The sequence below is a fragment of the Pseudomonas monteilii genome, from assembly GCA_001534745.1.
Lineage (GTDB): Bacteria > Pseudomonadota > Gammaproteobacteria > Pseudomonadales > Pseudomonadaceae > Aquipseudomonas > Aquipseudomonas alabamensis.
The window spans coordinates 3,282,442-3,397,784 of the sequence record CP013997.1; the positions used below are offsets into that span (position 1 = coordinate 3,282,442).

The following is a 115,343-nucleotide window of genomic DNA, read 5'->3' on the forward strand; positions in this document are numbered from 1 at the left end:
CTTGCTGAAAGGGTTTATTGAGTAACGACTGGGTAAGTCCATGGTGGGAGTCCACAAGCCCCGGCGGGGCTGACGGGCGCAATCATACACGGACTGCGCAGCCAGATCGCCTAAATTTTTTGGTGAAACAATCGTTTGCGTGTCAGTGATCTGACCAGGAAAACATCCATCGGTGCCCTCGATCGCGCAGGTCGATCGATAGACTATGGCGATTGAAGACGCACGAGAGGCAGAGGGTGTGACGAGACGGGTATGTTTGCCGCAGACAGCAAAAAGCCCGCGACAAGCGCGGGCTTTTCAGGATGTGGCGGACCCAAGAGGATTCGAACCTCTGACCGCTCGGTTCGTAGCCGAGTACTCTATCCAGCTGAGCTATGGGTCCGATACGGTAGTTTTAGACCAGATTACCACTGGTGGGATCACGCCGATCGACAAGCGACCAGCATCATCTTGTATGGCGGACCCAAGAGGATTCGAACCTCTGACCGCTCGGTTCGTAGCCGAGTACTCTATCCAGCTGAGCTATGGGTCCAGATCGGTAGTTTTAGACCAGATTACCACTGGTAATAATGACGCTGGCCTGACTGGCAGACCAGCTTCATTGTATGGCGGACCCAAGAGGATTCGAACCTCTGACCGCTCGGTTCGTAGCCGAGTACTCTATCCAGCTGAGCTATGGGTCCGTGTCTTGCCGCGCATTATAGGTCGCTTTACGTTTTTGGCAATCACTTTTTCGTTATACATCAACGACTTAAGTGTTTACCCGTTTGAAGCGCCCTACACGAATAATGGCGGTGAGGGGGGGATTCGAACCCCCGATACCCTTATGAGGTATACTCCCTTAGCAGGGGAGCGCCTTCGGCCACTCGGCCACCTCACCGCAACACGGGGCGTATAATAACCAGACCCCTCCCCGTTTGCAAACCCTTTTTTTAAAAAAACCTGAGAAAAATTAAAGGGTTGGTTCTTCGTCTTTCTCGTTCTTGATTCTCAGGTAGATTTCTTCACGGTGCACGGCGACTTCCTTGGGTGCGCTGACCCCGAGACGTACCTGGTTTCCTTTGACACCCAGGACGGTCACGGTGATCTCACCATCGCCAATGATCAAGCTCTCGGCGCACCGACGAGTCAAAATCAACATACGCTTTCCTCACGCAAATCATTTCAGGGATAACAGTCTTTGACGCTGTGGTCATGGCCTCACCTCGCGGGGTGTTCGCCATGGCCGAAACATGGCCGCCCTGGGTGATCGCTCGCCCCGGCGGCCAGAAACACGAAGGGCGCGGCAAGCCGCGCCCCTGAAGGCCGTCCTTCACTCACTCTGTCGCGACGGCGCGTCCAGCTCGAACGCCGTGTGCAGGGCGCGAACCGCCAGCTCGAGGTACTTCTCCTCGATCACCACCGACACCTTGATCTCGGAGGTGGAGATCATCTGGATGTTGATGCTCTCCTTGGCCAGCGCTTCGAACATGCGGCTGGCGACCCCGGCGTGCGAACGCATGCCGACGCCGACGATGGACACCTTGGCGATCTTCAGGTCGCCCGTGGTCTCGCGTGCGCCGATCTCGCGCGCCGTGTTCTGCAGCACCGACAGGGCCTTCTCGTACTCGTTGCGGTGTACGGTGAAGGTGAAGTCGGTGGTGTTATCGTGCGATACATTTTGCACGATCATGTCCACCTCGATGTTCGAGGCGCTGATCGGGCCGAGGATCTTGAACGCCACGCCCGGAGTGTCCGGCACGCCACGAATGGTCAGCTTGGCTTCATCGCGGTTGAAGGCGATACCGGAAATGATCGGCTGTTCCATGGATTCCTCTTCATCGATGGTGATGAGGGTCCCCGGACCCTCCTTGAAGCTGTGCAGCACGCGCAGCGGGACATTGTACTTGCCGGCGAACTCCACCGAACGGATCTGCAGGACCTTCGAGCCCAGGCTGGCCATTTCCAGCATTTCTTCGAAGGTGATCTTCTCCAGGCGGCGTGCTTGCGCCACGACCCGTGGGTCGGTGGTGTAGACGCCATCGACATCGGTGTAGATCTGGCACTCGTCGGCCTTCAGCGCCGCCGCCAGGGCCACGCCAGTGGTGTCCGAGCCGCCACGCCCCAGCGTGGTGATGTTGCCCTGCTCGTCGACACCCTGGAAACCGGCGACCACGACCACGCGACCGGCCTTGAGGTCGGCGCGAATCTTCTGGTCATCGATTTGCAGGATGCGCGCCTTGTTGTGCGCGCTGTCGGTCAGGATGCGGACCTGCGCGCCGGTGTAGGACACCGCCGCGACGCCGCGCTTGTTCAGCGCCATGGCCAGCAGGCCGATGGTGACCTGTTCACCGGTCGAGACGATCACGTCGAGTTCGCGCGGGTCCGGATGCTCGGTGACCTGCTTGGCCAGCTCGATCAGCCGGTTGGTTTCCCCGCTCATGGCCGACAGCACGACCACCAGGTCGTCGCCCGACTCGCGGAATTTCTTGACCTTGTCGGCAACCTGCTCGATCCGCTCGATGGATCCGACAGAGGTGCCGCCAAATTTCTGTACGATCAACGCCATTTCAAAGCTGCCTCAGCCCACGAAGGGCACCCAATAAACGATCCATGGTGCCGTGGCCCGTCATGCCTGACGGGCCACGTCCGTCAAAGCCCTTGCTCGACGAAAGGCACGGCCAGCGCCAGGGCCTGGTCGAGGGCCGCGACGTCGACGCCACCGCCCTGGGCCATGTCCGGGCGACCACCGCCCTTGCCGCCTACCGCCGCAGCGGCCTGCTTCATCAGTTCACCGGCCTTGAGTTGGCTGGAGAGGTCCTTGGTCACGCCGGCAACCAGCACGACCTTGCCCTCATGCTCGCTGCCCAGCAGGATCACTGCGTGGCCGAGCTTGTTCTTCAGCTGGTCGACGAGCGCCAGCAAGGCCTTGCCGTCCTGCCCATCCAGGCGTGCGGCCAGCACCTTGGCACCCTTGACGTCCTGCGCGGCACTGGAGAGATCGTCCCCTGCGGCGCTGGCGGCCTTGGCCTGCAGCTGTTCCAGTTGCTTTTCCAGCTGACGGTTGCGTTCGAGCACCGCCGACAGCTTGTCGATCAGGTTGTCGCGGTTGCCCTTGACCAGCTGCGCGACTTCCTTGACCTGTTCTTCGGCCGCATTGAGCCAGGCCAGCGCAGCTGCGCCGGTGACCGCCTCGATCCGGCGCACGCCCGAGGCGACGCCGCTTTCGCTGACGATCTTGAAGACGCTGATGTCACCGGTACGCTTGGCGTGGATACCGCCGCACAGCTCGACCGAGAAGTCGCCGCCCATGCTCAGCACGCGCACGGTGTCGCCGTACTTCTCGCCGAACAGGGCCATGGCGCCACGGCGCTTGGCGGTCTCGACGTCGGTTTCCTCAGTGAGCACCGGCGTGTTGCGACGCACTTCGCGGTTGACGATGTCTTCCAGTGCCTTGAGCTGCTCGGGCTTGATCGCCTCGAAGTGGCTGAAGTCGAAACGCAGGCGCTGGCTATCGACCAACGAACCTTTCTGCTGCACGTGATCGCCCAGCACCTGGCGCAGCGCGGCGTGCAGCAGGTGGGTGGCCGAGTGGTTCAGCGCGGTGGCCTGCTGCACGTCGGCGTCGACCTGGGTCTGGACCTGGGTGCCGACCTGCAGGTTGCCGCTGGCGACCACACCGTGGTGCAGGAAAGCGCCACCGGTCTTGGTGGTGTCACGCACGTCGAAGCGTACGTCGCCAGCCTGCAGATAGCCCATGTCGCCGATCTGGCCACCGGACTCGGCATAGAACGGCGTGCGGTCGAGCACGACCACGCCCTGCTCGCCTTCGCCCAGGTGCTCGACCGCGGCACCGTCCTTGTACAGCGCGACCACACGGGCCTCGCCTTCGGTGGCGGCATACCCCAGGAACTCGGTGGCCACATCGACCTTGACCAGACTGTTGTAGTCCATGCCGAAGGCACTGGCCGAACGGGCGCGTTCGCGCTGGGCGTTCATTTCCTGCTCGAAGCCGGCTTCATCGATGGTCAGGCTACGCTCGCGCGCGATGTCGGCGGTCAGGTCCATCGGGAAGCCATAGGTGTCGTACAGCTTGAACACCACGTCGCCCGGTACCACGTCGCCCTGCAGCTGGCTCAGGTCCTGCTCGAGGATGCGCAGGCCCTGCTCCAGGGTCTTGGCGAACTGCTCCTCTTCGGCTTTCAGGACGCGTTCGATGTGCGCCTGCTGGCTCTTGAGTTCGGGGAAGGCCTCGCCCATCTCGGCCACCAGCGCGGCGACGATCTGGTAGAAGAAGCTGCCCTTGGCACCGAGCTTGTTACCGTGGCGGCATGCCCGGCGAATGATGCGACGCAGCACGTAGCCACGGCCTTCGTTGGAGGGCAGCACACCGTCGGCGATCAGGAAGCCGCAGGAACGGATATGGTCGGCCACGACCTTGAGCGAGGCCTGGGCCTCGTTCTGGCAGCCGATGGCCTGGGCAGAAGCGGCGAGCAGGTTCTGGAACAGGTCGATCTCGTAGTTCGAGTGCACGTGCTGCAGCACGGCGCTGATGCGCTCCAGGCCCATGCCGGTGTCCACCGACGGTGCGGGCAATGGGTGCAGCACGCCGTCGGCGGTGCGGTTGAACTGCATGAAGACGTTGTTCCAGATCTCGATGTAGCGGTCACCGTCTTCTTCCGGCGAACCGGGTGGGCCGCCCCAGATGTCGGCGCCGTGATCGTAGAAGATCTCGGTGCACGGGCCGCACGGGCCGGTGTCGCCCATGGTCCAGAAGTTGTCGGACGCATAAGGCGCGCCCTTGTTGTCGCCGATGCGCACCATGCGCTCGGCCGGCACGCCGATCTCCTGGGTCCAGATGTCGTAGGCCTCGTCGTCGGTGGCGTAGACGGTGACCCACAGCTTGTCCTTGGGCAGGCCCAGCCACTGTTCCGAGGTCAGGAAGGTCCAGGCGAAGGTGATCGCGTCACGCTTGAAGTAGTCACCGAAGCTGAAGTTGCCGAGCATCTCGAAGAACGTGTGATGGCGCGCGGTGTAGCCGACGTTTTCCAGGTCGTTGTGCTTGCCGCCGGCACGCACGCACTTCTGGCTGCTCACGGCGCGGGTGTAGGCGCGCTTTTCCTGGCCCAGGAAGCAGTCCTTGAACTGGTTCATGCCGGCATTGGTGAACAGCAGGGTGGGGTCGTTGTTCGGAATCAGCGAACTGGAGGCGACGCGGGTATGCCCTTGCTCTTCGAAGAAGCGAAGGAAGGCTTCACGGATTTCTGCGCTTTTCATAGATTCTTCCACGGAAACGGCGGCCTTGAGGCAAGGCAAAGGGCCGCATTATATCGGTCCTGCAGTCTCGGTGCAGTGTTTATACGACAGAAACAGTCGTTTGGACGGTTTTTCAGGCCATGCCGGTGCCAACGATGCACCGCGATGCTAAAGCCTGCTTTTCACGCCTGGCAAGTCATCGCCTGCCCTGCCCCCTGCACGACGCATGTTGTGGGGGCTTGCCCGCGATGCACGCGGTGACGGACCGGACGCTATCGCGGGCAAGCCCGCTCCCACAAGCTGCTTGCCCAGCCATGCCTGCACCGACGACTGCAAAGGTCTGGGTGGGAGCTGGCTTGCCAGCGATAGGGCCCTGTCAGGCGCCGCCTGCGTCGCGGGCAAGCCCAGGCGTGGTCATGGGTAGGCGACCCTGGAAATCGATGGCGAATTCTCCCACCCCCTGCCCTGCCCCAAGGCGCCGCACTAGATAACTACCTCGTACCTGCCTGCCAGGGCCCTAGCCTGGAGTCCCCGGCCGCTGTCGGCCAGGGACAGTCCAACGCCAACGAGGTCATCCCATGAACCCCAACCCGACGTATTTCATTTCTGGAAGAACCAGCGGCTACGCCCAGTGGAAGGAAACCTTCAGCGCCGAGCAGACGCTGCATCGGCTGCTGGAATACCGCGACGACAAGCTGGACATCTACCTGGAGCAGGTCTGGAACAAGGACGGCCAGACACCCACCCGCCACCACATGGTGCTTGAAAGCAAGACGCCAGGCGCGATCATCGATGTCACCCCTTATGACTGCCACCTGCTGGCCGTGATCAACGGCAGGCGCTTCGTGCTGGCGCCCACCCCCGCGCAGACGCTCATCATCAACACCGTGAACGGCCCGACGCGCATCAACGTGGCGGACGAGGTGAACACGCCCGTGCTCATCCAGACCGAGAACGGTAGCAGCAGCATCAAGACCGGAGGCGGGATCACGGAAGTGTTCACCGGCAAGGGTGACATCGACATCACCGTGGGCCAGGGGCTCGCCTTCATCCTCAGCGCCTCGGACACGTGCCGCATCCAGGGCAACGTGCTGATCGACAACCCTCACGGCTCGGGTATCTATGCGCGCCAGCGTCCCGGCGACGCGCGTTTCGAAGCGCCGCTGGCACCGTCGCTGGCCACCCTCGCCCAACACACCTTCCACATCAAGGGCGATGCTCGCTTCGTCCAGGCCGTGGAAAACCACCTCACCTTCCTGCGCCATACCCGCTGTGGTCAGCAACTGTTGACCCAGTTGGCCAAGCGCTCCTGGATCCAGGTCAGCGAGACGCCCCATGCGACCCGGTTCGACGTCTCGGTGTCGGACCCTTCCGAAGAAGATCACCACCTGCAACAGGATGCGCAAGGGCAATGGACGGCAGGATGGCCCGCCGAGGGCGGCTACCTGGCGCTGAACCTGACGCGCTCGGACAGCGACAACCTGCCGCTGCTGGACTTCTATCGCTGCCTGTGCGAAGCCTACAATGCCTTCACCGGCACCACCATTCCGGGCCTGGCGACGGTGGACACCTATGACTACCGGGCGGTCGAGGTCGCCAAGGCACACCTGCAAGCGATTGGCCTGGAAACGGACGTGTTCTACGATTTCGACCAGAACCCTGCCACAGCGCCTACCGACACCAACCCTTCACCCTTCACCGAGAATGCGCTGCGCGTCGAACTGGGCCTTCCACGCCGCCGCTACTACTGAGTCGCCCCCTCGGACCGGAACGCACGGCGGCATCGCCCCGTGCGTTTCCTCGTCATCCCAGCCGCTGCCCGGCATCCGGCACGACCAGAAGCCCTGCCGTCGAACCGTTGCGCGCCTTGGGATCGGGAAACAGAAGACGCGTGCCCTCCTCCTCCACCACCCACCGTGTTCCGGCCAGGTCCTCGGCCAGCAGCACGCCCGGACTGAGTTCGGTGAAATGTGCGATATCGGCCGGTACGTGCAGGCGAAAGTTGTCGCTGTACTTGACGATTTCACGGGCGACACTGAAGAGCTGCACGCCGTCCAGCGAGTCGTCGCATGGCGGCTGGGTCGCCTCGATGAGACACGCCAGCCACGCCTGCCACGCGTCGACGATGGCCGTCTGGCGTTGGGCCGAGACATGGGCCTGACCCAACTCGAGGGTGAAGGCCTCGGCTCTCAACTGTTCGTAGGTGAAGGCACTGAAGGTCGCCGAGGGCTTGTCTTGCAGCAGCACCGCCTGCACCCCGGCCGACGCCAGGCGTGCCAGTTCACGACGCGAATGCGCACGTCCGGGCTGGAAAGGGTATACCGCGAAGCGCTCGAACACCGAACCGCGAACGGTCGTGTGCAGGTCGTAATGCAGACGGCTGCGCCCCGGGAGGCTGAAAAAGCCCCGGGCGATCTGCTCCAGTTCGGCGACACGCAGGGCCTCCACGCCACTGGACTGCGCATGACGACCGTTGAACAGGCGGTTGGCGTCCTGCTCGATGAAGGGCTTGCCCGCGCGGATCGCCGCGGGATTGCCGAACAGGAACAGCACGCGCACCCTGGGTATCAGCGTGCCGCTGGCGATACCGTGCAACAGCCGCTCGAGCAGCTCGACGGGCGCCGTCTCATGACCATGGATGCCGGCGGACAACATCAGGTCCAACCCGCAGTGCGCAGGCTCGGCCGGACACACCTCGAGCGCACCTTCGGCCAGCCAGCGCAAGCGCACGCCCTTGACAGTCACTTGAGTCTTCTCGGCCGGTTCGTGGCCGGAGAGCGTCAGTTCAAGCAATTTGCCCAGGGCGAGCATGGACGCCTCCTCAGTGATGGTGCCCGCAATCAGGGCCGTGCACGTGGTCGTCGTCTTCGCCCGCCTCGGCAGGCTCCATCTCCAGCTGCAGGCTGACCAGGTTGGTGGCCATGGGGCGCAGCAACAGGTTGGCGTACTCGGTATCGCCCTCCTCGACGTCCACCCCGATCAGCAACTGACCGCGGCCATCCTGCTGGATCCACACCTCCTTGCCTTGCCAGACCACCGCCATGCGGGTGCAGGACGTTTCCAACTGGGTGCCGTCGTCGTCTTCGAGGATCAGGCGCAGGGCATCGGACATATCGGGTTCTCTCTTCAAGGGTGACATTGGAAAGGATAGACGCTGCCCAGGCACAGGAGCTGGGTCAGTTCGTCGAGCGCGGTACGGCATTCGTCCAGCAGGCTCGGGTCGGCCAGGTCCGATTCGCTCAGGCGGTCGCGGTAATGCCGGTCGACCCAGTGCAGCAAGGTGTCGTACAGCGCCGGGGTCATGATAACCCCTGGGTTGACCGCCGCCAGTTCGGCGTCCTTGAGCGCGACCCGTAGTCGCAGGCACGCCGGGCCCCCACCGTTCTGCATGCTCTGCTTGAGGTCGATGGCCTTGACCTCGGTGATCGGGCCTTCGTCGGCCAGTACCTGCTGCAGGTAGGTCCAGACGCGCGGGTGGTGACGGCACTCGTCGGGCACCAGCAGCAGCATCGACCCGTCGGCACGGCTCAGCAGCTGACTGTTGAACAGGTAGGACCGTACGGCGTCCTCGACCGGCACGGCCGCCCGTGGCACCTGCACCGAACGCAGGACACCGCCGAGCCGGTCCAGACCGTCGCGCAATTGCGCCAGCACCGCGTCGCCGTCGAGGAACGCATCCTGGTGGTGGAACAGCACGTCGCCACTGCCCACGGCGATCACATCGTTGTGGAACACGCCCTGATCGATCACGGCGGGATTCTGCTGGGCATAGATCACACGCGCCGGATCCAGGCCATGCAGCCGGGCCACCGCCTGGGACGCTTCGAGGGTCTGGCGGGCGGGATAGCGCTGCGGGGCCGGGTAGCGTGCGTCGAACGCACTGCGTCCGAACACGAAGAACTCGAGCCCTGGCTCGCCGTGGTCGCGGCACAGCCGGGTGTGGTTGGCGGCGCCTTCGTCGCCGAACTGCATGACCGCTGGCAAGGCCGGGTGATGGGCGAAATGCGCCGGGTCGGCGAACATGGCGGCCAGGACGCGGCTGGTGGTCGGGTGCTCCAGGCTGCGATGGTACTTGCAGTTGAGGTTGGCCGCGGTGAAATGCACGCGCCCGTCGGCCGTGTCGGCGCTGGGGCTGACGGTGGCGGCATTGGCGACCCACATGCTCGAGGCCGAGCAGCTGGCGAGCAGCAGCGGCATCGCCTCGCGCGCGGCCTGCCGCACCACCTCGGCATCGCTGCCGCCGAACCCCAGGCGCCGCAGGGTGGCGATGTCCGGGCGCTCCTGCGGTGCCAGGACACCTTGCACGAAGCCCAGGTCCATCAGCGTCTTCATCTTCGCCAGCCCTTGGCGCGCCGCTTCACGCGGATTGGACGCCTGCTGGCTGTTGCGCTGCGAGGCGACGTTGCCCTGGGACAGGCCGCCGTAGTTGTGGGTCGGCCCGACCAGGCCGTCGAAATTCACTTCATGGGCCTTCATCGTGCGCCCTCGCCCGCGCAGGCTCGACGGTTCCAGGTGCGGCACTTCACGCCTGCGACTCCCGCCCCGACGACATTGGCACCGCGCGGACATGATCGCCCGCGCCCAGGCGCAGACGCCGGGCGGTGAGCGGATCGACCACCAGGGTGCCGGCCGCCAGGCGGGCCGGCGCCGCTGCGATGCGGCAGGCCTCGCGCTTGCGGTTGTGGATCAGGTAGACCGGCGCATCGTCGCCTGGCGTGCCGATCGCCAGCACCAGGGTCTGGCTGTCACGCACGGCGCGGATCTTGCCGGTCTCGCACTCGATCGCCGGCCCGGCATCGAAGATATCGACGTAGCCCTGGTAGTTGAAGCCCTCGCCGCTGAGAATGCTCAGCGCCGGCTGGGTGTCGGCGTGCACCTGGCCGATGACCTCGCGGGCCGCCGGCGACAGGAAGCACGTGTACAGCGGGAAGCGCGGCATCAGCTCGGCGATGAACGACTTGTTGCCGACGCCGGTGAGGTAGTCGGCCTGGCTGAACTCCATCTTGAAGAAGTGCCGCCCCAGGCTTTCCCAGAACGGCGAGCGGCCCGCCTCGTCGCAGATCCCGCGCATCTCGGCCATGACCTTGCGCCCGAACAGCTCGGGGAATTCGGCGATGAACAGCAAGCGCGCCTTGGACAGCAGCCGCCCGTTCAGGCCACTGCGGTGCTCGCTATGCAGGAACAGCGAACACAGCTCGGCGTTGCCGGTCAGGTCGTTGGCCAGGAACAGGGTGGGAATTTCCCGGAAGATGTTCAATTCGTGGGACGCGCTGACCGTCAGGCCGACCCGGAAGTTGTAGCATGGCTCGCGCAGGCCGACGCCGCCGGCGATGGCGCTGATGCCCACCACCAGGCCCTCGTCGTCCTCGAGCACGAACAGGTAATCGGTATCGGGACGCTCGGCCTGCCCGGCGAAGCTCTTCTCGGCCCAGGTGATGCGCTGGGCCAGACGCTCTTCGTTGGCCGGCAAGGTGGTCAGCCCGGTCTTGCCGGTGCTGCGCGCCAGCTCGATCAGCGCCGGCAGGTCGCTGCTGCGTACGGGACGAACGATCATGCTCTCTCCTTGTGCGGCGCCGGGCGGCTGCCGCGAAACTCGGCCTGGGCCACAGGCATCAGACGGCCACCAGACGCACGTACGCACCGGCGTCGAGCAGCAGGGCATCGGCGCTCTGACGGTCGAGCGTGACCGGCTGGCCAGGCGTCCAGTCCAGCTTCAGCAGTACCGCGCGAAACTCCTGCAGCTGGCCGTTGCTGACCAGGTAGGCCCGGCTGCCCGCCGTCGCCTGTTCGACGATGTCGACCGGCACCGACTGGCTCTGGGCGATCGAACGGATGCCGGACACCCGCGCATGCAAGGTCGGGCCACCGTCGAAGATGTCGACATAATGCTCGGCCTCGAAGCCTTCGCGCATGAGGATGTCGAAGGTGATCTGCGCCCGCGGGTGCACCAGGCCCATGGCCTCCTGGGCAGCGTCGGGCAGCAGCGGCACGTAAATCGGGTAATGGGGCATCAGCTCGGCCAGGAACGTGCGGCTCTTGAGCCCGCAGAGGCGCTCGGCCTCGGCATAGTGCATGTCGAAGAAGTGCCGCCCGATGGCATCCCAGAACGGCGACTGACCCTGCTCGTCGCTGTGCCCGACGATCTCGGTCACCACCGACTCGGCGAAGCGCTCCGGGTGATCGGCCATGAACAGCAGCCGCCCGCGCGAGTTGAGTTCGGCCCAGACCGACTCGACATGCTCGGGCACCACGTAGAAGCTGGTCAGCAGGCTGTTGCCGGTCAGGTCGTGACACAGCGACAGCACATGGATCTTGTTGTGGATCTTCAGCTCGCGCGAGGCGTGCATGAAGGTCTCGTTGCGAAAGCTGTAGAACGGCTCGGAATACCCGGCCGAGGCGACGATCGCCGAACAGCCGGCCAGGGCGCCGGTGGCGGTGTCCTCGAGGACGAAGAAATAGCTTTCCTCGCCGTTGAAGCTGACTTCGGCGGCGAACGAGGCTTCCGACGCGGCGATCTTGTCGCCCAGCCGGGTCGCGTCGTCGGGCAACGAGGTGACACCCACCGGGCTATCGGCGGCCATGCGCTGCACATCGTTCAGGTCAGCCATCTGCGCAGGGCGCATCACCAGCATGGTGTCACTCCTTTGAAAGCACACACCGCCGCAGCGGCGCGAGGGGTGGCGGCCTTTTGGCAGAGGTCGCCATGAAGATTCGGTCACTGCCACCTCCCGCAAGGGCGGCGGCATCCGTCGATCAGCGCTGGGTCAAGGTGGCGACGGCGCGCTCGAACCGGTCCAGGCCTTCGTCGATGTCGGCGTCCTCGATCACCAGGCTCGGGGCGAACCGCACCACATCCGGGCCGGCCTGCAGGACCATCAGGCCCTCGGCCTCGGCGGCGTCCAGCACCTGCTTGGCCTTGCCCTTCCACGGCTCGGCCAGGACGCAGCCGATCAGCAGGCCCAGCCCGCGGACCTGGCTGAACAGACCGTAATGCTCACCGATCTGCGCCAGGCGGGTGCTGAACCGGTCGTGCTTGGTGCGGATCGCCGCCAGCGCCTGGGGCGTGTTGATCACGTCCAGTACCGCGCAGGCCACGGCGCACCCGAGCGCGTTGCCGCCGTAGGTGGTGCCATGGGTGCCGACCGCCAGGTGACTGGCCAAGGCCTCGGTGGTGAGCATGGCGCCGATCGGGAAGCCGCCGCCCAGGCTCTTGGCGCTGGTGAGGATGTCCGGCGTCACGCCGTAGTGCTGATAGGCGTACAGCGAGCCGGTGCGGCCGACGCCGGTCTGCACTTCGTCGAAGATCAGCAGGGCATCGTGCTGGTCGCACAGGGCCCGCGCGCCTTCCAGGTAAGCCTGGTCGGCCGGTACCACGCCGCTCTCGCCCTGGATCGGTTCGATGACCACGGCGCAGGTCTTGTCGGAGATCTGCGCCTTCAAGGCCTCCAGGTCGTTGTACGGCACATGACTGATGCCGGTGATCTTCGGCCCGAAGCCATCGGAGTACTTCGGCTGGCCGCCAACGCTGACGGTGAACAGGGTACGCCCGTGGAAGCTGTTGAGGGTGGCGATGATCTCGTGCTTTTCAGGGCCGAAACGGTCGTGGGCGACCCGCCGGGCGAGCTTGAACGCGGCCTCGTTGGCCTCGGCGCCGGAGTTGCAGAAGAACGCGCGGTCGGCGAAGGTCGCCTCGACCAGCTTGCGCGCCAGGCGCAGGGCCGGCTCGTTGGTGAAGACGTTGGACACGTGCCACAGGGTATTGGCTTGATCGGTCAAGGCCTTGACCAGGGCCGGATGGGCATGCCCGAGCGCATTGACCGCGATGCCGCCAGCGAAGTCGATCAGCTCGCGCCCCGACTGATCCCAGACGCGCGAACCCTCGCCACGCACCGGAATGAACCCGGCGGGCGCGTAATTGGGGACCATCACCTGGTCGAAATCGGCACGGTGCACCGGGGCTTGCTCAACGGACATCGGAGTCTCCTGAAGCGGACCGCTGGCCTGGGTCGGCGAGCGTTGGGGGGATTGTAGGGACTGCTTGGCGGCTGGCCTTGTCGTCAAGCGACAACTTGTTACAGCGCCATACGCGGTTTTACCAAAGGTTATGGTAATGCGACAAATAATGTCACAGATGCGCAGTGTAATGGGTTGTGTGGGGGGATGGGAGGGGGCTGCAAAGGCCTGGTCGAAAAAGGCTCCAGTCCATGGCAAGGCGTGCTCAGCCAGGCAGGGTTGAAGGGATGCAATCCACTCTGCAAGACCGTACTTGCCTGTAAGGCAGGCAGTGTCTGCTCGGGCCCTATCGCTGGCAAGCCAGCTCCCACAGGGCCCCCTGCAGTCTCCCAACAAACAGGGCTGTGCAAGCATCCTGTGGGAGCGGGCTTGCCTGCAAGGCAGGCAGTGTCTGCTCGGGCCCTATCGCTGGCAAGCCAGCTCCCACATGGCTCCCTGCAGCCTCTCAACAAGCAGGGCTGTGCGAGCATCCTGTGAGAGCGGGCTTGCCTGCAAGGCAGGCAGTGTCTGCTTGGGCCCTATCGCTGGCAAGCCAGCTCCCACACGGCCCCCTGCAGTCTCCCAACAAGCAGGGCTGTGCAAGCATCCTGTGGGAGCGGGCTTGCCCGCGATGCAGGCGACGCTGGATCGGACCCTGCGCTGGCCAGCCAGCTCCGAGCCCAATCCACGGCTACCTGTCAGAAGGAGGCATGGCTGTCCAGGTCGAGAAGCGCTACCCGGCCAACCCTCCCCTCTTACGCCAGGCTCTTGCTCACCACCTCGTACACATCGCTGGACAGCGCGCCGGAGGCGAGAATCCGCTCCAATTCGCCCTTCATCAGCGCCTGACGCTGCTCGCCGTACTTGCGCCAGCGGGTCAGCGGGGCCAGCAGTCGCGAGGCGATCTGCGGGTTGAGCGCGTTCAGCTCGATCACCAGGTCGGCCAGGAAGCGATAGCCCGATCCATCGATCGCATGGAAGTTGATCAGGTTCTGCCCGGCGAAGGCACCGATCAGCGCCCGCACCTTGTTCGGGTTCTTCAAGGTGAACGCCGGGTGCTGCATCAACGCCTTGACCCGCGCCAGCCCGCCAGGCTGCGTGCTCGCCGCCTGGACGCTGAACCACTGGTCCATGACCAGCGGGTTGTCCTTGAAGTGCTCGGCGAAGCTTTCCAGTGCCTTGGCCCGCTCTGCCTCGAACGGCGAATTGACCAGCACGGCCAGCGCGGTCAAACGCTCGGTCATGTTGTCGCACTGGTCGAACTGCTCCAGGGTCGCCTCCAGCACCTGGGGCTTGCCGCTGAGCATCAGATACGACAACGCGATGTTCTGCAGGCTGCGACGGGCGAAGTGTTCGGCAGCGGCCACATACGGGGTGGCACGCGAGACCTCGCGGTTGGCCTGGTAGCGTGCCCACAGGGCATCGAACAGCTGCGTGGCGATCTGCTGGCGAGCGAACTCGCGCGCCGCGTGGATGGCGTCCACGTCGGCCACCTGGCTGATCTCGGTGAGATAGGCCTCACCCGGCAGCGAGAGCATCTCGGCGACCATTGCCGGATCCAGTGATACGTTACCGAGCACGGTACCCAGCGCGGTGATCAGGCGCGGGTCGAGCGCCAGCGCTTCGCCGCGCTGGTGCTGGCCGATCAACTCCTGCAACACCTGCACCGACAGCTGCTGACCGGCCTCCCAGCGGTTGAACCCATCGCTGTCATGCTGCATCAGGAACATCAGCTGGTCGCGGTCGTACGGGAAGCTCAGCTTGACCGGCGCGCTGAAACCACGCAGCAGCGAGGGCAGCGGCTTGGCCGCCAGGCCCTCGAAGGTGAAGGTCTGCTCGGCCTCGGTCACCGACAGCACACGGCTGCCATGGATCGCGTCCGACTCGCCCACCAGGCGCAGCGGCAGGTCACGGCCTTCGGCATCCAGCAGGCCCAGCTCGACCGGGATCACGAACGGTTGCTTCTCGGCCTTGTCGGGCGTCTGCGGGTAGCCTTGGCGGAAGATCAGGCTGTAACGCTGGGTCGCCTCATCGTACTGCTCGCTGACCTCCAGGCGTGGCGTGCCAGCCTGGGTGTACCAGCGCTTGAACTGGGTCAGGTCGACCCCGTTGGCGTCTTCCATGGCCTGGATGAAATCGTCGCAGGTCACGGCCTGACCGTCATGACGCTCGAAGTACAGGTCGCTGCCCTTGCGGAAGCCTTCGGCGCCCAGCAGGGTGCTGACCATGCGCACGACTTCAGCGCCCTTCTCGTACACCGTCAGGGTGTAGAAGTTGGAGATCTCGATGAAGCTGTCCGGGCGCACCGGGTGGGCCATGGGGCCGGCATCCTCGGCGAACTGGTGGGTGCGCAGGTAGGCGACGTCCTCGATGCGCTTGACCGTGCGCGAGTTCATGTCGGCGCTGAACTCGGCGTCGCGGAACACCGTGAAGCCTTCCTTGAGCGACAGCTGGAACCAGTCGCGGCAGGTGACACGGTTGCCCGACCAGTTGTGGAAGTACTCGTGCGCGACCACGGCCTCGACCCGCTGGTGGGCGGCGTCCGTGGCGGTTTCGGCACGGGCCAGCACACAGCTGGAGTTGAAGATGTTCAGGCCCTTGTTTTCCATGGCGCCCATATTGAAGTCGTTGACCGCGACGATCATGAAGATGTCCAGGTCGTACTCGCGGCCATAGACCTCCTCGTCCCAGCGCATCGATTTCTTCAGGCTGACCATGGCGTGGTCGCACTTGTCGATGTTCTCCGGCTCGACATAGATGCGCAGGGCCACGTCACGCCCGGACTGGCGAGTGAAGGTGTCCTCCACGCACCAGAGGTCGCCGGCCACCAGGGCGAACAGGTAGGCCGGCTTGACGAACGGGTCTTCCCAGGTCGCCCAGTGCCGACCGTCTTCGGCCGGGCCATGGCCGATCGGGTTGCCGTTGGACAGCAGGATCGGGTAACGCTGCTGCTCGGCGATCACCGTGGTGGTGAAGCGGCTCATCACGTCCGGACGGTCGAGGTAGTAGGTGATCTTGCGGAAGCCCTCGGCCTCGCACTGGGTGCAGAACATCGTGCCGGACTTGTACAGCCCCTCGAGCGCGGTGTTGGTCTCCGGGTGGATCTTCACGCTGGTGTCGAGCACGAACCGCTCGGCGCTCGGCTGCAGGGTCAGGCTGTCGGCGTCCACCTGGTACTCGCCGGCCTCCAACGAACGGTCGTCCAGCTGCACCGACAGCAGCTCCAGCTGCTGGCCGTCCAGCACCAGCGGCGGCAGCCCGGCCCCGCGCGCCGGGTTGCGGCGCAGGATCAGTTGCGCGTGCACCAGGCTGTGGTCTTCGAACAGCTCGAAAGTCAGGTGCGTCTCGTCGATCAGGTAGTCGGGCGCCTGGTAGTCCTTGAGGTAGATCACGTGCGGTTGTGCGGTAGGCATGCGGCGGTCCTTTTACTGAAGCACGGCGAGCTGGTAGGCCGTGTACTTGCGAATGTTGATCACACCGGTGTCGAAGATCAGGTACTGGCCCTTGATGCCCTTCAGCGTGCCTTCGACCACCGGGTTCTTGTCCAGGTTGAAGCTGACCACCTTGGTCGGGTAGGCCTCGACCGGATAGCGCATCTGCACCACCTCGGCATCGGGCAGCAGCTGGATGGCCTGCAGGCCGAACCGGTCCTGCAAGGCGCGCAGGCCTTCGCCGCAGGTGTCGAGCAACTGGTCGCGAAGGGCCGGCAGGTCGAGTACTTCGGCCTCGCCCTTGAGCAGCGTGCGCCAGTTGGTGCGGTCCGATACCTGGGTGCGCAGCAGGTCTTCGACCAGGCCCGACTGCTGACGGGTGGCCACGCGCAGGATCGGCAGCGCCTGGCTGGCGCCCTGGTCGAGCCAGCGGGTCGGCAGCTGGGTGGCCCGGGTGATGCCGACCTTGATGCCGGACGAATTGGCCAGGTACACCACATGGTCGGTCATGCAGAACTGCTCGCCCCAGGACGGGTCACGGCAGGTACCGGCGTCGTAGTGGCAGCGCTCCGGCGCCATGATGCAGACATCGCACTGGGCCAGCTGAGTCATGCACGGGTAGCAGTAGCCCTGACTGAAGCTGGTCTTGGTCCGCCGCCCGCAATGGGTACAGTGGATGGCGCCCAGGTATTCGAGGCGCAGGCGCTGGCCGATCAGCGGGTTGACCGCGACCTCGTGATCGCCAAGGCGAAAGTGGTACTGCACGACAGGCGCGTCGAGGCGCGCGGTCATCTTGCTCAACGAGCCACGAGCGAGTTCGATCAATGTACCGAGTCCGACTTGAACAGGATGTTGGGGATGGGCGTGGACTTCGACGAACATTCCTGGACGCCCATGTAGCCGGTGCGCTGGTCCTCGGGCAGGTTCTGCAGTTCCCAGGCGATCACCGCCTGCATCGACAGCTCCTTCTGCTCCTGGGTCAGGCGCCGGCCATCGGACCACTTGCCCAGCTCCACGGCCGTCTTCAGGCTTTCGTAGATTTCCGGGGTGATGTTTTCGATCATTTGCGTGAAGGTGGACATGGCGTCTCCAGAAAGCCTGAGTCAGTGCGACAGTCTACGCCGAGCCAGCGCCCCGCCCAAGAGCCCGGCCAGACAACCGACCAGCAGCCCGCTGACGTGGGCGGCATTGGCGATGGCGCCCATACCCAAGGCACTGATCACCCCGGACAGGCACACCAGCAGCCAGATCAGCATGCTCGCCAAGGTGCCGCGCGGCAGACGGAACGCCTCGTTCGGCGCCAGGCGCTGGAACAGCCAGAGGTAGCCCAGCAGCCCGAACAGCACACCCGACAGGCCACCGAACAGCGTGGGGCCGCTGGCCAGGTGCTGCGTCAGGTTCGACACCAGGCCGAAGCACAGGGTCAGCCCCAGCAGGACCCACGACCCCTGGCGCTGTTCGATGCGCCGGCCCAGCTCCCAGAACCACAGCGCGTTCATCGACAGGTGCAGGAAGCCGAAATGCAGGAAGATCGGCGACACCAGTCGCCACCACTGCCCTTCGCTCAACCCTTGCGCCAGCGAGGTGAACTGCAGGTAGTCGCCCTGCACCTGGAACCCGAGGAAGGTCAGCCAGCGTACCGTCGACAGGTTGTCGCCCAGCCCGGTGACGATGGCCACCACCAGGCTGACGATCAGCACCAGGCTGCACATCCAGGTTCCTCGCGCCTGCTCGGCCAGGCTGCCACGTGCCGGCGGCTGGGGATCGGCCTCGAGGGTCAGCGGCGCCTGCACCTCGGCCTGGCCGTCGGGAAAACGCTGGTACAGGTCACGCACGTCCTCGGCCTGGGCCTGGGGCACCCAGAGCACCTGCTCTTCGCCCTCGAGGCTGACCCGGTGCGGCACCTGCAGGCGCCGTAACAGGTCGATGAACCCCGACAGGTCGACGTCCAGCGGCAGGCGCAAGGCCTGCGCCGCGCTCACCGTGCCCCCTGCGGGCGATCGACATCGACCCAGACGAACTTGCGCGGGTCGATGCTGGTTTCCGCGTCCAGGCGGTAGGCTACCAGCTTGCCGTAGAGCACGGCGCTGTAGTCCAGGCAGGCCAGGTTGGGCCGGATCGCCGCCGGCCGACCACTGCGCCAGTAATGGCCGACGAACAGCAGCGGCTCGTCCAGGCCATAGCGCAGCAGCGCGTTCTTCTGCGTAGGGTCCAGCGGTGTGCGGGCCACCTCGTCGGGCAGCGCGTCGGGCTGGAACACGATGTCGCCATAGGTCTGCGGGTCGTCTTCCCAGAACTTGGTGCGGAAGAAGGCGCGGGTCAGGCCATCGCCCCCGGTCAGCGTCAGGCCGTCCGGCAGGCGCATGTCGGTGCCGCGCAGCAGTCGGTTGCAGACCGTGGCGGCGAAGCTGCCGGGCACCGAGGACGCCTGGATGAAGTGCTCGTCGACCCGCCCTTCGGGGTACTGCGCGCGCAACCGTTCGATCAGCGCGGCATCCCAGCAGGCATGCACCAGACGGAAGCGACCGGCGTCGAGGAACAGGGGCAACTGCTGGAACCACTGGACGAAGGCCTGCCATTCGCCCGGATGCTGGGCGAACTGGCTCAAGGTGTCGTCGATCAGCCGGGCATGGCGCGGCGTGTGCTCGCGCACGAAGGTCTTGCCGCTTCCCGGCAGCGCGGGTGTCATCCAGCCCAGGGCGTTGAACTCATGGTTGCCCATGATGCAGTGCGCCTGTCCGGCCTCGACCATGGCGTGCACCAGGTGCAGGGCTTCGCGGATCCGTGGCCCGCGGTCGACGATGTCGCCCAGGAACAGGGCCTGTCGACGCGGATGCCGCCACACCCCGTTGGTCTTCTGGTAGCCCAGGGTGTCGAGCAGGTGGGCGAGCGTCAGGGCACAACCGTGCACGTCGCCGATGATGTCGAAGCCTCGCGCCGGATCGAGCATCAGTCGCCCCTGCCGCCCAGACGGCTGCCCCAGCCCAGCTTGGTGCGGCACACCTCGTAGTAGTTGTGGTCCAGCGGGTGGATCAGGCGCAGCTTCTGCGACTTCTTGTTGACCGTGATGGTGTCGCCTGGCGCGCAGGTGAAATGGTTCTGGCCGTCACAGGACACCTGCGGGTAGATCTGCATGTCCTTGGCCACCACGATCTTCAGCTCGCTGTTGCCGTCGACCACGATCGGGCGCCCCGACAGGGTGTGGGGGTACATCGGCACGATGACGATGGCGTCGAGCTTGGGGTGCATGATCGGCCCGCCGGCCGACAGCGCATAGGCGGTCGAACCGGTGGGCGTGGCGACGATCAGGCCGTCGGCCTTCTGGCTGCAGACGAACTGGCCGTCGATGTAGATCTCGAACTCGATCATCCGGGTCGACTTGCCGGGGTGCAGGACCACGTCGTTGAGCGCATCGCCCTGGCCGATGGCCTCCCCATGGCGGCGCGCCTCGGCTTGCAGCAGGAAGCGGTTCTCGACCAGGTAGTGGCCGTCGAGCACTTCGGCGACCTTCACTTCCAGTTCGTCCGGACGGATGTCGGTCAGAAAGCCCAGGCTGCCGCGGTTGATCCCCAGCACCGGTGTGTTGTGACGGGCCAGAGCGCGGGCGGCACCCAGCAGGCTGCCGTCGCCGCCGACCACGATCACCAGGTCGCAGACCTCACCGAGCATCTTGCGGCTGGAGGTCTGCAGGCCGTGGCCCGGCAGGACTTCGGCGATGGTGTCTTCGAGGATCACGTGCAGGTGGCGTTCGACCAGGAAGGTCTTCAGCCGGCGGATGGTGTCGAGTACCTGCGAACTGCCAAGGCGCCCGATGATACCGATATTGCGAAACTGCTCCATGGAACTCCTGCAAGACTGTGCGACAGGTGAAAGGGCGTCAGGCGCCGGATGCCTGGAAGTATGGTCGAAAGCGTCGGCCGGCGGCAAACCGGCTATGCTCGCAGCATGACGCCTTTCGCCTCCCTCGCCGCCCTGCCCCTCGCCCTGCGCCAGCCGCTGGTCCGCGACCTGGCCTGGACACTCGTCGCCCCGGCGTTGCTGCGCGAGGCCCCGGCGTTGCTGCGCGAGGCCCCGGGGCCGCAACGCCACCCGCTGACCGGGAGCGACTGGGCGCACGACCCTGACGCCCTGGTCGATTGGCTCAACGCGCTGGACGAGGACAGTCGAGCGCTGCAGGCCTGGCTGGCGCAGTCCCGCAGCCGGCGCCTGGGGGTGTACTACGAAGGGCTCTGGCAGTTCGCGCTTCACCAGGCACCTGGCATCGAAATGCTGGCGGCCAACCTGCCCATCCGCCAGGGTCGGCAGACCTTGGGAGAACTGGACGTGCTGCTGCGCGACCGTGACGGGGTGCACCATCTGGAGCTGGCGATCAAGTTCTACCTGGGCCCGACGACCGGGGACGGTCATGAGGCGCAGCGCTGGCTCGGGCCGGGCTGTCATGATCGGCTCGGCAGCAAGCTCGATCACCTGATCGGGCACCAACTGCCGATGGCGTCCCGGCCTGAGAGCCGCGTGGCGCTGGAGGCACTGGGCATCGGCGCGGTGCGTTCGCACCTGTGGCTTGGCGGTTACCTGTTCTATCCCTGGCCTGGACAGACAAGCCCGCCGACGGGCAGCCATCCGGCGCATCTGAAGGGCCATTGGGTACGCCGGGACGATTTCGCGGCTTACCGTGCCGCGACTGGCGCGGGTGTGTGGCAGGTGCTGCCGCGCGAACGCTGGCTGGCGCCTTTTCGTGTCGAGGCGACGGCGCTGGCGGCGATGCCGCCGTTCGAACCCTGGCTGGAGACGTTACAACCCGATGCCGACGCACGCCTGCTGGTACGCCTGGTGGCGGATGATGCAAGGCACTGGGTCGAGGCCGAGCGCGTGTTTCTGGTGGCGCAGGGCTGGCCAGCGCCGATGGCGGAGCCGGGAGTGCGCGGGGTTGGCTGAGGCCACCTGCCGGTCTGTCGTAGAACGGACGGTGTCCGTTTCAACGCGAAGGCATGATTTCATGCTTTGTGGGCCCTGCGGGCCCAATCGCGGCACAGGGGCCGCTTGTATGGTAGGACTTGAAGGGAGGAGGAGGGACTAGATCCGCTTCTGACTGTTCGCGCAGTACAGACCGTGGGAGATTTCGCCCCTCCTCCCTTCACCCAAGCGCCGATAAGGAATGCTTCCGGTTTTGACCGACGAAAGTACAAGCCTGCGCCTCTGGGTGGCCCTTCAAGCCCTTAGACCTTACCTGCGGAGACGCGCTCATGGCAATGCCATCATCCGAACACAGCACGATCATAGGCGTCGACGTTGCTAAGGCTGAACTCGTCATTTACGAAGACAGCTCCGGACAGTTGAGCACTATTGCCAACAACAAGACGGCCATCAAGCAATGGATCAAGGCATTACACGGAAAGGTCTCGATTGCAATCGAAGCCACCAATGTCTATCACCTGCTGTTTACCGATATGGTCCATGAAGCAGGACATACCCTTTACTTGATGGATGGTTATGCCCTGAGTCACTACCGAAAAGGTATTGGTTCACGCGCCAAGACCGACCCGATCGATGCAAGGGTACTGGCCCGGTACCTCAAGAACGAAGGCGTCAACCTTAGCCCCTGGATCCCACCTTCGACGCTCTATCGCGACCTTGTCAGCCTGTTTCGCAGGCGCGCGATGCTCGTCCAGACGCGTACAGCGCTGAGACTGAGCTGGGAGGGTGAGCCGCTGCTCAAGAGCCTTTTGAAGTCCCAGCTCACCTCGATGAAGCGCCTTGAAGACCTCATTGAAAACATGATCAAGAAGCTGCTCGACCAGGCAGGACTGATGCCGTTAGTAAAGCAGTGTATGAAAGTTGAAGGTATTGGTTTTCTTACCGCTGCGCGTTTGGTCGCCACCTACCAGCGAGGCGAGTTCAAGAGTGCCGATGCCTTTATCGCCTTTCTAGGAATGGACCTGCGAGTGGCTCAGTCGGGCAAGAAAAAAGAACGCTCGACGTTGACCAAACGAGGCGATCCAGAGGTCCGTCGTTTGCTGCACAACGCGGCGATGTCAGCAGGCAGGACAGCTGCTTGGAAAACGTTTTACGAAGACAAGCAGAGCCGCGGTTTTAAAAAGACTCAAGTCCTGGTCATGCTGGCCCGCAAGCTGGCTCGAGTGGTCTTTGCCCTGATCAGAAGCGGAGAGGAATATCGTCCCAAAGCCGCTTAAGCGCTTGGCAATTACCATAGAATCTCCCACAGGTGACCGTGATAGCCTGCAACCCCACGGTGGGGCTACGGGTGTAGGAGCGGCCCCAGCCGGGGCGCCGGACCGGCCGCGATGGGCCGCAAAGCGGCCCTAAAATCGATCAGCAATGAAGCTTCGGATCCTGCCAGCTATCGCCATGTTCTTTGCGCGACAGCGCGGCGCCAAGGCGGCAGGCGAACTCCCACAGGATGCTTACCGCGTTGCTTGCTCGGCAGGCTGCAAAGGTCCGGGGAGAACCTGCCTACGCTTCATACCCCCGCCGTCCCTGCAGCCCTCCGGTGTGCACGAACACCATACGCGTGCCCGGCGCGAATCCACCTGACCCGACCTCACGCTGCAACGCCATCAACGCCTTGCCGGTATACACCCCCTCCAGAGGCACGCCGCTGTCACGTTCGCAGTCGTCCATGAACTGCCGCAGGGCCGGGTCGACCCGGCCGAACCCCGCTCCGCAGGCCTCGTGCAGGCGATAACCGCCCTCGCCCACCAGCGCCTGGACATCATGCGCTACCCCGTAACGAGCAGGCACGGCCAGAGCGCCATGCACCATGCGACACCCCTGCTCGGCCTGCACCAGGCCTGCCAGCGTGGTGCCGGTCCCGACCGCCAGCCACCAGACGTCGTGGTCGTCCCAGCCCAGTTGTGGCAGTTGTAGACGGACGTGCTCCAAGAGCACCGCGCAGCCACCCAGGCCCAATGGACCACCCCCGCCTTCGGGAATGCAGTGCCAGCCGGGATAGCGCGCCTGCCAGGGGAGCCAGAAGTCGGCATGATGTCGGGCGCGATAGCCGGCATGCCCCAACCAGTGCAGGTGCATGCCGAAGGCTTCGAGGTCGCGCACCGTGGGCGTGTCCTGATACTCGCCCCGCAGCAGGCCGACGGTGGCGAAGCCGAAGCGCTTGCCGGCCGCCGCCAGGGCGTGCAGGTGATTGGAATGGTTGCCGCCCAGGCTCATCACGCCAGGCGCACCCGCACGCCGTGCCTGCATCAGGTGGTCACGCAACTTGAAGCCCTTGTTGCCGGTGATCAGCGGATCGACCAGGTCCAGGCGCAAGATGCCGACCTCGACCCCGGCGGCGGCGAGCCAGGGCAGGTTCAGGGGCTGGAGTGGCGCAGGTGGCAGTTCGAAGCAATCCGTGTTCATGGACATCAAGCGGGCGAAGGGCGCGCGAGTGTAGCAAGCGACCGCCGTCCGCTTCGAGCGATTGTCCAGCGCCTCACGTCACAACGTGGCCGCCAGCCTCGAGGCCTGGTTGATGGCCCGCTTGGCATCGAGCTCGGCCGCCACGTCCGCGCCGCCGACCAGGTGGGTTGACTGTCCGCTGGCGACCAGCGCCTCGTACAGGTCGCGCAGGGGTTCCTGGCCGGCGCAGATCACCACGTTGTCGACCTCCAGCACCTGGGGTTCACCCCCAGCGATGCGTACGTGCAGGCCGGCATCGTCGATCTTCAGGTATTCCACGCTGTTGAGCATGTGCACCCCGCGCTGCTTCAGGCCGGCCCGGTGGATCCACCCGGTGGTCTTGCCCAGGCCATCGCCGACCTTGGAGGCGCTGCGCTGCAACAGGTAGACCTCGCGCGCCGCCGGTGCCGGACGCGGCGTCACGCCCGCCACCCCGCCGCGTGCTTCGAGCCGGGTGTCGATGCCCCACTCGGCCCAGAAGGCGTCGCGGTCCAGGCTGGTGGCAGGTCCGGCGTGCACCAGGTACTCGCTGGTGTCGAACCCGATGCCGCCGGCCCCGATCACCGCGACACGCGGCCCGACCGGACGGCCTTCGCGCAGCACGTCCAGGTAGCTCAGCACCTTGGGGTGATCGATTCCCGGAATCGCCGGCACCCGTGGCGAGATCCCGGTGGCCAGCACCACCTCGTCGTACCCCTCGGCCCGCAGCGTTTCGGCATCGACCCGCTGCCCCAGGCGCACCTGCACCTCCAGGTCACGCAGGCGATGCTCGAAATAGCGCAGGGTCTCGGCGAACTCCTCCTTGCCCGGCACGCGCTTGGCCACGTTGAACTGGCCGCCGATCTCGGACGCCGCGTCGAACAGTGTCACCTGGTGCCCGCGCTCGGCGGCCACGCTGGCGCAGGCCAGCCCCGCCGGTCCGGCGCCCACCACGGCGATACGGCGTGGCTGCCGGGTCGGCACGTAGGTGAGTTCGGTTTCATGGCAGGCACGGGGGTTGACCAGGCAACTGGTCAGCTTGCCGGCGAAGGTGTGGTCCAGGCAGGCCTGGTTGCAGCCGATGCAGGTGTTGATGCGCGAGGCCAGGCCGGCGGCGGCCTTGTTGACGAACTCGGGGTCGGCGAGGAACGGTCGCGCCATGGAGACCATGTCGGCATCGCCAGCCGCCAGCACGGCCTCGGCCACCTCAGGCGTGTTGATGCGGTTGGTGGTGATCAGAGGGATCCCCACCTCGCCGCGCAACTTGGCGGTGACCTGGGTGAACGCCGCGCGCGGCACCTTGGTGGCGATGGTCGGAATGCGCGCCTCGTGCCAGCCGATGCCGGTGTTGATCAGCGTGGCACCGGCCTGCTCGATGGCCTTAGCCAGCGTCACCACCTCGTCCCAGTCGCTGCCCTGCTGCACCAGGTCGAGCATCGACAGGCGGAAGATCAGGATGAAACGCACACCGACCGCCTCGCGCACACGGCGCACGATCTCCACCGCCAGGCGCATGCGATTGGCATAGCTGCCGCCCCAGCGGTCGTCACGCTGGTTGGTCTGGGTCACCAGGAACTGGTTGATGAAGTAGCCTTCCGAGCCCATGATCTCGACGCCATCGTAGCCGGCGAACTGGGCCAGCTCGGCGCAGCGGACGAAATCGGCGATCTGCTTCTCGATACCCTCCTCGTCCAGCGCGTGGGGCGTGAACGGGTTGATCGGGGCGCGAATGGCGCTGGGCGCGACCTGCTTGGGGCTGTAGGCGTAACGCCCGGCATGCAGGATCTGCAGGCAGATCTTGCCGCCGGCCTGGTGCACCGCCTCGGTCACCACGCGGTGGCGCTCGGCCTCCTGCTCGGTGGTGAGCTTGGCCGCCCCGGCGTACACCGCGCCCTCCTCGTTCGGCGCGATGCCGCCCGTCACCATCAGGCCTACCCCGCCCCGGGCGCGCTCGGCGAAGTACGCCGCCATGCGCTCGAAGCCTTCCGGGCGTTCCTCCAGCCCGGTGTGCATCGACCCCATCAACGTGCGGTTGCGCAGGGTGGTAAAGCCCAGGTCCAGCGGGGCCAACAGGTGGGGGTAAGGGGCGGCGGCCATCGAGGCATCTCCAGAGTCGGCGAACACGGAACGCAGGCACCTTGTCGGTCGGGCCTGTCGTCATGCGCCGACATTACCCAGCCCGCGCACGCGCCTCAATGACCGAAAGTGACAACTTTCTGATCGTATCGGACAGCGTGCGCCGACCTGAGTCTGGTCAATGCTCCGAGAGCGGCGCCGGCTTCTCGGCTGGAACCGGTGCAGGCGCGACCTTGGTTTCCTTGACCACGATGTGGAACTCCTCGCCGTGCTTCACCGCGCCATACAGCACGGCCTTTTCGATCAGCTCGCTGCCGCGCAGGTGCCGCAGCATCATCGGGTCCTTGCGCAGATCGCGGTACAGGGCCAGGCACAGCAGGACCATCACGATGACGAACGGCAGCGCCACCACGATGGTGAGGTTCTGCAGCCCGGTCAGGGCCGAACCCGGGTCGGACGGATCGCCGATCGCCAGCATGATCGCCGCGACCGTGCCGGTCAGCCCGCCCCAGAAGATCACCGTCCGCCGTGAAGGCTCGGTGGTGCCGTGCTCGGACAGCGTCCCCATGACCAGCGAGGCGGCGTCGGCCCCCGAGACGAAGAAGATACCCACCAGGATCATCACCAGCACCGAAGTCACCGATGCCCAGGGGTAGGTGGCCAGCAGCTCGTACAGCGCATGGTTGCTGTTGACCGCGCCATTGGTGAGCTGGAAGGCCCCCTCGCGCAAGGCATCGATGCTGGCGCCGCCGAAGATGGCGAACCAGATCAGGCTGACCAGGCTGGGCACCAGCAGCACGCCGCTGACGAACTGGCGGATGGTGCGGCCGCGGCTGATGCGGGCGATGAACATGCCGACGAAGGGCGTCCAGGAGACCCACCAGGCCCAGTAGAACACCGTCCAGCCGGCCAGCCAGTCACCCATCTGCGCGCCGCCGCTGGCCGTGGTGCGGGCCATCATTTCCGGCAGCAGCTTGACGTAGATGCCGATCGAGGTCGGCAACAGGTTGAGCATCAGCAAGGTCGGCCCGACCATGAACACGAACAGCGCCAGCACCAGGGCCAGCACCATGTTGGTGTTGGACAGCCACTGGATGCCCTTGCCGATGCCGGAAACCGCCGAGGCCACGAAGGCTACGGTGAGAATCGTGATGATGAGGATGTGCAGCAGCTTGCCGGGGTGCTCGATCCAGCCGTTGTACTCGAGCCCACCGGCGATCTGCAGAGCGCCCAGGCCGAGCGAGGCGGCCGAGCCGAACAGCGTGGCGAAGATGGCCATCATGTCGATCATGCGCCCGGCCGGGCCATTGGCGTGCCGGCCGATCAGCGGCCGGAAGGCGGCGGAGATCAGTTGCGAGCGGCCCCGACGGAACGTGCCGTAGGCGATCACCAGCCCGACGATGGCGTACATGGCCCAGGGGTGCAGCGTCCAGTGGAACAGCGTGGTAGCCATCGCCACCTGCAACGCTTCGTTGGACTGGCCTGCCACGGTGCCGGGCGGTGGATTGACGTAGTGCGAAAGCGGCTCGGCGACGCCGAAGAACATCAGGCCGATGCCCATGCCGGCGCTGAACATCATGGCCACCCAGGAAATGGTACGAAACTCCGGCACCTCGCCATCGCACCCGAGCGGGATCCGTCCGTACCGGCTGGCTGCCAGCCACAGCACGAAGGCCACGATGAGGCTCGAGGTGAGCACGAAGAACCAGCCGAAGTTCACGATGACCCAGGACTGGGCCGTGGATGCGCTGGCGGCGAGGTTGGCCTGGTTGAGGAAGCCCCACAGGATGAAGGCCACGGCGATGATGCTGGTCACGCCGAACACCCAGCCGTCGAGCCGGCCCTCGAGCGAACGGTCCTGCCGAGCCTCGGCGGTGTTGGAAGGGTCGGTCACACCGAGGCCCATGGCCTCGTCGTTCGGTTGCGTCGCCATCTGAGCCCCTTTGCGGTTGTTTTTGTTGTGTCGCCGCTGCCGCTGCCAGGCCCTTTCGAACCTGTGCCACGGTCGCCTCGGGATTATCGGCGTCGGTCCTGGCATCGCCTGTTCTGGGACCGTCCCGGCTCATGCTCTAAACGACTCGCCATCCGTTTGCCGACCCTGATTTCGGTCTTCGGCGACCGGCCGTCGGCCCGTGCGCCAGGCCATACAACGATACGGCCTGAATGGGTATCGACCGTGGGACAGCGTCCCCCACGCGGTGGGCAGTCGACGGCAATCTGTCCCGGTGCCTGTCTCTATCGGCCCCATCAAGACGTTTTGTGCGCGTCGAGACGAAGGTTCAGGGAATCTAATGCCATCCGCGGGTGTCAGACTCGTTTGTAAGCGCGTTCAATGGCGCTGTGCCGTGCCCGCAAGCGAGGAGTCCGCATGCCGTTAGCCATGGGAGAAGCGCTTGGCGCCCGATGCAACATGGAATCACTCATCATTATGAAAGCGTCACCGACTGTGCTGCTGATCGAAGACGAGCCCAGTCTTCGAGAACTGATCGTCATGGCCCTGGAAGACCTGGGCGCCGACGTGACGGCCGTTGCCACGGCCGATGAAGGCGCGGCCATGCTCACTCGCCAGCCCTGGGCCCTGCTGCTCACCGACGTCAGAACGCCCGGCAAGCTCGACGGGCTCGAACTGGCCTGCCTGGCCCGGCAACAGACCCCTGGCCTGAACATCGTGGTCATGAGCGGTTACCACAACAAGCTGGCCTCTCCCCTGCCCCCGAACGTCGACTTCCTGCCCAAGCCCTGGTCCATGCAGGACTTCAACACGCTGATCGGTGATCAGCTGGCCGTTGCCGATCCACGGCAGCTCGTGACGGGTGGTTTCGCGACGCCGCTGACAACCGCCCGCGACTGACGCCCTCTGCCCAGTCAGCGTTTCGCCGAAGGATGGGGTACCTTCGCGTTCCGGTTTTCCCCTCCATTCCAGCATGCCCTTGCCTGCACGCCCTGTGCCCACGCATGACCTGCCCTGCTCGCGATGGTATGGTGAGCCACCAGGCTGGCCGCTCGCTCTGTCGCCCGTCGGCGATCCCGAGGGCTGATCGGCCGATGACGAACGCGGCATGGCGCCGTTCTTTTCAGTGACGTCCACATGCGTAAATTCTTGGTCGGTGCATTCGCACTGGCGCTTCTTCTTGCCCTGGGCAGCTATGGCATCTGGACGCTGCAGCGCCCGGAAGGCCACTACCTGTCCGATCTTCGCATCACCGTTGCGCTCGATCACGGCACGCCCGGCGAACGGGGCAATTTGCTGGGGATCGAGCCGCTGCTCTACCCGGTCGACTACCAGAACCTGCAACGTCTGCACCGCAAGCTGGCCGCCTACCTCGAGCAGGCCAAGGCCCTGGGCATGCTGACCCCCAGAACCGTGGTGGTGCTGCCGGAACACGTGGGCACGTGGCTCTGGGCGCGTGGCGAAAAGAACGAGCTGTACCAGGTGACGCAACGCCGGGAGGCCTTGCAGTGGCTGGAGATCAGCAACCCGGTCCGCTATGGGCTGGCGGTCCTGATGGCCGAGGGCGAGGACCGTCGCGGCGATGCGCACCTGCGCATGAAGGCCGGGCAGATGGCGGCCGACTACCAGGCCCTGTTCGGCGGGCTGGCCAAGGAGTTCGCCGTGACCTTGGTGGCCGGCTCGATCGTGCTACCGGCCCCCTACGCCGAGCAGGGAAGGCTGTACCCGGGCACGGGCGCCTTGTTCAACTGCAGCGTGGTGTTCGATGCCACGGGAGCGGTCCTGGGGCAGCCGCAACGCCAGCGCTTTCCCGACAGCGATGTGCGGCGCTTCATCCAGGGCGAGCAGGCGCAGCCGTTGCAGACCTTCGCCACCCCGGCAGGCACGTTGGGTGTCCTGGTCGGCAGCGACAGCTGGTACCCCCAGAACCAGCAGCAGCTGGCCACGCAGTCGGTCGATCTGGTCGCCAACCCAGCCTTTCTGGGCGGGCGCGACCGTTGGACGGCCCCCTGGCGTGGTAATCGCCATCAATCGGCGAGCGCTCAACTACCTTTGAAACCGGGCGAGGTCAGCGAGCAGGCCGCCTGGCAGACGCTGGTCGGCGCACCGTCCAACCCGGCGACGCGCATGACGGTCTTCCTGCGCGGCCAGTTCTGGGACATGGGCAGCGACGGGCAAGGCTTCGCTGGGGTCGACGGTCAATCCCTCGGCGGCCCGCCCCATGCAGGCGCGCGCCTGTTGAACGTCTGGCTGTAACCCATGCCGACCCCACGGGTACGCCTGGGTGACCTGTCGGTGGCCTTCACCCTGCCGTTGGCCGAGGCCTTGACGGAGCTGGGGCACGACGGCAAAGCATTGCTGCAACGTTATGGCCTGGGTGACGAGCGTCTGGCGCAACCTGGCGCACGGCTGTCGATCCCTCGCTACATGCACCTGGGGCATGCCGCGTTGTCGTTGAGTGGCGAGCCCGCCCTGGGCCTGCACATGGGCCGCCTGAGCCGCCTGCCCCAGGCCGGCCTGGCGGGCATGGCTGCCGCCCAGGCACCGACCCTGAGCGAAGCCGCACGCACCCTGCTGCGCTTCGAACCGCTGTACGCCGTCAACTACCGCGGGCAATCGTCCTACCAGGCCGATGCACAGGGTGCCTGGCTGTGTTTCTACGCCATCGACCCGTACAACGACTACAACCGGTTCGTGGTCGACTCGGTCCTGAGCGGCTGGCTGGCCCAGCTCAGTGGCCTGGTGACCGTGCCGGTGCGAGCCGACCGGCTGGAGATCGCCTTCGAAGCCCCTGACTACGCGGCGCATTACGCCCCGCTCTGCACCTCGAGCGTGCGCTTCGCGGCGCCCAGCAACCGGTTGCACCTGAGCCAGACGCTTCTGGACCTGCCCAACCCCTGGCATTGTCCGGGCACCTGGCAGCATCTGCTGCAGCTATGCGAAGCGGAACTGGAACAGCGCACGCGTCTGCGCAGCGTGTCGGAGCACGTCACCCGCTGCCTTGGCCCCTTGCTCAGCGGTGGACGGGAACCGGACCTGCAGACCGTTGCCCGGCACCTGCAGCTGCCGGCCTGGACCCTACGGCGTCGGCTGGCCGATGAGGGCACACTGTTTCGTGCGTTGCTCAACGACACACGACGCGACCTGGCCGAAGCCTACATTCGGGATACCGCTTCGAGCTTCGGCGAGATCGCCTACCTGCTGGGGTTCGCTTCGGCCGAGGCGTTCCAGCGCGCGTTCAAACGCTGGACCGGCAAGACGCCAGGCGACTACCGACGCGAGCAGCGCGGCGTCGTCCAGGTCGACTAGAGCTCGGTGGCGTCTTCGGCCGGCTCGGCCGTGTCGAATTCGACGGCGCGGGACTCGAGCAGCTCTTCCTGATAATCATCCATGGGTCTGGCTCCTGATCGATTCATGGGACGGTGTCATGGCATCACGCTACAGCGCGATGATGAAAGCACCATGACAATGTTATGAGCGATCAGGCGCGCCAGGGTTCGCCAGAGGGTCTAGCCTGCTTGTATCAGGCCATTTCAAGGATGGACGACGTTCCGGCTCACGGGGAAACGCCAGGCGTCTCTGCGGGCGTCTCTGCTGACGTTGGCGTTGGCGTTGGCGGTGCGGTTTCCGGTGTGGGCTCCGGTTCCTGGACCTGAATCGGGGCAGCGTCGGCAGGCGGCGCTATGGGTTGCGAACCTTGCTGTTCGTCGGGCGCTGGCACTGACGCGGCGGAAGTAGTGGGCGTGTCGGTCACAGCCGGAGCAGCGACCTGAGTGTCTTGGCTGTTCTGGGAACTCCGAGCGCTCGAATCGACGGCAGGTGACTCGACAGCCGTGGCCTGGGTCACCTCCGGCACAGGCGTCGAGGCCTCAGGCCGTGACGTCTCGACGGGCGCGACTGCTGGGACAGACGACACCGGCTCAGGCGCCAGGGACGTCGCAGCCGGCCCCGGCAGGCCAAGCGAAGGGGCCGCCGCGGGTGGATCGACGGGCGCTGCCTTGGCAGCGACCTTGCGCGGCTTGGGCAGGTAGCTTTCCACCAGCGCGAAGTAACGCTCGTAGAACTGCGGCGCGGTCACGGTTTCACTGGCGACCTTGACCATCGAGTCATCACTCGAGCCGATCGGCATCGACACCGACCCCAGCACCCCTACCCCGAGGCTGGCCGAGGTGTTGGACTTCTTGAGGCTGTAGCGATCCTGCAGGGCGTTGGCGAACAAGGTGGAGCCGCCGGTATCGGCACTGTCCGGCGCGCAGGTGATGTTGAAGCTGATCTGCAGATGGTTCTCGCTGTTCTGCTGGAAGCTCTTGTTGCCCGCGACCTGGTTGGCGCTGCTGCTGGTGATGATGTAGCCCTGACTCAGCAATGCCCGTCGTGCCGCTTCGCAGGAACTGGCTTCGTTCACCGAGAAGGCACGTGAAAAGGTGCCTGAGTCGTCGAAATGCTCATGTTCGTAGATGGCGGCTTTTTTCGAGGCACAACCTGCCAGGCCTGCCAGCAGCAGAGCCAACCCAAGCGTACTGAGGAGCGGTTTTCCAGACATTACGGATTCCGGGACAAGGCGGACGGGTATTGTGCATGACATCACGCGCCTGCTGAAACCATTCGTCCATGAACATCGTCAAGCGCGAGGCCATCTATCCGGGGGACGGTGGACAGCCAGCAGAAACAAAAAAAGCGACCCGAAGGTCGCTTTTTCTGTGCTTCAAGGCGTTCAGTGACCTCGAAGCGGATATGGCGCAGCGGACGGGACTCGAACCCGCGACCCCCGGCGTGACAGGCCGGTATTCTAACCGACTGAACTACCGCTGCGTATCGCTCAGGCTTGCGCCCGATTGAAACTGGGATCTGGCCTGAAAGCGCGGGTAAACCTTCTACCTTTGCTTCCGACCTCAGACCGGTGCAAGCACCCATCTGGATAAAAAGTGGCGCAGCGGACGGGACTCGAACCCGCGACCCCCGGCGTGACAGGCCGGTATTCTAACCGACTGAACTACCGCTGCGCATGTGGACTTGCGTCCGGTTCCTCTCAATTAGCGTCATCTTGCGAATCGGCTGGGTCAGGAACATCTCAGTGAAGTGGTGGGTGATGACGGGATCGAACCGCCGACCCTCTGCTTGTAAGGCAGATGCTCTCCCGGCTGAGCTAATCACCCGCTTGTTGCGTTTGCTTCGCTGAGGCCGCGAAATTTACGCAGGTACCGACGCTAAGTCAACACCCCTGTTGAATTTTTTTTAAAAAAGATGAAATTGGGTAGGTGGCGTTTGGGGGCTGAGGTGGGGAGCGAGGAGCTGCAAGCTGCAAGCTGAGCATATGGGCGTGGAGTGAGGCGCAAGGGGGATGAGCGGTTGTCGCTGGGGTCGAGGTGGTCTTTCAGCTGCACAGAGTCTTGCAGGGGCTGCGCGGGCAGCTTCACGGCAGGTCGGGGAGATGAGGGAAGGCAAAGAGAGCGTCATCGCCTTGAGAAGCGCAGCGAGCGTTATGCAGTCATGGGAGAGGCGCACACTGCCCTCCCCCTGACCATCAGGCGTAGATCATCTTCCGCGTCATGCCGCCGTCGACCACGTATTCCTGCCCCGTCACGAACGATGCCTGGCTGGACAGCAGCCAGGCGACCAGTGCGGCGACGTCCTCGACGGTGCCCACGCGCCCGACCGGATGCTGGGCATGGTCCGCGCTGTCCAGTGGCTCGGCACGGCGCTGGGAGGGATCGCGTGCATCGATCCAGCCGGGGCTGACGGCGTTGACACGGATCTCCGGCCCCAGGCTGACGGCCAGCGCATGGGTCAGCGCCACCAGACCGCCCTTGCTCGCGGCATAGGCTTCGGTGTCGGGTTCGGATTGATGGGCGCGGGTCGAGGCCAGGTTGACGATGGCGCCGCCGTGAGCGCGCAGATAAGGCGCACAGTGCTTGGCCAGCAGCATGGCCCCACTCAGGTTGACCGCCAGCACCCGGTTCCACTGCGACAGGCTCAGGCTCTCGAGCGTGCCGCTGTGAGGGTCGGCGACGGCCGCGTTGCACACCAGGGCGTCCAGGCGACCGAACTGGCCCAGCACCTGGGCCACGCCGGTCACCACGTCCTTTTCATCGGCGACGTCCATGGAGACGAACCAGGCATTGTCGCCCAATGCCTTGGCCACCTTGGCGCCGCGCTTGCGGTCCACGTCGCTCAGGACCACCTGCCAGCCCTCGCAGATCAACCAGGCCGCGATGCCCAGACCGATGCCGCGCGCAGCCCCGGTGACCAGGGCCACGCGACCATTGTGGCTGGCCTCGCCGCCTTTCCAGTCGATCACAGCGCGGCCAACCCCCGTGCCAGGTCGGCCTGCAGGTCGGCCACGTCCTCGAGCCCCACCGCCACGCGGATCAGGCTGTCACGGATGCCCGCCGCTTCACGCTCGTGAGGCGTCAGACGCCCGTGGGAGGTGGTGGCCGGGTGCGCGATGGTGGTCTTGCTGTCGCCCAGGTTGGTGGTGATCGACACCAGCCGCGTCGCATCGATGAAGCGCCAGGCGCCCTCTTTGCCACCCTCGACCTCGAAGCTCACCACCGCGCCGAAGCCGCTCATCTGGCGCTTGGCCAGTTCGTGCTGGGGATGGCTCGGCAGGCCGGCATAGTGCACCCGCTCGATACCGGGCTGCTGGGTCAGCCATTCGGCCAGTGCCTGGGCACTCTGGCAGTGGGCACGCATGCGCAGCTTGAGCGTCTCCAACCCCTTGAGGAACACCCAGGCGTTGAACGGGCTCAAGGTCGGCCCTGCGGTGCGCAGGAAGCCGACCACCTCCTTCATCAGCTCGGCGCGCCCGGCGACGGCCCCGCCCATGCAACGGCCCTGGCCATCGATGAACTTGGTCGCCGAATGGATGACGATGTCCGCCCCCAGGGCAAGCGGCTGCTGCAGGGCCGGCGTGCTGAAGCAGTTGTCCACCGCCAGCAGCGCGCCGTGCGCCTGGGCGATGGCGGCCAGCCCGGCGATGTCCACCAGCTCGGCCAGCGGATTGGAGGGCGACTCGACGAACAGCAGCCGGGTGTTGGGCTTGAGCGCCTGCTGCCAGCCGTCCAGGTCGGCCAGCGGGACGTAGTCCACCTGGACGCCGAAGCGCTTGAAGTACTTCTCGAACAGGCTGATGGTCGAGCCGAACACGCTTTGCGAGACCAGCACATGGTCGCCTGCACTGCACAGCGCCATCACCGTGGCCAGGATCGCCGCCATGCCGGTGGACGTGCCGACGGCCTGTTCGGCGCCTTCGAGGGCGGCCAGGCGCTCTTCGAAGGCCCTGACCGTCGGGTTGGTATAGCGTGAGTAGACGTTACCCGGCACTTCACCCGCAAACCGCGCCGCGGCATCGGCGGCGGTGCGGAAGACGTAGCTGGAGGTGAAGAACACCGCCTCGCTGTGCTCGCCTTCAGGTGTGCGGTGCTGGCCGGCGCGTACCGCCAGGGTGTCGAAACCGACACCCTCGAGGTCGCTGTCCAGCCGCCCGGCCTCCCATTGATCCGACATGCCCTGCTCCCAGAATCAGTTGTTGTACAGGTCGATGATCGCGCTGACCGCCTGGTGCTTGACCTTGGCGGTGTCGTTGCGCGATTGCTCGATGCGATCGAGGTAGGCCTCGTCGACGTCGCCGGTCACGTAGTGGCCGTCGAACACCGCGCAATCGAACTGCTCGATCTTGATCTTGCCGCCACCGACCGATTCCACCAGGTCCGGCAGGTCCTGGTAGACCAGCCAGTCGGCGCCGATCAACTCGGCCACCTGTTCGGTGGTACGGTTATGGGCGATCAGTTCATGGGCACTCGGCATGTCGATGCCGTAGACGTTGGGGTAACGCACGGCGGGGGCGGCGGAACAGAAGTAGACGTTCTTGGCGCCGGCCTCGCGGGCCATCTGGATGATCTGCTTGCAGGTGGTGCCGCGCACGATCGAGTCGTCCACCAGCATCACGTTCTTGCCGCGGAACTCCAGCTCGATGGCGTTGAGCTTCTGGCGCACCGACTTCTTGCGGGCGGCCTGGCCCGGCATGATGAAGGTCCGGCCGATGTAGCGGTTCTTGACGAAGCCTTCGCGGAACTTGACGCCCAGGTGGTTGGCCAACTGCAGCGCCGCCGTGCGGCTGGTGTCGGGGATCGGGATGACCACGTCGATGCCATGGTCCGGGCGCTCGCGCTGGATCTTGTCGGCCAGCTTCTCGCCCATGCGCAGGCGTGCCTTGTACACCGAGACGCCGTCGATGATCGAGTCCGGACGGGCCAGGTAGACGTGCTCGAAGATGCACGGCGTGAGGGTCGGCGCGGTGGCGCACTGACGGGTGTGCAGCTGACCGTCTTCGGTGATGTAGACCGCTTCGCCCGGCGCCAGGTCGCGGATCAGGGTGAAGCCGAGCACGTCCAGGGCCACGCTTTCCGAGGCGATCATGTACTCCACGCCTTCGTCGGTGTGACGCTGGCCGAAGACGATCGGGCGAATGGCGTGGGGGTCGCGGAAGCCGACGATGCCGTAGCCGGTGATCATCGCCACCACCGCATAGCCGCCGACGCACCGGCTGTGCACGTGGGACACGGCCGCGAACACGTCTTCTTCGGTCGGCTGCAGCTTGCCGCGCACGGCCAGCTCATGGGCGAACACGTTGAGCAGCACTTCGGAATCGGAGTTGGTGTTGACGTGACGCAGGTCCGACTCGTAGATCTCCTTGGCCAGCTGTTCGACGTTGGTCAGGTTGCCGTTGTGCGCCAGGGTGATGCCGTAGGGCGAGTTGACGTAGAACGGCTGGGCCTCGGCCGAGGTCGAGCTGCCCGCCGTCGGGTAGCGCACGTGCCCGATACCCATGTGCCCGACCAGACGCTGCATGTGCCGCTGCTGGAAGACATCGCGCACCAGGCCGTTGTCCTTGCGCAGGAACAGCCGGCCATCATGGCTGGTCACGATGCCGGCAGCGTCCTGGCCGCGATGCTGGAGAACGGTTAGCGCGTCATACAGCGCCTGATTGACGTTCGACTTACCGACGATACCGACGATGCCACACATGCGACGCAACCCCTACTTTGATGAAACCTGACTGAGTCCGCTCACGACCGGTTCGGCCCGAGCAGGTGCTCCTTGAAAGGGAGATCGGTCGAGGGACCGACCCCACCGGACATCCACTGGCTGGCAAAGCCCAGCACGAGATTCTTCGACCAGTCGGCGACCAGCACGAACTGCGGCAGCAGACGGGACTGCTGCCACCAGGGATCCTGCTGTACCGGGCCGAGGCTCAACAGCCCGACGGCCACGACCACCAGCAGGCCACCACGCGCCGCGCCGAAGACCATGCCAAGGAAGCGATCGGTGCCGGACAGCCCGGTCACGCGGATCAGCTCGCCCACGATGAAATTGATCATCGCCCCCACGATCAGCGTGGCGACGAACAGAATGGTACAGCCTGCGATGACCCGCGCCGAGGGCGTCTGGATGTATGGCTCCAGGTACTGCGACAGCGACCCGCCGAACAGCCACGCGACCGCACCGGCGACCACCCAGGTGACCAGCGACAGGGCTTCCTTGACGAAGCCACGGTTGAGACTGATCAGCGCGGAAACGGCGACGATCGCGATGATCGCCCAATCGACCCAGGTAAATGCCACGGTACTGCCTGCAGACCTATTAGGGGGCGCATTTTAGCAGAGGGATGGGGATGGGGTAAGCGGAATGTCAGGCTGGAGACAGGTTGGAAGCCGATGAGTTCCAGCGCGGTGTCGCCAGTGACCTCTGCCCGTGCGAGGGAAGCGTCAGAGCGGGTAGCTTCGCGCCTGCGTGACCCGCCTTTGGGCCACGCTCGCCACCCGATGCGATCAGGCGACGCCGTCAGCCGCGCTCTGGCTCGAAGCGCACGACGATGCCCTTGATCTTCTGCTGACGGTTGATCACGTCACGTACGCGCTCGGCCTCGCTGCGCTCGATCAACGGCCCGACGAAGACGCGATTGAGCCCGCCCGCCGTACGAATGTAGGCGTTGTAGCCCTGGCTGCGCAGGGTCTTCTGCAAGTTGTCGGCACCCGCCCGGTTGGACAGGCTGGCCACCTGGATCGACCAGCTGACCGGCAGGCCGTTGCCATCGACCTTGTTGCCCGTGCTCGGCGCCGGGGCCGCCGCCGGGGCTTGGGACGGCGCCTGAGCGGTTGAAGGGGCTTCGGTCCTGGTCACGGGCGCGGCTGCCTTGGCAGGCGCCTTGGCGGAAGCGTCGTGAGACGGCGTGATGGGCTGGCGAGGCGCAGTCATCGGCGCAGTGGACTCATTGACCACCACCGGAGGGGCCTCGCTGGCTGCCGGCGTCTGCGGCAATGCCTGGGGCTCCGGCACGGCCACCGGATCGACCTGCACGTCGGCCACCTCGGGCCTGGCCGGCGCCTGGGGCGCCTCGACCCGGACTTCGCGCACTTCGTCCTGACGCGTGAACAGCATCGGCAGGAAGATCACCGCCAATGCCACCAGCACCAGCGCCCCGACGATACGTTGCTTCACGCCCTTGTCCAGCCCTGCCATCTATCTAGCCTCTCGAGCCCTGCCGCTCCAGCCACGCGAGAGCCTGGGCGACACAGAAAAACGAACCGAACAGGAGGATCTCGTCATCCTCCGTCGCCTGCGTGCACTGCGCTTCCAGCGCAGCGTCGACGCCCTCATGAGACTTCACCGTCGCGCCAAGGTTCTTCAAGGCGTCGTACAACTCGGCCGCCGGACGGCTACGGGGCGATTCCAGCGGTGCCACCGCCCAGTCGTCGACCACGCCGGTCAGCGGCGCGATCACACCGTCGAGGTCCTTGTCGGACAGCAGACCGAACACGGCCAGACGCCGACCCAGCGGTGCTCGTGCGGCCAGACGCTGTGCCAGGTAGCCGGCGGCGTGAGGGTTGTGGCCCACATCGAGCAGCAGTTGCAGGCGCTTGCCTTGCCACATCACGGCGCGACGGTCCAGCCGCCCGGTGACGCGGGTGGCGAGCAGTGTCTGACGCAGGTGCTCGGGATCCCAGGGCAAGCCGCACAACCGGTAGGCCTGAAGCGCCAGGGCGGCGTTCTCGAGCGGCAGGTCAAGCATCGGCAGGTCGAGGGTCAGCGGGCTACCGTCAGCCGCCCGCCCCTGCCAGCGCCAGTGTTCACCGGAGCCTTGCAGGTCGAAATCACGCCCGCGCACGTACAGGGGACACCCCAGTTCGGCGGCCTTGTCGAGCAGGGGCTGCGGCGGGTGAGGATCACCGCACAGGGCCGGAACGCCCGGCCGGAAGATGCCGGCCTTCTCGAAGGCGACGGACTCGCGCGTGTCGCCCAGGTATTCGACATGGTCCACACCGATGCTGGTGACCAGCGCCAGGTCGGCGTCCACCAGGTTGACCGCGTCGAGCCGGCCACCCAGCCCCACCTCGAGCACCACGGCATCCAGCGCGGCCTGGCGGAACAGCCAGAATGCCGCCAGGGTGCCCATCTCGAAATAGGTCAGCGACACGTCGCCACGGGCGGCCTCGACGGCGGCGAAGGCCTGGCACAGGGCCTCGTCGCCGACTTCCTGGCCGTCGATCTGCACGCGCTCGTTGTAGCGCAGCAGGTGCGGCGAAGCGTAGACGCCGACCCGCAACCCCTGGGCCTTGAGCAGGGCGGCGACGAAAGCACAGGTCGAGCCCTTGCCGTTGGTGCCGGTCACGGTCACCACGCGCGGCGCCAACGTACCCAGCGCCAGGCGCTCGAGCACCTGGCGGGAACGCTCCAGGCCCATGTCGATGGCCGACGGGTGCAGCTGTTCGAGGTAGGCGAGCCAGTCGCCCAGGCTACGGGTGCTCATCAGGCCACGACAGGCTCGTCGATGGCCACTGGCGCCTCGGACATCAGGGTCGGCGTCGGCTGGCCGGTCATCTGGGCCAGCAGGCGTGCCAGGCGCGGACGCAGTTCGTTGCGCGAGATGATCAGGTCGATGGCGCCGTGGTCCAGCAGGAACTCGCTGCGCTGGAAGCCTTCAGGCAGCTTCTCGCGTACGGTCTGCTCGATCACGCGCGGGCCGGCGAAGCCGATCAGCGCCTTGGGCTCGCCGACGATCACGTCGCCCAGCATCGCCAGGCTGGCGGACACACCGCCGTAGACCGGGTCGGTCAGCACCGAAATGAACGGGATGCCTTCTTCACGCAGGCGCGCCAGCACCGCCGAGGTCTTGGCCATCTGCATCAGCGAGATCAACGCTTCCTGCATGCGCGCGCCACCGGAGGCGGCGAAGCAGATCATCGGGCAACGGTGTTCCAGGGCGTAATTGGCAGCGCGCACGAAACGCTCGCCGACCACGGCACCCATGGAACCGCCCATGAACGAGAACTCGAAGGCGCTGACCACGACCGGCATGCCCAGCAGGGTACCGCTCATGGAGATCAGCGCGTCCTTCTCGCCGGTCTGCTTCTGTGCAGCGCTCAGGCGATCCTTGTACTTCTTGCCGTCACGGAACTTGAGACGGTCGACCGGTTCCAGGTCGGCGCCCAGTTCGGCACGGCCTTCGGCATCGAGGAAGATGTCGATGCGCGCACGCGCGCCGATCCGCATGTGGTGGTTGCACTTGGGGCAAACGTCCAAGGTCTTCTCGAGTTCGGGACGGTACAGCACCGCCTCGCAGGACGGGCACTTGTGCCACAGCCCTTCGGGCACCGAACTCTTCTTCACCTCGGAACGCATGATCGATGGGATCAGTTTGTCTACCAACCAGTTGCTCATGCTTTCATCTCCAGTCTTGGCAGGCGGGTGACATTGGCCACACGCGCCCTGCCCTTGAACTCATCATCTGTTCGAAACGGCTGCAAGCCGGTCCGGCGAATCGGCCATGCCGTGACTCGCCCGTCGACCGTCTCGCACCCCATGTTCTGTCGGCGCCGCTGGCGCCGGGTCTGCCCGGTCGTGACCGTGGCAGCGATAGCTATGGACGATGCCGCCTGGCGTGCCGTCACATCGTCGCCGACGCCGCCCGGACCGCGGCCATGAAGGCCTGGATCCGAGCGGCGTCCTTGATGCCCTTGTGCAGCTCCACGCCACCGCTGACGTCCACGCCATAGGGACGCACCTGGGCGATGGCCTGACCGACGTTGTCGGCACTCAGGCCCCCGGCCAGAATCACGGGCTTGCTCAGGTGCGCGGGAATCAACGACCAGTCGAAGGTCTCGCCAGTCCCCCCCGGCACACCCGCCACGTAGGCGTCGAGCAGAAGACCGCGCGCCCCTGCGTACTGCTGGCAGGCCGCCTCGAGGTCGTCGCCAGGCCGCACCCGCAGCGCCTTGATCCACGGCCGGTGGTGCCCTGAACAGGCCTCGGGCGTCTCGTTGCCGTGAAACTGCAGAAGGTCCAGCGGCACGGCCTCGAGGATGTCCTGCAGCTCGCAGCGAGAAGCATCGACGAACAGGCCGACGCTGGTGACGAACGGGGGCAATGCCGCGAGGATCTCACGCGCCTGCGCCACGCTCACGGCGCGTGGGCTCTTGGCGTAGAACACCAGGCCGATGGCATCGGCCCCCGCCTCGACGGCGGCCAAGGCATCCTCGACACGGGTGATACCGCAAATCTTGCTGCGAACGATAGTCACGAACGAGGCACCTCGTCAGCGGATAAAGCATCGGATGGTAGCAAAAGCCTCATCCAACGTCAGCCGACAAGGCCTCGTAGCCCGTGAGAAAGTGCGGCCCGATGTAACGTTGCGGCAGCTGGAACTCATCGGGGTACTCCACCTGCACCAGGTAGAGGCCATGGGGATGGGCCGTGACGCCGCCTTCACGGCGGTTGCGACTCTCGAGCACTTCGCGCGCCCAGGTCGCAGGCCGCTCGCCCGCCCCGATGGTCATGAGCACACCGGCGATGTTGCGTACCATGTGATGCAGGAACGCCGTGGCGCGCACGTCCAGCACGATCATCTGGCCGTGGCGGGTGACGCGCAGGTGGTGCATGTGCTTGATCGGCGACTTGGCCTGGCACTGGCTGGCGCGGAAGGCGCTGAAGTCATGGGTGCCGAGCAGGTGCGCCGCGCCTTCGGCCATGGCCGCGACGTCCAGCGGGCGGTGATTCCAGGTCACTTCCTCGGCCAGGTGCGCCGGGCGGATCGGGTCGTTGTAGATGACGTAGCGGTAGCGTCGGGCGACGGCCTTGAACCGCGCATGGAAGTGGGCCGGCATCTGCCGCGCCCAGGTCACGCTGATGTCGTGCGGCAGGTTGAAATTGGTGCCCAAGGTCCAGGCGCGCTCGTCACGCACGGCCTGGGTGTCGAAGTGCACGACCTGGCCGCAGGCGTGCACGCCGGCGTCGGTACGTCCGGCGCAGAGCACGCTGATGGGCGAGTCGGCCACCTTGGACAGGGCCTGCTCCAGCGCCTGCTGGACGCTCGGCACGCCACTGGCCTGACGCTGCCAGCCCCGGTAGCGGGCACCTTTGTATTCCACGCCCAGGGCGATACGGAAATGGCCTTCGGCCGCCGATTCGGCCGCGACGGTGTCGATGATATCCAAGAAGCAAGACCTGTCGGTTCTACGAAAAGGCGGGGAGTATAACGAGACCAGCCCATGAATGGGCTGGTCAGGGCACACGCGCCCGACGGGAAGGGCGTGTCAGGCGAGAGACTGCGATGCGTGCATCGTGCATCGCAGCCCCGCTATGGCGTTCAGACCAGGCGCGACAGCAGCTCCCTGGCTTCCAGACGCTGCCCTTCATCACCATCCTTGACTACTTCGTCGAGGATGTCGCGGGCCCCCTGTGGATCGCCCATGTCGACGTAGGCACGGGCCAGGTCGAGCTTGGTGGCCACTTCGTCGGCGCCCGAGAAGAAGTCGAAGTCCAGGTCATCGACCGGCTCGGGCTCGGGCTCGGGTTCCGGCTCAGACTCAGGCGCTGGCGTGGCGGCCGCCACGGTCGGCGCGCTGGCCGCTGGCGTGTCGAAGCTGTCCGACAGCCTGTCCAGCTCGGCATTGACGTCGTCCAGCTCACTGGCGAAGTTGCGCGCAGCGGGCGAGTCATCGTCCAGCGCCAGGGAAAGATCGAAATCATCGCCCAGGTCAGGTTCGTTGACCGCAGCTGCGCGCGACTCACCGCGTCCGTCCTCCACCGCGAAGGCATCGTCGGGACGGAACGGCTCGTCGGCGTCGGGCGTACCCACGTCCAGGTCGAACGCATCACCCGCCGCTTGTGCCTGGGCCTGGGCCAGCATGGCCTCGAAGTCGTCGTCGGCGTCGTTCTGTTCGACCGGGGCGGCAGGCGCCTGGCCCGGCGCCGTGGTCGTGACCGGCTCGAGCACCGGCGGCTCGGCGTAGCCGGCCACGGGCAGGTCGGCATTGACCTCAAGGTCGGCTGCTGCACCCAGCACCTCGTCCGGCACTTCGGCCAAAGGATCGTCTTCGACCTCAGTCTCGCGTGCTGCGCCTGGCATCACCGGCTCGCGGCGGGGTGTTTCGTCCAGCAGCGTCTGCACGTACTGCTCGTCGCGTTCCGTCGCCAAGGCGGCGGCGCCCAGGCCTGCGGCGACCATGCCGAGCATCGCCGGGAAGCGCTGCTTGAGCGTATCGACCTCGGTCTGGTTCTGATGCGTGGCGGGCAGTTGCCGCTCCTGGCTGACGAAGCCGTCCCGATCACCCTGGCGACCGTACACTTCCATCAACTTCAGGCGCAGGTCGTTGCGGCTCGGGTGCGCGGCTACACCGGCTTCCAGCAGCTCGGCGGCATCGTTCAAACGGCCGTCGGCGATCTTCAGCTCGGCCTCCATCAGCACCCGATCGGCTGCCAACGCTTCGGCCTGTTCACGGGACTGCGCCTGTTCGGCCGGCATGGCAGCGGCCGTCGAGGCCGCCACGACCGCCGGCGACAGGGTGTGCGGAATGTCGAGTTCATCGAAGCTGCCCGGTGGCAGGTCGAGTTCCGGATCGTTCTGCTCTTCGGCCAGCTCACGCGCCATGCGCAGGTGCTTCTCGGCTTCCTGCTGGGCCTTGCGCTTGCGCAGGATGATCAGCACCAGCAGCAACAGCACCAGCAGAAGGGAGCCGGCGATGACGGCCAGCAGCCAGGGATTGCCCAGTAGCGTATCGAGCGGGTCGCGCGCGGATGGCGTGGCCTCGGCCGGGGTGGCTTCAGGCTGGGTGCCGGCCGCCGCAGGTGCTGGCTGAATGACGGACTCGCTCGCCGTGGAAGGCGTGGCGGCCACGGGAGGCAGGGTGTCCGCAGCGCCCGTGACGGGCGTCGCGCCAGCGGCCTCGGCTGGCGTTTCGCCAGGCAGCGCAGGTGTGGCCGCGGGTGTACCGGCACCCACGGCAGTCGACGGCGCCGCCGCCGGCATGCCCGCCTGTTGCGACAGGCGTGCCAGCTGGTCGTTCTTGAGTTCGATCAGCCGCTGCAGCTTGTCCAGCTGGCTTTCCAGATCGGTCATGCGGCTCTTGAGTTCTTCGTTGTCCCGCCGGCTGGTGTCGAGGCTTTCCTGGGCCACGGCCAGCTGATCGTTGAGGGCGCGGGCATCGTTGGCGGCGGCCGTCGTCTCGGGCGCCACCAGGCGCAGGTTGTCGGCCTGGGCCACCTGGGCAGGCGCGGCCCCGGCGCTGGTCCGCCGCGTGGCGTCCAGCTGTCGTGCACGCGGCCCCAGGCGCCGGCCCTCGCGCCAGGCGGCGTACTGCTCGGCGACCTCGGCCTCGGCCTCACGCTGCGGGATGCTCTGGATCTGCTGCGCGTCGGGCAGGCGCAGGACCTGCCCGACCTTGAGCTGGTTGATGTTGTTGTTGATGAAGGCGTCCGGGTTGAGCGCCTGGATCGCCAGCATGGTCTGCTGCACGGACCCGCCCTGGGCGTTGCGCGCGGCGATCTGCCACAAGGTGTCACGGCGCCGGCTGGTGTAGGTATCGGCCGCGGTCACGGCAGGCTGGACACCCGGCGTGGCGCGCGAGGGCTGTGGCTGGGGGCGATCGAGCGCGACATCGTAGTCACGCAGCAGACGCCCCTGGGGCCACATGACCTGCACGAGGAACTTGACCACCGGGGCCGGCAATGCTGCGCTCGAGGTCACGCGCAGCACGCTGCGGCCGTTGGGCACGATCACCGGCGTGAAGGTCAGGTCTTCGAGGTAGGCCGGCATGGGGATGCCCGCACGGCTGAACTCTTCCGGACCTGCCAGGCTCGGCCTGAGGTCGGCCGCCGTCAGGTCCTGCACGTCGCGCAGCTCGATCTCGGCATCCAGGGGCTGACCCTGGCCGGACTTGAGCGTCAGGTCGCCCAGTTCCAGAGCGTTGACCACGCCAGAGGACAACGCGGTAGCGGCGGCAATGGCCAGCACCATCTTGCGGATTCGAAGCATGACCCCTTCCCTATCGATGAATCGTCCCGGCGAGCCCGTGATGGAACAAGGACATAAGTGCTGGCAAGTATCTTTTACAGCTGGTCTTTTATCAACAAGCGCGCTATCTGCACCGCGTTGAGCGCCGCGCCCTTGCGCAGGTTGTCGGTGGTCAGCCAGAGGTTGAGCTGCTCGGCATCGTCGATGCCCTGGCGTACTCGTCCAACATAGACCACATCCTGGCCCACTGCATCGCCGACCGGTGTCGGGTAGTCGTCACCTTCCACGCGCTCGAGGCTCTCGCCGGCATCGAGCGCCGCGTTGACCGCCGCCAGATCGACCGGACGACGGCTTTGCACGGTGACGCTGTAGCTGTCGCCGAAGAACACCGGGACCTGGATGCAGGTGACACCGACCTTGAGCGTGGGCGCGTCCAGCACGGCACGCAGCTCATCGACCAGCCGACGTTCCAGCAGGCCATGGCCCTGGTCATCGTTCGGGCCGACCTGGGCCAGCAGGTTGAAGGCCATCTGCCGGTCGAAGAAACGCGGCTCGAGCGGCCGGGCGTTGAGCAGCTCGGCAGTCTGCCGGGCCAGCTCGGTCACCGCTTCGCGCCCTTGGGCGGAGACGGCCAGGCAGGCGGTCAGCTGAATACGCTCGATGTCCAGCAGCTCACGCAGAGGTGCCAGCGCCACGGCCAGGCTGATCGTCGCCGGGCTGGGGCTGGCCACCAGGGCAGGCCGTGTCACCTGAGCGAGCTGTGATCCGTTGACTTCCGGCACCACCACCGGCGCCTGCTCGAGGCCGCCGGACAGGTCGATGACCGAGCACTGGGCCGCCAGGGCCTTGTCGGCCAGCCGGCGGCTGACCTCGGGCCCTGCGGCGAAGAAGGCCAGCTGGACCTGGGTGAAATCGAAGTTCTCCACCTCGCGCACGCGCACGTTCCGGCCACGGAAGGCAACGCTGCTGCCGGCGGACTCGAGGCTGGCCAGCAGGTGCAGTTCGCCGACCGGGAAGTCGAGTTCCTCGAGCAGTTGCACGAGGGTTTCACCCACCGAGCCGGTGGCACCGATGACGGCGATGTCGAAAGCATGGGGCATGGAAAAGTCCTCCGGATGAGCGAGGAGCGGCACTTTACGCCGATTGCGTGGGTGAGGCCATGGGGGTTGGGCTGGGGTGTGGAGCGGTCATGGTGGGCAAGCCTGCTTCACTCTGCGGTGTGGCCTCTTGATTATCTGGGACATGGGGGTGGCTGACTTTATGGGCCCTGCGGGCCCAATCGCGGCACAGGGGCCGCTCCTACACCCGTAGCTCCACCGCAGCGTTGCAGACAATTTCAGCCCCTGTGGAAGCGGCCCCTGCCGGGACGCCGGACCGGCCGCGATTGGGCCCGCAGGGCCCACGAAGCCCGTCACCGCACAGGCGCATGGGTCGAGGTACACCGTCCCACGGTCCGCACCCACCACCGGTCGCCCATGCTCCATGAAAAAGCCCGCCCCTGCAGGACAGGGGCGGGCCAGGTTCACGCGTCAGGCAGCCGACGCGTTCAACGCTCCAGCAGGATGCGCAGCATGCGACGCAGCGGTTCGGCGGCGCCCCAGAGCAGCTGGTCGCCGACGGTGAAGGCGCCCAGGTACTGGGAGCCCATGTTCAGCTTGCGCAGACGGCCCACCGGCACGTTCAGGGTGCCGGTCACCTGGGTCGGGCTCAGCTCCTGCATGCTGATCTCGCGGTGGTTGGGCACCAGCTTCACCCACGGGTTGTGCTGGCTGATCATGCCTTCGATGTCGGCCAGTGGCACGTCCTTGTTCAGCTTGATGGTCAGCGCCTGGCTGTGGCAGCGCATGGCACCGATGCGCACACAGATGCCATCGACCGGAATCGGGTTCTTGAAGCGGCCGAGGATCTTGTTGGTCTCGGCCTGGGCCTTCCATTCCTCACGGCTCTGGCCGTTGGGCAGCTCCTTGTCGATCCACGGAATCAGGCTGCCCGACAGCGGCACGCCGAAGTGTTCGGTCGGGAACGCTTCGCCCCGCATGCTCTCGGCGACCTTGCGGTCGATGTCGAGGATGGCGCTGGCCGGGTTGGCCAGGTCATCGGCGACGGCGGCATGGGTGGCGCCCATCTGGCGGATCAGCTCGCGCATGTTCTGCGCACCGGCGCCGGAGGCGGCCTGGTAGGTCATGGCGCTCATCCATTCCACCAGCCCGGCCTCGAACAGACCGCCCAGGCCCATCAGCATCAGGCTGACGGTGCAGTTGCCGCCGATGTAGTTGCGCGTGCCGGCATCGAGCTGCTGGTCGATGACACGACGGTTGACCGGGTCCAGCACGATCACCGCGTCGTCCTGCATGCGCAGGCTGGAGGCCGCGTCGATCCAGTAGCCTTTCCAGCCGGCTTCACGCAGCTTGGGGAAGACTTCGCTGGTGTAGTCGCCGCCCTGGCAGGTCAGGATGACATCGAGGGTCTTGAGCTCGTCGATGCTGTAGGCGTCCTTCAGCGGGGCAATGTCCTTGCCCACCGCCGGGCCTTGGCCCCCGACGTTCGAGGTGGTGAAGAAGACCGGCTCGATCAGGTCGAAGTCCTTCTCCTCCAGCATCCGCTGCATGAGCACGGAACCAACCATGCCGCGCCAACCGATCAGACCTACACGTTTCATCGCAACTACACCTTTGCTAAAAGTGGGCCGCTACCCCATGGATAAACGGTAGCGGGCCAGAGAGATTACAGATTCCGCAGGGCCGCGACTACTGCGTCGCCCATTTCCTGCGTACCGACCTTGTCGCAGCCGCTCGACCAGATGTCGCCGGTGCGCAGGCCCTGGTCCAGCACACGGCTCACGGCCTGCTCGATGGCATCGGCGGCGGTGTGCTGGTTGAAGCTGTAGCGCAGCATCATCGACACCGAGAGGATGGTGGCCAACGGGTTGGCGATGCCATGACCGGCGATGTCCGGCGCCGAGCCATGGCAGGGCTCGTACATGCCCTTGTTGTCGGCATCCAGCGAGGCCGACGGCAGCATGCCGATCGAACCGGTGAGCATGGAGGCTTCGTCGGACAGGATGTCACCGAACATGTTGTCGGTCACCATCACGTCGAACTGCTTGGGCGCGCGCACCAGCTGCATCGCCGCGTTGTCGACGTACATGTGGCTCAGCGCCACGTCCGGGTAGTCCTTGGCCACCTCTTCGACCACTTCGCGCCACAACTGGCTGGAAGCCAGCACGTTGGCCTTGTCCACCGAGCAGAGCTTCTTGCCACGCACGCGGGCCATGTCGAAACCGACACGGGCGATGCGGCGGATTTCGCTCTCGCTGTAGGGCAAGGTGTCGTAGGCCTGGCGCTCGCCGCCGTCCAGTTCACGGGTGCCGCGGGGCGCGCCGAAGTAGATGCCACCGGTCAGCTCGCGGACGATGAGGATGTCCAGGCCAGCGACGATCTCGGGCTTGAGCGACGAGGCGTCGGCCAGTTGCGGATAGAGGATGGCCGGACGCAGATTGGCGAACAGGCCCAGTTGCGAACGGATCTTCAGCAGGCCGCGCTCGGGACGGATGTCACGTTCGATACGGTCCCACTTCGGCCCACCCACGGCGCCCAGCAGCACGGCATCGGCACGGCGAGCGCGCTCGAGCGTCTCGTCGGCCAGCGGCACGCCATGCTTGTCGATGGCCGCGCCGCCGATCACGTCATGCTCCAGGGTCAGGTCGAGCTGGAACTTGTCGTTGGCCAGCTCCAGCACCTTGACCGCTTCGGCCATGATTTCCGGACCGATGCCGTCACCCGGGAGAATCAGAATCTGCTTGCTCATGCTTTCCTCATATCCAATCAAGCGGCGCGGCCGGACCGGCCCCGCCGAAACGAATTCAACGCTCGGCCCACAAGACCAGCACGTCGGTGCTGAATGACCCCTCGTGGTCGATCTGGTAATACTGCCGCACTTCTTCGCCCATGGCGCGCTGCAATGCACGGATGGCCACGCGCATCGCTTCGGGCGTGCGCATGCGCTCGACCCAGGAGGCGAACTCCAGGTGCAGGCGCTGGCGGGCATGGCTGCGAACCTGCAGGCCGGCCTCGCTTGCCTGGCCGATCCACTCGGCCGCCGTATAGTCGCGCACATGACTGGTGTCGCGCAGCACCTCGACGCTTTGCAGGTAGGTGTCGAGCAACGGGCTGCCCGGTGACATCACATCGATGAAGGCCGCCACGCCGCCAGGTTTCAAGACGCGGCGCACCTCCCGGAGGGCCAGGCCCAGGTCGCTCCAGTGGTGCGCGGAATAGCGGCTGAAGACGAAGTCGAACGTGCCGTCCTCGAACGGCAGGCACTCGGCGGGCCCCTGAACGGTGGTCACGTTGCCCAGGCCGCGCTCGGCGGCTGCACCGGCGACCACGGCCAGCATGGCCGTCGACAGGTCGTAGGCCACCACCTCGCCCACCAGCGGCGCGACCTGGAAGCTCACGTGCCCTGCCCCACAACCCAGGTCCAGCACCCGCGCACTGCCCTGCCCGCTGACGGCCTCGCGCAGCAGCGCGAACTCGCTGCCTTGCGCGTGCACGGCGCTGCTCAGGTAAGCGGTGGCCTGCTCGCCGAACTGGCGCTGCACGACGTCGGTGTGGTGTTCGGTCATCGGGGTCTCCTTGGGAGGGGTGGTGCAAGCTGCAAGCTGCAAGTCAGAGCGTCAGCGCCGCCTCAACGTCCGGCCCACACCTGACTCACCGCACTGCCGTTCACTTGTCGCTTGTAGCTTACTGCTTGGAGCTCACTTCACCCACGAAACAGCCAGGGCTGGCTGGCGCGGTGGCGTTGCTCGAAGGCTGCGATCGCCTCGCTGTCCTGCAAGGTCAGGCCGATGTCGTCCAGGCCGTTGAGCAGGCAATGCTTACGGAAGGCGTCGATCTCGAACGTCAGCACCTTGCCATCCGGGCGTGTGACCGCCTGGGCCTGCAGGTCGATGGTGAGCTGGTAGCCCGGCATGGCCTCGACCTGCTTGAACAGCTCGTCGATCTCCTCGTCCGGCAGGATGATCGGCAACAGGCCGTTCTTGAAGCTGTTGTTGAAGAAGATGTCGGCGAAGCTCGGCGCGATGATGCTGCGGAACCCGTATTCGTCCAGGGCCCACGGCGCATGCTCGCGGCTCGAGCCGCAACCGAAGTTCTCGCGCGCCAGCAAAACGCTGGCACCCTGGTAGCGGTCGTGGTTGAGCACGAACTCGGTGTTCAGCGGGCGCTTGCTGTTGTCCTGGTAAGGCTGGCCGACGTCCAGGTAGCGCCACTCGTCGAACAGGTTCGGGCCGAAACCGGTGCGCTTGATCGACTTCAAGAACTGCTTGGGAATGATCTGGTCGGTGTCGACGTTGGCACGATCGAGCGGTGCGACCAGGCCGGTGTGCTGGGTGAAAGCTCTCATGCTGCGCTCCCTTGGATCAACTCGCGGACATCGATGAAGTGACCGGCGACCGCGGCGGCGGCGGCCATGGCTGGGCTGACCAAATGGGTGCGTCCACCGGCGCCCTGGCGGCCTTCGAAGTTACGGTTGGAGGTGGACGCGCAATGCTCGCCACTCTCCAGCCGGTCCGGGTTCATCGCCAGGCACATCGAGCAGCCTGGTTCACGCCACTCGAAACCGGCGGCGAGGAAGATCTGGTCCAGGCCTTCGCGCTCGGCCTGCGCTTTCACCAGGCCCGAGCCCGGCACCACGATCGCCTGCTTGACGCTGGCGGCGACCTTGCGGCCCTTGGCGATCTCGGCGGCAGCGCGCAGGTCTTCGATCCGCGAGTTGGTGCACGAGCCGATGAACACGCGATCCAGGCGAATGTCGGTGATCGCCTGGTTGGCCGAGAGGCCCATGTACTTCAAGGCACGCTCGATCGAGCCGCGCTTGACCAGATCCGGCTCGGCGGCCGGGTCGGGTACGCGTTGGTCGACGGCCAGGACCATCTCGGGCGACGTGCCCCAGCTGACCTGCGGCTTGATGTCTTCGGCACGCAGCTCGACCACCGTGTCGAACACCGCATCGTCGTCCGAGACCAGGTCCTGCCAGGCCGCGACCGCCTGCTCCCACTGGGCGTCGGTCGGCGCATACGGGCGCCCCTTGACGTAGTCGATGGTGGTCTGGTCGGTAGCCACCAGGCCAACGCGCGCGCCGGCTTCGATGGACATGTTGCAGATGGTCATGCGGCCTTCCATCGACAAGGCGCGGATGGCGCTGCCAGCGAACTCCATGGCATGCCCGTTGCCACCGGCGGTGCCGATCTTGCCGATCACCGCCAGGACGATGTCCTTGGCCGTGACGCCCTGGGGCAAGGTGCCGTCTACTTGGACCCGCATGTTCTTCATCTTCTTGGCGACCAGGCACTGGGTGGCGAGCACGTGCTCGACTTCCGAGGTACCGATGCCATGGGCCAGGGCGCCGAAAGCGCCATGGGTCGAGGTGTGCGAGTCGCCGCAGACCACGGTCATGCCCGGCAGGGTCGCGCCCTGCTCGGGGCTGATGACGTGCACGATGCCCTGACGTACGTCGTTCATCTTGAACTCGACGATACCGTACTCGTCGCAGTTTTCATCGAGGGTCTTGACCTGCAGGCGCGACACCTGGTCAGCGATGGCCTCGATGCCGCCCTTGCGTTCGGGGTGGTGGGCACGTTGTGGTCGGGCGTGGCGATGTTGGCATCGATGCGCCATGGCTTGCGGTGCGCCAGGCGCAGCCCTTCGAACGCCTGGGGCGAGGTGACTTCGTGAATGATGTGGCGGTCGATGTAGATCAGCGACGACCCATCGTCACGCTGCTTCACTTCGTGCGCGTCCCAGAGTTTGTCGTAAAGCGTTCTGCCGGCCATGGAGCGTTTCCTCATCAGCGACTTTCTATGCCAAAGACCACTTGGCTTGTACGGATGAATGCTATGGCGTTAGATTGAATAACTCAAATTCATAATTTTCATGCTTTGGATAACCTTCAGGAATCACAGATGGACCTTGCGACCTTGGGCGCCTTCATTGCCATCGCCGAGACCGGCAGTTTCTCCGGCGCCGCGCAGCGGCTGTTCCTGACCCAGCCGGCGATCAGCAAACGGGTCGCCAACCTCGAGCAGCAGCTCGACACGCGGCTGTTCGATCGGCTGGGGCGCGAAGTCACGCTCACCGAGGCCGGACGAGCGCTGCTGCCGCGGGCCTACCAGATCCTCAACGTGCTGGACGATACGCGCCGGGCCCTGACCAATCTCTCTGGCGAAGTCGGCGGGCGGCTGACTCTGGCGACCAGCCATCACATCGGCCTGCATCGCCTGCCGCCCGTGCTGCGCGCCTTCACCCGACAACATCCCCAGGTCGCACTGGACATTCAGTTCCTCGATTCGGAAGCGGCCTACGACGAAGTGCTGCACGGGCGCGCCGAAATCGCCGTCATCACCCTGGCGCCCGAGCCCCACGCCCTGATCCGCGCTACGCCGGTCTGGCGCGACTGGCTGGACTTCGTCGCCTCGCCCGAGCACCCGCTGGCCAACGACCGGGCGGTCAGCCTGGCCGACGTGGCGCGGCATCCGGCGGTGTTCCCAGGCGGCAACACCTTCACCCACCACATCGTCCACCGCCTCTTCGAAAGCCAGGGCCTGACCCCGAACATCGCCATGAGCACCAACTACCTGGAAACCATCAAGATGATGGTGTCGATCGGCCTGGCCTGGAGCGTGCTGCCGCGCACCATGCTCGACGAGCAGGTCGCCTCGATCGCGCTACCGGGCATCGAGCTGTCGCGCCAGCTGGGCTACATTCTGCATACGGAACGCACGCTGTCGAACGCCGCGCGGGCCTTCATGGCCTTGCTGGACGCTCATGCCACGCCTGGCTGAAACAGGCTCCACTTCCGTCGCTCGCTTCCAAGGACGCGTCATCGCCAAAGGTCTGGTACCGATGCCCACTTCCGCACACCCAATGCCCCGCCTGCCTCGCATCCTCGCTTCCGATCCCGAGGCGTCGGAGCAGGCCTGGCAGAACGCCCCGCAGTTGCTGGCCGCGCTCAACGGCGCGCGGCTCGGCGCCTGGCTGTGGGACATCCCCTCGGGCGGCGTCAGCTGGTCTCGGGGCACCCAGGCGCTGTTCGGCTTCGACCCGAACCAACCGCTGTTCGAGGACATCGAGTACCTCGACCTGCTCCCACCCCAGGACCGGGAACGCGCGCGACAGGCCTTCGAGGCGGTGATCGCTGGGCAGCCTTTCGAACAGGCGATGCGGCACCGTATCCGCTGGCCCGACGGCAGCCTGCACTGGCTGGAGATCAGCGGCAGCCTGATGCACGACGCCCAGGGCCGGGCGCAGATGATCGGCGTGGTCCGCGAGGTCACCCGCCAGCGCGAGCGCGAGGTCGCGCTGATGCAGTCCGAGCAGCGCTTCGCCACCCTGTTCCGCCTGAGCCCCAACGTGATCCTGCTGACCCGCCGTCACGACGGGCTGATCCTGGAAGCCAACGAGAGCTTCGAACACAGCCTGGGCTGGCCATTGGCCGATGCCATCGGCAAGACCACGGCGGAGCTGGGGCTGTGGGTCGACCCTCGGCACCGTCAACAGGTCCTGGAGGCTACCGAGCATGCCAGCGGCCCGATCACGCTGGAGGTGTCGTTCCGCGACCGCAGCGGCAAGGTGCACGATGGTATGCTCAGCACACAAGGCATCGAGATGGACGGGGTCGTTCACCTGCTGACCACCTTCGTCGACCTCAGCGAGCAGGTCGAACGCGAACAACGCCTGAGCGCTTCGGAGGCGAAGTTCGCCAGCCTGTTCCAGGTCAGCACCGACCCGATCTTCGTCACGCGCCAGGACACCGGCCAGTTCATCGAAATCAATCCGGCCTTCACCCAGACCTTCGGCTGGCGCGCGGACCAGATCATCGGCCGCACTGCCGAGCAGCTGGGGCTCTGGGCCGAAGCGCCCGAGCGGGCCCGACGCATCGAACAGGTCATCCGTGACCAGGGCCTGAGCAATGTCGCGGTCGTGGCCCACACCGCCCAGGGCGAACGGCTGACCTGCGTGATCGCCAGCCGGGCGATCGCCGTCGATGGCCAGGCGTGCAGCGTGACCACCTTGCGTGACATCACCCAGCAGCAGCGCGCCGAAGCGGCCGTGAAGGCCAGCGAGGAGAAATTCGCCAAGGCGTTCCATTCCAGCCCTGACGCCATCACCATCACCGAACGCGATAGCGGACGCTACCTGGAAGTCAACGAGGGGTTCTGTCGCCTGACGGGCTACCGGATCGAGGACGTGATGGGACGTAGCGTGTTCGAACTCGGGATCTGGGCCGACGAGCAGCAACGCATGGCCCTGCTTGACGAACTGCTCGAACAGGGCCGTGTGCACCGACGCGAGATGCTCGGTCGCCACAAGCGCGGCGACGCGATCACCGTGGAGGTGTCGGTAGAACCGATCACCCTCAACGAAACCGACTGCCTGCTGGTCACCGCGCGGGACGTGACACAGTTGAAGAACGCCCAGGCCCAGATCCGTCACCTGGCCTATCACGACCCCTTGACCAACCTGCCCAACCGCGCCTTGCTGATGGACCGGTTGAGCCAGCAGATCGAGGTCCTGCAACGTGATCGCTCACGCGGCGCGCTGCTGTTTCTGGACCTGGACCACTTCAAGCACATCAACGACTCGCTGGGCCACCCGGTGGGCGATGCGGTACTCAAGGTCGTCACCGCCCGCCTGGAAGCCAGCGTCCGCGTCGGCGACACCGTGGCCAGGCTCGGCGGCGACGAGTTCGTGGTGCTGCTCGGCCACCTGTCCGGCAGTCGGGAAGCGGTCGAGGCCCAGATCGGCGAGCGGGCCAGTGCCTTGCGTCAGTTGCTGGCCGCCCCGATGGCACTGGATGGCCAGCAATTGCAGGTGACGCCGAGCATCGGTGTGGCACTCATCCCCGACCATGGCACCACGCCCGCCGACCTGCTCAAGCGTGCCGACATCGCGCTGTACCGCGCCAAGGACGCCGGGCGCAACGCCACCGAGCTGTTCCATACCAGCATGCAGACGGCCGCCAGCGAGCGTCTGCGCCTGGAAAGCGACCTGCGCCTGGCACTGGCGCGCAACGAACTGGCCTTGCACTTCCAGCCGCAGGTCGACGCGCGCGACCAGCAGATCGTCGGCGCCGAAGTCCTGCTGCGCTGGTATCACCCCGTGCTGGGCCAGCAATCGCCCGCACAGTTCATCCATGTGCTGGAAGAAAGCGGGCTGATCATCGACGTCGGTGGCTGGATCCTCGACCAGGCCTGCCAGGCCTGCGCGGACCTGCTCGCCGAGGGGCTGATTGACCCGGCGCGCTTCAGCCTGTGCGTCAACATCAGCCCGCGCCAGTTCCGGCAACGTGACTTCGTCGAGCGCACCCTGCGCAGTCTCGATCAGTGCGGCCTGCCCAGGCGCCTGCTGAAACTAGAAATCACCGAGGGCATCGTCATCCAGAACCTGGACGACACCATCGACAAGATGCGCGAACTCCGCCGTCACGAGGTGGGCTTTGCCATGGACGATTTCGGCACCGGGTATTCCTCCTTGACCTACCTCAAGCGCCTGCCAGTGGACACGTTGAAGATCGACCAGACCTTCGTGCGTGACGCGCTGCTGGACACCAATGACGCCGAGATCGTCCGGGCCATCGTGGCCATGGCGCGCAGCCTGGGCCTGACGGTGATTGCCGAAGGGGTGGAATTGCCCGAACAGTTGGCGTTTCTCGAACAGCTCCACTGTCACCTGTACCAGGGTTACCTGTACAGCCGACCGCTGCCGCTGGACGCATTTCGGGCGCTGCTGCCTCATCGATCCTGATCTGCGAGGCAAGGGAAAGACGTACGGATGGCCAGGCCATAACGAAAACCGGGGCCGCTAGGCGACCCCGGTGTCGGTCGAGGCGACGGGGCCCGGACCGGTGCTGTCGTGACCCGACAGGCTCAGTTCAGCGCAGGCTTTTCGCCATTGATCGGGATGCGCTTGGCCTTGGCTTCTTCCGGCACCAGACGCAACAGATCGATACTGAGCAGGCCATTGGCCAGGTCCGCGGCCTTGACCTCGATGTGGTCGGCCAGGCGGAACGACAGCTTGAAGGCACGTTGAGCGATGCCCTGGTGTAGGTAGGTGACCTCGCCATTGGCGTTGTCACGCTTGCCACCGGTCACGGTCAGCACGCCTTTTTCCACTTGCAGGTCGAGATCGGCTTCCTGGAAACCGGCCGCCGCGATCACGATGCGATAGTGGTCATCGCCATGTTTTTCCACGTTGTAGGGCGGGTAGCTGCTACCCGTCTCATTACGCGCCGCCGACTCGAACAGGTCGTTGAAACGGTCGAAACCGACGGAATGGCGGAACAGTGGAGCGAGCGAAAAAGCAGTAGTCATGATACATCTCCTGAGATTCAGCGAGTTCAGTCATCACGCGACCCGACTTCGGCATCGCGTACTGAAGAGATAAGGACCTGACCTGCCTTTTCAAGGCCGTGGCACAAAAAATTTTTCGCTCAGGCGACGCACGGCTCGGTCGACACCGCCGGCAGTCCCAGCAGCGCACTGATGCGCGCGCAATCACTCTCGCGACGCAACTCGGCGAACAACGCTACGGCTTCGGGGTAGTTGCGCGTCAGCATGGCCACCCACTGCTTCATGCGACCCGGTGCGTAGCGTGGCGACAGCTTGGCCTGGGCCTGCTGCCAGAACGCCTGGAGCAAGGGCAGCAGGGCCGCCCAGGTCATGGGGTGATACGCGCGCCCGTCACGCGCCGCCGCAATCTGCAGGCCCAGGTCAGGGCACGACACCAGGCCACGGCCGAGCATGATGTCGCGTGCGCCGCTCACCGCCTTGCAGCGACGCCAATCGTCCACGCTCCAGATCTCGCCATTGGCAAAGACCGGCACACGGACCACGTCCTGCACCTTGGCCACCCATTCCCAATGGGCCGGCGGCTTGTACCCTTCGACCTTGGTCCGCGCGTGCACCACCAGGTGCGCCGCCCCGCCGTCGGCCAAGGCCCTGGCACAATCCATCGCGCCATCGGGCGTCTCGAAGCCCAGGCGCATCTTGGCGGTGACCGGGATGTGCGCCGGCACGGCGCGCCGGACCTCACTGACGATCGCGTGCAGCAGCTCGGGCTCCTTGAGCAGCACCGCGCCCCCGCGGGACTTGTTGACGGTCTTGGCCGGGCAGCCGAAGTTGAGGTCGATCACCGGCGCGCCCAGCTCGCAGGCCAACACGGCATTCTCGGCCAGGCACACCGGGTCGGAGCCCAGCAGCTGCACACGCATGGGCACGCCTGCCGCCGTTTGCGCACCGTGCCGAAGTTCGGGCGCCAGCTTGTCGAACTGCGCAGGCGGCAATAGCCGATCGCACACGCGGATGAACTCGGTGACACACCAATCGATACCGCCGGTGCGGGTCAGCACGTCGCGCAGGATGTTGTCGACCAGCCCTTCCATTGGGGCCAAGGCTATTTGCATGGGGGTCTCCGGGTAAAGCGAGTGACGAGTGGCAAGCTGCAAGCTGCAAGCTGTGGCAGGGCTAAGCTTCTTGCGAACGAATGAGCAGCATCAGGGTTGAAGGCTGACGCCAAACGTCAACGCAACGCCTCTCAACTTGTAGCTTGTAGCTAACAGCTCAAGCCCCACCCATCTCCATCGGCCGGTAGCAGTCGAGAAACTCGTCGGGCATGCGCTTGGGCCTGCCCGTGGAGAGTTCGATGCACACGAAGGTGGTCTGGGCACGCAGGACGGTCATGCCATCGCTGGGGCGCTTGAGCTGGAAACGGCGGGTCATGCGCAGGCGTTGGTCCCAGTTCACGATCCAGGTCGCCAGCTGCAGCTCGTCATCCTGATGGGTCGCGGCCAGGTAGTCGATTTCGTGACGATGCACGGCCATCGCGCGATCCAGGCGTCGGTACTCGGCCAGGTCCAGTCCGAGCCATTGGGAGTGGCGCCAGGCGCAACGCTCCAGCCAGGTGACGTAGACCGCGTTGTTGGCGTGACCCAACCCGTCGATGTCTTCGGCACCGACACGCAGGTCGATGATGAATGGCGTTTCCAGATCCCAGCTCATGTCGTCTCCTGATCGTGAGGACCACGCCAGTGTACCGGATACGAGGCCCTGCCCGCTCGTACTGGCCAAGGCCCGGCAGCGTCATGTGGCGACAGAGGTTTTTACGGCGGAAAAACAAAAGGCCCATTCAATATGCGAATGAGCCTTAAAGGTCCCGCAAAACGCGGGTAAAAATGGCGTCCCCTAGGGGACTCGAACCCCTGTTACCGCCGTGAAAGGGCGGTGTCCTAGGCCACTAGACGAAGGGGACTTGTAACCTTCGTGCAGGTCCGTTTTCACGAACCCTGGCAAAATTGGTGGAGCTAAGCGGGATCGAACCGCTGACCTCCTGCATGCCATGCAGGCGCTCTCCCAGCTGAGCTATAGCCCCAGATTTCTAGCCTCGCGGCCCAGCGTCATCGATGATGGCGCTTGTGTGAAACTGGCGTCCCCTAGGGGACTCGAACCCCTGTTACCGCCGTGAAAGGGCGGTGTCCTAGGCCACTAGACGAAGGGGACGAACCTTCTTACCTTCAAGACCCGGTTGCTGGACCCGGTCTTGCTTCCCAACCCGCAAGGGGTCGTGAAGCGGAATATGGTGGAGCTAAGCGGGATCGAACCGCTGACCTCCTGCATGCCATGCAGGCGCTCTCCCAGCTGAGCTATAGCCCCACGTTGTCGCTTTGAACTTGATTCGCCTAACTGGGTGTCTGGCGTTTCGTTTCGTTCATCGCTGTGGACGGGGCGCATATTAAGATCCGATCGAACGCCTGTCAAACATATTTTTCAAAAAAGTTGAAAAAAATTTTCTGGCATAACAATCACTTACCTTGGAGGTGAGCAGCGAGGTGGTAGCTGCAAGCCGCAAGCTGGGCGGCAGCGCTGATACGCTTCTGCTTGCTGCTTGCAGCCCATGGCTTGCTGCTACCCACACCATAGCCTGAATCGCGGCACCGATTGGGCTTTGCTTGCTGCTTGCCGCTTGCGACTTGCCGCCCCCCTGCCCTGCACTCAGCCAAGGGTGGCCAGCAGCTTCTCCCACTCCTTGTTCTCTTTCTTGGAGACGCCACCCAGCTGCTCCAGCGCCTGACGCAGACGGTAGCGCGTCAGATCCGGGCCCAGGATCTCCATGGCATCGAGCACCGAGACCGAGCTGGACTGGCCGGTGATCGCGACGAACATCAGCGGCATGGCATCGCGCAGCTTCAGGCCGAGCCCGTCGACCACGGCCTGGATGGTCGCGGTGATTCGCTCCTTGTCCCACTGACGCAGGCTCTCGAGCTTCCACAGGATCAGCTGCATGACCTGGCGTACCTGGTCGGGCGAGAGCTTCTTGTGGGCGAACAGCGTGGTGTCGAGCTTCAGCGCGCCTTCGAAGAAGAAACCAGCCAAAGGTGCGATCTGGCTGAAGGTCTCGACACGGCCCTGCACGTGCGGCGCGATGGCCATCAGGTAGTCGGGGTTGAAGGCCCAGTCACGCACGCGCTGGGCGAACGCTTCCACAGGCAGATCGCGCAGCCATTGGCCGTTGAGCCAGGAAAGCTTCTCGATGTCGAAGATCGGGCCGCCCAGGGAGACGCGCGACAGGTCGAAGTGCTCGACCATCTCGTCCAGCGAGAACTTCTCGCGCTCGTCGGGCATCGACCAGCCCATGCGGCCCAGGTAGTTGAGCATCGCCTCGGGCATGAAGCCCATGCGCTCGTAGAAGGTCACGGACGTGGGGTTCTTGCGCTTGGACAGCTTGCTCTTGTCCGGGTTGCGCAGCAGCGGCATGTAGCACAGCTTGGGCTGCTCCCAGCCGAAGTACTCGTACAGCTTGATCAGCTTGGGCGCCGACGGCAGCCACTCCTCGCCCCGCAGGACGTGGGTGATGCCCATCAGGTGGTCATCGACCACGTTGGCCAGGAAGTAGGTCGGCAGGCCGTCGGTCTTCATCAGCACCTGCATGTCCATGCGGTCCCACGGGATCTCGACGTCGCCACGCAGCATGTCCGGCACCACGCAGACGCCTTCGCTCGGGACTTTCATGCGGATCACGTGCGGCTCGCCCGCAGCCAGGCGACGCTGGACCTCTTGCGGGTCGAGCTTCAGGGCACGACCGTCGTAGCGTGGGGTTTCACCACGGGCGGTCTGCTCGGCGCGCATCTGGTCGAGTTCTTCGGCGGTGCAGAAGCAGTAGAAGGCGTGACCGGCCTCGACCAGTTCCTTGGCGTACTTGGCGTAGATCTCGCTGCGCTCGCTCTGGCGGTACGGGCCGTGCGGGCCGCCAACGTCAGGCCCCTCGTTCCACTCGATGCCGAGCCAGCGCAGGGCGTCGAAGATCTGCTGTTCCGATTCGCGCGTCGAGCGCAGCTGATCGGTGTCCTCGATACGCAGGATGAACTCACCGCCGTGTTGCTTGGCGAAGCAATAGTTGAACAGGGCGATGTAGGCGGTGCCTACGTGGGGATCGCCAGTGGGCGACGGCGCGATACGCGTGCGGACGGTGGTCATTGGACTCTCGGACTGGACTGAAACAAAGCCCGATGGTAGCAGGGAGCGGGTATCGGGCTCCAGCCGTGGCATGCAGGTGCCTGGCCCTTCCCTGCTACCTGGGGAGTGTGCTGGCTTGCAAGTGCGGGCTTGCCGACGAGGCAGGCGGTGACTGGCCAGACCCTATCGCTGGCAAGCCAGCTCCCACAGGTGCCCGTTTCAAGCAGGCAGCCGTGTGATGGTTCAGCCTTGTGGGAATAACTGTCTTTTCTACCCGATGCCTGCCCGGCCGCATGGGTTGATGTGTGGGCCCTGTGGGCCCAATCGCGGCACAGGGGCCGCTCCTACACCCGTAGCCCCACCGCGGGGTTGCAGGCTATCGCGGTCACCTGTGGGAGCGGCCCTAGTGCCGCGATTGGGCCCGCAGGGCCCACAAGATTCTAAAATTATTTCCTTTTAAATCAATAAGATATTTTATTTTCTATGAGAGCGGGGTTGCCCGCGATGCAGGCGGTGGCTAATTGCGCCCTGTCGCTGGCCAGTCAATTGTTCGCAGGCGTCTGTTTCCAGACACCTGTTGTTGTAGCGCCCCGGGCTGCAGCACAGCGGTCCTCTGCCTGGCACAACCTTATGAAGCCAGCCCCACGCCTCACACCGTCAGCAACCGCTCGCGCAACTGGTTGACCTCGTCACGTAGCTGCGCCGCCGCTTCGAACTCCAGGTCGCGGGCGAACTGGAACATCTTCTCTTCGAGCTGCTTGATCCGCTTGGTGATGTCCGCCGGCGTGCTGAGTTCGGCCTCGTAACGTGCGGTTTCTTCGGCTGCCTTGGCCGCACCCTTGCGCTTCTTGCTCCGCGCCCCCGGCACGCTGGCGCCTTCGAGGATGTCGGTGATGTCCTTGACCACGCCCTTGGGCACGATGCCGTTGGCCTCGTTGAAGGCGATCTGCTTTTCCCGGCGGCGAGCGGTTTCGTCCATGGCCCGCTGCATCGAGCCGGTGATCTGGTCGGCGTACAGAATCGCATGCCCGTTGAGGTTACGCGCCGCCCGGCCCACGGTCTGGATCAGCGAACGTTCCGAACGCAGGAAACCTTCCTTGTCGGCATCGAGCACCGCCACCAGCGACACCTCGGGCATGTCCAGGCCCTCGCGCAGCAGGTTGATCCCCACCAGCACGTCGAAGGTCCCCAGGCGCAGGTCGCGGATGATCTCGACCCGCTCGACCGTGTCGATGTCCGAGTGCAGGTAGCGTACCCGCACGTCGTGGTCGGCCAGGTAATCGGTCAGGTCCTCGGACATGCGCTTGGTCAAGGTCGTGACCAGCACCCGCTCGTCGATGGCGACACGCTTGCGGATTTCCGAAAGCAGGTCGTCGACCTGGGTCAGTGCCGGACGAATCTCGATTTCCGGGTCGACCAGACCGGTCGGGCGCACCACCTGCTCGATTACCCGCCCGGCATGCTCCTGCTCGTAGGGACCAGGGGTGGCCGAGACGAAGATGGTCTGCGGACTGACTGCCTCCCATTCATCGAAACGCATGGGCCGGTTGTCCAGCGCCGAGGGCAGACGGAAGCCGTATTCCACCAGCGTTTCCTTGCGCGAGCGGTCGCCTTTGTACATCGCCCCCACCTGGGGCACGCTGACGTGGGACTCGTCGATCACCAGCAGCGCGTCCGCTGGCAGATAGTCGTACAAGGTAGGCGGTGGCGCCCCGGCAGGTCGGCCCGACAGATAGCGCGAGTAGTTCTCGATGCCGTTGCAGTAGCCCAGCTCGAGGATCATCTCCACGTCGAAGCGGGTGCGCTGCTCCAGGCGCTGGGCCTCGACCAGCTTGTTGTTCGTGTGCAGGTACTCGAGCCGGTCCTTCAACTCTTCCTTGATGCCCTCTACGGCACCCAGCAACGTCTCGCGCGGGGTCACGTAGTGCGACTTGGGATAGAAAGTGAAGCGCGGCAGCTTGCGGATCACCTCGCCGGTCAACGGATCGAAGGCCGCCAGGCTCTCGACCTCGTCGTCGAACAGTTCGACCCGGATGGCCTCCAGGTCCGATTCGGCCGGGAAGATGTCCACCACATCGCCGCGCACGCGGAAGGTGGCCCGGGCAAAATCCATCTCGTTGCGGGTGTACTGCAGGTCGGCCAGGCGGCGCAGCAGCGCGCGCTGGTCGAGCTTGTCGCCGCGGTCGATGTGCAGCACCATTTTCAGGTAGGTTTCCGGGCTGCCGAGCCCGTAGATGCACGACACCGTGGTGACGATGATCGCATCGCGGCGCTCCAGCAGGGCCTTGGTCGCCGACAGGCGCATCTGCTCGATGTGGTCGTTGATCGACGCGTCCTTCTCGATGAAGGTGTCGGACGACGGCACATAGGCCTCGGGCTGGTAGTAGTCGTAGTACGAGACGAAATACTCCACCGCGTTGTTCGGGAAGAACGTCTTGAACTCGCCGTACAGCTGCGCGGCGAGGGTCTTGTTCGGCGCCAGGATCAGCGTCGGGCGTTTCACCTGGGCGATCACGTTGGCGATGCTGAAGGTCTTGCCCGAGCCGGTCACGCCCAGCAAGGTCTGGTGCGCCAGCCCGGCCTCGATGCCCTCGACCATCTGGCGGATGGCCTCCGGCTGATCGCCTGCGGGCGCGAATCGGGTGACGAGCTCAAACTCGGACATGAAAGTACCTCGGTCGTCGTGCTTAACTGTAAATTTAACCAGTAGTCTACACTGATTCGGACCCACTCGGCAGTCCAACGGACGGCCTGCCGTCGCCCTCTTCCTTCATGCGACCCTGGAAGCGGCCCAAGGGTTGAAAAATAATCGTCCCAAGACCTCGAAAAGCTGCGCCAGACTGTCGCAGTCCGGCCGGCGTATCACTATACTGACTCCCCGTTTGTGCACCGCTTCAGTGCATCTGGCTGGAGCGTGCGACCTCTATCACTCTCCATCAGAGCCAAGGTAACAATGAGCCTGTTTTCCGCTGTCGAGCTGGCACCCCGCGACCCCATCCTGGGCCTCAACGAAGCGTTCAACGCCGACCCTCGTACCGACAAGGTCAATCTCGGCGTCGGCGTGTACTGCAACGAAGAGGGCCGCATCCCACTGCTGCGCGCCGTCATCGAAGCCGAGACCCGGCGTGCCGCGCAACACGCCTCGCGGGGCTACCTGCCGATCGACGGCATCGCCACCTACGACCAGGCCGTACAGACGCTGCTGTTCGGTGCCGACTCGCCCCTGCTGCGCGACGGCCGCGTGGTCACCGTGCAGGCGGTCGGCGGCACGGGCGCACTGAAGATCGGCGCGGACTTCCTCAAGCGTCTGGCGCCGGGCGCCACCGTCGCCATCAGCGATCCGAGCTGGGAAAACCACCGTGCGCTGTTCGAGACCGCCGGCTTCCCGGTGCAGAACTATCGCTACTACGATGCCGCCAGCCACGACGTCGATCGCGCCGGCATGCTCGAGGACCTTCAGGCGCTGCCTGCCGGCTCGATCATCGTGCTGCACGCCTGCTGCCACAACCCCACCGGCGTCGACCTGAGCCTGGACGACTGGAAGCACGTGCTGGAAGTGATCAAGGCCAAGGGGCACGTGCCGTTCCTCGACATGGCCTACCAAGGCTTCGGTGACGGGATCGCCGAAGACGCCTTCGCCGTGCGCCTGTTCGCCGACTCCGGCCTGCAGTGCTTCGTGTCCAGCTCGTTCTCCAAGTCGTTCTCGCTGTATGGCGAGCGCGTCGGCGCGCTGTCGATCGTCACCGATTCGCGCGACGAGGCCACGCGGGTTCTCTCCCAGGTCAAGCGGGTGATCCGCACCACCTACTCCAACCCGCCGACCCATGGCGCCAGCATCGTCGCGGCCGTGCTGAACGACCCCGAACTGCGCCAGATGTGGGAAACCGAACTGGCCGAAATGCGCGGGCGGATCCATGGCATGCGCAAGCAGATGGTCGAGTTGCTGGCCCAGTACGGCGCCAAGCAGGACTTCAGCTTCGTCGCCCGCCAGTGCGGCATGTTCTCCTACTCGGGCCTGACCGCCGAGCAGGTGGGTCGCCTGAAGGACGAGTTCGGCATCTATGCCTTGAGCACTGGTCGCATCTGCGTGGCCGCGCTGAACCAGAACAACATCCATGTCGTGACCAAGGCCATCGTCGAGGTACTGTGATCGAACCTGCGCCGGGGAGAAGCTTGACTTCTCTTTTGCTATCAGTAAGATACGTGCAGATTCCGCGATAGCTCAGTCGGTAGAGCAAATGACTGTTAATCATTGGGTCCCTGGTTCGAGTCCAGGTCGCGGAGCCAGATGATGAAAAACCTCCAGAGGCGTGAGCCCTGGAGGTTTTTTCGTTTCAGCGCCCCGTGAAAAGCGGCGCTTCAGTCCACGCGACCGATCGGGAAGAACACCCCGCCACTCCACACCCCCAGCCACGGCACCCCTTCGACCTGCCGCTCGACCGCCAGATCAACGAGCTGGTAGAACACGTTGCGGTGGATGAGCGCTTCGAGGTTGGCGCGCACCCGCACATAGGGCGAAGGCGCCTGGGTCTGTGGGTCGAGGTGCACGCGCAGCGGATGCGCCGGGCCGGCCTCGACTTCGTCGCCTACCGAGGTGACGAAGCGCAGCGATTGGCGCTCACCTTCCCCGCTGACGTCCAGGGTCACGGCGACGAAGGGCGCATCATCGACCTGAATGCCGACCTTCTCCACCGGCGTGACCAGCACATAGCGGTCTTCGTCACGGCGCAGAATGCCGGAGAACAGACGCACCATCGCCGGCCGATTGATCGGCGTGCCCTGGTAATACCACGTGCCATCCCGCGCGATGCGCATGTCGATGTCGCCGCAGAACGCCGGGTTCCACAGGTGAACCGGCGGCAAGCCCTTGCCGGTCTTGGGCAGGTGCGCGATCAGATCGCCTGGGGTGTCTCGCTCGGCCATGCTCTCTCCTTCATCGGCTCATGCCCAACAGGCTGCGCGCGTACTCTCGCATCGGTGGGCCCAGCAGATCTTCGGGCTTGTTGTCGTGCAGCGTCAACAAGCCGCCACGACTCTTGATGCGGACCGTGTCGATGAGATAGCGCGTGCTGGTCTCGATGAGCATCATCTGCACCACACCGGTGTCGACCCCCAGGCGATCGACCGCTTGCTCGTCGTACCATTCCTCGTCGTTGCCCACACGATCGTCGCTACGGGCAAAACGGGTGTACAGGACGTAATGGGCACCGACATCACGCGCCTCGGACAGCGCTTCTTCCAGTCCCAGCGGGCCCTGTGCGCGACGCACCAGGGGGAAGTACTCGATGAAACTGTCGAAGGCGGCCTGCGCCACCGCATTGGAGCGTGGAATCGGCCCGCGCCCCGGTGGCACGAAGGCCCCCTGGCCGATATAGATGAAGGAGTCGGGCTGCAGGCGGACCGACAGCGTCCGGCGCGTGTCGCTATGGTCGAGCAGGCCGGCATCGCTCAGGTGATAGCGCACCCCCTCCCCCATGTCGCTGACATTCATGCAGCCGCCCAGCGCCATGAGCGCCGACAGCAAGACCAGGCTACGCATCGTTCCTCCAGAGGCCGGCGACGGAAAGCCGACAGACAGCGGCCTGATGCAGCTTTTGCGCCAGAACCGCCGCGGCGTGCTTGGACCGGTGTGTCAGCCGGCGTCCGGCTCGCGCTTGCGCTTGTTGCCCATACGCACGCCAATGTCCATCAGGAACTGGAAGAAGCCTTCCTGATCCTCCAGCACGCTGCTCCAGAACGGCGAGTGATACAGCGCCACCGCGCCATGCACCAGGGCCCAGGCGGCGCAGTAATGGAAGTACGGCGGCACGTCCTCGAGCTTGCCCTCGCTGATACGACCCTCGATCAAGCCCGTCAGTCGGTCGAAATTCGAGGCGCGGATACGGTGCAGCTCTTCTACCAAGTCCGGCACCTGGTTGCCCTTGACGACTTTCTCTTCGAGCCGGTCGAACAGGCGATAGCGCTGCGGATCGCGCATGCGGAATTCGAAGTAGGCACGGGACAGCGCCTCCTTGTCGCGGTCGACATCGGCCGAGTGCAGCAGCGCATTGAGCTCCTGCTCATAGTCGAGCATCAGCCGCAGGTAGATCTCGGCCTTGGACTTGAAGTGCTTGTAGATGGTGCCTTTGCCGATGCCGACAGCATCGGCGATCATTTCGACCGTCACGCTATCCTCGCCCTGATCGAGGAACAGCTTCAGGGCCGTTTCAAGGATTTCCTGCTCGCGACGACGAAACTCACGGACCTTACGAGGTTCTTTCTGCATAAGTAGGCTTGGGTAGCGTTCGAAGCGGATTATTATGCCTAACTGGCGGGAAATTGCACGGATCTTACAGGTTAGGTTGTAGCGGCGAATGACAGACCGAAGCCGTGGGCCTCTTTCGATCGGCCTTGCACGGGACGTGCGACAGGCTTGTAGCGCCGCGCTACAAGCACCCCGGCTGCGTATTCCAAAACCGTTTAAGAATCAGCCGATCGGCAGTGGCGCCTGGAGATCCATCACCGATACTTCACTATGTTGCTCCGATGCCTTCCCCCCGCGCATCGAGCAACGAAGGCACCAGGGACCGGGTGCCTTCGTTCCACTCCTAATGGTCTTGACCCGAACTCTTCCCCCCTGGAGTTCGGGTTTTTTTTGCCGGGCCTCAGGCCACGCGGGCGAGCGGGAACAGCCGCTTGAAATTGGCCGTGGTCTGCGCGGCCAGCGACTCCAGGCTTTCGCTGCGCAGCGAGGCGACGAATTCGGCGACTTCGCGTACGTACTGCGGCAGGTTGGGCTTGCCACGGTGAGGAATCGGCGCCAGATACGGCGAGTCGGTTTCGACCAGCAGGCGGTCGGCCGGCACACGGCGCGCGACGTCACGCAGCGCCTCGGCATTGCGGAAGGTGACGATCCCCGACAGGGAAATGTAGTAGCCCAGGTCCAGGGCGGCCTTGGCCATGTCCCAATCCTCGGTGAAGCAGTGCAGCACGCCCGCCTGGGCCAGATCGGCCTCGCGCAGCAAGGCCAGGGTATCGGCCCGTGCGGCGCGGGTATGCACGACCACCGGCTTGCCGGTCAGGCGGGAGGCTTCCAGGTGCAGGCGGAAAGACGCCTGCTGCACGGACGCGGCCTCCGGTTCGTAATGGTAGTCCAGGCCGGTTTCGCCGATCGCCACCGCATGGGGATGGGCCAGCTCGTTCAGCAGCCAGTCCAGGGCCGGCGTTTCACCGGGCGTCAGGTCGAGGGGGTGGATGCCGACCGAGCAATCGACATCGGCGTACCGTTCGCTCAGCGTCTTGACGGCCTGCGCATTGTCGGCGCTGACGCCGATGCACAGGAAGTGCCCGACGCCACGGTCACGCGCCGCTTGCAGGGCGGTGTCGAGGCAGCCTTGATGGGCGGCAAGGTCGAGGCGGTCGAGGTGGCAATGGGAGTCTACGAGCATGGGAACCAATCAGGAGAAAGTGAATGAATACGGGATTCAACGTACACCGGGCAAGCGCGCCCAGGACGTCAGCAGGGCCTCGAGCAGCAGGGCTGGATTGAGGTTGGCCTTGGACAGCACCTTCTGGCGCTGTTGCAGGATCCAGTCCTGCACCTCGAGCACCTGGTCCTGACGACTCTTCTGGGCCAGATACTGAATCACCTTGCGCATGTCCTCGAGCCCCAGGCCCTCTTCGTCCTGGGTCAGCTGGTAGCGCAGGATGCGGTAGGTCCAGTCGTGGAACCAGTCGAACACCAACAGCATGGGCACGGTTTTCCACGCCTCGGCCAGCTGGCTGGGTGATTGCTGCTGCTTGAGCAACTGCTTGACCCCACCCGTCACCAGGGCCCGTTGCTCGCGCACGCCCTGGGTTTGCAGGCTGGCGGCCCTCAGCGGCGAACCGGCCGCCAGTTCCAGCAAGACCTCGCGCTCCGACTCATCGCTGTCGGGCAAGGCCGTGGCCAGCCATTGACTACTCTGCGCCGCGCTCGGCGCCGGGCAACTCACCTGCTGGCAGCGACTGCGTATCGTCGGCAGCAGCAGGCTCGGCCGATGGCTGACCAGCAGCAGCACCGTGTCGCCGGACGGCTCTTCAAGGCTCTTGAGCAAGGCGTTGGAAGCATTGACGTTCATCGCCTCGACCGGCTCGATCAGCACCACCTTGCGGCCACCCAGCTGGGCGGTCTGGACCACGAAGGCGACCAGCTCGCGCACCTGGTCGACCTTGATCGGCTTGTCGACCTCTTCGGGCTCGAGCACGAAGTGGTCGGGGTGGCTGCCGGCCTTGAGCAGCAGGCACGCCTTGCACTGGCCACAGGCCTCAAACCCTTCTGGCCGCTGGCACAGCAGGCGCGCCATCAGCCGCTCGGCCAAGGCACGCTTGCCGATGCCGCGTGGCCCGTGCAGCAAGTAGGCATGGGCATGCCGCTCGCGCCCGGCCAGGTGCTGCCAGAGCGCCTCCTGCCAGGGGTAGGCTTCAGCCACGGCAACGGTCCAGCAGCATCGGCAGCAGCGCATCCAGGTCGCGCTGGACGGCCTCCAGGGACTGCGCGGCATCGAGCAGTGCATAGCGCTCTGGCGCCTGGTGCGCCCGTGCCAGGTAGGCCTGGCGAACGGCTTCGAAGAAGGGTTGGCCTTCCTGCTCGAAGCGATCCAGGCGGCCACGCGCCGCCGCACGCTGCAGCCCGATGTGCACCGGCAGGTCGAAGACCAGGGTCAGGTCAGGGCGCAGGTCGCCCTGCACGAACTGTTCGAGCTGGGCGATGCGCGCCTGGCTCAGGCCACGGCCGCCGCCCTGGTAGGCGTAGGTCGCATCGGTGAAGCGATCGCACAGCACCACCGCACCGCGCGCCAGGGCCGGACGAATGACTTCGGCCAGGTGCTGGGCACGCGCGGCGAACACCAGCAACAGCTCGGTATCGGCGGCCATGGCTTCCTGGCTCGGGGCAAGCAGCAGCTCACGCACCTGCTCGGCCAGCGGCGTACCGCCCGGCTCGCGGGTCAGGACCACATCCAGCCCCTGCTCGCGCAGGCGCGCCGCCAGGTAGTCACGGTTGGTGCTCTTGCCCGCGCCTTCGGGGCCTTCCAAGGTAATGAACAAACCGCTCACGCGCAGTCCTTATCGAGTAGGGGGCGCGTCCGCTTCCGGGGCGCGCGCAGGGTCGACGGCCTCGGGCGCCGGCTCGGCGGCCTCGGGGCGCGTCTCAGGTGTCTTGTCGGTCTCGGCTTCCGGTTCAGGCGCAGCGTCGCTCGACGGCGTCGCCTCCGGCGCGTTACGCGGGGCCGGGCTGGAACGGTAGTCGGCGCGACGCTTGAGCTGGTACTCGCGCACGGCCGTGTTGTGATCGCCCAGGTCGTCGGAGAACACATGGCTGCCATCGCCACGGGCCACGAAGTACAGGCTGCTGCCAGGCGCCGGGTTGAGCGCGGCGTGGATGGCTTCGCGACCGACCATGGCGATCGGCGTCGGTGGCAGGCCGGTCATGGTGTAGGTGTTGTACGGCGTCGGCGCACGCAGGTCGGCCCGGGTGATCCTGCCGTTGTAGCGCTCGCCCATGCCGTAGATCACGGTGGGATCGGTCTGCAGCATCATGCCCAGTCGCAGGCGGCGCACGAAGACACCGGCGATCTGCCCACGCTCCTGCGGCACACCGGTTTCCTTCTCCACCAGGGAAGCCATGATCAGGGCCTGGTAGGGGTCGCGGTACGGCAGGTCGGTGGTCCGCTCGGCCCACTCGCGTGCCAGTACCTCTTCCAGGCGCATGTAGGCCTGCTGCAACAGTTCGACGTCGCTCATGCCACGCACGAAGCGGTAGGTGTCGGGGAAGAAGCGGCCTTCCGGGAACACGCCCGGATGACCCAGGCGCTCCATCACCGCCTCGTCCGACACGTTGGCCAAGGTCTGCTCGATCTTGTCGTGGCGGGCGATCGCCGCACGCACCTGGCGGAAGGTCCAGCCTTCGACGATGGTCAGGTTGTACTGCACCACATCGCCCCGACGCCAGGCCGCGAACAGGTCGTCGACGGTCATGCCGGGGGTGATGCGGTATTCACCGGTGTGCAAGGGCGTGCCGGCCATGTTGAAGCGCCAGTACAGGCGCAACCAGAAGGCATCCTTCAGCAGGCCGTCGTCCTGCATGCGGTAGAACATGCGGTTGGGGGTCGTGCCGGTGGGCACGTCGAGCATGCGCTCCTGGCTCACGGCCAAGGGCTGATCGACCACCGAGGCCACTTTCCAGGCCGACCAGCCCAAGGCGAGCCCGGCCAGGATCAACAGGGCCTCCACGGTCAGGAGCAATAGGCGTCTCACGAATCAGGCATCCAATAACGTCTGGGCAAGGGCCTGCAGTTTACGGGTCACCGGCCCTGGCGACCAGCTCAGCTCGGCGTGACGGACCACCGGCCAGACACCGTACAGGCTGTTGCAGAGAAAGACTTCGTCGGCCTGGGCGAGGTCCGTCAGCGCCAGGTCGGTGACGCGGACGGTCAGGCCTGCCGGCCGGGCCGCGTCGATCAGGGCGGCCCGCATGACGCCCGCCACGCCGCAGCGGCCAAGGTCGGCCGTCAGCAGAGCGCCGTCGCGCACCAGGAACAGGTTGCTGTAGACCCCCTCGATCACCCGGCCACTGGTATCGCGCATCAAGCCTTCGGCGGGATCGCTCCCCTGCCATTCAGCGCGCGCCAGGACCTGTTCGAGGCGGTTGAGGTGTTTGAGCCCGGCCAGGCGGGGTTGCTCGGCAAGTCGCGTCTGGCAGGCGAACAGGGTAACGCCGTGCTCGGCGTTCCGGGATGGATAGGCGGGCGCCGGACCGGCCAGCAGCACGCGGCGGGCGGGCGTGTCGGGCGTCGACGCATAGCCGCGCAGGCCATCGCCACGGGTCACCACCAGCTTGGCCACGCCCTCCCCCAGCGCTTCGGCGAAACGCAGCAGCTCGTCGCGAACCAGGGGCAGGTCGAGGGGAATCGCCAGACGGCTGCACCCCAGCGCCAGACGCTCGAGGTGCAGGTCCAGCAGGCTGGGATGGCCCCGGCGCACGGCGATGGTTTCGAACACCCCATCGCCATAGGCCAGCCCGCGATTCTGCAGGTCGATGGCGCTTGCCGGCCGACCGTCCAGCCAGTGCTGCATCAGTCGACGAACCGACGGAATACCAGCGACCCATTGGTGCCGCCGAAACCGAAGGAGTTCGACAACACCACCTCGATGGGCATGCTGCGCGCCTGGTGCGGCACGAAGTCGAGGTCGCAGCCCTCGTCCGGCTCATCCAGGTTGATGGTCGGCGGCGCGGTCTGGCTGTTGATCGCCAGCACGCTGAAGATCGCCTCGACCGCACCGGCGGCACCGAGCAGGTGACCGGTCATGGACTTGGTCGAGCTGATCGCCACCTTGTACGCATGCTCACCGAAGACCTGCTTGATGGCCGCCACTTCGGCCAGGTCGCCTGCGGGCGTCGAGGTGCCGTGAGCGTTGATGTAGCTCACCTGCTCGGGCGCAAGCCCGGCGTCACGCAGGGCATTGGTCATGCAGCGGGCCGCACCGGCACCGTCTTCGGGTGGCGAGGTCATGTGGTAGGCATCGCCGCTCATGCCAAAGCCCACCAGCTCGGCATGGATGACCGCACCGCGGGCCTTGGCATGCTCGAGCTCCTCGAGCACCAGCGCCCCAGCGCCATCGGACAGCACGAAGCCGTCACGGCCCTTGTCCCACGGGCGACTGGCACGCGCAGGCTCGTCGTTGCGCGTGGACAGCGCGCGGGACGCACCGAACCCACCCATGCCCAGGCCACAGGCCGCCATTTCGGCGCCACCGGCGATCATGACGTCGGCTTCGCCGTAGGCGATGTTGCGCGCGGCCATGCCGATGCAGTGGGTGCCCGTGGTGCACGCGGTGGACACCGCGTAGTTCGGCCCCTGCAAGCCCAGGTGGATGGACAGGAAGCCGGAAATCATGTTGATGATCGAACCGGGCACGAAGAACGGCGAAATGCGCCGAGGCCCCTGATCGTGCAAGGTCTTGCTGGTTTCCTGGATATTGGTCAGGCCACCGATACCCGATCCCATGGCCACGCCGATGCGCTCACGGTTGGCATCGTTGACTTCGAGACCGGCATTGCGGACCGCCTGGAACCCTGCGGCCAGGCCGTACTGGATGAACAGGTCGAGCTTGCGGGCCTCTTTGGCCGACAGGTACTGCTCGACATCGAACCCTTTCACCGAGCCGCCAAAACGGGTGGAGTAGGCAGACAGGTCCGTATGCTCGATCGGACCGATGCCACTGCGGCCAGCCAGAATGCCCTGCCAGGTGCTCGGTACATCGGTACCCAACGGTGACAGCATGCCCATACCGGTGACCACGACGCGTCTACGCGACACAGTACTCTCCTTATTTTATTGACAGATTCCCTCGCACGCCCCGTGCGACAGGGTCAGCGACGATCCTCGGTTCCCTCAAAGAAAAAACCGCACGCCCACGAAGGCAGTGCGGTTTTTCCGACAAGAAGCGACGACTACAGGCGATTAGGCCTGGTGGGCCTTAACGTAGTCGATGGCAACTTGTACGGTAGTGATCTTCTCGGCTTCTTCGTCAGGAATCTCGGTCTCGAATTCCTCTTCCAGAGCCATCACCAGCTCTACGGTGTCAAGCGAGTCGGCACCCAGGTCGTCGACGAAGGACTTCTCGTTGGTCACTTCCTCTTCTTTGACGCCCAGTTGCTCGGCGACGATTTTCTTGACGCGTTCTTCGATGGTGCTCATGTTTCACTCCTAGTGGACATATGTCAGGCGGCTGGCCGGCGCCCAAGTTTATAGAAAGACGCCCGCTTTTCAAGCGGTTCGCATCTCCCCGGCCTGGACCTGACCCGACGCCTGGAATCTGGTTGCAGCGTTATAGCGGATTTTCGAGGCCAAGTATGGTTTTTTTCGAAAGGATCCGCCAGGTTGGCTCACGCCTTACATGTACATCCCGCCGTTCACCGGCACGGTGGCGCCGGTCACGTAGGCCGCGCCGTCGGAAGCCAGGAAGCCGACCACCTTGGCGATCTCTTCGGCCTGGCCCAGGCGGCCCAGCGGAATCTGGCTCAGCAGACCTTCGTGCTGTGCCTGTGGCAGCTCACGGGTCATGTCGGTATCGATGAAGCCTGGGGTCACCGCGTTGACGGTGATGCCGCGCGAACCGACTTCACGCGCCAGTGCGCGGCTGAAGCCCTCCAGGCCGGCCTTGGCGGCCGCGTAGTTGGACTGCCCGGCATTGCCCATGGCGCCGACCACCGAACCGATGCTGATGATACGGCCCCAGCGCGCCTTGGTCATGCCGCGCAGGACACCCTTGGACAGACGGTAGAGGCTGTTGAGGTTGGTGTCGATCACATCGAACCACTCGTCGTCCTTCATGCGCAGCATGAGGTTGTCGCGGGTGATGCCGGCATTATTGACCAGGATCGTCGGCGCGCCGAACTGCTCCTGGATGGTGCTCAGCGTGGCTTGCACCGACTCGCTAGAGGTCACGTTCAGGGCCAGGCCGGTGCCGGCAATGCCATGCTCCTTGAGGGTCGCCGCGATACGCTCGGCGCCCGAGTCCGTGGTGGCCGTGCCGATGACGGTAGCGCCAAGGCGACCCAGTTCAAGGGCGATTGCCTGACCGATGCCACGGCTGGCGCCAGTGACCAGTGCAACTTTGCCTTGCAGGCTCATGCAGGTTTCTCCGAATTCAGGCCAGCGCCGCACGGGTGGCGGCGAAGGCGTCAGGGGTGTTGAGGTTATAGGTGGTCACGCCCTCGGCGCAGCGCTTGTTCAGCCCGGCCAGGACCTTGCCTGGACCGCATTCCACCAGATTGACCGCGCCATGCGCGGCCAGTGCCTGCACGCACTCCACCCAGCGCACGGGCTGGTAGAGCTGGGCAAGCAGGTCTTGCTTGAGGGTATCCACGTCCGCCGCCACGGCGGCGCTGACGTTCTGCACCACCGGCACCTGGGGCGCGGCCCACTCGATGGCGTTGACGGACTCGGCGAAACGCTCGGCGGCCGGCTTCATCAAGGCACAATGCGACGGTACGCTGACGGCCAGCGGCAGGGCACGCTTGGCGCCCTGGGCCTTGCACAGCTCGATGGCGCGGTCGACGGCGGCCTTGTTGCCCGCAATCACGACCTGGCCAGGCGAGTTGAAGTTGACGGCGCTGACCACCTCGTCTTCGGCGGCCTCGGCGCAGATGGCGACCACCTGCTCATCGCTCAGCCCGAGAATCGCGGCCATGGCGCCATGCCCGGCAGGGACGGCCTGCTGCATCAATTGCCCACGGCGCTCCACCAGCGTGACGGCGTCCTTCAGCGACAGGCTGCCCGCAGCGACCAGCGCGCTGTACTCGCCCAGGCTGTGGCCCGACACGTAGGCCGGACGTTCGCCGCCTTCGGCCAGCCACAGGCGCCACAAGGCGATCGAGGCGGTCAGGATGGCAGGCTGCGTCTTGTCGGTCTGGTTGAGCTGTTCTTCCGGGCCCTGCTGGACCAGCGCCCAGAGGTCATAACCCAAGGCCTCGGAAGCTTCCTTGAAGGTCTCGAGGATCAGCGGGTGCTGGTCGGCGAGCTCGGCCAGCATGCCCAGCGACTGGGAGCCTTGACCTGGAAAGACGAATGCGAGGGATGCGGACATGAAAACGAACCCTTGTGGTCTTGTCGAAAAACGCACCCGATGCAGTCGGGCGCGCGCGATGATGAAACTTGGATGGCGAAGGCGACCGCATGGTCACATTCTCCGTGATGGCAGCGCTCTAGCGCAGCAGATCCCCCAGGCGCCCTTGCAGGCGTCGTGGCAGATCCTCCTGGATCTCGATGAACGCGCGATGGATCGCGCTCTGGAAGCCTTCGGCGCTGGCCGAGCCATGACTCTTGATGACGATGCCTTGCAGGCCCAGCAGGCTGGCGCCGTTGTGTCGGGCCGGGGCCAGCTCCGTGTGCAGGCGGCGCAGCAAAGGCAGGGCCACGAGGCCTGCCATCCGCGCGAGCACACCCGTGCGGAACAGCGACTGGATGCGCGTCCCGATCAAGGTGGCCAGCCCTTCGCTGGACTTGAGCAGCACATTGCCGACGAACCCATCGCAGACCACGACGTCCGCTTCGCCTCGGTAGACCCCATCGCCTTCGATGAAGCCGACGTAGTTCAGCCCGGAGGCACCCTGAAGCAGCGCAGCGGCCTGCTTGACCTGCTGGTTGCCCTTGATGTCCTCGGTGCCCACGTTCAGCAACGCCACCCGCGGGCGCGCGATGCCCAGCGCACGGGCCGCCTCGGACCCCATCACCGCGAACTGGTACAGGTGCTCGGCACTGCAATCGACGTTGGCCCCCAGATCCAGCAGCTGACAGCAGCCAGCCTGGGTCGGAATCGCGGCGACCATGGCAGGACGGTCGATGCCCGGCAGGGTCTTGAGCACCTGCCGCGACAAGGCCATCAAGGCCCCGGTGTTGCCTGCACTGACACAGGCCTGGGCCTTGCCGTCGCGCACCAGCTCCAGGGCCACGCGCATGGACGCATCGGGCTTGCCGCGCAGTACCTGCGAAGGCCGCTCGTCCATGCCGATCACTTCACTGGCCGCGACAATGCACAGGCGCGCGCGGTCCGCGGCCAATTGGCTGCCGACGAGCTCTTCGAGAAGGGAGGCGTGACCCACGAGGGTCAGGTGAAGCGAGGGGGTGGAGCGCAGGCAGGCGATACTCGCCTGAACAATGCTGCGGGGACCGAAGTCCCCGCCCATTGCGTCGATCGCGATGATCCGGGCAGACAAGATTTACTCGTCAGCGCCCTTGTCGATCACTTTGCGGCCACGGTAGACGCCTTCTGGCGAAACGTGGTGGCGCAGGTGAACGTCACCGGTGCTCTTGTCGACCGACAGTGCGTTTTCCGACAGGGCGTCGTGGGAACGGCGCATGTCGCGGGCAGAGCGGGATTTTTTGTTCTGCTGAACAGCCATACTGATTAACTCCTAAACGTTTGGGTCACGCTTTAACTGCGCCAAAACACTGAACGGGTTGGACCGCGATACCTCGTCCTCGATCGGCTCGGGCTCGTTGACACCCGCCGGCCGCTGGCATTCTTCCGGATGATGAGCAGGCACGATGGGCAGGGCGAGCAACAGCTCCTCCTCGACCAGCGCCTGCAGATCCAAAGGATCCTCGCCCAGTTCCAGCACGTCATAGCCTTTCGGCAACGACTGGGTGTTCGCACCCTCCTTCACCACGGCGTATGTGCATTCGCTGTGGATCGGCAGGGTGACCAGTTCAAGACAACGCTGGCAGACCATCTTGACCTCGACGTCCAGCGCGCTGTGGAAGACCACGGCGTCTTGCTCGTCTCGCTCAAAATCGAATTGTGCCTGCACCGTACCGACAGTGTCGGACAGCGGGTCGCAGAGTCTTTCCAAATCGGCAAGCGCCAGCGAACCCTTGAGGGTTACGCCGCGATCAGCCAATTTGCGCGGGTCAACGTGAGATGGAATCGGGTCATTCAACATAGGCGCAGCATTCTAGGGATGGCCCTGGCGCCTGTCAAAGGAAATTCGGCCGACCCACGCATGTTAGACTCGCCCGATCTGATCAGGAGTCCGCCATGCTTCCCCTGTTACTGGCCTCGAGCTCGACCTACCGCCGCGACCTGCTGCAACGCCTGCACCTGCCTTTCGACTGGGCCAGCCCGGATATCGACGAGAGCCGGCTGGGGGATGAACCTGCCGAAGCGCTGGTGCGACGCCTGGCCGCAGCCAAGGCCCGCGCCCTGGCTGCGGCGCATCCGGCTCATCTGATCATCGGCTCCGACCAGGTCGCCGTACTGGGCGAGCGCATCCTGGGCAAACCGCACACCTTCGAACGCGCGCGCGAGCAGCTGCTCGCCGCCAGCGGTCGAGCCGTCACCTTCCTGACCGGCGTGGCACTGCTCAACAGTGCCACGGGGCAGTGCCAGATCGACTGCGTGCCGTTCACGGTCACCCTGCGCGCGCTGGACAGCGCCCAGGTCGAGCGCTACCTGCAGGCCGAGCAACCCTACGATTGCGCCGGCAGCTTCAAGGCCGAAGGGCTGGGCGTGAGCCTGTTCCGCGACACCCAGGGCAGCGACGCGACTAGCCTGATCGGCCTGCCGCTGATCCGCCTGGTGCAGATGCTGGCGGAAGAAGGCATCAGCGTGCCTTGAGCGGATGCGCATGGCAGCCCGAGGCTGCCATGCCGAGCGCCTGGATCAGCGCAACGAAGGACCTGCAAAGCCCATCCACAGGGCCAGGTGCTCGGCAAGGCTCGCACCCAGCCCCTTGGAGACCAGTTCCAGAGGCGACTCCTTGACGGTGAAGTCGACCAGCTTCTCTGCCCCGACCACTTCTCGCGCCACGTAGCCGACGCTGCCCAGACCATCCACCAGACCCAGCGCCTTGGCCTGCTCGCCGGTCCAGATCAACCCGCTGAACAGCTCGGGATGCTCTTTGTCCTTGAGGCGCTCGCCCCGGCCGGCCTTCACGCTGGCGATGAACTGCTGGTGCGTGGTGTTCAGCACGCCCTGCCAGAACGCGGTCTCCTCAGGTTTTTGCGGCGAGAACGGGTCGAGGAAGGCCTTGTGCTCCCCTGCCGTGTACGTGCGCCGCTCGACACCGAGCTTTTCCATGGCGCCGACGAACCCGTAACCGGCCGCCGTCACCCCAATCGAGCCGACCAGACTGGCCTTGTCGGCGTAGATTTCATCCGCGGCGCTGGCGATGTAGTACGCCCCGGAAGCCCCCAGGTCAGCGATCACCGCGTACAGCTTGATGTCCGGGTACTCGGCGCGCAGCCGACGGATCTCGTCATAGACGTACCCCGACTGCACCGGACTGCCGCCCGGGCTGTTGATGCGCAGCACCACGGCCTGGGTGCCGCTGTCCTTGAACGCCTTCCTCAGGCTGCCGACGAGGTTGTCGGCGCTGGCCAGGGTCTTGTCGGCGATCACGCCGTTCACGTCTATCACGGCCGTGTGCCGACCGCTGCTCGCACTGACGTCGTCGAAGCTCATGTGTGGCCAGAACAGCGCCAGCAGCCCGAACAGGTAGGCGAAGGTCAGCAGCTTGAAGAAGATGCCCCAGCGACGCGAGCGACGCTGCTCGCGAATACCGGCTTGCAGGGTGTCTTCCAGCAGCCTCCAGCTGCGCCGGTCCTCGCGCTCCTCGCGCAGCTGCTCCTTACCCTTCACCTCGATCCAGACTTCTTCTTCCGCCTCGGAAGCAGCCCCCACGGGCGCCTCCGGCTCACGTCGGCCCGGCGCCTTCCATTCGTCCACCATGCTCATCCACCCTGAATTGAAAACCGCTCGGTGTGGGTCAGCCAGGTGCGTAGCTGGCTGAACCGTTCGATGCAGACCTGCGGGCCGAATTCGCTCAACGCCTGCAGCGACATCGCGCCATACCCCACCGCCACCGAGTGCATGCCGGCGTTGCGGGCCATCAGCAGGTCGAAGGTCGAGTCGCCGATCATCAATGCACGCTCGGCCGTCACGCCACAGTGCGCGAGGATCTGCTCGAGCATCAGAGGATGGGGCTTGCCGCGGGTTTCATCGGCCGCCCGGGTCATCTCGAAGTAGTCTTCCCAGCCGTTGGCCCGCAGCACGCGATCGAGCCCGCGGCGCGCCTTGCCGGTCGCCACGGCCAGCCGGTAGCCGTCGGCACGCAGGGCTTCCAGGGTCTCGACCACGCCTTCGAACAGCGGCGACGGGGTCTGGTCCAGGTCGACGTAGACGTCGGCGTAATGCTGGCGGAAGACGATGACCTGATCAGGCGTCAGGTGCGGGTAGAGGGTCAGGATCGCCTCGTCCAGCGCCAGGCCGATGATGCCCTTGACCGCCTGCTCGTCCCGTGGCGCTTCACCGAAGCGCTCGGCGGCCGTGTTCATGGACGTGACGATACGGCCGATGGAGTCGGCCAGCGTGCCATCCCAGTCGAAGATCAGCAGGTCGTAGTCAGGCCGCACCGAGACGCTCCACGGCGCTGGCCCACACCTCATCCACCGGCGCCTCGAGCTTGAGTTCGCCGCCATCGGGCAACGGCACGGTCAGCGCATAGGCATGCAGGAACAGGCGCTTGCCGCCCAGCTCGCGAATCTCGCGGGTGAAGTCTTCGTCGCCGTACTTGCTGTCACCGGCGATGCAGTGACCGGCATGCAGGGTGTGCACGCGAATCTGGTGGGTCCGCCCGGTCACCGGGCGCGCCTCGACCAGGGTGGCGAACTCGCCGAACCGGCGCAGGACACGGAACAGGGTCAGCGCCTCCTTGCCTTCGTCGTTGACCTCGACCATGCGCTCGCCGGAGCGCAGGTTGCTCTTCTGCAGCGGCGCGCTGACCTGTTTCTTCGAGGTGGGCCAGTGCCCGCGTACCAGCGCCATGTAACGCTTGTCGACGCCGTCGCCGCGCAGGGCCGCGTGCAGGTGGCGCAGCATGCTGCGCTTCTTGGCGATCATCAGCAGCCCGGACGTGTCGCGGTCCAGGCGATGCACCAGTTCCAGCTCCTTGGCGTCCGGGCGCAGCTGGCGCAGCGCCTCGATCACGCCGAAACTCAGGCCGCTGCCCCCGTGCACCGCGATGCCGGCCGGCTTGTTGAGCACGATCAGCGCCTTGTCTTCGTGGACGATCGCTGCCTCGAGGCGCTGCAGCAGGCCCTGGGCGACCGGCGCGGGCTCGTCGCGCTCGGGCAGGCGCACCGGCGGCACGCGCACGATGTCGCCCGCCTGCAGCTTGTACTCGGGCTTGATGCGGCCTTTGTTGACCCGCACCTCGCCTTTTCGCACGATGCGGTAGACCAGCGTCTTGGGCACGCCCTTGAGCGCGGTGATGAGAAAATTGTCGATGCGCTGGCCGGCAAGCTCAGGCGGGACCTCAATCAGCTGGACGCCGGAGGTCGGGGAAGTATTGGTCGTCATGGCCCGGATCATACAATTTTTATGGAATTGAAGCACTTAATCATTGCTGTTATAGTCGCGAGTGCCGCCAAAAGTGGCAGGTCAGCGGCAATTGGTGCGGCACGTGATGAAAAGCGACAGCTCGCCCGCCCCTGATCGACGCAATTCTCGAGGACGCGAGGCCGTCCGACGGAGCTTTGCCAGTTTAACGAATTGCCTGGAATCGCCACCAGCGCCGCGTAGAGAAGCCCGAAAAAAAACGACAAGTGCGGTGTTTCACCTCCGTCCCCGTTGCTTTCAGTCCCTCTGCCAGCCTGGCGCTTCCACGCAGCGCACGGCGAACGCTTCGGAAATACCTGCCTCGGACACGAATCCGTCCGCGCTCCCATCGACGCGGGCGAACCATGCAACCCGTTGCGGATTCAGCGCGCGGCAGCACCCGAATTTTCAGGGACATGTGCAGGGTGGAGATGCACAGCTCCTCGGACCGTGTAGCACGGTGTCCGCCTCTCCCGGCCATTGCAAGGCCTGGCGGGTGAACCTGGTCTCGATGCAGATGCCCGCGGGCATCCACGGCCGAAAGCTGATTCCTCCTCCTGACTGAGTGCAGTAGGCACCGCAGCAAACAGGACGCGTCGTCGCGACCTCGGCACACCGGGCAACCGGTCGTTACCGTACGTCGCCGGACAAGAGCAGTGGCCCGCCACCGCTTGCGCACCTTGGCACCGACCATGAGAAGTCGTGTGTGCCGAACGCCGTTTCCGGCAGCCCGGAAACCGACGGTACTACATGAAAAGAATGCTGATTAACGCAACTCAACCCGAGGAGTTGCGTGTAGCTCTGGTGGATGGCCAGCGCCTCTACGACCTGGACATCGAGTCCGGTGCGCGCGAGCAGAAGAAGGCCAACATCTACAAGGGCCGCATCACCCGCATCGAGCCCAGCCTCGAAGCCGCCTTCGTCGACTTCGGCTCCGAACGCCACGGCTTCCTGCCGCTCAAGGAAATCTCCCGCGAGTACTTCAAGAAGACCCCGGAAGGTCGGGTCAACATCAAGGAAGTGCTCAGCGAAGGCCAGGAAGTCATCGTCCAGGTCGAGAAGGAAGAACGCGGCAACAAGGGCGCGGCCCTGACCACCTTCATCAGCCTGGCCGGCCGTTACCTGGTGCTGATGCCCAACAACCCGCGTGCCGGCGGCATCTCCCGCCGCATCGAAGGCGAAGAGCGCAACGAGCTGCGCGAAGCCCTCAACGGCCTGTCCATCCCGCCTGACATGGGTCTGATCGTCCGCACCGCCGGCCTGGGCCGCAGCAGCGAAGAGATGCAGTGGGACCTCGACTACCTGCTGCAGTTGTGGACCGCGATCAAGGAAGCCTCCCTCGACCGCTCCGCGCCGTTCCTGATCTACCAGGAAAGCAACGTCATCATCCGCGCCATCCGCGACTACCTGCGCCAGGACATCGGCGAAGTGCTGATCGACAGCATCGATGCCCAGGAAGAAGCGCTGACCTTCATTCGCCAGGTCATGCCGCAGTACGCCAGCAAGGTCAAACTCTACGAAGACAGCGTCCCGCTGTTCAACCGCTTCCAGATCGAAAGCCAGATCGAGACCGCCTTCCAGCGCGTCGTCGAGCTGCCGTCCGGTGGCTCGATCGTGATCGACCCCACCGAAGCCCTGGTCTCCATCGACATCAACTCGGCGCGCGCCACCAAGGGCAGCGACATCGAAGAGACCGCGCTGCAGACCAACCTCGAAGCGGCCGAAGAGATCGCGCGCCAGCTGCGCCTGCGTGACATCGGCGGCCTGATCGTCATCGACTTCATCGACATGACCCCGGCGAAGAACCAGCGCGCCGTCGAAGAGCGCGTGCGCGAAGCCCTCGAGGCCGACCGCGCCCGTGTCCAGGTCGGTCGCATCTCGCGCTTCGGCCTGCTGGAGATGTCCCGCCAGCGCCTGCGCCCTTCGCTCGGCGAAAGCAGCGGCATCGTCTGCCCACGCTGCAGCGGTACCGGCATCATCCGTGACGTCGAGTCCCTGTCGCTGGCCATCCTGCGCCTGATCGAGGAAGAAGCCCTCAAGGACCGCACCGCCGAAGTCCGCGCCCAGGTGCCGATCCCGGTGGCGGCTTTCCTGCTCAACGAGAAACGCAATTCGATCACCAAGATCGAACTGCGCACCCGTGCGCGCATCATCATTCTGCCGAACGATCACCTCGAGACGCCGCACTTCGAAGTGCAGCGCCTGCGCGATGACAACCCGGACGTGCTGACCTGCCAGTCCAGCTACGAAATCGCCGCCACCGAAGCCGAGGAAGCGCCGCAGGCCCCGGCCACGCGCACCCTGGTTCGTCAGGAAGCTGCCGTGAAGACCGCGCCACCGCGTGGCGACGCGCCGGTTCCTGCCGCCGTCGAGGAAGCACCGGCCGCACCGGCACCCGCGCCGGCCCCTGTCGCCAAGCCGCAGAGCGCGCCGGAGCCCAGCCTGTTCAAGGGCCTGGTCAAGTCGCTGGTCAGCCTGTTCGCCGGCAAGGAAGAGCCTGCCCCAGCACCGGTCGCCAAGGCCGAGAAGCCTGCCGAGCAGCCCCAGCAGCAGCGTTCGCCGCGTAACGAAGAACGTCGCAATGGCCGCCAGCAGAGCCGCAACCGCAACGGCCGTCGCGACGAAGAGCGCAAGCCACGCGAGGAGCGCAACGAGCGCACGCCGCGTGAAGAGCGCCAGCCCCGTGAAGAGCGTGCGCCGCGCGAAGAGCGTAACAACCGCTCCCGTGACGACCGTCGCGGCAACCGTGAAGAGCGCCCGGTGCGCGAACTGCGCGAGCCGCTGGATGCGACCCCCGTGGCACGCGAAGAGCGTCAGCCTCGCGAAGAGCGCGTAGCCCGCGAGGAGCGCCCAGCCCGCGAAGAGCGTGCACCACGTGAGGCTCGTGAAGAGCGCGCACCACGTGAAGAACGTGCGCCACGCGAGGAACGTACTCCACGCGAAGAGCGTGCACCGCGTGAAGAGCGTGCGCCGCGCGAGGAACGTGCTCCACGCGAAGAACGTGCACCACGTGAAGAACGTGCGCCGCGTGAAGAGCGTGCCCCACGTGAAGAGCGTGCACCGCGCGAAGAACGTGCCGTAGCTGAAGAGAACGCGGTACACGAAGCCCCCGTGCAACAGGAAGAGCGCCCGCACGCCGCGGCACCGGTGTCCCACGAGGAGCATCCACAGACCGAAGAACGCGCCGAGCAGGACGCCACCGCACCGCGCGAAGAGCGTCAGCCACGCCAGCCCCGTGAAGAGCGTCAGGCCCGTACGGCCGAGCAGGCTCAGGAGCAGGCCGCCGAAGCCGCTGCCGATGCCCTGCCCGCCGACGACGCCCAGCAGGATGACGCGCAGGACGGTAACGACGAAGAGCGTCCACGCCGCCGTTCGCGTGGTCAGCGTCGCCGCAGCAATCGCCGTGAACGTCAGCGCAATGCCAACGGTGACCTGATCGAAGGCAGCGACGACGAGTCCGGCGACGAGCAGCCACGTCAGCACACGCCCTCCCCGCAGAGCGCCGATCTGGCCGCGGGCCTGGCCGTGACCGCCGAAGTGGCCAGCAGCGCCGTCAGCAGCGAGGCGCATGCCCAGGCCAACGAGCAGGCCGAGCGTGCGACCGCGAGTGTCGAAGCCCCTGCCGTCGAGGTGTCTGCCGAGGCCGTCGCCGACGCCGCGCCGGTGGTGACCCAGTCCGACGAAGTGGCCATCGCGCCGGTGGTCGAGCAGCCTGCCCAGGCGCCGGCCGCGCGTGTCGAGCCAGGCCTGGAGCCAGTGGTCGAAGTGACCCCGCCGCCAGCGGCCGAAGCGCCGAGCGCCGCTGCCATCGCCGAAACCGGCGAGACCGAGTCCCAGCCAGCAACGCCGGCTGCCACGGGCGAAGCCGAACCCGTGCACGTCGTGCAGCCCAAGGTCGACGCCGACGTGACGCCAGCGCGCGCCGCTGACGAGGCGCAGGTTCAGGCCCAGGCTGATACAGCCGAGCAGCCTTCGACCGCGTCGTCCGTTGCCCAGGTCGCGCCGAGCGAAGCCGGTGAAATCGAGAAGCAGGCAGTGGTCGAGGCCCCGGCCCCGGTCGCCCAGCCGGCCGTCGAGACTCCGGTGGCCGAACCGGTGAGCACCGAGGCGAAGCCCGAGGCCCAGCCTGAAGCGGCCAAGGTCGAAGCCGACCCTGTCGCGGCGGACCTGGCGACGGTCGAGCCTTCGACCATCATGCTGCCCAACGGCCGTGCGCCGAACGACCCACGTGAAGTGCGTCGCCGCAAGCGTGAAGCCGAGGCTGCTGCGGCAGCAGCGGCGGCTGCCGCCCAGGCCGCTGCCGACCAGGCCATCTCCGCGGCCCCGAGCGAACGGGCGTCGGAGTTGCCTGCCTCGACCGAGGTGCACAAGCCCCACGGTTAAGGTGCCGGTAGCCTGAACAGGCCCCGCCAGTGCGAACTGGCGGGGCCTTTTTCATGGGCCACATGCCACCTTTACCCAACGCCGCTGGTCAGATGCCAGACGTGCCAGACAAGCCTTCTCGACTTACCGCTATGACACCGAGGCGCGCTTGTGTACATTTGCGCGCGCCCCTCACAGGTCGGCTGATGGCGCGTGCGTTTCGAACAGTTCGTTATTCCCTGGATACCCCATGCCTGATACTTCCCCCGACGAAACGGTTCGTACGGCGTTACAGATCTCCCACGCCCGGTTGCGCAGGCAACATGAGCTGGTGGTCAACTTCGGCGTCGGTTCGCTTCACGCCACCGACCTCGACGTGCTGCTGACGCAGGCCTGTACCGTGGTCGCCGACGGCATGCACACGCCTTATGCCAAGATCCTGACCCCGCTTCCCGACGCCGAGCAGTTCCTGCTCTCCCATGGCGTGGGCTGGGACGCGCAGGACATCGGCCATGCCACGCTCGGCGCGGACGAAGCCAGCCCGGCGGGTTATGCCTTCATGACCGATCGCCCGGTGATTTCCAACCACCTGGGCCAGGAGAACAGGTTCAGGACCCCTTCGCTGCTCAAGCGCTACAGGATTCGACGCGCGATCAACGTACCGATCCGCGGCCCTTCGAGCCCCTACGGGGTTTTGGAAGCCGACAGTGGTGACGATACCGACTTCATCGAAAGCGATCTGGTGTTCATGGAGGGCATCGCCAACGTCATCGCGATGGCCGTCGAGCGCATGGCCACCCAGGAAGACGAAGCTCATCCGCTTCCCTATTCCGAAAGCGTGCTCAACGCCAGCCCCGACTGCGTCAAGATCCTTTCGCCCTGCGGCACCATCGAGTTCTTCAATGAAGCCGGCGTGTGTCGCATGCAGCTCGAAAGCGCCAAGCAGGTCAACGGGCTGAACTGGGTCGAGCTGTGGCCAGAAGACGCCAAGCCCACCATCCGCGATGCGATGCAGCGCCTGGTCATGGGGGAGTCGGTACGGTTCGAATCCTTCTGCCCCACGGCCAAGGGCGAGCCGAAATGGTGGGACGTCACGGCCGCGCCGATCTACGACAAGCACCACAACATCGACAGGATCATCGCGATCTCGCGGGACGTCACTGAGCGGCGTAACCATGAGCAGCAGCTGATGTCGCTGATCGATGCGCAGACCACCCGCATCAGCGAGAACGACCTGCAGCTGGACGAGATCCACCACCGGGTCAAGAACAGCCTGCAGCTGGTCAATACCTTGCTGTTGCTGCAAGCCAACGTGGCCACCGAAGAGACGGTCAAGCTGCAGTTGCAGACGGCGGCCAACCGAGTGCTGGCCATCGCGGCCGTGCATGGGCGGCTTTACCTGGAAGACAACTGCCACGAAGCCAGTGTCAGCGAATACCTGCATGCCCTGATGGAAGATGTCGGCAAGGCGTCCGATGATCGTCGCATCCAGCTGTGGATCGAACCCACCTCGGTCCGGGCCGAGCGCCTGGCGCCGCTGGGCCTGGTGATCTGCGAACTGGTGACCAATGCCTTGAAGTACGGCAAGGGCCACATCGTCGTGCGGGTCGAGGCGGCCGATGCCGAATCCATCGAGGTGATCGTCACCGACGAAGGCGACGGTTTCCCCGACGACTACCCCAAGCCCAACGGTACGGGCCTGGGCATGCGCCTGATCAAGGGGTATTCGGGGTTCGGCGACCAGGGCATCTCGGTCGATCGCGCCGCACCGACCAGCAAGATTCACGTGCGCTTCAAGCTCTGAGGGCGCACGACGCAGGCGTCAGAGCCTGACACCCGCCCTCACGCGCCGTCGAGCACGCTCCGGACCTTCATCGCCAGGGCCTGCACCGAGAAGGGCTTTTGCAGGATGTGCATGTCTTTACCGAGGAACTGCCGCAGGTTGCCGGCGTTCTTGGCATAGCCGGTGATCAGCAGCACCTTGATCGTCGGCTGTCGAGCCCGGATCCGGTCGGCCAGCTCGCGACCGCTCAACCCAGGCAAGCCGACATCGGACACCATCAGGTCGAAGGCCGGCTCTCGGTCGATCAGTGTCAGGGCGGCCTGCGCATCCTCGGCCTCGACGACGTGATAACCGGCTTCGCTCAGCAGTTCGGTGACCACCAGGCGCACGCTGGTCTCGTCCTCCACCAGCAGCACACGCTCCCCGGTACCGACCGTCAGCACGGCCGCCGCCGTGGGCGGTTCAGGCGTGGGGCTTGTCACCGTGCCCTGATGGCGTGGTAGCAGCAGGGTCATGCAGGTGCCCTGCCCCGGCGTGCTCTGGACCTCGACATGGCCGCCGGTCTGCTTGACGAAGCCGTACACCATGGACAGACCGAGCCCTGTGCCCTTGCCTTGCGGCTTGGTGGTGAAGAATGGCTCGAAGACCTTGTCCAGCAGCTCGGGCGCGATGCCTTCGCCGGTATCGCTGACGTCGAGTGCCAGGTAGTCGCCGGCCAGGACGCCATCGGTCGCAGGTCCCGAGCGCACGACGTTACGGGTGCAGACCCGCAACCGGCCTGTCTCGCCCATGGCATCACGGGCGTTGATGCACAGGTTCAGCAACACGTTTTCCAGCTGGTTGGCGTCGGTGTGCACGGTCCAGGCATCGGGCTGCAAGACCAGCTCGACCTGCACGTTCTCGGTCACGGTGCGCTGCAGCAGGAACGCCATGTCGGTGATCAGCCGGTTCACGTCCACCGGCCGCATGTCCAGCGCCTGGCGGCGGCTGAAGCTGAGCAAGCGCTGGGTCAACGCCGCGGCCCGTTGCGCTGAGACGATGGCATTGCCGATGTGGCGCTGGGCACGGGGGTGCTCCGGCAACGCATGGCGCTGCAGCATTTCCATCGACCCCAGGATGCCCGTCAGCAGGTTGTTGAAGTCGTGGGCGATGCCGCCGGTCAATTGCCCGATCGCTTCCATCTTCTGGCTCTGGCGCAGGGCATCCTTGGCCTGTTCGAGTTCGGCCAGGCGATCACGCTCGACCGTCACGTCGCGCGCGACACAGTACAGCAGGCCACCCTCCGGCACGGCCGTCCAGTTGAGCGTGCGGTAGCTGCCCAATCGCGTACGGAAACGGTTCTCGAAGTTGAAGGTCGGCGCCCCGATGGCCAGGGCCTGGATTTCTTCGCGCGTGCGGGTGTTGTCGTCAGGGTGTTCCAGCCACGCCGAGGTCTTGCCGACGATCTGCTCTGCCGGCCAGCCGAGCACACGGGTCCAGGCCGGATTGACGCTGAGCCAGACGCCCTCGAGGTCGGCGATGCCGATCATGTCGTGGCTGAAGGCCCAGACCTGATCACGCTCGCGGGTGCGCTCGCGTACGCGCAGCTCGAGTGCCTCGTTGGCCTGGCGCAGCGCGGCGGCCGACTCCTGGCGCAGCGTGGCCAGGCGCAACGCCCCTTCCACCCGCGCGATCAGTTCCCGGGCGCTGAAGGGCTTGACCAGGTAGTCGTCGGCGCCGGCGGCGAGGCCTTCGATGGACGCTTCCTCCCCCGCCCTGGCCGACAACAGGATGATCGGCAGCTCATGGGTCGCCGGGTCGTCGCGCAGGGCACGAATCACGCCGAAACCGTCGAGCACCGGCATCATGATGTCCGACAGCACCAGGTCGGGTCGTACCTGGCGGGCCCGATCGACCGCCTCACGGCCATCCGCCACGGCGGTCACCGTGAAACCGGCCTCGGTCAGTAACCGCTGCACGTAGCTGCGCATGTCGGCGTTGTCGTCGGCCAGCAGGATATGCAAGCCGTTGCTGGGCTTGGTCTGGCCGCCCGTGCGGTCGGTCGTCGGTGGGAGCTCGCCACCCGGATCGGGCAGCCAGCGCAGGGCTTCGGCGACGAAGGTGTCGGCATGGATGGCGGTCGAGGTCAGGGCGTTGCCCTGCACCTTTTGCGCCGGCAGGTGCGCATTGCCGAACGGCAGCAGCACCTCGAAACAGGTGCCGATGCCGATCTCGCTGCTCACGCCGACCTGCCCGCCGTGCAGTCGGGTCAGGTCCTTGACCAGCGCCAGACCGATGCCCGTCCCCTCATGGGTACGTCCGATCTGGCCCTCGATGCGGTGGAAGCGGTCGAAGATGCGTTCGAGTTCCTGCTGGGGAATGCCGACCCCGGTGTCCCGTACCTGCAGGCGTGCGCCTTCGGGCACGCGCGACAGGCTCACGCGGATGCATCCGCTCAGGGTGTACTTGAAGGCGTTGGAAATGAGGTTGAGGACGATCTTTTCCCACATCTCCTGGTCGATCCACACGGGCTCGCCCAGCGCAGTGCAATCGATGTGGTAGGCCAGCCCGGCGCGTGCCATGGCCGAGCGAAAACTGCTGGCCAGCTCGGCGGTGAAGGCGGCCAGGTCCACGGGCATGAAGTCGGCGCGTACCCGGCCCGCCTCGATGCGCGAGAAGTCCAGCAACGTGTTGACCAACCGCAGCAGCCGCTGACCGTTGCGGTGGACCAGGTGCAGCGATTCGCGCGCGACCGTCAGTTGCCCGGGCGCCTCGGTCGGTTGACCGAGCATGTCTTCCAAGGGCCCGAGCATGAGCGTCAGCGGGGTACGGAACTCGTGGCTGGCGTTGGAAAAGAACACGGTCTTGGCCCGGTCCAGCTCGGCCAGCTCTTCCGAGCGCCGACGCTCCTCTTCGTAGCGCTCGACGTTGCTCAGGGCCGTGCTCAGGTGCCCGGCGGCACGCTGGAACAACGTGGTGTAATCGGCGTCGATGCGCCGCCGCGGGCTGATGCCAAGGACCAGAAAGCCATAGGGCACGCCGGCCCGCGCGCTCGGTACGGGCACCACCAGGGCCTGCTCCAACGGCTCCGGCCAGGGGAGCCCGGACAAGCGACCGGGGTAGCGTTGCGCCAGCCCTTCGACCGACACCGGCGCCTCCAGCGCGCTGTGCAGCGGCCAAGGGGTCGTCTGCTCGGCCGGCAGGATCAGGGCCGGCGCCAGATCGTCAGCCGGCGCGCAGCCTTCGATGGCCGTAAGCCGGTAGCCTCCCGATGCCGGGTCGGCCAGATAAACCAAGACAAAGGGCGCCTCTTCCGGCACGCCATGGAGCAGCCGGGCCACTTCCTGACACGCATCGCCTGACGTACGCGTCGCCGCCGTGGCTTCGGCCACCTGGCGCAACAGCCGCTCGCGGCGCGTGGCCAGCACGCGGTAGGTGGTCTCGGTGACGGCGGTGAAAATGCCCTCCACCCGGCCGTCTTCGCCGCGAACCGGGCTGTAGCTGTAGTAGAAATAGCACTCTTCGGTGTAGCCGAAGCGATTGAGCGGCAGCAGCTGGTCTTCGGACCAGGTGGCCTCGCCGGTGTCCATCACGTGGTCGAACATGGGCCCGATGATGTCCCAGATCTCTGCCCAGACCTCAGGCCCAGGGCTGCCCAAGGCCCAGGGATGCTTGCGCCCCGGTACCGGGCTCCAGGCATCGTTGTAGATCAGGGCGCGGGTCTCACCCCAGTACAGGACCATCGGAAAGCGCGACCCCAGGCAGATGCTGACCGCCGAGCGCAATGCCTGGGACCAGCCGTCGAGTGGACCGAAGGGCGTTTGCGACCAGTCCTTCTCGCGCATCAAGCGCGCCATTTCGCCAGGAAAATCCAGAAAGGTGTAGGCAGTGGCTAGGGTCATGGGTTACCGGGCGATCGAAGACGAAAGGTGGGTGAGTGCACAGCGCCCACGATCAGGCATGCCGCTGTCCGAGGGGTTGGGCAGCCGATCGCGCCAATCGTTGCGCGCCATGCTGCCTCGGACACCCCGCCCTTCGAACCGGGCCGATGCCAGGCGATCATTCGACCGCCGTGTCCAACCTACAGCAGGTTGGGTTCCATCTCCAGCGCCACACCGAAACGCGTCTGGATATCGGCCTGGATGGAGCGCGCCAAGGCATGCAGTTCGGCGCCCGTGGCTTGCCCGTGATTGACCAGCACCAGCGCCTGCAAGCCGTGCACGCCAGCATCGCCTTGGCGATGGCCCTTCCAGCCGGCCTGGTCGATCAGCCAGCCGGCCGCCAGCTTGACCTGGCCATCGGCCTGGGGATAGGCGACCACGTCCGGGTGCGCCTGCCTGATCCGCTCGGCCACCTGCGCCGACACCACCGGGTTCTTGAAGAAACTGCCGGCGTTGCCCAGCACCGCCGGATCGGGCAGTTTCTCGCGGCGGATGCTGCAGATCGCGTCGCTGATGTGCTGGGCGGTGGCCTGCTCGATGCCCTGTTCGAGCAGGCGCTGGCGAACCGGGCCGTACTCGAGCTGCGCGCGCAGCTGTCGATCCAAAGCAAAGCGCACGCGCAGGATGATCCAGCGCCCCGGTTCACGCTTGAACAGGCTGTCCCGGTAGCCGAAGCCGCATGCCTGCACGCTGAAGTCACGGACCTGGCCGTCCTGGCGATCCAGGGCAGTCAGCCCGGCGAACACGTCCTTGATCTCCACGCCATAGGCGCCGACGTTCTGCATCGGTGCCGCACCGACGGTGCCGGGAATCAGGCTGAGGTTTTCCAGGCCGCTGAAGCCCTGGGCCAGGGTCCACTGGACGAAGGGGTGCCAGGGTTCCCCTGCTTCGGCTTCGACGATGACCTGCTCGTCGGTTTCGGCCACCACACGACGGCCCTGGCTCACCATGCGCAGCACCAGGGCGTGCACATCGGCGGTCAGCAGCAGATTGCTGCCGCCGCCGATGACCATCAAGGGCAGTTGCCGCCGCTCGGCTTCGTCGAGGGCTGCACGCACCTCGTCATCGCTGCGTGCCTCGGCCAGCACGCTGGCCTGCACGTCGATGCCGAAGGTGTTGTAGGGCTTGAGCGACGCATGTTCGCGCAACACGAGGGTCATGGGCGCCCCCGCAGCTCGGCCACCAAGGCCTGGCAAGCGGCCTCGATCAGGTCCAGCACCTGCTCGAACCCGGCAGCGCCGCCGTGGTAAGGGTCCGGTACGTCGTCGCGTGCACCGCCGTAGCGGCGCAGGAACAGATCGACCTCAGCCGTCGAGGCGGGCGGACGCATGGCCTGCAAGTGCGCAAGGTTGCTCGGGTCCATGGCCAGGATCAGGTCGTACTCGAAGAAGTCCTCGAGCTTGACCTGCTGTGCACGCTGGCGCGAGAGGTCGTAGCCCCGCGTCAGGGCCGCACGGCAGGTGCGCTCGTCAGGCGGCTCGCCCACGTGCCAGTCGCCGGTACCGGCCGAAGCCACCTCGACCCGCCTGGCCAGCCCGGCCGCTTGCAACTGCTGGCGCAGGACACCCTCGGCGGTCGGCGAGCGGCAGATGTTGCCCAGGCACACGAACAGGATACGCATCATGCCTCCAGCAGGCGGCGCACGCGCGCCAGGTCTTCAGCCGTGTCGACGCCGACCGCGGGCGCTTCCAGCGCATCGGCGACATGGATGCGCACGCCGTGCCAGAGGGCCCGCAACTGCTCCAGCGCCTCGGTCTGCTCGAGCCAGCACGGGCCCCAGCCGACGAAGTCCTGGAGAAAGCTCACCCGGTAGGCGTACAGGCCGATGTGGCGGCGGTAGGGCACGCCTTCGGGCAACCGGTCCTGGCCCTGGGCAAACAGGTCGCGGGACCAGGGCAGCGGCGCCCGGCTGAACGTCAGGGCCATGCCGTGCCGGTCGCTGACGACCTTGACCGCATTAGGGTTGAACACGCTGTCGGGCTGCTCGATCGGCTCGGCCAGGGTCGCAATGCCGGCCTGGGGGTGGGCCGCCAGGTTGGCGGCGACCTGGTCGATGATCACCGGTGGGATCAAGGGCTCGTCGCCCTGGACGTTGACCACGATGGCGTCGGCGGCCAGCCCCAGCTGCGTGGCCACCTCGGCCAACCGGTCGGTGCCGGACTCGTGGTCGTCACGGGTCAGCAGCACCTCGGCGCCGAAGGCCTGGCAGGCCTCGACGATGCTGGCGTTGTCGGTGGCGATCACCACCCGTGTCGCCGCGCTCCTGCACGCCTGCTCCCAGACGTGCTGGACCATCGGCTTGCCGGCGATCGGCAGCAGCGGCTTGCCCGGCAGGCGCGTGGAGCGCAGCCGGGCAGGAATCACCACGGTGAAGGCGGTGCTCATTTATCCAGGCGCTCGTCGTCGGTCAGGGTGCGCGCTTCGCTTTCCAGCATCACCGGGATGCCGTCACGGATCGGGTAGGCCACGCCTGCCCCCTTGCTGATCAGCTCGGTCTTGTCGGCGCTGAGCTTGAGCGGGCCTTTGGTGATCGGGCAAGCCAGGATGTCGAGCAGTTTGGTGTCCATGGGTACGTCCTAAAGGTGTGTAGCCGGAAGAAGGAGGAACACCGACGCATCACGCGCGTCGGTGTGGCAGCAACCGCTCGAGCTGTGCGTCGAACCAGGCGACGAACGCAGGTGAAGGTTCGGCCTCCACCGCCAGGTACCACCAGTCGTCGGCCGCGAAGGCACGGCACTTCACCGCGTCCTTTTCGGTCATCAGCAACGGCAGAGCCGGGCTGAAGGTCAACGCCTCGCGACTGAACCGGGCATGGTCGGCGAACGGGTGCGCAATCGGCTGCCAGTCTAGCGCTTGCACGGTCTTGAAGAAACGCTGTGGGTTGCCGATACCGGCCACCGCATGCACGGCCTGGCCCGGCGGAAAATACGTGAGGTTGCGGCGCTCGCCGGTGCGCACGTTGACCAGCGCGCTGGGCCGCAAGCCAAAGGCGTACCCCTCGGCGCGGTCGGCCGGGGCGCCGTTGAACAGCACGGCATCGACGTCGGCCAGGCGCTCGGGAGGTTCGCGCAACGGCCCGGCAGGCAGGCAACGCCCGTTGCCCAGGCCACGGGCAGCGTCGATCAGCACCAGCTCCAGGTCGCGGGCCAACCGATAGTGCTGCAGGCCGTCGTCGCACAGGATCAGGTCCAGCGGCTCGGCGGCCAGCAGGCCACGCACCGCGCGGGCACGGTCCGGGTCGATCATCAGCGGCACACCCGTGCGCTGCACGATCAGCAGCGGCTCGTCGCCCGCTTGCTCGGCTCCCTGCCCTGCCTCGACCCGCCACGGCAGCTGCGGCGGCTGGGCGCCGTAGCCACGGCTGACCACGCCGACCCGCAACCCCTGGCGGCGGCACTGGGCGATGAGCCAGAGGATCATGGGGGTCTTGCCGGTGCCACCCACGGTGACGTTGCCGACCACGATGACCGGCACCGGCGCCCGATAGGCTGGACGGCGACCGTCGAGAAAGCGCGCCCGCTTGCCTGCCACCACACGCCGGTAGAGGCATTCCAGGGGGCGCAGCAGGGTCAGGGCCGGGTGCCCGGCGTACCAGGCGGCGAGCAGGCGTTCGCCCAAGGCCATCACTTCGCTCCTTGAACCGCCTCGACGGTGGTCATGCGCAGGCGGCTGAAGCCCAGCTTGCCCGCGGCGTCCATGGCGGTCACCACGGCCTGGTGCGGCGTCTTGCCGTCGGCGCTGATCGCCAGCGGCAGCTGGTTGTCGCCGCCGGACTCGCGCTGCAGGGCCTCGGTGAGGGTCGCCAGGTCACTGCTCGGCAGCAGGTGGTTGTTCACCGAATAGACGCCATCGGCGCTGATGGTGATTTCCACCAGCTTGCCGTCTTCGGCCGGCGCCGCTTCGGCGCTGCTGGCCTCGGGCAGCTCCACGCGCAGCTGGGTCTCGCGGGTGAAGGTCGTGGTCACGACGAAGAACAGCAGCAGGACGAACACCACGTCGATCAACGACGCCAGGTTGATGTCCACGTGTTCGCGGGCACGGTTGCGTCGAAACTTCACGCCGCGCCTCCGGCCACCTCGACCTCGCGATCACCTTGCACGACCTCGACCAGCTTGATCGCCTCCTGCTCCATGCCCACCACCAGCTCGTCGATGCGGCGCAGCAGGAAGCGGTGGAAGAACACGGCCGGGATACCGACCATCAGGCCGGCCGCGGTGGTGACCAGGGCTTTGGAGATGCCCCCGGCCAAGACGGCGGCGTTGGCGGTCATCTGGGTGCCCATGAAAGCGCTGAAGATGTCGATCATGCCCAGCACGGTGCCGAGCAGGCCCAGCAGCGGGGCCATGGCGGCGATGGTGCCGAGGGTGCTGATGTAGCGCTCCAGGTCATGGATGACCCGCGAGGCGGCTTCTTCGATGCACTCTTTCATGATCTCGCGCCCGTGCCGGGAATTGGCCAGGCCGGCGGCGAGGATCTCGCCCAGCGGAGAGTCGGCGCGCAAGGCGGTGAGCTTGTCGCCGGTCAGCTGCTTGTCACGGATCCACACCCAGACCTGCCCCAGCAGGTGCGGCGGGGTCACCCGGCTGGCGCGCAGGACCCACAGACGCTCGACGACGATAGCCATGGCAGCGATGGAACTGAGGATGATCGGCAACATCATCCAACCGCCGGACTTGACCAACTCCCACACAGTAATCACCCCTCGGAAAAGTTCGCCACTCTACCACATGCATTCCACGGCGCTCAGCCACCGACCATCACGCGTCAGGGTCGCGCCAGAAGCGGCGCTCGGCGCGCAGGCGATGGACCTCGCCCCCACTGCCCAGACGCAGGCGCAACGCGCCATGCAGGGCCGTGTCATGCACGGCGATGCCGTGACGCCGGTAGCGCGCCAGCACGCTGGCATGGGGATGGCCGAAACCGTTGTGCCGGCCACGCGAGATCAGCACGCCGCGCGGCGCCGTGGCGCGCAGGAAGGCCTCGGTGGAGGACGTCCGGCTGCCGTGATGGGGTGCCTGCAGCCAGTCGCTGCGAGGATCGGCGGTCTGCGCCAGCCACAGGCGCTCGGCGGCCGCTTCCAGATCGCCGGTCAACAGCAGGCGCTCGCCACCGGCCTCCACCTGCAGCACGCATGAGCGCTGGTTGCTGTCCGGCGCGCTCGGCCACTGCCAGAGCGTGAAGGTGACACCGTCCCAGTGCCAGCGCTCGCCTGCCCGACAGGCCTGGCCAGGCAACGCCGCCGGCAATGCCTCGGGTTCACCGGCCAGTGTCCGGGCAGGCGGCAGCCCGGTGGCCACGGCCAGCGCACCGCCGGCATGGTCGGCGTGCGCATGGCTGACGATCAGCAGGTCGAGCCGACGCACGCCCAGCCTGTGCAGCGTCGGCAGCACCACGCGCTCGCCCAGGTCGACATCGCCATGGGCCGGGCCGGCGTCGAACAGCAGGGTGTGGTGCTGGGTGCGCAGCAGCGTGGCCAGGCCCTGGCCGACGTCCAGCTGCCAGACCTCCACCTGGCCGTGCGGCACGGGGGCGTTCGGCAGCCACAGCGCGCCGACCATCAACACGGCCCCCGGCAGGCGCAACGGCACGCCACGAGGCAGCAACGTCGATAGGCTGCCGAGCGCGACCAGGCACCATGCCCCCAGGGACAAGGCCGGTGGCTGCCAGGCAGGCTGCCACTGCGCGAGCCGGCCCAACAGCTCGAACAGCCCGGCCAGCAGCCCGCCGGCCAGCCACAGCAACGCCTCGCCCACCGATGGCAGGCCGAGCAGCAGCGTACCGAGCAAGGCCAGGGGCAGCACCAGCAGACTGATCGCCGGCACAGCCAGCAGATTGGCCACCGGCCCGCTCAGGCTGACCGGCAGGCCCAGGGCCAGCAGGACCGGCAGCAGACCGAGGGCAATCAGCCACTGGGCACGGGTCCAGGCCTGCCAGGGCCGCCAGCCGCCCAGGCGACCGCTGAAGCCGAACAGCAATACGGCCACCGCGGCGAACGACAGCCAGAAACCCGGTAACAGGCTGGCCAGGGGTTCGATCAGCAACACGCCGACCAGCGCCGTCCACCATGGCAGGCTAGTACCCAGGTGACGAAAGCGCAGGCGCCAGATCAGCACCATGGCCAGCATGGCGCAGGCCCGCTGCACCGGCACCTGGAAACCGGCGAGCGCACCGTAGGCCAAGGCTGCGCCCAAGGCCAGGGCACATGCCCACGGCAGCCAGGGCAGGCGCGTCGGCCATAGGCCCAGCCGTGCCGCGCCCGCCACCAAGGCGTAGATCAAGCCGGCCAGCAGGCCGATGTGCTGCCCGGAAATGACCATCAGGTGCACCGTGCCGGTCGCCCGTAGCGTATCCCAGTCGTCTCGGGACAGGCCGCTGCCATCACCGAGTACCAAGGCCACCAGGGTGGCTTGCCGCCCGTGAGCGTCGACGGCCAGCAGCCGCTGGCGCAGGCCGTCCCGCCAGCCAGGGCCACTGCCGCTCAACCGCTCGCCGGCCTTGACCGAGCCCGTGGCGCCGATGCGCCTTGCCAGCAAAGTCGCTTCCTGGTCAGGCCCGTGGGGATTGAGCAGCCCCTGGGGACGTTTGAGCGTTACCGCCAGGCGCCAGCGTTCGCCGCTGCGCACCGGCGGCCCGTCGAACCAGCTCAGCTGCAGACGAGCCGGTAACGTGGCCCGTCGCGACTGCGCCTCGCTCAGCTCGAAGCGCACCCCTTGGCCCGTCTGCTGCGGCAATCCGCTCACCCTCCCCTCGACCCACAGCGTCCGGCCGTCCAGGGCGGCAGGCAGACGCTCGTCCAGCGCACCTTGCGCGGACCAGCACGCCCAGCACAGCCCCAGGCCGAACCAGCCCATCGAGCGCACCCGCGTGATCAAGCAACCCAGCGAGACCAGCAGCCCCGCCACCCACCATCCGACCGGAGGCAAGGCCGGCACGAACCGCAGACAGATCATTCCCAGTGCCAGCGCCATCATCCCTGTGCGCATGCCAGAGCCCTCCCAGGCAGAACCACCTGATCAGGCATAGCTGCCTCGAGCGCTCGGGTTGCTCAAGAATTGTCACAATCTCTGTCGAAAGCGCCTTGGACAATGCGGGCATACTGGCCGCTCGACACCCGCGAGAGCCCCCATGCCGCGCCGAATCTTCAAACGCTACATGCCGGACCCGACCAGCATTCGCGAACACAAGTCGTTGCGATTTCTGGGCAAGCTGCTGCATGACCCCAACCTCTGGCACCTGAACCGCCACTCGGTCGCCCGGGCCATGGGCGTGGGCCTGTTCGCGGCGCTGATCCCCATGCCGATGCAGATGCTGCTGGCGGCGGCGCTGGCCATCGGTGTGCGCGGCAACCTGCCGATCGCGGTCAGCCTGGTGTGGCTCACCAACCCGTTGACCATGCCACCGGTGTTCCTGGTCACCTACCTGACTGGCGCCTGGCTGATGCAGGTGCCGCCGCGCAGCCTGCCCGACGAGCTGACCTTTGCCTGGATCACCGAGCAGTTGTCCACGGTCTGGCAACCGTTTCTGCTCGGCTCGGTGGTCTGCGGGGTGATCCTCGGGCTGCTGGGCTACAGCCTGACCCTGCTGTACTGGCGCTGGTGGGTAGGCCGGCAGTGGCGCCGACGCAAGGCCCGGGTGTCAGGTGCGCATGCCGCGGCCGCTGACCAGCAGTCGCACGCACACGGTGTACAGCACCGCCGTGGCCACCAGCATGAAGGTGATGGCCGTGCCGATCCGGATGTCTGAGACACCGAGGATGCCGTAGCGGAACGAGTTGACCATGTGCAGCACCGGGTTGGCGAGCGACACGGTCTGCCAGAACGGCGGCAGCAGCGTGATCGAGTAGAACACCCCGCCCAGGTAGGTCAGCGGCGTCAGCACGAAGGTCGGGATGATCGAGATGTCGTCGAAGTTGCGGGCGAACACCGCGTTGACGAAGCCCAGCAGCGAGAAGATCGTCGCCGTGAGCAGCACGACCAGCACGGTCACGCCCAGGTGATGCACCTGCAGGTCGGTGAAGAACCCCGACAGCACGGTGACGATCACGCCTACCGCCAGCCCGCGCAAGATGCCGCCCAGCGCATAACCGATCAGGATGGTGTGGGGCGACACCGGCGAGACCATCAGCTCCTCGATCGAGCGCTGGAACTTGCTGCCGAAGAAGCTCGAGACCACGTTGCCGTAGGAGTTGGTGATCACCGACATCATGATCAGGCCCGGCACGATGTACTGCATGTAGGTGAAGCCGCCCATGTCGCCTATCTGTCGGCCGATCAGGTTCCCGAAGATCACGAAGTACAGCACCATGGTGATCGCCGGGGGCAGCAGCGTCTGCGGCCAGATGCGCAGGAAGCGTCGTACTTCCCGGTAGACGATGGTGTTGAGGGCGACCCAGTTGTTGCGCAGATCCAGGCTCATACCGCCACCTTCGACAGGTTCTTTTCCACCAGGGACACGAACAGCTCCTCGAGCCGGTTGGTCTTGTTGCGCAGGCTCAGCACCTCGATGCCTTGCAGGGCCAGTTGGCCGAACAGTGCGGTGACGCCCACGGCCTTGTCCACCTGCACTTCCAGCGTGTGCGGGGTGATCAGCCGGCAGGGGTAACCCTCGAGCACCGGCGCCTGGGCCAGGTCGCGGCGCAGGTCGAGCACGAAGGTCTCCACATGCAGCTTGCCGAGCAGGTCGCGCATGCTGGTGTTCTCGACGATGGTGCCCTTGTCGATGATGCCGATGTGACGGCACAGCTGCTCGGCTTCCTCGAGGTAGTGGGTGGTGAGGATGATGGCGATGCCTTTCTGGTTCAGCTCGGTGAGGAAGGTCCACATCGACCGGCGCAGCTCGATGTCGACTCCGGCGGTGGGTTCGTCGAGGATCAGCAGGCGCGGTTCGTGCACCAGTGCCCGGGCGATCATCAGGCGCCGCTTCATGCCGCCAGACAGCGAGCGTGAAGGCACGTCGCGCTTGTCCCACAGCCCCAGTTGGGTCAGGTACTGTTCGGCGCGCGCCTTGGCCAGCTTCGGCGGGATGCCGTAGTAGCCGGCCTGGGTTACGACGATGTCGAAGGTCTTCTCGAACTGGTTGAAGTTGAACTCCTGGGGCACCACGCCGATGGCGCGCTTGAGCGCCGCCGGGTCGCGGTCCAGGTCATGGCCGAACACGTTCACCGTGCCGCTGGTCTTGTTGACCAGGGTCGAGAGGATGCCGATGGTGGTGGACTTGCCGGCGCCATTGGGGCCGAGCAAGGCGAAGAAGTCCCCTTCGGCGACGTCCAGGTCGATGCCCTTGAGGGCCTGGAAACCGTTGCCGTAGGTCTTGGTCAGCTGTCGAATGGACAGAGCGGAACTCATAACAGGTCAGTTACCGGGATAAAGAGGGTCGAAACGCGCCGACCCTCGAGGTCGGCGCAGTGGTAGGCGGCCATGGTGCGGGGCCGGGCCGCTCAAGTACAGTCACCTGTATCGATAGTGACTATCGAACTGGCCTGGGTGTTCAGCTCAGCTCGGTCATGACCCCGGCCTGATAGGCCGGACGCGCCTTGAGCCGCTCGTACCAGTCGCGCAGGTGGGTCATCGGTGGGTGTTCGATGGGCATCTCGAACCAGGCATAGGCGAAGGCCCCCAGCGGCACGTCGCCCATGCCGACGGTTTCGCCCGAGAGGTACGGCTGTTCGGCCAGCGCCCGGTCGGCGATCGACAGCAGGCTCGCGCAGGTCTTGTGCGCCGCATTGATGGCGACCCAGTCCTGTTGCTCGGCGGGCGTGCGCAGCAGGCCCCAGAACAATGGTTTGAAGGGCGTGGCGAGGGACGAGGTGGTCCAGTCCATCCACTTGTCCGCCTGGGCGCGCTGGCGCGGGTCCTCGATGTACCAGCCCTGTTTACGCCCGTACTCGGCGCAGAGATAGCGCACGATGGCATTGGACTCCCAGAGCACCGTGTCGCCATCCTCGAGCATCGGCACCAGGCCATTGGGGTTGAGCGCGCGGTAGCGCGGCTCGTCGACCACCCCGAACTGGCCGCCGGCATCGATCGACTCGACATCGAGCCACAGCTCCTGCGCGATCCACTGCACCTTGCGCACGTTGCTCGAATTCTTGCGGCCCCAGATCTTCAGCATGGCGATATCCTGTCAAGTACGCGGAAGATCCCAGTCTACTCCAGACACATTCTCTGGCAATCGCCTGCGAACTCCCCGCGTGCAGACAGGTCACTGTTCACACCAGCCGTTCGACGAACACACTTCCCGGTTCCGAGACATGGCTCGAGTCGAACTGTTCACGGAGGAAGGCGTATGTGGCTGTTGTGGGTGGTGGTTCTAGTGATCGGTGCGGCGTACCTCACGCACCGGCGTCTCGCGCCGACGGCGATCCTGGCGATCCTGGCGCTGTACCTGGTGGCGATGGGGGTGTTCAGTCACACGTCCGGCTGGCTGCTGGCGGTGTTCTGGATCGCACTGGCGGCCACTGCGGCCCTGGTGCTGTTGCCTGACCTGCGCCGCAAGCTGTTCACGGCGCCCATCTTCGACTGGTTCCGCAAGACCCTGCCGCCGATGTCGCAGACCGAAAGCGAAGCCATCGATGCGGGCACAGTGTGGTGGGATGGCCAGCTGTTCAGCGGACGCCCCGACTGGAACACCCTGCTCCACTACCCCGCCCCGCGCCTGACCGAAGAAGAACAGGCGTTCATCGACGGCCCGACCGAGGAGCTGTGCGCGCTGGTCAGCGACTGGCAGATCGGTCAGGACATGGACCTGCCGCCCGAGGCCTGGGCGCACATCAAGCGCCACGGCTTCTTCGCCCTGATCATTCCCAAGGCCTACGGCGGCAAGGGCTTTTCCGCCTACGCCCACTCCCAGGTGGCGATGAAGCTGGCCACACGCAGCGGTGACCTGGCCTCGACGGTCATGGTGCCCAATTCCCTGGGGCCAGCCGAACTGCTGTTGCACTACGGCACCGATGCCCAGCGCGACCATTACCTGCCGCGTCTGGCCCGTGGCGAGGACATCCCCTGCTTCGCCCTGACCGGCCCCCTGGCCGGCTCGGACGCAGGCGCCATGCCCGATACCGGGGTCGTGTGCAAGGGCCAGTGGCAAGGCGAAGAAGTGATCGGTCTGCGCCTGAACTGGGACAAGCGCTACATCACGCTGGGTCCGGTCGCCACTCTGCTCGGCGTGGCGTTCAAGGCCTACGACCCGGAGCACCTGCTGGGTGACCAGGAGACCCTGGGCATCAGCCTGGCGCTGATCCCCACCGATACCCCGGGCGTCACCATCGGCCGACGCCATGTGCCGCTCGGCGCCGCCTTCATGAACGGGCCCAACAGCGGCAAGGACGTGTTCATCCCCCTGGACTACCTGATCGGCGGCCAGCCGATGCTCGGCAAGGGCTGGATGATGCTGATGAACTGCCTGTCGGTGGGCCGCTCGATCTCGCTGCCGGCCGTGGGCACGGGCGCGGCCAAGTTCACCAGCCTGGTGACCGGCCAATATGCGCGGATCCGCGAACAGTTCAACGTGCCCCTGGCGGCGTTCGAGGGCATCCAAGAGTCCATGGCGCGCATCGGCGGCAACGCCTGGTTGATGGACAGCGCGCGTTTGCTGACGGCGCAGGCGGTCGACCTGGGCGAGAAGCCTTCGGTGCTGTCGGCGATCCTCAAGTACCACCTGACCGAGCGTGGCCGTGAGTGCATCCAGCACGCCATGGACGTGCATGCGGGCAAGGGCATCATCATGGGCCCGAACAACTACCTGGCGCGCAACTGGCAAGGGGCGCCGATCTTCATCACCGTGGAGGGCGCGAACATCCTGTCGCGCAACCTGATGATCTTCGGGCAGGGCGCCATCCGTTGCCATCCGTTCGTGCTCAAGGAAATGGCCGCTGCGGCGCACGACGACCCTCATCAGGCCCTGCGCACGTTCGACAACCTGCTCGGCCAGCACATTCTCTTCGCTCTGCGCAACGCCGCCAGCACGCTGGTACTCGGCCTGGGGCTGGGCCGCTTCGAGCGTGCACCGGGCGATGCCCTGAGCCAGGGCTACTTCCGTGCGCTCGACCGTCAGGCCGCCGCGTTCGCCCTGCTGGCCGACCTGTCGATGATGCTGCTGGGGGGCTCGCTCAAACGTCGCGAGCGCTTGAGTGCGCGCCTGGGTGACGTGCTCAGCTACCTGTACCTGTCGTCGGCCGCGCTCAAGCGCTACCACGACCTGGGCTCGCCCGAGCACATGCAGCCGCTGCTGCGCTGGGCGATGGAAGAGAGTCTGGGCAAGGCGGAGGATGCACTGTCGACCCTGCTGGACAACTTCCCCAACCGGTTCGTCGGCGGCGCCTTGCGGGTGCTGGTGTTCCCGTTCGGCCGCCGTCATACCGGGCCGAGCGATGCGTTGGATGCCGAAGTGGCTGCACTGATCGGCCGCAACCAGGGCGACCCGGCCCTGGAAGAGCTGCTCACCGGCTGCTACCGCCCGACCCACGACGGGGATGCGGTGGCGGCACTGCAACAGGCGTGCGACCAGCTTGATCTGGCGGCGCCGTTGCAGCGCACGTTGCACAAGGCGCTCAAGGAAGGTCGGTTCGTGCCGGCGCCCGAGGAGCCCTTGCTCGATGCGGCAGTGCGGGCGGGCGTGCTCGATACCGAGCAGGCGGCGACCGTGCAACGGGCTGAAGCGGCGCGGCGCAAGGTCATCGATGTGGATGATTTCGACAAGGAGGCGTTGTTGCCGACGGTGGGCAAGGTGCGGTGAAGCGGCAGGCTGCAAGCTGCAAGCTGCAAGCTGCAAGCTGCAAGCTGCAAGCTGCAAGCTGCAAGCTGCAAGCTGCAAGCGAGGGCTGATCGTACAGGTGTACCCTGATTGCAAGGGTGTCGCTGATTTTACGGCCTCTCGCGAGGCCGATCGCGGCACAGGGGCCGCTCCCACAGGTGACCGCGATAGCCTGCCACACCGTGGTGCGGCTGCGGGTGTAGAAGCGGCCCCTGTGCCGTGATGCCCGCAACGCCTTAGTGTGGCTACGGGTGTAGGAGCGGCCCCTGTGCCGCGATCGGCCCCGCAGGGGCCGTAAAGTCAGCCCTCGCGCTTTCAAAGTCGTCCTCGAACGATCAGCCACCTACTTGCCGCTTGCAGCTCACAGCTTGGCGCCCTCCTCTTTACCCCAACACCACCACCAACTTGCCCGACACCTGATTCCCCGCCAGCTCGGCATAAGCCGCTTCGGCCTCCGCAGCCGGATAAGCCCGCACCAGTTGCGGCTTCGCTCGCCCTTCGGCGAACAGCGGCCAGACCTGCTCGTGCAAGGCCTGCAACAGCTGCGCCTTGAAGCCGTCGTCGCGGTTGCGCAGGGTCGAGCCGGTCACTTGCAGGCGCTTGGCCAGAACCTGGGCCAGATCGAACTCGGTCGTGCGTCCCCCCATCAGGCCAATGATCACCCAGCGCCCGTCACGCGCGAGCAGCTTGAGGTTGAGCGCTGCATAGCTGGCACCGACCGGATCGAGCACGACGTCGAACGGCCCATGGGCCTCGAGCGCCTGAAGATCTTCACCACGCAGCACACCGCCTGCAGCGCCCAGGTCCTGGCAGTAGGCCAGGCGCTCGGCCGAGCCCACGCTGACCCAGACCGGATTGCCGAACGCCTTGCACAACTGGATCGCTGCCGAGCCGACGCCACTGGCCCCCGCGTGCACCAGCACCTTCTCGCCCGCTTTCAGGTCGCCGAGCTGGAACAGGTTGAGCCAGGCGGTGGCATACACTTCGGGGATCGCGGCCGCTTCCTCCAGGGTGACGCCCTCCGGCACCGGCAGCACGTGACGGGCATCGACCACCACCTCGTCGGCCATGCCGCCACCGGCGAGCAGGGCGCAGACGCGATCGCCCACGCGCCAGTCGGCACCGGCGCCGACCTCGGTGATCACACCGGCGCATTCCAGGCCCAGGTAGGGGCTGGCACCCGGTGGCGGCGGATAGGCGCCTGCGATCTGCAACAGGTCGGCACGGTTCAACCCGGCCGCCGTCACGCGGATGCGCACCTGGCCCGCGTCGCATTCCGGGGCCTGTACCTCGACCCAGCTCAGTTGCCCCTCAACGCCTTGCAATGCCTTCACAGTGCCTCCATAGTTGACCGATGAATGAGCCTGGGCACGTTTGCACCAGGCTTTTTTTGCAGTATGCGACCGGTCAGATGGAACCGGCCAAAGGAAAAGACGGCCTACTATGCGTGATCAATTGCCCCAGAGTCGAATCAGCATGAAGCACTTTCTGCCCGGCACCGCCCTCGCCCTGATGCTTGGCCTCGGCAGCGTGTCACTCTCCGGCAATGTCGCGGCCGCCAACAAGTGGGACGGGCTGCAACCTGACCGCGACGAGATCGTCGCCAGCCTGAACGTGGTCGAGCTGCTCAAGCGCCACCACTACAGCAAGCCGCCACTGGACGACGCACGCTCGGTCATCATCTACGACAGCTACCTCAAGTTGCTCGACCCGTCGCGCAGCTACTTCACCGCAAGCGACATCGCCGAATTCGACAAGTGGAAGACCCAGTTCGACGACTTCCTCAAGAAGGGCGAGCTGCAACCGGGCTTCACCATCTACAAGCGCTACCTCGACCGCGTGAAGGCGCGTCTGGACTTCGCCCTGGCCGAACTCGACAAGGGTGTCGACAAGATCGACTTCACCACCCACGAGCAGTTGCTGGTCGACCGCAAGGACGCGCCCTGGCTGAAGAACACCGCCGAACTCGACGACCTGTGGCGCAAGCGCGTCAAGGACGAGGTGCTGCGCCAGAAGCTCGCCGGCAAGGACCTCAAGCAGATCCAGGAAACCCTGACCAAGCGCTACAAGAACCAGCTGGCGCGCCTCGACCAGACCCGCGCCGAGGACATCTTCCAGGCCTACATCAACACCTTCGCGCAGTCCTACGACCCGCACACCAACTACCTGTCGCCGGACAACGCCGAGAACTTCGACATCAACATGAGCCTGTCGCTGGAGGGCATCGGCGCGGTGCTGCAGAGCGACAACGACCAGGTGAAGATCGTGCGCCTGGTACCGGCAGGCCCTGCGGCCAAGACCAAGCAGGTCTCGCCGGCGGACAAGATCATCGGCGTCGCCCAGGGCGACAAGGAAATGGTCGACGTGGTCGGCTGGCGCCTGGACGAAGTGGTCAAGCTGATCCGCGGGCCCAAGGGCTCGGTGGTGCGCCTGGACATCATCCCGGCCAGCAATGCACCGAACGACCAGACCAGCAAGGTGGTGTCGATCACCCGCGAAGCGGTCAAGCTGGAGGAACAGGCGGCCAAGAAGTCGATCCTCAACCTCAAGCAGGACGGGCGTGACTACAAGCTGGGGATCATCGAGATTCCGGCGTTCTACCTGGACTTCAAGGCCTATCGTGCCGGGGATCCCGAGTACAAGAGCACCACGCGCGACGTGAAGAAGCTGCTGACCGAGCTGCAGAAGGAAAAGGTCGACGGCGTGGTCATCGACCTGCGCAACAACGGCGGTGGCTCGCTTCAGGAAGCGACCGAACTGACCAGCCTGTTCATCGACAAAGGGCCAACGGTGCTGGTGCGCAACAGCGACGGCCGCGTCGACGTACTGGAAGACGAGCACAAGGGCGCCTTCTACAAAGGTCCGCTGACCTTGCTGGTCAACCGCCTGTCCGCCTCGGCGTCGGAGATCTTCGCCGGCGCCATGCAGGACTATCACCGTGCACTGATCATCGGTGGGCAGACCTTCGGCAAGGGGACGGTGCAAACCATCCAGCCGCTGAACCACGGCGAACTCAAGCTGACCCTGGCCAAGTTCTACCGGGTGTCCGGGCAGAGCACCCAGCACCAGGGCGTGCTGCCGGACATCGCCTACCCGTCGATCATCGACACCAAGGAAATCGGTGAAAGCGCCCTGCCCGAGGCCATGCCCTGGGACACCATCCGTCCTGTCGTGAAGCCTGCTTCCGATCCGTTCAAGCCGTACCTGGCGCAGCTCAAGGCGCGGCATGAGGCGCGCAGCCTGAAGGATCCGGAGTTCGCCTACATCCGCGATCGCCTGGCGTTGACCCAGCAGCTGATGAACGAGAAGACCGTCAGCCTGAACGAGCAGGAGCGCCGCGCGCGCCATGACGAGATCGATGCCAAGCAACTGGCCCTCGAGAACGTGCGCCGCAAGGCCAAGGGTGAAGAGCCGCTCAAGGAGCTGGAGAAGGAAGACGAGGACGCCCTGCCGAGCGAGCCGGAAGATACCAAGCCGGAAGACGATGCCTACTTGGCAGAGACGGGCCGGATCCTGCTGGACTACCTGAGCCTGAGCAAAAGCCGATGAGGCGCTGAACGTGCGTGCTTGACCCAAGGGCCGCTTTTGCGGCCCCTTTTTCATGGGTCATGGACCCTCGATGTAGATGGGCCTTGCCGCCTCACCGTCTGCGGCATGAATGCCCGTCAGGCCATCGTCCGGTGTGGCTCATGCCTCGTCCGGATAGGCATGCTCGAACACCCGTACCACCTCCGACGCATGCCAGGCCGCGGCTTCCAGCCCATCGGCCGGCCCGGTGAAACGCCCGAGCCGCTCGGCACACTCGAAGAACCCAGGCCGTGGCAGACGGCTGGCGCCCTGGCTGATCACCAGCGCGCTGCGCAGGGGCTGGTCGGCCCGGGCGTCGATCAGCGCCAGGTGCTCCAGCGCAGCGGTAAGCGTCTGCATGGCAGGCGTGGGCAGTTGCAGGCGCTCGATCAACGCACGGTAGGTCAACAGGTGACGTTGACGACGGGCCAGGTCAAGCGCATCCAGCAGGCTTTGCCAATGCTGACGGCTGATCCTGACCTGACTCAAGAGGGCTCACTCCATCCCGGCAGCCCCAGCTCCCAGGCCAGGCTGCGGCGGATGGCAGCATCCGGTTGGCGCTCGCCAGACTCGATCATCGCCAGATAAGCCGGGCTGATGCCGACGCTGCGTGCCAGCGCTTCACGGGCCAGGCCCTTGGCTTCGCGCAGGCGCGGCAGTTCGGTCAGAGGCTGGAGGGTGGGCTGGGCAACGGTTTCAGGCGCTGGATCGGCCTGCGCTGCAAGCGGCGTCTCGCGTTCGGTTGCATGCCCGGCGGCCTTGAGCAAGGCCTGGTAGTGCTCCCAAGGCAACACCGCGTACTGCGGTTTGCCTTCGTGAATGATGACCTGTACATCCATGACGAAAACCCCTTTTCTCCGCGCGCCACGGCGTGTGGCGCTTCGGTACGACTGGGTGGCAAGTATATCAGGACGTGCGAACGCCTTACGGCTGGCCGCGCTCCAGGCGCAGCGCCTCGGGCGTATCGGGCAGGCGCTCCACCACGCGCAGCTTCTCGGGCGCCTGCGCATCGCGCCAGGTCTTGAACTTGGTCAGCTCGTCGCCGACGGTCTTGATGACCCAGCCCAGCACGGCGATGTCGTCGAGAAAGCCCACGCCGAGCAGCCAGTCGGGAATGGCATCGAGCGGGCTGACGAAGTACAGCAGGCCGGCCACGATGGTGATGATGGATTTCTTGCTGATGTCCCGGTATTCGCCGCGCCACCAGGCCAGGCAGAGGGACTGCATCAGCTTGACGTCATGACGCAGCTGGCCGAGCTTCGGCCCCTTGCGCGCCACGGCGAACAGCAAGGCCGGCAGACGGCCACGGCTGAGCAGGCGCTCGGCCAGGGGAAGGAAGCGACTGAAATTCCACGGTGCGTTCATTGAACCTCCAGCAGGAACGGGTAGGTTATCCACATTTACTGTGGATAACCTTGTGAACAGGGGGGCGTTTCCACGGTTTGGACCCTGCACGGCAAGGGCCGCACTCGAATCGGGCGTTTTTTACACACTTGTTTCAAAGCCAGCTCAGGTGCGTGACAGGGGTCGAGGTCGCAGGTGCCGACTCTATGTCGACCCTGGAAGGTGGTCGGGGTTCGCCCAGCGTGTCGGGCTGGAGGCCCGCCGGGCATGATAGGGCCTGCACACATTGGCCAACGCCCGGAACTGAGCGGCAATCAGGTCCTAAGCCTCATCTGCCCTGCGAGGGGCAGCCTGTGGGAGCCGGCTTGCCGGCGATGGGGATGGTGGCTGCCCTGCCGTCATCGCCGGCAAGCCGGCTCCCACAGGGGTGGGCGCATGGGTTTGAAGACGTCTGTGCGGATCGATCGAGACTGGTACCGTCATAGCTAACACCGTCGCAGAACTGCGCGGCAATCAAGTCCTAAGCCTCATCTGCCCTGCAAGGGGCAGCCTGTGGGAGCCGGCTTGCCGGCGATGGGGATGGTGGCTGCACTGCCGTCATCGCCGGCAAGCCGGCTCCCACAAGATAGGCGCGTGGACTTGAAGGCATGCGCCCTGAAACGAAAACGCCCCGTCGAAACGGGGCGTTTTCAGGCGGAGCGCGTCTGGCTGCTTACTGAGCAGGCGTCTCGGCCGGGGCGTCGGCAGGTGCTTCAGCCGGTGCCTGGGTCGGATCGACCGGGGCCTGGCCCTGGTCCTTGATGCCCAGCAGTTCCAGGTCGAACACCAGGACCGAGTTCGCCGGGATCAGCGGGCTCGGGCTCTGGGCGCCGTAGGCCAGTTCGGCCGGGATGAACAGCTTGTACTTCTCGCCCACGTGCATCAGTTGCAGGCCTTCGACCCAGCCCGGGATGACGCCGCTGACCGGCAGGTCGATCGGGCTGCCGCGCTCGACGGAGCTGTCGAACACCTTGCCATCGATCAGCTTGCCTTCGTAATGCACGGTCACGACATCGGTCGGCTTGGGCTGCGGGCCGTCGGCCTTCTTGATGACCTGGTACTGCAGGCCCGAGGCGGTGGTGACCACGCCGTCCTTCTTGCCGTTCTCTTCGAGGAACTTCTTGCCGGCGGCCGACGCTTCTTCGCTGGCCTTGGCCTGACGCTCCTCGGCACGCTTCTGCAGGTCGCTGAAGGCAGCTACCAGCTCCTCGTCCTTCAGGCGCTGGTCTTTCTTGCCGACCGCGTCTTCGATCCCGAGGGCCACGGCCTTGGAATCCAGATCGTCCATGCCTTCCTGAGCCAGGCTCTTGCCCATGTTCAGGCCGATGCCATAGGAGGCTTTCTGGGAAGGCGTCTTGAGCTCGACGTCGCTGGCCTGCTTGTCGCAGCCGGCGAGAACCAGGCTGACCAGGGCAACCGCGGCCGCCAAACGATGCTGTTTCATGCTAGATCCTTGTTCATGCGCCATAAGGGCAATCAGGGTAAAGCCGCGAGCTTAGCAGGCGGTCATCACCAATGGCTACCGGGATCAGAGCGCCTGTGGACGCAGAAGTTCAGCCGTGGCAGACAGGAAAAAGGCTCGCGCGCGGACGACCGCCGTGAGCTGCCGTGGGGATCCTGGGCCGCAGAGCAGCCTCTTGCGCCCCAGACGCCAATGCACACCGTTCCCTGCCCTTCCTCCCGCAGCCTACCGCTCACCACTCGCCCTTCCCCGCCTACTCCGCGAACGCCGCTTCCAGCGCCTCGTTGATCGTGCGCAACACCTTGACCCTGGCCCAGCGCTTGTCATTGGCTTCCACCAGGGTCCACGGCGCGATCGTCGTGCTGGTGCGATCGACCATGTCGCCCACGGCCTCGGCGTACTGGTCCCATTTCTCGCGGTTGCGCCAGTCTTCCTCGGTGATCTTGAAGCGCTTGAACGGCACCGCCTCGCGCGCCTCGAACCGCTCCAATTGGGTCTGCTGGTCGATCGACAGCCAGAACTTGACCACCACGATCCCGGCATCACGCAACTGCTCTTCGAAGTCGTTGATCTCGCCGTAGGCACGCATCCAGTCGCTCGGCGGGCAGAAGCCTTCCACCCGCTCCACCAGCACGCGCCCATACCAGGAACGGTCGAAGACGGTGAACTTGCCCCGGGCCGGAATGTGTCGCCAGAACCGCCACAGGTAAGGCTGTGCGCGTTCCTCCTCGGTGGGCGCGGCGATCGGCACGATGCGGTACTGACGCGGGTCCAACGCAGCGGCCACGCGGCGAATGGCCCCGCCCTTACCGGCAGCATCGTTGCCTTCGAACACGGCGACCAGGGCATGCCGGCGCATCTTCTTGTGACGCAGCAACCCCGACAGACGCGCCTGCTCGGCGACCAGTTGGCGCTGGTAGTCGTCCTTCTCCAGCCGCAAGGTCAGGTCCAGGCTGCCCAACAGGCTGCGCTGGTCGAGACTGCGCCCTGGTCGCGGGCTGTGGCCTGGCGAGGTAGGCGGGACGTCCTTGGCCAACGCATTCTGCAACGCCTCGAGGATGATGCGCCCGACCGCCAGGCTGCGGTAATACGGGTCGACCCCTTCGATGATGTGCCAGGGCGCGTAGTCGCGGCTGGTCCGGCGCAGGACGCGCTCGCCATAGCGCACGAAGCGGTCGTAGGTGCGCGACTGCTGCCAGTCCAGCGGGCTGATGCGCCAGCTGTGCAGCGGGTCGTCCGCCAGCGCCTTGAGCCGGGCTTTCATCTGCTGCTTGGACAGGTGGAACCAGAACTTGATGATCAGCGCGCCTTCGTCGCAGAGCATCTGCTCCAGGCGCTCGGCGCCCGCGATCGCCTGGTCCAGCACGGCGTTCTTGAAATCGCCCTGCACGCGCCCTTGCAGCATCTGGCTGTACCAGTTGCCGAAGAACACCCCGGTGCGCCCCTTGGGCGGCAAGGCCCGCCAGTAGCGCCAGGCCGGTGGACGGGCCAGTTCTTCGTCGGTTTTCTCGTCGAAGGTGCGCACCTCGATGAGCCGAGGGTCCATCCACTCGTTGAGCAGTTTCACCGTCTCGCCCTTGCCGGCGCCTTCGATGCCATTGATCAGGATGATCAGCGGGAAACGGGCCCGCGCCTTGAGCTCGTACTGCGCCTCGAGCAAGGCTTCGCGCAGGGCCGGCTCTTCGGCGTCGAAGACGTCCTTGTCGATGCAGTGGCCGATTTCCGCGGATTCGAACATGTCTGGCTCCTTCGATGATGGACAGGGCCGACGCCTCGGCCTGGGTCGTTGCCGGTTGGACACGCCAACTCGGTCGGTTGTTAGATCGCCTTGCGTGAATTCGGGCGCGAAGCCCCCTAAAATGATCGCTTCGCTGTCGTCGAGCCGATCATGTCAGATTCCCCAGCTTCCCCCGCCCCGCTCCATGCCCAGATCGACTGGGACGACCAGGGCCTGCCTCATTCGCGTCATTACGATGACGTCTACTTCTCGCGCGAACAGGGCATCGAGGAAACGCACTACGTGTTTCTCGAGCAGAACCGCCTGCGTGAGCGCTTCGCCGCCCTGGCGCCCCACGAATGCCTGACGATCGGGGAAACCGGCTTCGGCACGGGCCTGAACTTCTACTGCGCCTGGCAGTGCTTCGCCGAGCACGCCCCAGCCGAGGCACGGCTGCAGGTGATCAGTGTGGAGAAATTCCCGCTTACCCACATTGACTTGGAGCGGGCCGCGCGCCTCTGGCCCAGCCTGGCGGCGTTTTCGCAGCCGTTGCTGGCGCAGTACGTCGCCGTGCACCCCGGATTCCAGCATTTCAGCTTCGACGGCGGGCGCGTCACCCTGACCTTGCTCATCGGCGACGTGCTCGAGCAGCTGCCGACCCTCGATGCCCGGATCGACGCCTGGTTCCTGGACGGCTTCGCGCCTGCCAAGAACCCGGACATGTGGACGCCTGCGCTGTTCGAGCAGATGGCGCGGCTCTCGGCGCCCGGCACCACGCTGGGCACCTTCACCACCACCGGCTGGGTACGTCGCGCACTGATGGCGGCCGGCTTCACGCTGCGCAAGGTACCGGGGCTGGGCAAGAAGTGGGAGATCATGGGCGGTACGTTCACTGGCCTACCGGTCGACGGTGTGTCGAGCGCGCCGGACGCGCCGTGGTACCGCCGTCCCCCGGCCGCGTCAGGTCCGCGCCGGGCGCTGGTGATCGGCGCCGGGCTGGCCGGCAGCGCCACGGCCCGCAGCCTGGCCAACCGCGGCTGGCAGGTCGAGGTGCTGGAGCGTCATGCGGAGGTGGCCCAGGAGGCCTCCGGCAATCCCCAGGGCGTGCTCTACCTGAAGCTCTCGGCCCATGGCACGGCGCTGTCGCGGTTGATCCTGACCGGCTTCGGCTATACCCGACGCTGGCTGACGAACCTGCAACGCGGCCGCGACTGGGACGCCTGCGGGGTGCTGCAATTGGCGTTCGACGCCCAGGAGGCCGCCCGCCAGGCCAAGCTGGCCGACGCCTTCGACCCCAGCCTGCTGACGGCGGTCTCGCGCGAGCGTGCCGAAGCGATCGCCGGGGTGACGCTACCGGCCGGTGGCTTGTTCTACCCCGAGGGCGGCTGGGTGCATCCACCAGCGCTGTGCCAGGCGCAGATAACACACCCCCGCATCCAGGTGCGCCCTCATCACCAGGTGCTGCGCCTGGCGCGGGTCGACGGCCTGTGGCAGGCCTGGGACGGGGACCATCTGCTGGCCAGCGCGCCGGTGGTGGTGCTGGCGGGCGCTGCGGACGTACGCCTCTTCGACGGCTGTGCGGACTTGCCGCTCAAGCGCATTCGCGGGCAGATCACCCGGCTGCCTGCGACCGAAGACAGCCAGGCCTTGGGCACGGTGCTGTGCGCCGAGGGCTATGTGGCGCCGCCCCGGGCGGGCGAGCACACCGTGGGCGCGAGTTTCGACTTCCACAGTCAGGACCTCACGCCAACGGCCCAGGAGCATCAGGGCAACCTGGAGCTGCTGCGTGAGATCTCCGAGGACCTGCACGCGCGCCTGACGCGGGATGGTGCATCGTCCGACAGCCTGCAAGGGCGCGCGGCGTTTCGTTGCACCAGCCCCGACTACCTGCCGATCGTGGGGCCGCTGGCCGACCGGGCGGCCTTCGATGAGCGCTATGCCGTCCTGCGCAAGGATGCCCGCCAGGTACCCGACCTGCCCTGCCCCTGGCTCGAGGGCTTGTACGTCAACAGCGGTCATGGCTCGCGGGGCTTGATCACGGCGCCCCTGTGCGGGGAACTGGTCGCCGCCTGGGTGACGGGAGAGCCGCTTCCGGTGCCACGCGAGGTGGCCCAGGCCTGCCATCCGAACCGGTTCGCCTTGCGCACATTGATCCGGGGCGAACCGGCTGCACGTCGCCGGTGAGACGGTGCGCTGGCCGTCCGTCAGCTCATGGCGTCGAAGTTCGGTTGTGTTTGTACAAGGTGATAGAAAAAAGCCATTATTTGCCTGACAAAATATTGTCGTACTGTACCAGCCAAGTAACACTACACTGGCTGTGAACAACAAGAGAACGCGGAACTTTCCATATCGCCTACCTATCGCAGTGGGGCACTCGATCAGGACATCACCTGTCGGGAGGCTCTCCGGTGGGGCTCGCGGTGCCTAATCCCTCAGGCGCGACGGGTGAATCTGGACAGTCTTCGATGCGTATCCGCATCGATCCGCCCGATAGCCAATTTTTTGGCGACTGAAGAACGTCACTTTATTCCAGGGAGAAGCAACCCCATGCGCGTCATGACCCCCATCGCCAGCGCCGTGCTGCTGGCCAGCCTGTGTACGCACGCCCAGGCGATGTCGATCACCGAGGCCATCCAGACCGCGGTCGACCAACATCCGGAGGTCAGCTCCAACCGCAACAATCGCTTGTCCGCCGATGAAGACGTGAAGTTCGCCAAAGGGGGCTTCTACCCGTCGATCGACCTGGTCGGTGGCTATGGCCGCCAGCGCTCCGACAATGCCAACACGCGCCGTCTCAACACCGACGGCACCACCAGCCGTGGCAAGGAAACGCTCACCTACAACCAGATCGACCTGCGCCTGCGGCAGCTGATCTTCGACGGCTTCGCCACCTCCAACGAAGTCGGCCGCACCGAAGCGGTGGTCGACTCGCGCGCGTACTACACCCAGGCCATCGCCCAGGATGTCGCCTTGCGCGCCATCGAGGTGTATCTGGAAGTGCTGCGTCGCCGTGAAGCGGTGACCTTGGCCAAGAACAACCTGCAGGCGCACCTGCGGGTCAACGACCAGATCGGTCTGCGCAGCGAACGCGGCGTGGGCAGCACTGCCGACCTGGACCAGTCCCGTGCCCGTCTGGCCTTGGCGCAGACCAACCTGGACACCGCCGAGGTCGATCTGGCCGACGCCGAGGCCAACTTCTTCAGTGCCGTCGGCCGCATGCCCGACGAGCTGGAAACGCCCATCGACATTCAGCCGCAGCTGCCGGCTACCCTGGACGAGGCCCGTCAGGAGCTGCAGGAGAACAACCCGTACCTCAAATCGGCACAGGCCGACGTCAACGCAGCCGAGAAGCAGTACCAGGTCGCCAGGTCGGGTTACTACCCTCGCCTCGATGCCGTGCTGGCCACCGGCACCAACGACAACCTGGGTGGTCAGCGTGGCACCAACAGCAATGACTGGCAGGCCGGCGTCGAGCTGAACTACAACATCTCCCGCGGTGGCAGCGACCGGGCCCGCATTCAGTCGGACGCCTACAAGGTCAACCAGGCCCTGGACATCCGCAACAACGCCCTGCGTCAGCTCAACGAGAACCTGAGCCTGTCGTGGAACGCCATGAACAATGCGATTA

The 115,343-nt window shown here is 65.8% G+C and carries 90 protein-coding genes, 12 tRNA genes and 3 pseudogenes (1 of these 105 running past the window's edge); 18 read left to right on the plus strand and 87 right to left on the minus strand.

Annotation, left to right across the window (positions count from 1 at the left end; translation table 11 throughout):
• Positions 1 to 305: 305 nt before the first annotated feature.
• From APT63_13965 to APT63_13995, 7 genes are all read right to left on the minus strand, one after another.
• Positions 306 to 382, minus strand: a tRNA-Arg gene (locus tag APT63_13965).
• A 73-nt stretch (positions 383 to 455) separates the two neighbouring features.
• A tRNA-Arg gene (locus APT63_13970) sits at positions 456 to 532 on the minus strand.
• Between the two features lie 74 nt (positions 533 to 606).
• Positions 607 to 683: transfer RNA gene (locus tag APT63_13975), tRNA-Arg, on the minus strand.
• 106 nt (positions 684 to 789) lie between these two features.
• Positions 790 to 880 (minus strand) — tRNA-Ser (locus APT63_13980).
• A 72-nt stretch (positions 881 to 952) separates the two neighbouring features.
• Positions 953 to 1,141: a carbon storage regulator gene (locus APT63_13985; GenBank protein AMA46640.1), complete on the minus strand. Its 189-nt coding sequence runs from the start codon at positions 1,139 to 1,141 to the stop codon at positions 953 to 955.
• Between the two features lie 171 nt (positions 1,142 to 1,312).
• Positions 1,313 to 2,548, minus strand: coding sequence for an aspartate kinase (locus APT63_13990; GenBank protein AMA46641.1), 1,236 nt, complete (start codon positions 2,546 to 2,548; stop codon positions 1,313 to 1,315).
• An 83-nt stretch (positions 2,549 to 2,631) separates the two neighbouring features.
• A complete protein-coding gene (locus tag APT63_13995) occupies positions 2,632 to 5,256 on the minus strand; it encodes an alanine--tRNA ligase (GenBank protein ID AMA46642.1) in 2,625 nt (874 codons plus the stop codon).
• Positions 5,257 to 5,813: 557 nt separating this feature from the next.
• On the opposite strand from APT63_13995, the gene APT63_14000 reads away from it, so the two are divergent.
• Complete coding sequence (locus APT63_14000; GenBank protein ID AMA46643.1) at positions 5,814 to 6,986, plus strand: hemolysin-like protein; 1,173 nt, start codon at positions 5,814 to 5,816, stop codon at positions 6,984 to 6,986.
• A 52-nt stretch (positions 6,987 to 7,038) separates the two neighbouring features.
• On the opposite strand, the gene APT63_14005 is transcribed toward APT63_14000, so the two are convergent.
• The 12 genes from APT63_14005 to ppnK all read right to left on the minus strand — a co-directional run bounded on the left by APT63_14005 (position 7,039) and on the right by ppnK (position 20,498).
• Complete coding sequence (locus APT63_14005; GenBank protein AMA46644.1) at positions 7,039 to 8,046, minus strand: succinylglutamate desuccinylase; 1,008 nt, start codon at positions 8,044 to 8,046, stop codon at positions 7,039 to 7,041.
• 10 nt (positions 8,047 to 8,056) lie between these two features.
• Positions 8,057 to 8,347 (minus strand): topoisomerase II, encoded by a 291-nt coding sequence (locus APT63_14010; GenBank protein ID AMA46645.1) that lies wholly within the window; start codon positions 8,345 to 8,347, stop codon positions 8,057 to 8,059.
• A 14-nt stretch (positions 8,348 to 8,361) separates the two neighbouring features.
• A complete protein-coding gene (locus APT63_14015) occupies positions 8,362 to 9,711 on the minus strand; it encodes a succinylarginine dihydrolase (GenBank protein ID AMA46646.1) in 1,350 nt (449 codons plus the stop codon).
• A gap of 46 nt (positions 9,712 to 9,757) precedes the next feature.
• Positions 9,758 to 10,789 (minus strand): arginine N-succinyltransferase, encoded by a 1,032-nt coding sequence (locus APT63_14020; protein ID AMA46647.1) that lies wholly within the window; start codon positions 10,787 to 10,789, stop codon positions 9,758 to 9,760.
• 58 nt (positions 10,790 to 10,847) lie between these two features.
• On the minus strand, positions 10,848 to 11,867 hold the full coding sequence (locus APT63_14025; protein AMA46648.1) for an arginine N-succinyltransferase: 1,020 nt from the start codon (positions 11,865 to 11,867) through the stop codon (positions 10,848 to 10,850).
• Between the two features lie 121 nt (positions 11,868 to 11,988).
• Positions 11,989 to 13,209, minus strand: coding sequence for an acetylornithine aminotransferase (gene argD / locus APT63_14030; GenBank protein ID AMA46649.1), 1,221 nt, complete (start codon positions 13,207 to 13,209; stop codon positions 11,989 to 11,991).
• A gap of 773 nt (positions 13,210 to 13,982) precedes the next feature.
• Entirely contained in the window at positions 13,983 to 16,640 is a 2,658-nt protein-coding gene (pepN, locus tag APT63_14035; protein AMA46650.1) for an aminopeptidase N, read from the minus strand.
• Between the two features lie 12 nt (positions 16,641 to 16,652).
• A complete protein-coding gene (locus APT63_14040) occupies positions 16,653 to 17,483 on the minus strand; it encodes a hypothetical protein (GenBank protein ID AMA46651.1) in 831 nt (276 codons plus the stop codon).
• Positions 17,480 to 17,740 (minus strand): hypothetical protein, encoded by a 261-nt coding sequence (locus tag APT63_14045; protein AMA46652.1) that lies wholly within the window; start codon positions 17,738 to 17,740, stop codon positions 17,480 to 17,482. Before APT63_14045 ends, APT63_14040 begins: the two co-directional genes overlap by 4 nt.
• Before the next feature lie 21 nt (positions 17,741 to 17,761).
• On the minus strand, positions 17,762 to 18,640 hold the full coding sequence (locus APT63_14050; GenBank protein ID AMA46653.1) for a rhomboid family intramembrane serine protease: 879 nt from the start codon (positions 18,638 to 18,640) through the stop codon (positions 17,762 to 17,764).
• Positions 18,637 to 19,608, minus strand: coding sequence for a serine/threonine protein phosphatase (locus tag APT63_14055; protein ID AMA46654.1), 972 nt, complete (start codon positions 19,606 to 19,608; stop codon positions 18,637 to 18,639). The genes APT63_14050 and APT63_14055 overlap by 4 nt, the downstream gene beginning before the upstream one ends.
• On the minus strand, positions 19,608 to 20,498 hold the full coding sequence (gene ppnK, locus APT63_14060; GenBank protein AMA46655.1) for an NAD(+) kinase: 891 nt from the start codon (positions 20,496 to 20,498) through the stop codon (positions 19,608 to 19,610). The genes APT63_14055 and ppnK overlap by 1 nt, the downstream gene beginning before the upstream one ends.
• A 105-nt stretch (positions 20,499 to 20,603) precedes the next feature.
• Here ppnK and APT63_14065 point away from each other — a divergent pair, with 105 nt between their 5' ends.
• Together APT63_14065 and APT63_14070 are read left to right on the plus strand one after the other, a co-directional pair.
• Entirely contained in the window at positions 20,604 to 21,593 is a 990-nt protein-coding gene (locus tag APT63_14065) for a cobalt chelatase (protein ID AMA47903.1), read from the plus strand.
• A gap of 308 nt (positions 21,594 to 21,901) precedes the next feature.
• Positions 21,902 to 22,849, plus strand: a complete 948-nt coding sequence (locus tag APT63_14070) for a transposase (GenBank protein AMA46656.1) — start codon at positions 21,902 to 21,904, stop codon at positions 22,847 to 22,849.
• A gap of 280 nt (positions 22,850 to 23,129) precedes the next feature.
• Here APT63_14070 and APT63_14075 read toward each other — a convergent pair whose 3' ends face one another.
• From APT63_14075 to APT63_14085, 3 genes are all read right to left on the minus strand, one after another.
• On the minus strand, positions 23,130 to 24,032 hold the full coding sequence (locus tag APT63_14075; protein ID AMA46657.1) for a 1-aminocyclopropane-1-carboxylate deaminase: 903 nt from the start codon (positions 24,030 to 24,032) through the stop codon (positions 23,130 to 23,132).
• A gap of 78 nt (positions 24,033 to 24,110) precedes the next feature.
• The gene (fadH, locus tag APT63_14080; GenBank protein AMA46658.1) at positions 24,111 to 26,147 is read right to left on the minus strand and encodes an NADPH-dependent 2,4-dienoyl-CoA reductase; all 2,037 of its coding nucleotides are present in this window, start codon (positions 26,145 to 26,147) and stop codon (positions 24,111 to 24,113) included.
• 157 nt (positions 26,148 to 26,304) lie between these two features.
• Positions 26,305 to 28,059 (minus strand): choline transporter, encoded by a 1,755-nt coding sequence (locus APT63_14085; GenBank protein AMA46659.1) that lies wholly within the window; start codon positions 28,057 to 28,059, stop codon positions 26,305 to 26,307.
• Between the two features lie 477 nt (positions 28,060 to 28,536).
• On the opposite strand from APT63_14085, the pseudogene APT63_14090 reads away from it, so the two are divergent.
• From APT63_14090 to APT63_14100, 3 genes and pseudogenes are all read left to right on the plus strand, one after another.
• Positions 28,537 to 28,875, plus strand: a pseudogene (locus APT63_14090) (hypothetical protein).
• Positions 28,876 to 29,214: 339 nt separating this feature from the next.
• A complete protein-coding gene (locus APT63_14095; GenBank protein ID AMA46660.1) occupies positions 29,215 to 30,333 on the plus strand; it encodes a carbon-nitrogen hydrolase in 1,119 nt (372 codons plus the stop codon).
• Between the two features lie 3 nt (positions 30,334 to 30,336).
• Complete coding sequence (locus APT63_14100; GenBank protein AMA46661.1) at positions 30,337 to 31,386, plus strand: AraC family transcriptional regulator; 1,050 nt, start codon at positions 30,337 to 30,339, stop codon at positions 31,384 to 31,386.
• Between the two features lie 334 nt (positions 31,387 to 31,720).
• On the opposite strand, the pseudogene APT63_14105 reads toward APT63_14100, so the two are convergent.
• The 20 genes and pseudogenes from APT63_14105 to APT63_14200 form a co-directional block, all read right to left on the minus strand.
• Positions 31,721 to 32,620: pseudogene (locus APT63_14105) on the minus strand (hypothetical protein).
• A gap of 192 nt (positions 32,621 to 32,812) precedes the next feature.
• Positions 32,813 to 32,889, minus strand: a tRNA-Asp gene (locus APT63_14110).
• 114 nt (positions 32,890 to 33,003) lie between these two features.
• Positions 33,004 to 33,080 (minus strand) — tRNA-Asp (locus APT63_14115).
• A gap of 77 nt (positions 33,081 to 33,157) precedes the next feature.
• Positions 33,158 to 33,233: transfer RNA gene (locus APT63_14120), tRNA-Val, on the minus strand.
• Positions 33,234 to 33,601: 368 nt separating this feature from the next.
• Positions 33,602 to 34,375: an oxidoreductase gene (locus tag APT63_14125; GenBank protein AMA46662.1), complete on the minus strand. Its 774-nt coding sequence runs from the start codon at positions 34,373 to 34,375 to the stop codon at positions 33,602 to 33,604.
• Entirely contained in the window at positions 34,372 to 35,583 is a 1,212-nt protein-coding gene (locus APT63_14130; protein ID AMA46663.1) for an O-succinylhomoserine sulfhydrylase, read from the minus strand. Before APT63_14130 ends, APT63_14125 begins: the two co-directional genes overlap by 4 nt.
• 15 nt (positions 35,584 to 35,598) lie before the next feature.
• Entirely contained in the window at positions 35,599 to 37,104 is a 1,506-nt protein-coding gene (locus APT63_14135; GenBank protein AMA46664.1) for an amidophosphoribosyltransferase, read from the minus strand.
• Between the two features lie 41 nt (positions 37,105 to 37,145).
• Complete coding sequence (locus APT63_14140; protein ID AMA46665.1) at positions 37,146 to 37,700, minus strand: colicin V production CvpA; 555 nt, start codon at positions 37,698 to 37,700, stop codon at positions 37,146 to 37,148.
• A 220-nt stretch (positions 37,701 to 37,920) separates the two neighbouring features.
• On the minus strand, positions 37,921 to 38,598 hold the full coding sequence (locus tag APT63_14145; GenBank protein AMA46666.1) for a cell division protein: 678 nt from the start codon (positions 38,596 to 38,598) through the stop codon (positions 37,921 to 37,923).
• Positions 38,599 to 38,602: 4 nt separating this feature from the next.
• The gene (locus APT63_14150) at positions 38,603 to 39,886 is read right to left on the minus strand and encodes a bifunctional folylpolyglutamate synthase/dihydrofolate synthase (GenBank protein AMA46667.1); all 1,284 of its coding nucleotides are present in this window, start codon (positions 39,884 to 39,886) and stop codon (positions 38,603 to 38,605) included.
• Positions 39,886 to 40,797, minus strand: a complete 912-nt coding sequence (locus tag APT63_14155; protein ID AMA46668.1) for an acetyl-CoA carboxylase subunit beta — start codon at positions 40,795 to 40,797, stop codon at positions 39,886 to 39,888. Before APT63_14155 ends, APT63_14150 begins: the two co-directional genes overlap by 1 nt.
• Before the next feature lie 226 nt (positions 40,798 to 41,023).
• The gene (locus APT63_14160) at positions 41,024 to 41,656 is read right to left on the minus strand and encodes an N-(5'-phosphoribosyl)anthranilate isomerase (GenBank protein AMA46669.1); all 633 of its coding nucleotides are present in this window, start codon (positions 41,654 to 41,656) and stop codon (positions 41,024 to 41,026) included.
• A 49-nt stretch (positions 41,657 to 41,705) separates the two neighbouring features.
• Positions 41,706 to 42,569, minus strand: a complete 864-nt coding sequence (locus tag APT63_14165; GenBank protein AMA46670.1) for a pseudouridine synthase — start codon at positions 42,567 to 42,569, stop codon at positions 41,706 to 41,708.
• A 152-nt stretch (positions 42,570 to 42,721) separates the two neighbouring features.
• Positions 42,722 to 45,388 carry a peptidoglycan-binding protein gene (locus APT63_14170; protein ID AMA46671.1) on the minus strand — a complete coding sequence of 889 codons (2,667 nt, stop codon included), beginning with the start codon at positions 45,386 to 45,388 and terminating at the stop codon, positions 42,722 to 42,724.
• 74 nt (positions 45,389 to 45,462) lie between these two features.
• On the minus strand, positions 45,463 to 46,467 hold the full coding sequence (locus APT63_14175; GenBank protein AMA46672.1) for an aspartate-semialdehyde dehydrogenase: 1,005 nt from the start codon (positions 46,465 to 46,467) through the stop codon (positions 45,463 to 45,465).
• 446 nt (positions 46,468 to 46,913) lie between these two features.
• The gene (locus APT63_14180) at positions 46,914 to 48,026 is read right to left on the minus strand and encodes an aspartate-semialdehyde dehydrogenase (GenBank protein ID AMA46673.1); all 1,113 of its coding nucleotides are present in this window, start codon (positions 48,024 to 48,026) and stop codon (positions 46,914 to 46,916) included.
• Between the two features lie 65 nt (positions 48,027 to 48,091).
• Positions 48,092 to 49,174, minus strand: coding sequence for a 3-isopropylmalate dehydrogenase (locus APT63_14185; protein ID AMA46674.1), 1,083 nt, complete (start codon positions 49,172 to 49,174; stop codon positions 48,092 to 48,094).
• A gap of 55 nt (positions 49,175 to 49,229) precedes the next feature.
• Positions 49,230 to 49,991 (minus strand): SAM-dependent methyltransferase, encoded by a 762-nt coding sequence (locus APT63_14190; GenBank protein ID AMA46675.1) that lies wholly within the window; start codon positions 49,989 to 49,991, stop codon positions 49,230 to 49,232.
• A gap of 137 nt (positions 49,992 to 50,128) precedes the next feature.
• Complete coding sequence (locus APT63_14195) at positions 50,129 to 50,770, minus strand: 3-isopropylmalate dehydratase (GenBank protein AMA46676.1); 642 nt, start codon at positions 50,768 to 50,770, stop codon at positions 50,129 to 50,131.
• Positions 50,767 to 52,199, minus strand: a pseudogene (locus APT63_14200) (isopropylmalate isomerase). Before APT63_14200 ends, APT63_14195 begins: the two are co-directional and overlap by 4 nt.
• Before the next feature lie 129 nt (positions 52,200 to 52,328).
• On the opposite strand from APT63_14200, the gene APT63_14205 reads away from it, so the two are divergent.
• Together APT63_14205 and APT63_14210 are read left to right on the plus strand one after the other, a co-directional pair.
• A complete protein-coding gene (locus tag APT63_14205) occupies positions 52,329 to 53,207 on the plus strand; it encodes a LysR family transcriptional regulator (GenBank protein ID AMA46677.1) in 879 nt (292 codons plus the stop codon).
• Positions 53,208 to 53,268: 61 nt separating this feature from the next.
• On the plus strand, positions 53,269 to 56,169 hold the full coding sequence (locus tag APT63_14210; GenBank protein ID AMA47904.1) for a histidine kinase: 2,901 nt from the start codon (positions 53,269 to 53,271) through the stop codon (positions 56,167 to 56,169).
• A gap of 122 nt (positions 56,170 to 56,291) precedes the next feature.
• On the opposite strand, the gene APT63_14215 is transcribed toward APT63_14210, so the two are convergent.
• The 9 genes from APT63_14215 to APT63_14255 form a co-directional block, all read right to left on the minus strand.
• Entirely contained in the window at positions 56,292 to 56,735 is a 444-nt protein-coding gene (locus APT63_14215) for a heat-shock protein (GenBank protein ID AMA46678.1), read from the minus strand.
• Positions 56,736 to 56,854: 119 nt separating this feature from the next.
• The gene (locus APT63_14220) at positions 56,855 to 57,826 is read right to left on the minus strand and encodes a tRNA dihydrouridine synthase DusC (protein AMA46679.1); all 972 of its coding nucleotides are present in this window, start codon (positions 57,824 to 57,826) and stop codon (positions 56,855 to 56,857) included.
• A 157-nt stretch (positions 57,827 to 57,983) separates the two neighbouring features.
• A complete protein-coding gene (locus APT63_14225) occupies positions 57,984 to 58,421 on the minus strand; it encodes a 4-hydroxybenzoyl-CoA thioesterase (protein ID AMA46680.1) in 438 nt (145 codons plus the stop codon).
• 174 nt (positions 58,422 to 58,595) lie between these two features.
• A tRNA-Glu gene (locus APT63_14230) sits at positions 58,596 to 58,671 on the minus strand.
• Between the two features lie 44 nt (positions 58,672 to 58,715).
• A tRNA-Ala gene (locus APT63_14235) sits at positions 58,716 to 58,791 on the minus strand.
• Positions 58,792 to 58,843: 52 nt separating this feature from the next.
• A tRNA-Glu gene (locus APT63_14240) sits at positions 58,844 to 58,919 on the minus strand.
• Positions 58,920 to 58,996: 77 nt separating this feature from the next.
• Positions 58,997 to 59,072 (minus strand) — tRNA-Ala (locus APT63_14245).
• A 339-nt stretch (positions 59,073 to 59,411) separates the two neighbouring features.
• Entirely contained in the window at positions 59,412 to 60,893 is a 1,482-nt protein-coding gene (locus APT63_14250) for a glutamate--tRNA ligase (GenBank protein AMA46681.1), read from the minus strand.
• Positions 60,894 to 61,521: 628 nt separating this feature from the next.
• Positions 61,522 to 63,537: an excinuclease ABC subunit B gene (locus APT63_14255; protein AMA46682.1), complete on the minus strand. Its 2,016-nt coding sequence runs from the start codon at positions 63,535 to 63,537 to the stop codon at positions 61,522 to 61,524.
• A 288-nt stretch (positions 63,538 to 63,825) separates the two neighbouring features.
• On the opposite strand from APT63_14255, the gene APT63_14260 reads away from it, so the two are divergent.
• Positions 63,826 to 65,022: an aromatic amino acid aminotransferase gene (locus APT63_14260; protein AMA46683.1), complete on the plus strand. Its 1,197-nt coding sequence runs from the start codon at positions 63,826 to 63,828 to the stop codon at positions 65,020 to 65,022.
• Positions 65,023 to 65,083: 61 nt separating this feature from the next.
• A tRNA-Asn gene (locus APT63_14265) sits at positions 65,084 to 65,159 on the plus strand.
• A gap of 72 nt (positions 65,160 to 65,231) precedes the next feature.
• Here APT63_14265 and APT63_14270 read toward each other — a convergent pair.
• From APT63_14270 to APT63_14340, 15 genes are all read right to left on the minus strand, one after another.
• Positions 65,232 to 65,795 (minus strand): proteophosphoglycan precursor, encoded by a 564-nt coding sequence (locus APT63_14270; GenBank protein ID AMA46684.1) that lies wholly within the window; start codon positions 65,793 to 65,795, stop codon positions 65,232 to 65,234.
• 10 nt (positions 65,796 to 65,805) lie between these two features.
• On the minus strand, positions 65,806 to 66,411 hold the full coding sequence (locus tag APT63_14275; protein AMA46685.1) for a hypothetical protein: 606 nt from the start codon (positions 66,409 to 66,411) through the stop codon (positions 65,806 to 65,808).
• 93 nt (positions 66,412 to 66,504) lie between these two features.
• Entirely contained in the window at positions 66,505 to 67,137 is a 633-nt protein-coding gene (locus tag APT63_14280) for a TetR family transcriptional regulator (protein AMA46686.1), read from the minus strand.
• Between the two features lie 379 nt (positions 67,138 to 67,516).
• A complete protein-coding gene (locus tag APT63_14285) occupies positions 67,517 to 68,299 on the minus strand; it encodes a hydrolase TatD (protein ID AMA46687.1) in 783 nt (260 codons plus the stop codon).
• Between the two features lie 36 nt (positions 68,300 to 68,335).
• A complete protein-coding gene (locus APT63_14290) occupies positions 68,336 to 69,322 on the minus strand; it encodes a DNA polymerase III subunit delta' (protein ID AMA46688.1) in 987 nt (328 codons plus the stop codon).
• The gene (locus tag APT63_14295) at positions 69,315 to 69,947 is read right to left on the minus strand and encodes a thymidylate kinase (GenBank protein ID AMA46689.1); all 633 of its coding nucleotides are present in this window, start codon (positions 69,945 to 69,947) and stop codon (positions 69,315 to 69,317) included. Before APT63_14295 ends, APT63_14290 begins: the two co-directional genes overlap by 8 nt.
• Before the next feature lie 9 nt (positions 69,948 to 69,956).
• Entirely contained in the window at positions 69,957 to 71,147 is a 1,191-nt protein-coding gene (locus APT63_14300) for an aminodeoxychorismate lyase (protein ID AMA46690.1), read from the minus strand.
• A gap of 3 nt (positions 71,148 to 71,150) precedes the next feature.
• Entirely contained in the window at positions 71,151 to 71,966 is an 816-nt protein-coding gene (locus APT63_14305; protein AMA46691.1) for a 4-amino-4-deoxychorismate lyase, read from the minus strand.
• Entirely contained in the window at positions 71,966 to 73,210 is a 1,245-nt protein-coding gene (locus APT63_14310) for a beta-ketoacyl-[acyl-carrier-protein] synthase II (protein AMA46692.1), read from the minus strand. The genes APT63_14305 and APT63_14310 overlap by 1 nt, the downstream gene beginning before the upstream one ends.
• A 144-nt stretch (positions 73,211 to 73,354) precedes the next feature.
• Positions 73,355 to 73,591, minus strand: coding sequence for an acyl carrier protein (locus APT63_14315; GenBank protein AMA46693.1), 237 nt, complete (start codon positions 73,589 to 73,591; stop codon positions 73,355 to 73,357).
• Between the two features lie 195 nt (positions 73,592 to 73,786).
• Positions 73,787 to 74,527: a beta-ketoacyl-ACP reductase gene (gene fabG, locus APT63_14320; protein AMA46694.1), complete on the minus strand. Its 741-nt coding sequence runs from the start codon at positions 74,525 to 74,527 to the stop codon at positions 73,787 to 73,789.
• 16 nt (positions 74,528 to 74,543) lie between these two features.
• Complete coding sequence (locus APT63_14325) at positions 74,544 to 75,482, minus strand: malonyl CoA-ACP transacylase (protein ID AMA46695.1); 939 nt, start codon at positions 75,480 to 75,482, stop codon at positions 74,544 to 74,546.
• A gap of 118 nt (positions 75,483 to 75,600) precedes the next feature.
• Positions 75,601 to 76,581 (minus strand): phosphate acyltransferase, encoded by a 981-nt coding sequence (locus APT63_14330; GenBank protein ID AMA47905.1) that lies wholly within the window; start codon positions 76,579 to 76,581, stop codon positions 75,601 to 75,603.
• Between the two features lie 33 nt (positions 76,582 to 76,614).
• Positions 76,615 to 76,797 carry a 50S ribosomal protein L32 gene (rpmF, locus tag APT63_14335; GenBank protein ID AMA46696.1) on the minus strand — a complete coding sequence of 61 codons (183 nt, stop codon included), beginning with the start codon at positions 76,795 to 76,797 and terminating at the stop codon, positions 76,615 to 76,617.
• 12 nt (positions 76,798 to 76,809) lie between these two features.
• Entirely contained in the window at positions 76,810 to 77,337 is a 528-nt protein-coding gene (locus tag APT63_14340; GenBank protein ID AMA46697.1) for a metal-binding protein, read from the minus strand.
• A gap of 95 nt (positions 77,338 to 77,432) precedes the next feature.
• Between APT63_14340 and APT63_14345 the strand changes: the two genes are divergently transcribed.
• Complete coding sequence (locus tag APT63_14345; protein AMA46698.1) at positions 77,433 to 78,011, plus strand: septum formation inhibitor Maf; 579 nt, start codon at positions 77,433 to 77,435, stop codon at positions 78,009 to 78,011.
• 45 nt (positions 78,012 to 78,056) lie between these two features.
• Here APT63_14345 and APT63_14350 read toward each other — a convergent pair whose 3' ends face one another.
• The 3 genes from APT63_14350 to APT63_14360 all read right to left on the minus strand — a co-directional run bounded on the left by APT63_14350 (position 78,057) and on the right by APT63_14360 (position 80,753).
• Positions 78,057 to 79,040, minus strand: a complete 984-nt coding sequence (locus tag APT63_14350; GenBank protein AMA47907.1) for a peptidase S49 — start codon at positions 79,038 to 79,040, stop codon at positions 78,057 to 78,059.
• Positions 79,041 to 79,126: 86 nt separating this feature from the next.
• Positions 79,127 to 79,807 carry an HAD family hydrolase gene (locus tag APT63_14355; protein ID AMA46699.1) on the minus strand — a complete coding sequence of 227 codons (681 nt, stop codon included), beginning with the start codon at positions 79,805 to 79,807 and terminating at the stop codon, positions 79,127 to 79,129.
• Positions 79,797 to 80,753 (minus strand): 23S rRNA pseudouridylate synthase, encoded by a 957-nt coding sequence (locus tag APT63_14360; GenBank protein AMA47906.1) that lies wholly within the window; start codon positions 80,751 to 80,753, stop codon positions 79,797 to 79,799. Before APT63_14360 ends, APT63_14355 begins: the two co-directional genes overlap by 11 nt.
• A gap of 777 nt (positions 80,754 to 81,530) precedes the next feature.
• Here APT63_14360 and APT63_14365 point away from each other — a divergent pair.
• On the plus strand, positions 81,531 to 85,154 hold the full coding sequence (locus tag APT63_14365; protein AMA46700.1) for a ribonuclease E: 3,624 nt from the start codon (positions 81,531 to 81,533) through the stop codon (positions 85,152 to 85,154).
• A 229-nt stretch (positions 85,155 to 85,383) separates the two neighbouring features.
• Positions 85,384 to 86,937 (plus strand): histidine kinase, encoded by a 1,554-nt coding sequence (locus tag APT63_14370; protein AMA46701.1) that lies wholly within the window; start codon positions 85,384 to 85,386, stop codon positions 86,935 to 86,937.
• A 38-nt stretch (positions 86,938 to 86,975) separates the two neighbouring features.
• On the opposite strand, the gene APT63_14375 is transcribed toward APT63_14370, so the two are convergent.
• From APT63_14375 to APT63_14415, 9 genes are all read right to left on the minus strand, one after another.
• Positions 86,976 to 90,797 carry a two-component system sensor histidine kinase/response regulator gene (locus tag APT63_14375; GenBank protein ID AMA46702.1) on the minus strand — a complete coding sequence of 1,274 codons (3,822 nt, stop codon included), beginning with the start codon at positions 90,795 to 90,797 and terminating at the stop codon, positions 86,976 to 86,978.
• A 179-nt stretch (positions 90,798 to 90,976) separates the two neighbouring features.
• Positions 90,977 to 91,996: a UDP-N-acetylenolpyruvoylglucosamine reductase gene (locus tag APT63_14380; GenBank protein ID AMA46703.1), complete on the minus strand. Its 1,020-nt coding sequence runs from the start codon at positions 91,994 to 91,996 to the stop codon at positions 90,977 to 90,979.
• Positions 91,993 to 92,457: a protein-tyrosine-phosphatase gene (locus APT63_14385; GenBank protein AMA46704.1), complete on the minus strand. Its 465-nt coding sequence runs from the start codon at positions 92,455 to 92,457 to the stop codon at positions 91,993 to 91,995. Before APT63_14385 ends, APT63_14380 begins: the two co-directional genes overlap by 4 nt.
• On the minus strand, positions 92,457 to 93,221 hold the full coding sequence (locus APT63_14390; protein AMA46705.1) for a 3-deoxy-manno-octulosonate cytidylyltransferase: 765 nt from the start codon (positions 93,219 to 93,221) through the stop codon (positions 92,457 to 92,459). The genes APT63_14385 and APT63_14390 overlap by 1 nt, the downstream gene beginning before the upstream one ends.
• Positions 93,218 to 93,403 carry a hypothetical protein gene (locus APT63_14395; GenBank protein AMA46706.1) on the minus strand — a complete coding sequence of 62 codons (186 nt, stop codon included), beginning with the start codon at positions 93,401 to 93,403 and terminating at the stop codon, positions 93,218 to 93,220. The genes APT63_14390 and APT63_14395 overlap by 4 nt, the downstream gene beginning before the upstream one ends.
• A gap of 49 nt (positions 93,404 to 93,452) precedes the next feature.
• Positions 93,453 to 94,460 (minus strand): tetraacyldisaccharide 4'-kinase, encoded by a 1,008-nt coding sequence (locus tag APT63_14400; GenBank protein AMA46707.1) that lies wholly within the window; start codon positions 94,458 to 94,460, stop codon positions 93,453 to 93,455.
• Positions 94,460 to 94,894, minus strand: coding sequence for a biopolymer transporter ExbD (locus APT63_14405; GenBank protein ID AMA46708.1), 435 nt, complete (start codon positions 94,892 to 94,894; stop codon positions 94,460 to 94,462). The genes APT63_14400 and APT63_14405 overlap by 1 nt, the downstream gene beginning before the upstream one ends.
• Positions 94,891 to 95,526 carry a biopolymer transporter ExbB gene (locus APT63_14410; GenBank protein ID AMA46709.1) on the minus strand — a complete coding sequence of 212 codons (636 nt, stop codon included), beginning with the start codon at positions 95,524 to 95,526 and terminating at the stop codon, positions 94,891 to 94,893. Before APT63_14410 ends, APT63_14405 begins: the two co-directional genes overlap by 4 nt.
• 67 nt (positions 95,527 to 95,593) lie before the next feature.
• Entirely contained in the window at positions 95,594 to 97,819 is a 2,226-nt protein-coding gene (locus APT63_14415; GenBank protein AMA46710.1) for a competence protein ComEC, read from the minus strand.
• Positions 97,820 to 97,961: 142 nt separating this feature from the next.
• On the opposite strand from APT63_14415, the gene APT63_14420 reads away from it, so the two are divergent.
• Complete coding sequence (locus tag APT63_14420; GenBank protein AMA46711.1) at positions 97,962 to 98,579, plus strand: ATP-binding protein; 618 nt, start codon at positions 97,962 to 97,964, stop codon at positions 98,577 to 98,579.
• Here APT63_14420 and APT63_14425 read toward each other — a convergent pair.
• From APT63_14425 to APT63_14435, 3 genes are all read right to left on the minus strand, one after another.
• Positions 98,472 to 99,251, minus strand: a complete 780-nt coding sequence (locus APT63_14425) for a hypothetical protein (protein AMA46712.1) — start codon at positions 99,249 to 99,251, stop codon at positions 98,472 to 98,474. The two genes, APT63_14420 and APT63_14425, sit on opposite strands and share 108 nt — an antisense overlap.
• Positions 99,248 to 100,180, minus strand: coding sequence for an ABC transporter (locus APT63_14430; protein AMA46713.1), 933 nt, complete (start codon positions 100,178 to 100,180; stop codon positions 99,248 to 99,250). Before APT63_14430 ends, APT63_14425 begins: the two co-directional genes overlap by 4 nt.
• A gap of 142 nt (positions 100,181 to 100,322) precedes the next feature.
• Positions 100,323 to 100,946, minus strand: a complete 624-nt coding sequence (locus APT63_14435) for a glutathione S-transferase (protein AMA46714.1) — start codon at positions 100,944 to 100,946, stop codon at positions 100,323 to 100,325.
• Between the two features lie 174 nt (positions 100,947 to 101,120).
• Here APT63_14435 and fadE point away from each other — a divergent pair, with 174 nt between their 5' ends.
• Positions 101,121 to 103,568 (plus strand): acyl-CoA dehydrogenase, encoded by a 2,448-nt coding sequence (gene fadE, locus APT63_14440; GenBank protein ID AMA46715.1) that lies wholly within the window; start codon positions 101,121 to 101,123, stop codon positions 103,566 to 103,568.
• Between the two features lie 401 nt (positions 103,569 to 103,969).
• Here fadE and APT63_14445 read toward each other — a convergent pair whose 3' ends face one another.
• On the minus strand, positions 103,970 to 104,920 hold the full coding sequence (locus tag APT63_14445; GenBank protein AMA46716.1) for an NAD(P)H-quinone oxidoreductase: 951 nt from the start codon (positions 104,918 to 104,920) through the stop codon (positions 103,970 to 103,972).
• A gap of 109 nt (positions 104,921 to 105,029) precedes the next feature.
• On the opposite strand from APT63_14445, the gene APT63_14450 reads away from it, so the two are divergent.
• Entirely contained in the window at positions 105,030 to 107,135 is a 2,106-nt protein-coding gene (locus APT63_14450; protein AMA46717.1) for a peptidase S41, read from the plus strand.
• Positions 107,136 to 107,273: 138 nt separating this feature from the next.
• On the opposite strand, the gene APT63_14455 is transcribed toward APT63_14450, so the two are convergent.
• From APT63_14455 to APT63_14475, 5 genes are all read right to left on the minus strand, one after another.
• Positions 107,274 to 107,642: a hypothetical protein gene (locus APT63_14455; protein AMA46718.1), complete on the minus strand. Its 369-nt coding sequence runs from the start codon at positions 107,640 to 107,642 to the stop codon at positions 107,274 to 107,276.
• On the minus strand, positions 107,639 to 107,992 hold the full coding sequence (locus APT63_14460; GenBank protein AMA46719.1) for a Cro/Cl family transcriptional regulator: 354 nt from the start codon (positions 107,990 to 107,992) through the stop codon (positions 107,639 to 107,641). The genes APT63_14455 and APT63_14460 overlap by 4 nt, the downstream gene beginning before the upstream one ends.
• Positions 107,993 to 108,077: 85 nt before the next feature.
• Positions 108,078 to 108,518 carry a hypothetical protein gene (locus APT63_14465; GenBank protein AMA46720.1) on the minus strand — a complete coding sequence of 147 codons (441 nt, stop codon included), beginning with the start codon at positions 108,516 to 108,518 and terminating at the stop codon, positions 108,078 to 108,080.
• A gap of 691 nt (positions 108,519 to 109,209) precedes the next feature.
• Entirely contained in the window at positions 109,210 to 109,980 is a 771-nt protein-coding gene (locus APT63_14470; protein ID AMA46721.1) for a peptidylprolyl isomerase, read from the minus strand.
• Between the two features lie 271 nt (positions 109,981 to 110,251).
• Complete coding sequence (locus tag APT63_14475) at positions 110,252 to 111,736, minus strand: polyphosphate kinase (protein ID AMA46722.1); 1,485 nt, start codon at positions 111,734 to 111,736, stop codon at positions 110,252 to 110,254.
• A gap of 150 nt (positions 111,737 to 111,886) precedes the next feature.
• Here APT63_14475 and APT63_14480 point away from each other — a divergent pair, with 150 nt between their 5' ends.
• Positions 111,887 to 113,899, plus strand: a complete 2,013-nt coding sequence (locus APT63_14480) for an FAD-dependent cmnm(5)s(2)U34 oxidoreductase (GenBank protein AMA46723.1) — start codon at positions 111,887 to 111,889, stop codon at positions 113,897 to 113,899.
• Between the two features lie 363 nt (positions 113,900 to 114,262).
• Positions 114,263 to 115,343: the 5' portion of a channel protein TolC gene (locus tag APT63_14485; protein ID AMA46724.1), read on the plus strand. Its footprint extends 293 nt past the window's final position; 1,081 of the gene's 1,374 nt are visible here — the first part of the coding sequence; its start codon is at positions 114,263 to 114,265; its stop codon lies off the right edge, out of view.

Coding starts and splice junctions, on each gene's coding strand:
- APT63_14340 (AMA46697.1), bottom strand. CDS start 77,337: ATGTTGAATGACCCGATTCCATCTCACGTTGACCCGCGCAAATTGGCT.
- APT63_14480 (AMA46723.1), top strand. CDS start 111,887: ATGTCAGATTCCCCAGCTTCCCCCGCCCCGCTCCATGCCCAGATCGAC.
- APT63_14190 (AMA46675.1), bottom strand. CDS start 49,991: ATGACCGAACACCACACCGACGTCGTGCAGCGCCAGTTCGGCGAGCAG.
- APT63_14250 (AMA46681.1), bottom strand. CDS start 60,893: ATGACCACCGTCCGCACGCGTATCGCGCCGTCGCCCACTGGCGATCCC.
- APT63_14085 (AMA46659.1), bottom strand. CDS start 28,059: ATGGCGACGCAACCGAACGACGAGGCCATGGGCCTCGGTGTGACCGAC.
- APT63_14460 (AMA46719.1), bottom strand. CDS start 107,992: ATGGATGTACAGGTCATCATTCACGAAGGCAAACCGCAGTACGCGGTG.
- APT63_14100 (AMA46661.1), top strand. CDS start 30,337: ATGCCGACCCCACGGGTACGCCTGGGTGACCTGTCGGTGGCCTTCACC.
- APT63_14195 (AMA46676.1), bottom strand. CDS start 50,770: ATGAGAGCTTTCACCCAGCACACCGGCCTGGTCGCACCGCTCGATCGT.
- APT63_14305 (AMA46691.1), bottom strand. CDS start 71,966: ATGCAGCACTGGCTGGACGGTCGGCCGGCAAGCGCCATCGACCTGCAG.
- APT63_14435 (AMA46714.1), bottom strand. CDS start 100,946: ATGCTGAAGATCTGGGGCCGCAAGAATTCGAGCAACGTGCGCAAGGTG.
- APT63_14180 (AMA46673.1), bottom strand. CDS start 48,026: ATGAAACGTGTAGGTCTGATCGGTTGGCGCGGCATGGTTGGTTCCGTG.
- pepN (AMA46650.1), bottom strand. CDS start 16,640: ATGCCTACCGCACAACCGCACGTGATCTACCTCAAGGACTACCAGGCG.
- APT63_14345 (AMA46698.1), top strand. CDS start 77,433: ATGCTTCCCCTGTTACTGGCCTCGAGCTCGACCTACCGCCGCGACCTG.
- APT63_14215 (AMA46678.1), bottom strand. CDS start 56,735: ATGACTACTGCTTTTTCGCTCGCTCCACTGTTCCGCCATTCCGTCGGT.
- APT63_14425 (AMA46712.1), bottom strand. CDS start 99,251: ATGAGCCTGGATCTGCGCAACAACTGGGTCGCCCTCAACACCATCGTC.
- APT63_13990 (AMA46641.1), bottom strand. CDS start 2,548: ATGGCGTTGATCGTACAGAAATTTGGCGGCACCTCTGTCGGATCCATC.
- APT63_14380 (AMA46703.1), bottom strand. CDS start 91,996: ATGACCCTCGTGTTGCGCGAACATGCGTCGCTCAAGCCCTACAACACC.
- fabG (AMA46694.1), bottom strand. CDS start 74,527: ATGAGCCTGCAAGGCAAAGTTGCACTGGTCACTGGCGCCAGCCGTGGC.
- APT63_14475 (AMA46722.1), bottom strand. CDS start 111,736: ATGTTCGAATCCGCGGAAATCGGCCACTGCATCGACAAGGACGTCTTC.
- APT63_14415 (AMA46710.1), bottom strand. CDS start 97,819: ATGCGCACAGGGATGATGGCGCTGGCACTGGGAATGATCTGTCTGCGG.
- APT63_14375 (AMA46702.1), bottom strand. CDS start 90,797: ATGACCCTAGCCACTGCCTACACCTTTCTGGATTTTCCTGGCGAAATG.
- APT63_14330 (AMA47905.1), bottom strand. CDS start 76,581: ATGGGCGGGGACTTCGGTCCCCGCAGCATTGTTCAGGCGAGTATCGCC.
- APT63_14005 (AMA46644.1), bottom strand. CDS start 8,046: ATGCTCGCCCTGGGCAAATTGCTTGAACTGACGCTCTCCGGCCACGAA.
- APT63_14385 (AMA46704.1), bottom strand. CDS start 92,457: ATGCGTATCCTGTTCGTGTGCCTGGGCAACATCTGCCGCTCGCCGACC.
- APT63_14420 (AMA46711.1), top strand. CDS start 97,962: ATGCCGCGCCGAATCTTCAAACGCTACATGCCGGACCCGACCAGCATT.
- APT63_14145 (AMA46666.1), bottom strand. CDS start 38,598: ATGGCAGGGCTGGACAAGGGCGTGAAGCAACGTATCGTCGGGGCGCTG.
- APT63_14275 (AMA46685.1), bottom strand. CDS start 66,411: ATGCGTAGCCTGGTCTTGCTGTCGGCGCTCATGGCGCTGGGCGGCTGC.
- APT63_14135 (AMA46664.1), bottom strand. CDS start 37,104: ATGTGTGGCATCGTCGGTATCGTCGGTAAGTCGAACGTCAATCAGGCG.
- APT63_14400 (AMA46707.1), bottom strand. CDS start 94,460: ATGGCCTTGGGCGAACGCCTGCTCGCCGCCTGGTACGCCGGGCACCCG.
- APT63_14390 (AMA46705.1), bottom strand. CDS start 93,221: ATGAGCACCGCCTTCACCGTGGTGATTCCTGCCCGGCTGCGCTCCACG.
- APT63_14365 (AMA46700.1), top strand. CDS start 81,531: ATGCTGATTAACGCAACTCAACCCGAGGAGTTGCGTGTAGCTCTGGTG.
- APT63_14075 (AMA46657.1), bottom strand. CDS start 24,032: ATGAACACGGATTGCTTCGAACTGCCACCTGCGCCACTCCAGCCCCTG.
- APT63_14255 (AMA46682.1), bottom strand. CDS start 63,537: ATGTCCGAGTTTGAGCTCGTCACCCGATTCGCGCCCGCAGGCGATCAG.
- APT63_14395 (AMA46706.1), bottom strand. CDS start 93,403: ATGGACACCAAACTGCTCGACATCCTGGCTTGCCCGATCACCAAAGGC.
- APT63_14465 (AMA46720.1), bottom strand. CDS start 108,518: ATGAACGCACCGTGGAATTTCAGTCGCTTCCTTCCCCTGGCCGAGCGC.
- APT63_14285 (AMA46687.1), bottom strand. CDS start 68,299: ATGCTCGTAGACTCCCATTGCCACCTCGACCGCCTCGACCTTGCCGCC.
- ppnK (AMA46655.1), bottom strand. CDS start 20,498: ATGGAGCAGTTTCGCAATATCGGTATCATCGGGCGCCTTGGCAGTTCG.
- argD (AMA46649.1), bottom strand. CDS start 13,209: ATGTCCGTTGAGCAAGCCCCGGTGCACCGTGCCGATTTCGACCAGGTG.
- APT63_14205 (AMA46677.1), top strand. CDS start 52,329: ATGGACCTTGCGACCTTGGGCGCCTTCATTGCCATCGCCGAGACCGGC.
- APT63_14210 (AMA47904.1), top strand. CDS start 53,269: ATGCCCACTTCCGCACACCCAATGCCCCGCCTGCCTCGCATCCTCGCT.
- fadH (AMA46658.1), bottom strand. CDS start 26,147: ATGGCCGCCGCCCCTTACCCCCACCTGTTGGCCCCGCTGGACCTGGGC.
- APT63_14450 (AMA46717.1), top strand. CDS start 105,030: ATGCGTGATCAATTGCCCCAGAGTCGAATCAGCATGAAGCACTTTCTG.
- APT63_14260 (AMA46683.1), top strand. CDS start 63,826: ATGAGCCTGTTTTCCGCTGTCGAGCTGGCACCCCGCGACCCCATCCTG.
- APT63_14070 (AMA46656.1), top strand. CDS start 21,902: ATGGCAATGCCATCATCCGAACACAGCACGATCATAGGCGTCGACGTT.
- APT63_13995 (AMA46642.1), bottom strand. CDS start 5,256: ATGAAAAGCGCAGAAATCCGTGAAGCCTTCCTTCGCTTCTTCGAAGAG.
- APT63_14170 (AMA46671.1), bottom strand. CDS start 45,388: ATGCTTCGAATCCGCAAGATGGTGCTGGCCATTGCCGCCGCTACCGCG.
- APT63_14065 (AMA47903.1), top strand. CDS start 20,604: ATGACGCCTTTCGCCTCCCTCGCCGCCCTGCCCCTCGCCCTGCGCCAG.
- APT63_14175 (AMA46672.1), bottom strand. CDS start 46,467: ATGCCCCATGCTTTCGACATCGCCGTCATCGGTGCCACCGGCTCGGTG.
- APT63_14045 (AMA46652.1), bottom strand. CDS start 17,740: ATGTCCACCTTCACGCAAATGATCGAAAACATCACCCCGGAAATCTAC.
- APT63_14360 (AMA47906.1), bottom strand. CDS start 80,753: ATGACGACCAATACTTCCCCGACCTCCGGCGTCCAGCTGATTGAGGTC.
- fadE (AMA46715.1), top strand. CDS start 101,121: ATGTGGCTGTTGTGGGTGGTGGTTCTAGTGATCGGTGCGGCGTACCTC.
- APT63_14470 (AMA46721.1), bottom strand. CDS start 109,980: ATGAAACAGCATCGTTTGGCGGCCGCGGTTGCCCTGGTCAGCCTGGTT.
- APT63_14150 (AMA46667.1), bottom strand. CDS start 39,886: ATGAGCACCCGTAGCCTGGGCGACTGGCTCGCCTACCTCGAACAGCTG.
- APT63_14280 (AMA46686.1), bottom strand. CDS start 67,137: ATGCAGAAAGAACCTCGTAAGGTCCGTGAGTTTCGTCGTCGCGAGCAG.
- APT63_14430 (AMA46713.1), bottom strand. CDS start 100,180: ATGAGTTCCGCTCTGTCCATTCGACAGCTGACCAAGACCTACGGCAAC.
- APT63_14315 (AMA46693.1), bottom strand. CDS start 73,591: ATGAGCACCATCGAAGAACGCGTCAAGAAAATCGTCGCCGAGCAACTG.
- APT63_14270 (AMA46684.1), bottom strand. CDS start 65,795: ATGGCCGAGCGAGACACCCCAGGCGATCTGATCGCGCACCTGCCCAAG.
- APT63_14370 (AMA46701.1), top strand. CDS start 85,384: ATGCCTGATACTTCCCCCGACGAAACGGTTCGTACGGCGTTACAGATC.
- APT63_14325 (AMA46695.1), bottom strand. CDS start 75,482: ATGTCCGCATCCCTCGCATTCGTCTTTCCAGGTCAAGGCTCCCAGTCG.
- APT63_14130 (AMA46663.1), bottom strand. CDS start 35,583: ATGTCGGATCAATGGGAGGCCGGGCGGCTGGACAGCGACCTCGAGGGT.
- APT63_14055 (AMA46654.1), bottom strand. CDS start 19,608: ATGCTCGATCCGGCGCGAGGCTTCGACATCATCGGCGACGTGCACGGT.
- rpmF (AMA46696.1), bottom strand. CDS start 76,797: ATGGCTGTTCAGCAGAACAAAAAATCCCGCTCTGCCCGCGACATGCGC.
- APT63_13985 (AMA46640.1), bottom strand. CDS start 1,141: ATGTTGATTTTGACTCGTCGGTGCGCCGAGAGCTTGATCATTGGCGAT.
- APT63_14185 (AMA46674.1), bottom strand. CDS start 49,174: ATGAGCAAGCAGATTCTGATTCTCCCGGGTGACGGCATCGGTCCGGAA.
- APT63_14220 (AMA46679.1), bottom strand. CDS start 57,826: ATGCAAATAGCCTTGGCCCCAATGGAAGGGCTGGTCGACAACATCCTG.
- APT63_14000 (AMA46643.1), top strand. CDS start 5,814: ATGAACCCCAACCCGACGTATTTCATTTCTGGAAGAACCAGCGGCTAC.
- APT63_14155 (AMA46668.1), bottom strand. CDS start 40,797: ATGAGCAACTGGTTGGTAGACAAACTGATCCCATCGATCATGCGTTCC.
- APT63_14095 (AMA46660.1), top strand. CDS start 29,215: ATGCGTAAATTCTTGGTCGGTGCATTCGCACTGGCGCTTCTTCTTGCC.
- APT63_14010 (AMA46645.1), bottom strand. CDS start 8,347: ATGTCCGATGCCCTGCGCCTGATCCTCGAAGACGACGACGGCACCCAG.
- APT63_14015 (AMA46646.1), bottom strand. CDS start 9,711: ATGAAGGCCCATGAAGTGAATTTCGACGGCCTGGTCGGGCCGACCCAC.
- APT63_14025 (AMA46648.1), bottom strand. CDS start 11,867: ATGCTGGTGATGCGCCCTGCGCAGATGGCTGACCTGAACGATGTGCAG.
- APT63_14020 (AMA46647.1), bottom strand. CDS start 10,789: ATGATCGTTCGTCCCGTACGCAGCAGCGACCTGCCGGCGCTGATCGAG.
- APT63_14225 (AMA46680.1), bottom strand. CDS start 58,421: ATGAGCTGGGATCTGGAAACGCCATTCATCATCGACCTGCGTGTCGGT.